The 113251-nt window shown below is 70.1% G+C and carries 115 protein-coding genes (2 of these 115 only partly in view); 25 read left to right on the forward strand and 90 right to left on the reverse strand.

The features are described from left to right. Window positions 1-23: the 5' end (the start) of a glutamine--fructose-6-phosphate transaminase (isomerizing) gene (glmS, locus tag FPT20_RS11995; RefSeq protein WP_158865568.1), read on the reverse strand. It extends 1828 nt beyond the left edge of the window; the window shows 23 of its 1851 coding nt (coding positions 1-23); it begins with the start codon at window positions 21-23; its stop codon lies off the left edge, out of view. A 92-nt stretch (window positions 24-115) separates the two neighbouring features. Between glmS and coaA the strand changes: the two genes are divergently transcribed. Both coaA and FPT20_RS12005 read left to right on the forward strand, forming a co-directional pair. Further along, window positions 116-1054, forward strand: coding sequence for a type I pantothenate kinase (gene coaA / locus FPT20_RS12000; RefSeq protein WP_158865570.1), 939 nt, complete (start codon window positions 116-118; stop codon window positions 1052-1054). A 98-nt stretch (window positions 1055-1152) separates the two neighbouring features. Continuing rightward, a complete protein-coding gene (locus FPT20_RS12005) occupies window positions 1153-1461 on the forward strand; it encodes a helix-turn-helix domain-containing protein (protein ID WP_158865572.1) in 309 nt (102 codons plus the stop codon). 42 nt (window positions 1462-1503) lie between these two features. Here the strand turns inward: FPT20_RS12005 and glmM are convergent, their stop codons facing one another. The 45 genes from glmM to FPT20_RS12230 form a co-directional block, all read right to left on the reverse strand. Then, window positions 1504-2865: a phosphoglucosamine mutase gene (glmM, locus tag FPT20_RS12010; RefSeq protein ID WP_158865574.1), complete on the reverse strand. Its 1362-nt coding sequence runs from the start codon at window positions 2863-2865 to the stop codon at window positions 1504-1506. A 25-nt stretch (window positions 2866-2890) separates the two neighbouring features. After that, window positions 2891-3388, reverse strand: coding sequence for a 30S ribosomal protein S9 (gene rpsI / locus FPT20_RS12015; RefSeq protein WP_158865576.1), 498 nt, complete (start codon window positions 3386-3388; stop codon window positions 2891-2893). A gap of 50 nt (window positions 3389-3438) precedes the next feature. Then, on the reverse strand, window positions 3439-3885 hold the full coding sequence (gene rplM / locus FPT20_RS12020; protein ID WP_158865578.1) for a 50S ribosomal protein L13: 447 nt from the start codon (window positions 3883-3885) through the stop codon (window positions 3439-3441). A gap of 196 nt (window positions 3886-4081) precedes the next feature. Beyond that, window positions 4082-4951: a tRNA pseudouridine(38-40) synthase TruA gene (truA, locus tag FPT20_RS12025; protein WP_158865580.1), complete on the reverse strand. Its 870-nt coding sequence runs from the start codon at window positions 4949-4951 to the stop codon at window positions 4082-4084. Then, window positions 4941-5975, reverse strand: coding sequence for a GNAT family N-acetyltransferase (locus FPT20_RS12030; RefSeq protein WP_233265501.1), 1035 nt, complete (start codon window positions 5973-5975; stop codon window positions 4941-4943). Before FPT20_RS12030 ends, truA begins: the two co-directional genes overlap by 11 nt. 87 nt (window positions 5976-6062) lie before the next feature. Next, window positions 6063-6644 (reverse strand): 50S ribosomal protein L17, encoded by a 582-nt coding sequence (gene rplQ / locus FPT20_RS12035; RefSeq protein ID WP_158865582.1) that lies wholly within the window; start codon window positions 6642-6644, stop codon window positions 6063-6065. 49 nt (window positions 6645-6693) lie between these two features. Further along, a complete protein-coding gene (locus FPT20_RS12040; RefSeq protein ID WP_158865584.1) occupies window positions 6694-7689 on the reverse strand; it encodes a DNA-directed RNA polymerase subunit alpha in 996 nt (331 codons plus the stop codon). 118 nt (window positions 7690-7807) lie between these two features. Then, entirely contained in the window at window positions 7808-8206 is a 399-nt protein-coding gene (gene rpsK, locus FPT20_RS12045) for a 30S ribosomal protein S11 (protein ID WP_055821293.1), read from the reverse strand. Window positions 8207-8238: 32 nt separating this feature from the next. After that, on the reverse strand, window positions 8239-8613 hold the full coding sequence (gene rpsM, locus FPT20_RS12050) for a 30S ribosomal protein S13 (protein WP_158865586.1): 375 nt from the start codon (window positions 8611-8613) through the stop codon (window positions 8239-8241). A gap of 153 nt (window positions 8614-8766) precedes the next feature. After that, complete coding sequence (gene rpmJ / locus FPT20_RS12055) at window positions 8767-8880, reverse strand: 50S ribosomal protein L36 (RefSeq protein WP_018191946.1); 114 nt, start codon at window positions 8878-8880, stop codon at window positions 8767-8769. Window positions 8881-8961: 81 nt separating this feature from the next. Next, window positions 8962-9183 (reverse strand): translation initiation factor IF-1, encoded by a 222-nt coding sequence (gene infA / locus FPT20_RS12060; protein ID WP_011186713.1) that lies wholly within the window; start codon window positions 9181-9183, stop codon window positions 8962-8964. Between the two features lie 162 nt (window positions 9184-9345). Next, complete coding sequence (map, locus tag FPT20_RS12065) at window positions 9346-10176, reverse strand: type I methionyl aminopeptidase (protein WP_158865588.1); 831 nt, start codon at window positions 10174-10176, stop codon at window positions 9346-9348. Between the two features lie 12 nt (window positions 10177-10188). Next, window positions 10189-10803 (reverse strand): adenylate kinase, encoded by a 615-nt coding sequence (locus FPT20_RS12070; protein ID WP_158865590.1) that lies wholly within the window; start codon window positions 10801-10803, stop codon window positions 10189-10191. After that, window positions 10800-12122 (reverse strand): preprotein translocase subunit SecY, encoded by a 1323-nt coding sequence (gene secY / locus FPT20_RS12075; RefSeq protein ID WP_158865592.1) that lies wholly within the window; start codon window positions 12120-12122, stop codon window positions 10800-10802. Before secY ends, FPT20_RS12070 begins: the two co-directional genes overlap by 4 nt. Window positions 12123-12200: 78 nt before the next feature. Then, on the reverse strand, window positions 12201-12857 hold the full coding sequence (gene rplO / locus FPT20_RS12080; RefSeq protein WP_158865594.1) for a 50S ribosomal protein L15: 657 nt from the start codon (window positions 12855-12857) through the stop codon (window positions 12201-12203). Continuing rightward, window positions 12857-13042: a 50S ribosomal protein L30 gene (gene rpmD / locus FPT20_RS12085; protein WP_158865596.1), complete on the reverse strand. Its 186-nt coding sequence runs from the start codon at window positions 13040-13042 to the stop codon at window positions 12857-12859. The genes rplO and rpmD overlap by 1 nt, the downstream gene beginning before the upstream one ends. Then, complete coding sequence (gene rpsE, locus FPT20_RS12090) at window positions 13042-13743, reverse strand: 30S ribosomal protein S5 (protein WP_158865598.1); 702 nt, start codon at window positions 13741-13743, stop codon at window positions 13042-13044. The genes rpmD and rpsE overlap by 1 nt, the downstream gene beginning before the upstream one ends. Then, a complete protein-coding gene (gene rplR / locus FPT20_RS12095) occupies window positions 13740-14111 on the reverse strand; it encodes a 50S ribosomal protein L18 (RefSeq protein WP_158865600.1) in 372 nt (123 codons plus the stop codon). Before rplR ends, rpsE begins: the two co-directional genes overlap by 4 nt. 2 nt (window positions 14112-14113) lie before the next feature. Then, the gene (gene rplF / locus FPT20_RS12100) at window positions 14114-14650 is read right to left on the reverse strand and encodes a 50S ribosomal protein L6 (RefSeq protein WP_158865602.1); all 537 of its coding nucleotides are present in this window, start codon (window positions 14648-14650) and stop codon (window positions 14114-14116) included. Between the two features lie 6 nt (window positions 14651-14656). Continuing rightward, window positions 14657-15055, reverse strand: a complete 399-nt coding sequence (gene rpsH / locus FPT20_RS12105) for a 30S ribosomal protein S8 (RefSeq protein ID WP_158865604.1) — start codon at window positions 15053-15055, stop codon at window positions 14657-14659. Window positions 15056-15155: 100 nt separating this feature from the next. Further along, a complete protein-coding gene (gene rplE, locus FPT20_RS12110; protein ID WP_158865606.1) occupies window positions 15156-15743 on the reverse strand; it encodes a 50S ribosomal protein L5 in 588 nt (195 codons plus the stop codon). After that, the gene (gene rplX, locus FPT20_RS12115) at window positions 15743-16102 is read right to left on the reverse strand and encodes a 50S ribosomal protein L24 (protein WP_158865608.1); all 360 of its coding nucleotides are present in this window, start codon (window positions 16100-16102) and stop codon (window positions 15743-15745) included. The genes rplE and rplX overlap by 1 nt, the downstream gene beginning before the upstream one ends. A 3-nt stretch (window positions 16103-16105) precedes the next feature. Further along, a complete protein-coding gene (rplN, locus tag FPT20_RS12120) occupies window positions 16106-16474 on the reverse strand; it encodes a 50S ribosomal protein L14 (protein WP_018191958.1) in 369 nt (122 codons plus the stop codon). After that, entirely contained in the window at window positions 16471-16776 is a 306-nt protein-coding gene (gene rpsQ, locus FPT20_RS12125) for a 30S ribosomal protein S17 (protein WP_158865610.1), read from the reverse strand. The genes rplN and rpsQ overlap by 4 nt, the downstream gene beginning before the upstream one ends. After that, window positions 16776-17108: a 50S ribosomal protein L29 gene (gene rpmC / locus FPT20_RS12130; protein WP_158865612.1), complete on the reverse strand. Its 333-nt coding sequence runs from the start codon at window positions 17106-17108 to the stop codon at window positions 16776-16778. Before rpmC ends, rpsQ begins: the two co-directional genes overlap by 1 nt. Then, a complete protein-coding gene (gene rplP, locus FPT20_RS12135; protein WP_018191961.1) occupies window positions 17108-17527 on the reverse strand; it encodes a 50S ribosomal protein L16 in 420 nt (139 codons plus the stop codon). Before rplP ends, rpmC begins: the two co-directional genes overlap by 1 nt. A gap of 2 nt (window positions 17528-17529) precedes the next feature. Continuing rightward, entirely contained in the window at window positions 17530-18303 is a 774-nt protein-coding gene (gene rpsC, locus FPT20_RS12140) for a 30S ribosomal protein S3 (RefSeq protein WP_158865614.1), read from the reverse strand. Beyond that, window positions 18303-18695 (reverse strand): 50S ribosomal protein L22, encoded by a 393-nt coding sequence (rplV, locus tag FPT20_RS12145; RefSeq protein WP_158865617.1) that lies wholly within the window; start codon window positions 18693-18695, stop codon window positions 18303-18305. Before rplV ends, rpsC begins: the two co-directional genes overlap by 1 nt. A 24-nt stretch (window positions 18696-18719) precedes the next feature. After that, the gene (rpsS, locus tag FPT20_RS12150; protein ID WP_018191964.1) at window positions 18720-19001 is read right to left on the reverse strand and encodes a 30S ribosomal protein S19; all 282 of its coding nucleotides are present in this window, start codon (window positions 18999-19001) and stop codon (window positions 18720-18722) included. Window positions 19002-19013: 12 nt separating this feature from the next. Then, window positions 19014-19853 carry a 50S ribosomal protein L2 gene (gene rplB / locus FPT20_RS12155; RefSeq protein ID WP_158865619.1) on the reverse strand — a complete coding sequence of 280 codons (840 nt, stop codon included), beginning with the start codon at window positions 19851-19853 and terminating at the stop codon, window positions 19014-19016. Window positions 19854-19877: 24 nt separating this feature from the next. Then, complete coding sequence (gene rplW, locus FPT20_RS12160) at window positions 19878-20174, reverse strand: 50S ribosomal protein L23 (RefSeq protein ID WP_158865621.1); 297 nt, start codon at window positions 20172-20174, stop codon at window positions 19878-19880. After that, complete coding sequence (gene rplD / locus FPT20_RS12165) at window positions 20174-20824, reverse strand: 50S ribosomal protein L4 (protein ID WP_158865623.1); 651 nt, start codon at window positions 20822-20824, stop codon at window positions 20174-20176. The genes rplW and rplD overlap by 1 nt, the downstream gene beginning before the upstream one ends. A gap of 4 nt (window positions 20825-20828) precedes the next feature. Next, complete coding sequence (rplC, locus tag FPT20_RS12170) at window positions 20829-21488, reverse strand: 50S ribosomal protein L3 (RefSeq protein WP_158865625.1); 660 nt, start codon at window positions 21486-21488, stop codon at window positions 20829-20831. Between the two features lie 14 nt (window positions 21489-21502). Next, window positions 21503-21811 (reverse strand): 30S ribosomal protein S10, encoded by a 309-nt coding sequence (gene rpsJ / locus FPT20_RS12175; protein ID WP_018191969.1) that lies wholly within the window; start codon window positions 21809-21811, stop codon window positions 21503-21505. Between the two features lie 463 nt (window positions 21812-22274). Continuing rightward, a complete protein-coding gene (locus FPT20_RS12180) occupies window positions 22275-22727 on the reverse strand; it encodes a hypothetical protein (protein ID WP_158865627.1) in 453 nt (150 codons plus the stop codon). A gap of 1122 nt (window positions 22728-23849) precedes the next feature. Continuing rightward, window positions 23850-25043, reverse strand: a complete 1194-nt coding sequence (gene tuf / locus FPT20_RS12185; protein WP_158865629.1) for an elongation factor Tu — start codon at window positions 25041-25043, stop codon at window positions 23850-23852. A 132-nt stretch (window positions 25044-25175) separates the two neighbouring features. Next, window positions 25176-27290, reverse strand: coding sequence for an elongation factor G (fusA, locus tag FPT20_RS12190; RefSeq protein ID WP_158865631.1), 2115 nt, complete (start codon window positions 27288-27290; stop codon window positions 25176-25178). Between the two features lie 120 nt (window positions 27291-27410). Beyond that, window positions 27411-27881 (reverse strand): 30S ribosomal protein S7, encoded by a 471-nt coding sequence (gene rpsG / locus FPT20_RS12195; protein WP_089908555.1) that lies wholly within the window; start codon window positions 27879-27881, stop codon window positions 27411-27413. Next, window positions 27881-28255, reverse strand: coding sequence for a 30S ribosomal protein S12 (gene rpsL / locus FPT20_RS12200; protein WP_055787040.1), 375 nt, complete (start codon window positions 28253-28255; stop codon window positions 27881-27883). Before rpsL ends, rpsG begins: the two co-directional genes overlap by 1 nt. Window positions 28256-28654: 399 nt before the next feature. After that, entirely contained in the window at window positions 28655-28951 is a 297-nt protein-coding gene (locus FPT20_RS12205) for a WXG100 family type VII secretion target (protein WP_158865633.1), read from the reverse strand. A gap of 137 nt (window positions 28952-29088) precedes the next feature. Then, window positions 29089-29862, reverse strand: coding sequence for a hypothetical protein (locus FPT20_RS12210; RefSeq protein WP_158865635.1), 774 nt, complete (start codon window positions 29860-29862; stop codon window positions 29089-29091). After that, window positions 29859-30464: a hypothetical protein gene (locus FPT20_RS12215; RefSeq protein WP_158865637.1), complete on the reverse strand. Its 606-nt coding sequence runs from the start codon at window positions 30462-30464 to the stop codon at window positions 29859-29861. Before FPT20_RS12215 ends, FPT20_RS12210 begins: the two co-directional genes overlap by 4 nt. Beyond that, on the reverse strand, window positions 30461-31084 hold the full coding sequence (locus FPT20_RS12220) for a hypothetical protein (RefSeq protein WP_158865639.1): 624 nt from the start codon (window positions 31082-31084) through the stop codon (window positions 30461-30463). The genes FPT20_RS12215 and FPT20_RS12220 overlap by 4 nt, the downstream gene beginning before the upstream one ends. A 10-nt stretch (window positions 31085-31094) precedes the next feature. After that, window positions 31095-32369, reverse strand: a complete 1275-nt coding sequence (locus FPT20_RS12225; RefSeq protein ID WP_158865641.1) for a putative T7SS-secreted protein — start codon at window positions 32367-32369, stop codon at window positions 31095-31097. Between the two features lie 10 nt (window positions 32370-32379). Then, window positions 32380-32706: a hypothetical protein gene (locus tag FPT20_RS12230; RefSeq protein WP_158865643.1), complete on the reverse strand. Its 327-nt coding sequence runs from the start codon at window positions 32704-32706 to the stop codon at window positions 32380-32382. Between the two features lie 108 nt (window positions 32707-32814). On the opposite strand from FPT20_RS12230, the gene FPT20_RS12235 reads away from it, so the two are divergent. Next, on the forward strand, window positions 32815-37323 hold the full coding sequence (locus tag FPT20_RS12235; RefSeq protein ID WP_158865645.1) for an FtsK/SpoIIIE domain-containing protein: 4509 nt from the start codon (window positions 32815-32817) through the stop codon (window positions 37321-37323). Between the two features lie 12 nt (window positions 37324-37335). Here the strand turns inward: FPT20_RS12235 and FPT20_RS12240 are convergent, their stop codons facing one another. The 24 genes from FPT20_RS12240 to FPT20_RS12355 form a co-directional block, all read right to left on the reverse strand. After that, window positions 37336-37830: a DUF6121 family protein gene (locus tag FPT20_RS12240; protein WP_158865647.1), complete on the reverse strand. Its 495-nt coding sequence runs from the start codon at window positions 37828-37830 to the stop codon at window positions 37336-37338. 7 nt (window positions 37831-37837) lie between these two features. Beyond that, window positions 37838-39040 carry a hypothetical protein gene (locus tag FPT20_RS12245; protein ID WP_158865649.1) on the reverse strand — a complete coding sequence of 401 codons (1203 nt, stop codon included), beginning with the start codon at window positions 39038-39040 and terminating at the stop codon, window positions 37838-37840. 90 nt (window positions 39041-39130) lie between these two features. Next, window positions 39131-39925 (reverse strand): type 4a pilus biogenesis protein PilO, encoded by a 795-nt coding sequence (gene pilO / locus FPT20_RS12250; RefSeq protein WP_158865651.1) that lies wholly within the window; start codon window positions 39923-39925, stop codon window positions 39131-39133. A 1-nt stretch (window position 39926) separates the two neighbouring features. Beyond that, on the reverse strand, window positions 39927-40727 hold the full coding sequence (locus FPT20_RS12255; RefSeq protein ID WP_158865653.1) for a hypothetical protein: 801 nt from the start codon (window positions 40725-40727) through the stop codon (window positions 39927-39929). After that, the gene (pilM, locus tag FPT20_RS12260; protein WP_158865655.1) at window positions 40724-41776 is read right to left on the reverse strand and encodes a type IV pilus assembly protein PilM; all 1053 of its coding nucleotides are present in this window, start codon (window positions 41774-41776) and stop codon (window positions 40724-40726) included. Before pilM ends, FPT20_RS12255 begins: the two co-directional genes overlap by 4 nt. A gap of 24 nt (window positions 41777-41800) precedes the next feature. After that, window positions 41801-42610, reverse strand: a complete 810-nt coding sequence (locus FPT20_RS12265; RefSeq protein ID WP_158865657.1) for a prepilin peptidase — start codon at window positions 42608-42610, stop codon at window positions 41801-41803. Window positions 42611-42619: 9 nt separating this feature from the next. Further along, a complete protein-coding gene (locus FPT20_RS12270) occupies window positions 42620-44206 on the reverse strand; it encodes a polymer-forming cytoskeletal protein (RefSeq protein WP_158865659.1) in 1587 nt (528 codons plus the stop codon). Beyond that, a complete protein-coding gene (locus FPT20_RS12275; RefSeq protein WP_158865661.1) occupies window positions 44197-44814 on the reverse strand; it encodes a PulJ/GspJ family protein in 618 nt (205 codons plus the stop codon). The genes FPT20_RS12270 and FPT20_RS12275 overlap by 10 nt, the downstream gene beginning before the upstream one ends. Beyond that, on the reverse strand, window positions 44811-45233 hold the full coding sequence (locus tag FPT20_RS12280) for a prepilin-type N-terminal cleavage/methylation domain-containing protein (protein ID WP_158865663.1): 423 nt from the start codon (window positions 45231-45233) through the stop codon (window positions 44811-44813). The genes FPT20_RS12275 and FPT20_RS12280 overlap by 4 nt, the downstream gene beginning before the upstream one ends. A gap of 103 nt (window positions 45234-45336) precedes the next feature. Further along, window positions 45337-45825, reverse strand: coding sequence for a type II secretion system protein (locus FPT20_RS18170; RefSeq protein WP_442786491.1), 489 nt, complete (start codon window positions 45823-45825; stop codon window positions 45337-45339). A 249-nt stretch (window positions 45826-46074) separates the two neighbouring features. Further along, complete coding sequence (locus FPT20_RS18125) at window positions 46075-46569, reverse strand: type II secretion system protein (RefSeq protein WP_267902722.1); 495 nt, start codon at window positions 46567-46569, stop codon at window positions 46075-46077. Between the two features lie 164 nt (window positions 46570-46733). Continuing rightward, window positions 46734-47963, reverse strand: coding sequence for a type II secretion system F family protein (locus FPT20_RS12295; RefSeq protein WP_158865665.1), 1230 nt, complete (start codon window positions 47961-47963; stop codon window positions 46734-46736). Beyond that, complete coding sequence (locus tag FPT20_RS18175) at window positions 47963-49822, reverse strand: type IV pilus twitching motility protein PilT (RefSeq protein ID WP_325064790.1); 1860 nt, start codon at window positions 49820-49822, stop codon at window positions 47963-47965. The genes FPT20_RS12295 and FPT20_RS18175 overlap by 1 nt, the downstream gene beginning before the upstream one ends. Before the next feature lie 12 nt (window positions 49823-49834). Continuing rightward, window positions 49835-51508 (reverse strand): GspE/PulE family protein, encoded by a 1674-nt coding sequence (locus tag FPT20_RS12305; RefSeq protein WP_158865667.1) that lies wholly within the window; start codon window positions 51506-51508, stop codon window positions 49835-49837. Window positions 51509-51687: 179 nt separating this feature from the next. Next, the gene (locus FPT20_RS12310; protein WP_158865669.1) at window positions 51688-51918 is read right to left on the reverse strand and encodes a hypothetical protein; all 231 of its coding nucleotides are present in this window, start codon (window positions 51916-51918) and stop codon (window positions 51688-51690) included. Between the two features lie 86 nt (window positions 51919-52004). After that, on the reverse strand, window positions 52005-52580 hold the full coding sequence (locus FPT20_RS12315) for a hypothetical protein (protein WP_233265502.1): 576 nt from the start codon (window positions 52578-52580) through the stop codon (window positions 52005-52007). A 38-nt stretch (window positions 52581-52618) separates the two neighbouring features. Then, window positions 52619-53194, reverse strand: a complete 576-nt coding sequence (locus FPT20_RS12320; protein WP_233265503.1) for a DUF4148 domain-containing protein — start codon at window positions 53192-53194, stop codon at window positions 52619-52621. Then, window positions 53191-55173 (reverse strand): alpha/beta hydrolase, encoded by a 1983-nt coding sequence (locus FPT20_RS12325; RefSeq protein WP_158865671.1) that lies wholly within the window; start codon window positions 55171-55173, stop codon window positions 53191-53193. Before FPT20_RS12325 ends, FPT20_RS12320 begins: the two co-directional genes overlap by 4 nt. Before the next feature lie 163 nt (window positions 55174-55336). Next, window positions 55337-59212: a DNA-directed RNA polymerase subunit beta' gene (gene rpoC, locus FPT20_RS12330; RefSeq protein WP_158865673.1), complete on the reverse strand. Its 3876-nt coding sequence runs from the start codon at window positions 59210-59212 to the stop codon at window positions 55337-55339. Between the two features lie 48 nt (window positions 59213-59260). After that, a complete protein-coding gene (gene rpoB, locus FPT20_RS12335; protein WP_158865675.1) occupies window positions 59261-62758 on the reverse strand; it encodes a DNA-directed RNA polymerase subunit beta in 3498 nt (1165 codons plus the stop codon). Between the two features lie 311 nt (window positions 62759-63069). Beyond that, window positions 63070-64116: an SDR family oxidoreductase gene (locus FPT20_RS12340; RefSeq protein WP_158865677.1), complete on the reverse strand. Its 1047-nt coding sequence runs from the start codon at window positions 64114-64116 to the stop codon at window positions 63070-63072. A gap of 196 nt (window positions 64117-64312) precedes the next feature. Then, complete coding sequence (locus tag FPT20_RS12345; RefSeq protein WP_233265504.1) at window positions 64313-64999, reverse strand: response regulator transcription factor; 687 nt, start codon at window positions 64997-64999, stop codon at window positions 64313-64315. Next, window positions 64996-66147 carry a sensor histidine kinase gene (locus FPT20_RS12350; protein ID WP_158865679.1) on the reverse strand — a complete coding sequence of 384 codons (1152 nt, stop codon included), beginning with the start codon at window positions 66145-66147 and terminating at the stop codon, window positions 64996-64998. Before FPT20_RS12350 ends, FPT20_RS12345 begins: the two co-directional genes overlap by 4 nt. Window positions 66148-66154: 7 nt before the next feature. Beyond that, window positions 66155-66691 carry a hypothetical protein gene (locus FPT20_RS12355; RefSeq protein ID WP_158865681.1) on the reverse strand — a complete coding sequence of 179 codons (537 nt, stop codon included), beginning with the start codon at window positions 66689-66691 and terminating at the stop codon, window positions 66155-66157. 174 nt (window positions 66692-66865) lie between these two features. On the opposite strand from FPT20_RS12355, the gene FPT20_RS12360 reads away from it, so the two are divergent. Then, window positions 66866-67732, forward strand: a complete 867-nt coding sequence (locus FPT20_RS12360; RefSeq protein WP_158865683.1) for a spermidine synthase — start codon at window positions 66866-66868, stop codon at window positions 67730-67732. A gap of 11 nt (window positions 67733-67743) precedes the next feature. Here FPT20_RS12360 and FPT20_RS12365 read toward each other — a convergent pair whose 3' ends face one another. From FPT20_RS12365 to FPT20_RS12380, 4 genes are read right to left on the reverse strand one after another with little or no spacing between them, the layout of a single operon-like run. Further along, the gene (locus FPT20_RS12365; RefSeq protein ID WP_158865685.1) at window positions 67744-68658 is read right to left on the reverse strand and encodes a biotin-dependent carboxyltransferase family protein; all 915 of its coding nucleotides are present in this window, start codon (window positions 68656-68658) and stop codon (window positions 67744-67746) included. Further along, entirely contained in the window at window positions 68655-69272 is a 618-nt protein-coding gene (pxpB, locus tag FPT20_RS12370) for a 5-oxoprolinase subunit PxpB (RefSeq protein WP_158865687.1), read from the reverse strand. Before pxpB ends, FPT20_RS12365 begins: the two co-directional genes overlap by 4 nt. Continuing rightward, window positions 69269-70030, reverse strand: a complete 762-nt coding sequence (locus FPT20_RS12375; RefSeq protein WP_158865689.1) for a LamB/YcsF family protein — start codon at window positions 70028-70030, stop codon at window positions 69269-69271. The genes pxpB and FPT20_RS12375 overlap by 4 nt, the downstream gene beginning before the upstream one ends. 4 nt (window positions 70031-70034) lie before the next feature. Beyond that, window positions 70035-70658, reverse strand: a complete 624-nt coding sequence (locus FPT20_RS12380) for a CGNR zinc finger domain-containing protein (protein ID WP_233265505.1) — start codon at window positions 70656-70658, stop codon at window positions 70035-70037. 33 nt (window positions 70659-70691) lie between these two features. Between FPT20_RS12380 and FPT20_RS12385 the strand changes: the two genes are divergently transcribed. Beyond that, window positions 70692-71324 (forward strand): GNAT family N-acetyltransferase, encoded by a 633-nt coding sequence (locus tag FPT20_RS12385; RefSeq protein ID WP_158865691.1) that lies wholly within the window; start codon window positions 70692-70694, stop codon window positions 71322-71324. A gap of 3 nt (window positions 71325-71327) precedes the next feature. Here FPT20_RS12385 and FPT20_RS12390 read toward each other — a convergent pair whose 3' ends face one another. The 5 genes from FPT20_RS12390 to FPT20_RS12410 form a co-directional block, all read right to left on the reverse strand. Continuing rightward, on the reverse strand, window positions 71328-71849 hold the full coding sequence (locus FPT20_RS12390; protein ID WP_158865693.1) for a SprT-like domain-containing protein: 522 nt from the start codon (window positions 71847-71849) through the stop codon (window positions 71328-71330). A gap of 95 nt (window positions 71850-71944) precedes the next feature. Beyond that, on the reverse strand, window positions 71945-72478 hold the full coding sequence (locus FPT20_RS12395; RefSeq protein WP_233265506.1) for a hypothetical protein: 534 nt from the start codon (window positions 72476-72478) through the stop codon (window positions 71945-71947). 115 nt (window positions 72479-72593) lie between these two features. After that, window positions 72594-72896, reverse strand: coding sequence for a DUF427 domain-containing protein (locus FPT20_RS12400; RefSeq protein WP_158865695.1), 303 nt, complete (start codon window positions 72894-72896; stop codon window positions 72594-72596). A 91-nt stretch (window positions 72897-72987) separates the two neighbouring features. Further along, on the reverse strand, window positions 72988-73575 hold the full coding sequence (locus FPT20_RS12405; protein ID WP_158865697.1) for a 2-phosphosulfolactate phosphatase: 588 nt from the start codon (window positions 73573-73575) through the stop codon (window positions 72988-72990). Continuing rightward, window positions 73572-74087, reverse strand: coding sequence for an EVE domain-containing protein (locus FPT20_RS12410; protein WP_158865699.1), 516 nt, complete (start codon window positions 74085-74087; stop codon window positions 73572-73574). The genes FPT20_RS12405 and FPT20_RS12410 overlap by 4 nt, the downstream gene beginning before the upstream one ends. A 146-nt stretch (window positions 74088-74233) precedes the next feature. Between FPT20_RS12410 and FPT20_RS12415 the strand changes: the two genes are divergently transcribed. The 3 genes from FPT20_RS12415 (at window position 74234) to FPT20_RS12425 (ending at window position 76835) form a co-directional block, all read left to right on the forward strand. Continuing rightward, a complete protein-coding gene (locus FPT20_RS12415; protein WP_158865701.1) occupies window positions 74234-75496 on the forward strand; it encodes an MFS transporter in 1263 nt (420 codons plus the stop codon). 86 nt (window positions 75497-75582) lie between these two features. Then, entirely contained in the window at window positions 75583-76143 is a 561-nt protein-coding gene (locus FPT20_RS12420; RefSeq protein WP_158865703.1) for a hypothetical protein, read from the forward strand. Further along, on the forward strand, window positions 76140-76835 hold the full coding sequence (locus FPT20_RS12425) for a DUF1684 domain-containing protein (RefSeq protein ID WP_158865705.1): 696 nt from the start codon (window positions 76140-76142) through the stop codon (window positions 76833-76835). The genes FPT20_RS12420 and FPT20_RS12425 overlap by 4 nt, the downstream gene beginning before the upstream one ends. A 15-nt stretch (window positions 76836-76850) precedes the next feature. Here FPT20_RS12425 and FPT20_RS12430 read toward each other — a convergent pair whose 3' ends face one another. Continuing rightward, entirely contained in the window at window positions 76851-79076 is a 2226-nt protein-coding gene (locus tag FPT20_RS12430; protein WP_199245755.1) for a HelD family protein, read from the reverse strand. A gap of 260 nt (window positions 79077-79336) precedes the next feature. On the opposite strand from FPT20_RS12430, the gene FPT20_RS12435 reads away from it, so the two are divergent. Continuing rightward, on the forward strand, window positions 79337-80980 hold the full coding sequence (locus FPT20_RS12435; protein ID WP_158865710.1) for a DEAD/DEAH box helicase: 1644 nt from the start codon (window positions 79337-79339) through the stop codon (window positions 80978-80980). 89 nt (window positions 80981-81069) lie between these two features. Here FPT20_RS12435 and FPT20_RS12440 read toward each other — a convergent pair whose 3' ends face one another. The 3 genes from FPT20_RS12440 to FPT20_RS12450 form a co-directional block, all read right to left on the reverse strand. Then, on the reverse strand, window positions 81070-81666 hold the full coding sequence (locus FPT20_RS12440; RefSeq protein WP_233265507.1) for a TetR/AcrR family transcriptional regulator: 597 nt from the start codon (window positions 81664-81666) through the stop codon (window positions 81070-81072). Further along, a complete protein-coding gene (locus FPT20_RS12445) occupies window positions 81659-82516 on the reverse strand; it encodes an alpha/beta fold hydrolase (protein ID WP_158865712.1) in 858 nt (285 codons plus the stop codon). Before FPT20_RS12445 ends, FPT20_RS12440 begins: the two co-directional genes overlap by 8 nt. Before the next feature lie 67 nt (window positions 82517-82583). Continuing rightward, window positions 82584-83162: an NUDIX hydrolase family protein gene (locus tag FPT20_RS12450; RefSeq protein WP_158865714.1), complete on the reverse strand. Its 579-nt coding sequence runs from the start codon at window positions 83160-83162 to the stop codon at window positions 82584-82586. 115 nt (window positions 83163-83277) lie between these two features. Between FPT20_RS12450 and FPT20_RS12455 the strand changes: the two genes are divergently transcribed. The 3 genes from FPT20_RS12455 (at window position 83278) to FPT20_RS12465 (ending at window position 90049) form a co-directional block, all read left to right on the forward strand. Then, window positions 83278-83928 carry an alpha/beta hydrolase gene (locus FPT20_RS12455; RefSeq protein ID WP_158865716.1) on the forward strand — a complete coding sequence of 217 codons (651 nt, stop codon included), beginning with the start codon at window positions 83278-83280 and terminating at the stop codon, window positions 83926-83928. 580 nt (window positions 83929-84508) lie between these two features. Further along, window positions 84509-89239: an Lhr family ATP-dependent helicase gene (locus FPT20_RS12460; protein WP_158865718.1), complete on the forward strand. Its 4731-nt coding sequence runs from the start codon at window positions 84509-84511 to the stop codon at window positions 89237-89239. A 33-nt stretch (window positions 89240-89272) separates the two neighbouring features. Beyond that, entirely contained in the window at window positions 89273-90049 is a 777-nt protein-coding gene (locus tag FPT20_RS12465) for a DNA-formamidopyrimidine glycosylase family protein (RefSeq protein ID WP_158865720.1), read from the forward strand. A gap of 93 nt (window positions 90050-90142) precedes the next feature. On the opposite strand, the gene FPT20_RS12470 is transcribed toward FPT20_RS12465, so the two are convergent. After that, a complete protein-coding gene (locus FPT20_RS12470; protein ID WP_158865722.1) occupies window positions 90143-90730 on the reverse strand; it encodes an NADPH-dependent FMN reductase in 588 nt (195 codons plus the stop codon). Between the two features lie 114 nt (window positions 90731-90844). On the opposite strand from FPT20_RS12470, the gene FPT20_RS12475 reads away from it, so the two are divergent. Further along, window positions 90845-91363, forward strand: coding sequence for a MarR family winged helix-turn-helix transcriptional regulator (locus FPT20_RS12475; RefSeq protein WP_158865724.1), 519 nt, complete (start codon window positions 90845-90847; stop codon window positions 91361-91363). A gap of 82 nt (window positions 91364-91445) precedes the next feature. Continuing rightward, the gene (locus FPT20_RS12480; RefSeq protein ID WP_158865726.1) at window positions 91446-93179 is read left to right on the forward strand and encodes an LCP family protein; all 1734 of its coding nucleotides are present in this window, start codon (window positions 91446-91448) and stop codon (window positions 93177-93179) included. A 9-nt stretch (window positions 93180-93188) separates the two neighbouring features. On the opposite strand, the gene poxB is transcribed toward FPT20_RS12480, so the two are convergent. Beyond that, a complete protein-coding gene (gene poxB / locus FPT20_RS12485; RefSeq protein WP_158865728.1) occupies window positions 93189-94925 on the reverse strand; it encodes a ubiquinone-dependent pyruvate dehydrogenase in 1737 nt (578 codons plus the stop codon). Window positions 94926-95071: 146 nt separating this feature from the next. Between poxB and FPT20_RS12490 the strand changes: the two genes are divergently transcribed. Together FPT20_RS12490 and FPT20_RS12495 are read left to right on the forward strand one after the other, a co-directional pair. Next, window positions 95072-95722, forward strand: a complete 651-nt coding sequence (locus tag FPT20_RS12490) for a ScbR family autoregulator-binding transcription factor (protein ID WP_158865730.1) — start codon at window positions 95072-95074, stop codon at window positions 95720-95722. Between the two features lie 214 nt (window positions 95723-95936). Beyond that, window positions 95937-96314: a DUF3566 domain-containing protein gene (locus tag FPT20_RS12495; protein WP_158865732.1), complete on the forward strand. Its 378-nt coding sequence runs from the start codon at window positions 95937-95939 to the stop codon at window positions 96312-96314. On the opposite strand, the gene FPT20_RS12500 is transcribed toward FPT20_RS12495, so the two are convergent. Next, window positions 96295-96933: a TetR/AcrR family transcriptional regulator C-terminal domain-containing protein gene (locus tag FPT20_RS12500; protein ID WP_158865734.1), complete on the reverse strand. Its 639-nt coding sequence runs from the start codon at window positions 96931-96933 to the stop codon at window positions 96295-96297. The genes FPT20_RS12495 and FPT20_RS12500 overlap by 20 nt on opposite strands. Before the next feature lie 57 nt (window positions 96934-96990). Between FPT20_RS12500 and FPT20_RS12505 the strand changes: the two genes are divergently transcribed. The 7 genes from FPT20_RS12505 (at window position 96991) to FPT20_RS12535 (ending at window position 103378) form a co-directional block, all read left to right on the forward strand. Continuing rightward, window positions 96991-97656 (forward strand): biotin transporter BioY, encoded by a 666-nt coding sequence (locus FPT20_RS12505; protein WP_158865737.1) that lies wholly within the window; start codon window positions 96991-96993, stop codon window positions 97654-97656. Continuing rightward, window positions 97653-98762: a class I adenylate-forming enzyme family protein gene (locus FPT20_RS12510; protein ID WP_158865739.1), complete on the forward strand. Its 1110-nt coding sequence runs from the start codon at window positions 97653-97655 to the stop codon at window positions 98760-98762. Before FPT20_RS12505 ends, FPT20_RS12510 begins: the two co-directional genes overlap by 4 nt. Beyond that, window positions 98752-99885 (forward strand): thiolase family protein, encoded by a 1134-nt coding sequence (locus FPT20_RS12515; protein WP_233265508.1) that lies wholly within the window; start codon window positions 98752-98754, stop codon window positions 99883-99885. Before FPT20_RS12510 ends, FPT20_RS12515 begins: the two co-directional genes overlap by 11 nt. Then, window positions 99882-100580, forward strand: coding sequence for an energy-coupling factor ABC transporter ATP-binding protein (locus FPT20_RS12520; protein WP_158865741.1), 699 nt, complete (start codon window positions 99882-99884; stop codon window positions 100578-100580). Before FPT20_RS12515 ends, FPT20_RS12520 begins: the two co-directional genes overlap by 4 nt. Next, window positions 100574-101185 (forward strand): energy-coupling factor transporter transmembrane component T family protein, encoded by a 612-nt coding sequence (locus FPT20_RS12525; protein ID WP_158865743.1) that lies wholly within the window; start codon window positions 100574-100576, stop codon window positions 101183-101185. Before FPT20_RS12520 ends, FPT20_RS12525 begins: the two co-directional genes overlap by 7 nt. Continuing rightward, window positions 101182-101565, forward strand: a complete 384-nt coding sequence (locus FPT20_RS12530; protein ID WP_325064791.1) for a CHY zinc finger protein — start codon at window positions 101182-101184, stop codon at window positions 101563-101565. The genes FPT20_RS12525 and FPT20_RS12530 overlap by 4 nt, the downstream gene beginning before the upstream one ends. 1114 nt (window positions 101566-102679) lie before the next feature. Next, window positions 102680-103378 (forward strand): class I SAM-dependent methyltransferase, encoded by a 699-nt coding sequence (locus FPT20_RS12535; protein ID WP_233265509.1) that lies wholly within the window; start codon window positions 102680-102682, stop codon window positions 103376-103378. Window positions 103379-103559: 181 nt separating this feature from the next. On the opposite strand, the gene FPT20_RS12540 is transcribed toward FPT20_RS12535, so the two are convergent. Further along, window positions 103560-108335: an ExeM/NucH family extracellular endonuclease gene (locus tag FPT20_RS12540; RefSeq protein WP_158865747.1), complete on the reverse strand. Its 4776-nt coding sequence runs from the start codon at window positions 108333-108335 to the stop codon at window positions 103560-103562. Window positions 108336-108501: 166 nt separating this feature from the next. Here FPT20_RS12540 and FPT20_RS12545 point away from each other — a divergent pair, with 166 nt between their 5' ends. Then, on the forward strand, window positions 108502-109395 hold the full coding sequence (locus tag FPT20_RS12545) for a LysR family transcriptional regulator (RefSeq protein ID WP_158865749.1): 894 nt from the start codon (window positions 108502-108504) through the stop codon (window positions 109393-109395). On the opposite strand, the gene FPT20_RS12550 is transcribed toward FPT20_RS12545, so the two are convergent. Continuing rightward, the gene (locus FPT20_RS12550) at window positions 109392-109865 is read right to left on the reverse strand and encodes a hypothetical protein (protein ID WP_158865751.1); all 474 of its coding nucleotides are present in this window, start codon (window positions 109863-109865) and stop codon (window positions 109392-109394) included. The genes FPT20_RS12545 and FPT20_RS12550 overlap by 4 nt on opposite strands. 81 nt (window positions 109866-109946) lie before the next feature. Between FPT20_RS12550 and FPT20_RS12555 the strand changes: the two genes are divergently transcribed. Continuing rightward, a complete protein-coding gene (locus FPT20_RS12555) occupies window positions 109947-110471 on the forward strand; it encodes a DUF6328 family protein (RefSeq protein ID WP_233265510.1) in 525 nt (174 codons plus the stop codon). Between the two features lie 20 nt (window positions 110472-110491). On the opposite strand, the gene FPT20_RS12560 is transcribed toward FPT20_RS12555, so the two are convergent. Together FPT20_RS12560 and FPT20_RS12565 are read right to left on the reverse strand one after the other, a co-directional pair. Then, the gene (locus FPT20_RS12560) at window positions 110492-112822 is read right to left on the reverse strand and encodes a hypothetical protein (protein WP_158865754.1); all 2331 of its coding nucleotides are present in this window, start codon (window positions 112820-112822) and stop codon (window positions 110492-110494) included. 7 nt (window positions 112823-112829) lie between these two features. After that, window positions 112830-113251, reverse strand: partial view of a peptidoglycan-binding protein gene (locus FPT20_RS12565; RefSeq protein ID WP_158865756.1) — the 3' portion only. The gene runs 253 nt beyond the window's last position; 422 of the gene's 675 nt are visible here — the last part of the coding sequence; the start codon falls outside the window, past its right edge; the stop codon is at window positions 112830-112832.

The following is a 113251-nucleotide window of genomic DNA, read 5'->3' on the forward strand; positions in this document are numbered from 1 at the left end:
ACGTAACCCACGATTCCACACATGAGGTCGAGTCTATCGTGGGGCCGCCTGGGACCTTTCTGGGGTACGGGCGGCACGCACGCGGCGCGTCGGGACGCCCCTAGACTTGTCGCCTATGGCTGAGAACGGCGACTCCTCCACCCCGTACGTCGAGCTGAGCCGGGCCGACTGGGCGGAGCTCGCCCAGAACACGCGCCTCCCGCTGCTGGAGACCGAGATCGTCCAGCTCCGCGGCCTCGGCGACCCTCTCGACATGCAGGAGGTCTCCGAGGTCTACCTGCCGCTCAGCCGCCTCCTCAACCTGTACGTGGGCGGCACGAAGCAGCTGCACCGGGTCACGAGCGAGTTCCTCGGCGAGCGCGCCGCCTCGACCCCCTTCGTCATCGGCGTCGCCGGCTCCGTGGCCGTCGGCAAGTCGACGATCGCGCGCCTCCTGCGCGAGCTGCTCTCCCGCTGGGATGACACCCCTCGCGTGGAGCTGGTCACGACCGACGGGTTCCTCCTCCCGAACGCCGAGCTGGAGCGTCGCGGCCTCATGGAGCGCAAGGGCTTCCCGGAGTCGTACGACCGCCGGGCCCTCCTGCGGTTCGTCACGGCGGTGAAGAGCGGCGCCCCGGAGGTGCGCGCCCCCTTCTACTCGCACCTCAGCTACGACATCGTCCCCGACGCCGAGATCGTGGTGCGGCGCCCCGACGTGCTCATCGTGGAGGGGCTCAACGTGCTCCAGCCGGCCGGCGGCGGCAACCGGCTCGCCGTCAGCGACCTGTTCGACTTCAGCGTCTACGTCGACGCCCGGACGCGCGACATCGCCCGCTGGTATGAGGAGCGCTTCCTCAAGCTGCAGCGCGGCGCCTTCGCGAACCCGAAGTCTTACTTCCACCGCTACGCCTCCCTCACCGAGGAGGAGGCGCGCGAGCGTGCCGCGTCGATCTGGACGAGCATCAACGAGCCGAATCTGGTGCAGAACATCCGCCCCACGCGCTCGCGGGCGAAGCTCGTGCTCCGCAAGGACGCCGACCACACCGTCAGCTCGGTGCTCCTGCGCAAGCTCTGACCGGCCGCCGAGGCGCCTGAGGTCTGAAAGCCTCACGCTTGAATGCTTGCGCGGTTGCTGCTCTGGTCTTAGCGGCACCGGTCCCGTAGTCATGAGACATGGCCACTCCCCGCTCGAAAGCCGCGTCCCTGTTCGGGCAGCGCGTGCGGGAGGCGCGGATCGCGCTCGGCCGGAGCCAGGAGGAGATCGCGCACCTCGCGGGCATGCACGTCACCAACTACGGGCGCATCGAGCGAGGCGAGGCCAACTCCGAGCTGACGACGATCGTCCGCATCGCGACGGCGCTCGACACGGACCCGGCCGACCTGCTGGCCGGGCTCTACGGCAAGGGCATGCTGCCGGGTAAGGCTCGCGCCTACTCGGTGACGGACTTCATCGCCGCCCAGCGGGCACGAGAGCGCGACTGATCCGGCGCCGACCGCGCGAGGTCGCGGGCGGCGGTACGGGCGTCAGAGCGAGAGACGCTCGCGGACCACGGCGGCCAGCTCGTTGGCGAGCCGGTGCGCGGTGTCCTGATCGGCCGCCTCCACCATCACGCGCACGAGAGGCTCGGTGCCGGAGGGACGCAGCAGGACACGGCCGCCGTCGCCGAGCGACGCCTCGGCCGTCTGCACAGCGGCCTGGAGCGCCTCGTCGGTGTGGACGCCGTGGTGGTCGACGTTCTTGACGTTCACCATGACCTGCGGGTAGACGGTCATCGCCTTCGCGAGCTCGGACAGGGGCTTCCGCTGGCGCGCCATCTCGCTGAGCAGGTGCAGGCCCGTCAGGATGCCGTCGCCGGTGGTGGCGAAATCGCGCATGATGACGTGACCGGACTGCTCGCCGCCGAGGGAGTAGTCGTTCTCGTTCATCGCCTCGAGCACGTAACGGTCGCCGACGGCCGTCTCGACGACGCGGATGCCGTGCTCGCGCATGGCGAGTTTCAGGCCGAGGTTGCTCATGACCGTGGCCACCAGCGTGTCGTCGCGGAGCTTGCCGCGCTCCTTCATCCCCAGAGCGAGGATCGCCATGATCTGGTCGCCGTCGACGACCCGGCCGTCGGCGTCGATCGCCAGGCAGCGGTCGGCGTCGCCGTCGTGCGCGATGCCCACGTCGGCGCCGGCCCGGAGAACCGCCTCGGAGAGCTTGTCGAGGTGGGTGGAGCCCACGCCGTCGTTGATGTTCATGCCGTCCGGCGAGTCGCCGATGACGGTGACGCGGGCGCCCGCGTCCGTGAAGACCTCGGGCGAGATGCCCGCCGCGGCGCCGTGCGCGCAGTCGAGCACGACGTGGATGCCGTCGAGGCGGTGCGGGAGGCTCGCCAGCAGGTGCACCACGTAGCGGTCCTCCGCGTCGGGGAGGCGGCGGATCCGTCCGACATCGGCGCCGGTCGGGTGCAGCTTCTCCAGCTCGAGGTACTGCTCGATGCGGTCCTCGACGACATCCGGAAGCTTGGTCCCGCCGCGGGCGAAGATCTTGATGCCGTTGTCGGGCGCCGGGTTGTGGGAGGCGGACACCATGACGCCGAAGTCGGCGCCGTAGTCCGCGATCAGGTAAGCCGCAGCCGGCGTCGGGATCACGCCGGCGTCGTACACGTCGATGCCCGAACTCGCGAGTCCGGCGGCGACGGCCGACGCCAGGAACTCGCCCGAGACGCGCGGGTCGCGGGCGACGATCGCCGTGGGACGGATTCCTGCGGCACGGCGGGCGTCGGCGCTGCGGCCTCGCGTCAGGACAGCAGCAGCTGCCTGCGCGAGGCCGAGCGCCAGCTCGGCGGTGAGACTGCCGTTCGCGAGACCGCGGACGCCGTCCGTTCCGAAAAGGCGGGGCATGAAGCGAACCTGAACGCTGACGGGATCAGCGCTTGGAGAACTGCGACGCCTTGCGGGCCTTCTTGAGACCGGCCTTCTTGCGCTCGGTGACGCGCGCGTCACGGGTGAGGAAGCCCGCCTTCTTCAGCGTGGGGCGGTTGTTCTCGCGGTCGATCTCGTTCAGCGCACGGGCGATGGCGAGACGCAGCGCGCCGGCCTGACCCGAGGGGCCGCCGCCGGTGATGCGCGCGACGACGTCGTAGGAGCCGATGAGGTCGAGGACCTTGAACGGGTCGGTGATGAGCTGCTGGTGGAGCTTGTTCGGGAAGTAGTCCGCGAACTCACGGCCGTTGACCGTGATGGTGCCGGAACCCGGGACCAGGCGCACGCGCGCGATGGCCTCCTTGCGGCGGCCGACGGCCGCGCCGGGGACGGAGAGGACGGCGCGCGGGGCGGCCGGGGCCTCGGAGGCGGGGGTCTCGGTCGAGTAGGACTCGACGTTCTCGGCCTGGGCCGAGTCGATGCTGTCTGCGATCTTCGCCACGGTGGTGATAATCCTTTGTCTTTAGGTCAGTCGGAAGGTCTCGGGTGCGCTTACTGGGCGACCTGGCCGAGCGTGTACGGCTTCGGCTGCTGGGCGGCGTGCGGGTGCTCGCTTCCGGTGTAGACCTTCAGCTTGCGGAGCTGGGCGCGGCCGATCGAGTTCTTCGGCAGCATGCCCCGGACCGCCTTCTCGACGGCGCGGATCGGGTTCTTCTCGAGGAGCTCGGCGTAGGTCACGGCCGAGAGCCCGCCCGGGTAGCCCGAGTGGCGGTAGGCCTTCTTCTGAGCGGCCTTCTGACCGGTGAGGGCGACCTTGTCGGCGTTGACGATGATGACGAAGTCACCGCTGTCCATGTGCGGGGCGAAGGTCGGCTTGTGCTTGCCGCGGAGGAGGGCGGCGGTGTGGCTGGCGAGACGGCCGAGCACGACGTCGGTCGCGTCGATGATGACCCAGTCCCGCTGGATCTCGTCTGCCTTCGGGGAGTACGTGCGCGTCACTGTAGTGGCTGCTTTCTGTGTCGAACGGAGGAGTTCGTGAATCCCGCTCCGTGGAGGTTCCCGTCTCGATGAGGAGGAACCGTACCGGTGGAGGGCTCACGTTCGGCATGTCGCGCCGCAGGAGGCGCGGACACCAAAGATCAATGGTACGTGACGCGGGAGGGGCGGTCAAACCGGCACCGTCCGGGCGGCGCGGTCACAGCGTCCGGAGGCCCCGCGTGCGCTCGGCGCGGAGGGCGAGCTCGGCGCCCTCCGGATAGCCCACCTCCATGAGGGTGAGCCCCCGGGCCGGCATCACCTTGAAGGCGCTGGTGCGGCGCTTCTCGTCGCGGAGCACCACGAGGTCGCCGGCTGCGAGCTTGCCCTCCCCCACCTCCACGCAGGCCCCGACCAGGGCGCGCACCATGCTGTGGCAGAAGGCGTCCGCCGTCAGCTCGGCGACGAGCACGCCATCGGGGTCCTCGCGCCAGGAGAACGACAGGAGGGTGCGGATCGTCGTCGCCCCCTCGCGCGCCTTGCAGTAGCTCGCGAAGTCGTGGAGCCCGAGCAGCCCGTGCGCCGCCATGTCCATGGAGTCGGCGTCGAGGTCGGAGGAGACCCAAGCGGTGCGATGGCGCTGCAGGGGGTCGCGCCGGGCCGACCGGTCGGCCACGCGGTACTCGTAGCGACGCCAGAGCGCCGAGAACCGGGCGTCGAACCCCTCCCGGGCGCGGGATGCCGAGGTGACGACGACATCGGATACGGGACCCAGGATGCCGTTGAGCCGGCGGCCCAGCGCCTCCTCGGGCGGGAGCGGCGGACGCTTGCCGTGCGGTTTGCGCAGCACCGCCTCCTGCTCCGGCGAAAGGTCCACATGCGCGACCTGGCCCGCGGCGTGCACTCCCGCGTCCGTCCGGCCGGCGACCGTCAGCAGCGGAGGGTCGCCCGCGCGCCGGAAGATCGTGGCGAGCGCCTCCTCCAGGGTCCCCTGCACGGTGCGCAACCCGGGCTGCCTGCCCCAGCCGTTGAAGTCGGTTCCCTGGTACGCGATGTCCAAGCGGTAGCGCGTGGAGGGATCAGTAGACACGGAGGAGCCCGATCTCCGACTGCGTCGCCCGGAAGCCCATCCCGGTGTACAGTCCCAGCGCCCCCGTGGGGTTCTCGGCGTCGACATCGAGCACGACGCGATCGAGCCCCCGCGCGCGCGCCGCCTCCAGCACGCACCGGAGAAGGACCGGGGCGATGCGGCGGCCGCGGAAGGGGCGCGTCACCGCGACCGTCGAGACGTAGGCGCTCGAGAAGCCCTGGCCGGCCCAGTCCTCCTCATTGACGTCGGACAGGACAACGCCGGCGACCTCCTCGCCTGCGAACGCCACGAACGAGAGCGCCGGTTCGAAGGTGCCGGACACCAGACTGGCGAAGTGCTCGTCGCTCAGCGGCTGGCTCCCCCAATGGTCGCGGAAGGCGTCGTCGCGCGCCGCGTGGACGGCCGCGGCGAACTCCGACTCGTACGGGACGATCCGGACGTCGGTCCTGGGGGTGACCTCCGGGATGGGATCCGCCAGCTCGCGCTCCATGGTCTGGAAGTACCGGACCGCTTCGAAGCCGGCCGCCTCCAGCAGCCGGCGACGGCCGGGCGACCGGGCATCCGCGTAGCCGACGAGCCAGCCGGGCAGCGCCTTGTCCGACGCGGCCAGCTTCTGCTCGCCGCGGACCCGCTGCCAGGCGATCAGCTCGCGTCCGATCCCGCGGCCCCGGAGGGCGGGGTGGACTCCCCCGTTCATGAACTCCCTCACCAGGGTCTCCTGCCGCGGTGGCTCCATCACGATCCCGATGGCCGCCAGGACACCGTCGTGGGTGATCGCGAGCAGCGTGTCCCTCTCGAGGTCGATGAAGGTGAACCCGAGTTGCTCCTCCACCTCGTCTCGCGTCGTCAGGTAGTTCGGATGGTCGACGGCGTCCATGGCCTGGTAGAGCTCATGGACGTCATCGACGTCACCGAGGGTGGCGGCGCGCCATTCACGGATCAGCGGGTGGCTCGGAACGGGGGAGGCGGCAGCCGCGACGCGCTCGGAGAGCGGAGCGAGTCGCGGTTCGTCGATGGTGCTCACCCATTCACCCTAGAAGACGGCACCCCGGGAACACGACGAGGGCCCCGCATCCGTGCGGATGCGGGGCCCTCGAGCGAGTGCGAGAGGTCAGGCCTTCTCGGCCTCCGACTCGGCGTCGGTCTCACCGGCGGCCTCGGCGTCGCCGGTGGTCTCCTCCACGACCTCGGCCTCGGCGGCCGTGGTCTCGGTGGTGGTCTCCTCGACGGCCGACTCCTCGGCGGGGGTCTCCTCGGCGGCGGGGGCCTCCTCGGCCGGCGCGGCCTTCGGGGTCGCGGCCTTGGTGCTCCTGCTCGACTTCACCTTCGGGCTGACCGGCTCGAGCACGAGCTCGATCTGAGCCATCGGGGCGTTGTCGCCCTTGCGGTAGCCGAGCTTGGTGATGCGGGTGTACCCGCCCTCACGCTCGGCGACCAGCGGCGCGATCTCGGTGAAGAGCTCGTGCACGACGCTCTTGTCGCTGATCACGGACAGCACACGACGGCGGGCGTGCAGGTCGCCGCGCTTCGCGAACGTGATGAGGCGCTCGGCCACCGGACGGAGGCGCTTGGCCTTCGTCTCGGTGGTCTTGATGCTCTTGTGCGTGAACAGCGCGGCCGCCAGGTTGGCGAGCATCAGACGCTCGTGGGCGGGGCCGCCACCCAGGCGGGGACCCTTGGTGGGCTTGGGCATGATCGGTTATCTCCAGTGTTGAAAGTCGGAAGGCGTGCGTGGGGCAGCCTCAGATGGTGGACTCGTCCTCTTCGTAGCCGCTGTAGAAGTGCGCGCCGTCGAACCCGGGGACCGAGTCCTTCAGCGACAGGCCCATCTCCGTCAGCTTGTCCTTGACCTCATCCACCGACTTCTGGCCGAAGTTGCGGATGTTCATGAGCTGCGTCTCCGACAGGGACACGAGCTCGCTCACCGTGTTGATGCCCTCGCGCTTGAGGCAGTTGTACGAGCGGACCGACAGGTCGAGGTCCTCGATCGGCATCGACAGCTCGGAGCTGAGGACGGCGTCGACCGGCGCCGGGCCGATCTCGATGCCCTCGGCTGCGCTGTTGAGCTCGCGCGCCAGGCCGAAGAGCTCGACCAGGGTGCGGCCGGCGGAGGCGATCGCGTCGCGCGGGCTGATCGCGGGCTTGGTCTCCACGTCGACCACGAGGCGGTCGAAGTCGGTGCGCTCACCGGCACGGGTGGCCTCGACGCGGTAGGTGACCTTGAGCACGGGCGAGTAGATCGAGTCGATCGGGATCTGGCCCGCCTCGCTGTACTCGTTCCGGTTCTGCTGCGCCGACACGTAGCCGCGGCCGCGCTCGATGGTCAGCTCGACTTCGAACTTCGCCTTGTCGTTCAGAGTCGCGATGACGAGCTCCGGGTTGTGGATCTCGACGCCGGCCGGAGCGGAGATGTCCGCCGCGGTGACCTGGCCGGCACCCGTCTTGCGGAGGTACGCGGTGATCGGCTCGTCGTGCTCGCTCGAGACAACGAGGCCCTTGATGTTCAGGATGATCTCGGTGACATCCTCCTTGACACCCGGGACGGTGCTGAACTCGTGGAGGACGCCGTCGATGCGGATGCTCGTGACCGCCGCGCCGGGGATCGACGAGAGGAGGGTGCGACGCAGGGAGTTACCGAGGGTGTAGCCGAACCCGGGCTCGAGCGGCTCTATGACGAACCGGGAACGGAACTCGGAGATGTTCTCTTCGGTGAGCGTAGGACGCTGTGCAATGAGCACTGGTTGATTCCTTTCGGCTGAGTGTCCGCTATATGACACTCGCTTCTACTGGGGTGGGGGTGTCACGCCGTCAGGCGGCGACCCGAACGGATCGCCGCCTGGGCGGACCAAAGAGAACTCAGACGCGACGGCGCTTGGGCGGGCGGCAGCCGTTGTGCGCCTGCGGGGTGACGTCGTTGATCGAGCCGACCTCGAGGCCCGCGGCCTGGAGGGAGCGGATCGCGGTCTCGCGACCCGAGCCCGGGCCCTTGACGAAGACGTCGACCTTCTTCATGCCGTGCTCCTGCGCCTGGCGCGCGGCCGACTCGGCCGCGAGCTGCGCCGCGAACGGCGTTGACTTGCGCGAGCCCTTGAACCCCACGCCGCCGGACGAGGCCCAGCTGATGACCGCACCGGTGGTGTCGGTGATCGAGACGATGGTGTTGTTGAAGGTGCTCTTGATGTGGGCCTGGCCCACAGCGATGTTCTTCTTTTCCTTCTTGCGCGGCTTGCGAACGGCCGACTTGGGTGCTGCCATGATTTCTCCTGAATCCTAAAGGCGGTGTCGGCCTAGCGAGCCTTCTTCTTACCGGCGACGGTGCGCTTCGGGCCCTTGCGGGTGCGAGCGTTCGTCTTGGTGCGCTGACCGCGGACCGGGAGGCCCTTGCGGTGGCGGATGCCCTCGTAGCTGCCGATCTCGACCTTGCGGCGGATGTCGGCGGCCACCTCGCGACGGAGGTCTCCCTCCACCTTGAAGTTGCCCTCGATGTAGTCGCGGAGCGAGACGAGCTGGTCGTCGGTGAGGTCCTTCACGCGGATGTCGCCGGAGATCCCGGTCTCGCGAAGGGTCTGCAGCGCGCGGGTGCGCCCGACGCCGTAGATGTAGGTGAGTGCGACCTCCACGCGCTTCTCGCGCGGGATGTCGACGCCTGCTAGACGTGCCATGTGTGGCTTCTCCTGTGATGAGTGGAGGTCTTCAGCGGTCCCGGTGCCCCGGCCTCCTCCGAGGGTGTCCCCCGCTGCCGCCGTGCGGCCGCGGGATCTGGGATCGCCTGTGTCGTTATTCGGTTGTGAGAGCTGCGTTCAGCCCGTGCCGTATCAGCCCTGACGCTGCTTGTGGCGCGGGTTCTCGCAGATGACCATGACCCGGCCGTTGCGACGGATGACCTTGCACTTGTCGCAGATGCGCTTGACGGAGGGGTTGACCTTCATGAGTGGTTCTTACCTTTGTTCGCTGTCCTCGTACCTCGCCAGGGGCTACCCGGTGGCGGGGCCGTTACTTACAGCAGACCTTTACTTGTAGCGGTAGACGATCCGGCCGCGGGTCAGATCGTAAGGGCTCAGCTCGACGATCACGCGGTCCTCGGGGAGGATGCGGATGTAGTGCTGACGCATCTTGCCGGAGATGTGGGCAAGAACCTTGTGACCGTTGGTGAGCTCCACGCGGAACATCGCGTTGGGGAGCGCCTCGATCACTGATCCTTCGATCTCGATGACACCGTCTTTTTTGGCCATAGCCTCACTGTCGCTACTCGTGGTGGTTTGCTGGTCGTGCGTTGGATGGTGGAGAAGGCGCGCAGGAACGTGCCTAAGACACCAAGGATCTATCTTATGGGAAAGGGCGCGATTGCGCCAATCCGCGTGTATGATCCTCCGCCGCTGTGAGCGAACGGCGGGTCACGCGATCGGCGCCGGCGTGATGCCGAAGGGCGCGAGCCCCGCGGCGCCGCCGTCTTCCGCGGTCAGCACCCAGATGCCGTCTGCGTGCACCGCGACGCTGTGCTCCCAGTGCGCGGCGGCGGAGCCGTCCTCGGTGGCGACCGTCCAGCCGTCGTCCTTGACGTAGGTCTCCGGGTCGCCGAGCACGATCATCGGCTCGATCGCGACGACGAGCCCGGGCCGGACCTCCGGGCCCTTGGAGCGGACCCGGTAGTTGAACACCGGCGGCTCCTCGTGCATGCGCCGGCCGATGCCGTGGCCGATGTAGTCGGTCAGGATGCCGAAGTCGCCCTGGGACTCGACGTACTCCTCCACGGCCTCACCGACCTCGTTGAGGTGGCGCGCGCGGGCGAGCCGGGCGATCCCGTGCCACAGCGACTGCTCGGTCACGGCCGCAAGGCGCTGACGCTCCGCCACGACGTCCGGCCGAGCCGGGTCCGGCACGATGAAGGTGCGGGCGGCGTCGCCGTTCCAGCCATCGAGGATCGCCCCCGAGTCGATCGACACGATGTCACCCGGCTCCAGCACGCGCGCGCCCGGGATCCCGTGCACGACCTCGTCGTTCACCGACGCGCAGATCGTGTGGTGGTATCCGGGCTCCAGCTTGAAGTTGGAGGCGCCTCCCGCATCCACGATCGCCCGCTCGGCGAGCGTATCCAGCTCGAGGGTGGTGACGCCGGCCGCGACGGCGGACGCGACCGCGTCGAGCGACGCGGAGGTCGCGCGCCCGGGAGCCACCATGAGGCGGAGCTGGGCGGGCGACTTGTAGATCGAGCGCTTGAAGACCACGGGGCCCGACCGCTACGCGACCGACTCGGCGCCGGCCGCGCCGGCGGCCGGGCGGATGCCCCGCTCGGCGAGGGCGACGGCGACACGCTGCGCCACCTCGTCGATGCCGCCGAGACCGTCGACCGGGAGGAGGAGGCCGCGCTCGCGGTAGAGCTCGACGAGCGGCGACGTCTCGCGGAGGTAGACCTCCTGGCGGTGGCGGATCGCCTCCTCGGAGTCGTCGGCCCGGCCCTGCTCGCGAGCGCGCTTGGTCAGGCGCTCCACGATCTCGTCCTGGTCGGCGGTGAGCTGGACGACCGCCTCGAGCCTGTGCCCGCGGCTCGCCAGGAGCTCGTCGAGGTACTCGACCTGCGCCAGCGTGCGGGGGTAGCCGTCGAGGAGGAAGCCGGGGCGGGCGTCCTCCTCGTCGAGCCGGTCGGCGACCAGCTGGTTCGTCAGGCTGTCGGGGACGTAGTCGCCCGCGTCGACGATCGCCTTGACCTGCTTGCCGAGCTCCGTCTCGTTCTTGATGTTGGCCCGGAAGATGTCGCCCGTGGAGATGTCGGGGATGCCGAATTCCGTGCTGATGCGGGCGGCCTGGGTGCCCTTGCCCGCTCCGGGAGGACCGACGATCAGAAGACGGGTCAACGCAGAAGCCCTTCGTAGTGTCGCTGCTGCAGCTGCGAGTCGATCTGCTTGACCGTCTCGAGGCCCACACCGACGATGATCAGGATGGACGTGCCGCCGAACATGAAGTTCTGGCTGGCGCCTAGTGCTGCGAACGCGATCAGCGGGATCAGCGCGATGATGCCGAGATAGATCGCACCGGGGAGGGTCACTCGGGTGAGCACGTAGTCGAGGTACTCGGCCGTCGGACGCCCCGCGCGGATGCCGGGGATGAACCCGCCGTACTTCTTCATGTTGTCGGCGACCTCCTCCGGGTTGAACGTGATGGCCACGTAGAAGTACGTGAAGCCGACGATCAGGAGGAAGTACAGCAGCATGTAGAGCGGGTGGTCGCCCTTGGTCAGGTAGTTCGTGATCCAGGTGACCCACGGGGCCGGGGCCTTGCCGGCGGCGGGCTGGTTGAACTGCGCGATCAGGGCCGGGAGGTACAGCAGCGACGAGGCGAAGATGACGGGCACGACGCCGGCCATGTTCACCTTGATCGGGATGTAGGTGTTGTTGCCGCCGTAGGTGCGGCGACCCACCATGCGCTTCGCGTACTGCACCGGGATCCGCCGCTGGGACTGCTCGACGAACACGACCGCGGCCACGATGAGGAGGCCGATCGCGATCACCACGAGGAGGATCTCGACGCTCTGCGACTGGGCGATGGCCCAGAGCGAGCTCGGGAACTGCGCCGCGATGGACGTGAAGATCAGGAGCGACATGCCGTTGCCGATGCCGCGCTCGGTGACGAGCTCGCCCATCCACATGATGAGGCCGGTGCCCGCCGTCATGGTGATGACCATGAGGAGGATCGCGTACCAGGAGTCGTCGGTGATGAGCTGCGTGCACTGGGAGACGGCGGTCGTTCCGAACAGCGCTCCGCTGCGGGCGACGGTGATGAGGGTCGTCGACTGGAGGACGCCCAGCGCGATGGTGAGGTAGCGCGTGTACTGCGTGAGCTTCGCCTGGCCGGCCTGCCCCTCCTTGTAGAGGGTCTCGAACCGCGGGATGACCACGCGCAGCAGCTGCACGATGATCGACGCGGTGATGTACGGCATGATGCCCAGCGCGAAGATGGAGAGCTTGAGGAGGGCGCCGCCGGAGAACAGGTTGACCAGCGAGTACAGGCCCGAGGTGTCCTGGTTGGCGTTCAGACAGGTCTGGACGTTGCCGAAGTCGACGAAGGGCGCCGGGATGAACGAGCCCAGTCGGAACAGGGCGATGATCCCCAGCGTGAAGAAGATCTTCCTGCGGAGATCCGGCGTGCGGAAGATGCGGGCGACGGCGCTAAACAATCGTGCGTCCTGCTTTCGAATAAGAGTCAGTCGGGTGACCGGTCTCCCGGCCACCCGACTGCACTGCCTTACGGGCGGCTACTTGACAGAGCCACCAGCGGCGACGATCTTCTGCTCGGCGGAGCCGGAGACCTTGTCGACCGCAACGTTCAGCTTAACCGCAATGTCCCCGTTGCCGAGAACCTTGACCTTCTCGTTCTTGCGAACGGCGCCCTTGGCGACGAGGTCATCGACGGTGACGTCACCGCCGGACGGGTACAGCTCGGCGAGCTTCTCCAGGTTCACGACCTGGTACTCGACCCGGAACGGGTTCTTGAAGCCGCGAAGCTTCGGCGAACGCATGTGGAACGGAAGCTGACCGCCCTGGAAGCCCGGGCGGACCTGGTAGCGGGCCTTGGTTCCCTTGGTACCGCGACCGGCCGTCTTGCCCTTGGAACCCTCACCGCGTCCGACGCGGGTCTTGTCCTTCTTGGCACCGGCGGCGGGGCGCAGGTGGTGCACCTTCAGGACCTGCTCGCGGGGCTCCGCGACGTCCTTCTTGGCCGGGGCCTTCTTCGCCGGGGCGGAGACGGTCTCGTCCTTGCTGTCAGCGGCCTGGGAGGCGCCGGCCTTCGCCGGGGCCTTCTTGGCCGGAGCCTTCTTCTCGGTCGCCGGCTTGTCGGCGGCGGCCTTGGTGGCGGGCTTCTTGGTGGCCGGCTTCTCGGCGGCCTCGGTGGTGGCCTTCTCGTCAGCCATTAGTCGATCTCCTCAACCTTCACCAGGTGAGCGACGGTGTTGACGTACCCGCGGTTCTGCGGGTTGTCCTCGCGGACGACGACGTCACCGATGCGCTTCAGACCCAGGCTGCGCAGGGTGTTGCGCTGGTTCTGCTTCTCGCTCACTTTCGACTTGATCTGCGTGATCTTCAGACGCGCAGCCATCAGGCACCTGCCTTCGCGGTCGCGGCGGCCTCCGCCAGCGCAGCCTCGGTGCGAAGCAGGCGGGCGGGGGCGACCTGGTCGTAGTCGAGGCCACGGCGGGCAGCGACGGCGCGGGGCTCCTCGAGCTGCTTCAGCGCCTCGACGGTCGCGTGCACGATGTTGATCGTGTTGGACGAGCCGAGCGACTTGCTCAGCACGTCGTGGATGCCGGCGCACTCGAGCACGGCGCGCACCGGGCCACCGGCGATGACACCGGTACCGGCGGCGGCCGGACGAAGGAGGACGACACCGGCAGCGGCCTCACCCTGCACCGGGTGCGGGATGGTGTTGCCGACGCGCGGGACGCGGAAGAAGTTCTTCTTCGCCTCCTCGACGCCCTTCGAGATCGCGAGCGGGACCTCGCGGGCCTTGCCGTAGCCGACGCCCACGAGTCCGTTGCCGTCGCCGACGACCACGAGGGCCGTGAAGCTGAAGCGGCGTCCGCCCTTGACGACCTTCGAGACGCGGTTGATGGTCACCACGCGCTCGAGGAACTGGCTCTTGTCCTGGTCGCGGCTGCCGCGGTCCCGGTTGGGGTTGCGCTCACGGCCGCCACGGCGCGGCTCGCGCTCGCGCTGGGTGTTGTCGGTCGACGCAGCGGTCTCCACCGGCTGCTCGGCCACTGCCTGGTCGGCCACGGTCTGCTCCTTGTTGTCACTCACAGGTTCAATCCACCCTCTCGAGCGCCTTCGGCGACGGCCGCGACGCGACCCGCGTACTTGCTGCCGCCGCGGTCGAACACGACCGCCTCGATGCCGGCGCTCTTCGCGCGCTCGGCGACGAGCTCGCCGACCTTGCGCGCCTTGGCGGTCTTGTCACCGTCGAAGCTGCGGAGGTCCGCCTCCATGGTGGAGGCCGAGGCCAGCGTGTGGCCCTGCGCGTCGTCGACGACCTGCACGAAGACGTGGCGGGCCGAACGGGTGACGATCAGGCGCGGACGGGCCGCGGTGCCCTCGATCTTCTTGCGAAGGCGGGTGTGACGGCGGTCGCGGGCGGCCGCCTTGCTCTTTCCTCTGGTACCCAGAGCCATGATTACTTACCAGCCTTTCCGGCCTTGCGACGAACGACCTCGCCGGCGTAGCGCACGCCCTTGCCCTTGTACGGCTCGGGCTTGCGGATCTTGCGGATGTTCGCGGCGACCTCGCCCACGGCCTGCTTGTCGATGCCGCTGACGGTGAGGCGGTTGTTGCCCTCGACCGTGAACGTGATGCCGGCCGGCGGCTCGACGGTCACCGGGTGCGAGAAGCCGAGCGCGAACTCGACGGCCGCGCCCTTCTGCGTCACGCGGTAACCCGTGCCGACGATCTCCAGGCCCTTGGAGTAGCCCTGGGTGACGCCGATGATCTGGTTGTTGATGAGGGTCCGGGTGAGGCCGTGGAGCGAACGCGACTCGCGCTCGTCGTCGGGGCGGGTGACGAGGACCTGGTTCTCCTCGATCTTGACCTCGATCGGCTCCGCGACGGTGAGGCTGAGCTCGCCCTTCGGGCCCTTGACGGTGACGGCCTGGCCGTCGATCTTCACATCGACCCCGTTCGGGACGTCGATGGGCAGTCTTCCAATACGCGACATGGCGGGTTACCACACGTAGGCGAGGACTTCCCCACCCACGCCCTTCTTCTCAGCCTGACGGTCGGTGAGCAGACCGGAGGAGGTGGACAGGATGGCGACGCCGAGCCCGCCGAGGACCTTGGGGATCTCGGTGGACTTCGCGTAGACGCGAAGGCCGGGCTTGGACACGCGCTTGATACCGGCGATGGAACGCTCGCGGTTCGGACCGAACTTGAGGTTCAGGGTCAGGGTCTTCCCGACGCGCGCGTCGGTGACCTCCCAGCCGGAGATGTAGCCCTCGGAGGTGAGGATCTCGGCGATGTGGGCCTTGAGCTTCGAGTGCGGCATCGACACGGTGTCGTGGTGCGCCGAGTTCGCGTTGCGCAGTCTGGTCAGCATGTCTGCGACCGGATCTGTCATTGTCATTGCTGTTTTCCTTACGTATCACCAGGTTTCGTTCAGCCGTACACGACTGACGACCTGTGGTGGAAGCGGGCCGGCCGGGCGGCCGGCCCGCAGGTGGGACCTAGTTGCCCGCGTCGGCCGAGCGGAACGGGAAGCCGAGCTGCTTCAGCAGCGCGCGGCCCTCGTCGTCGGTCTTGGCGGTGGTCACGACCGTGATGTCCATACCGCGGACGCGGTCGATGCGGTCCTGGTTGATCTCGTGGAACATCGACTGCTCCGTGAGACCGAACGTGTAGTTGCCGTTCCCGTCGAACTGCTTGTCGCTGAGGCCGCGGAAGTCGCGGATGCGGGGCAGGGCGAGCGAGAGGAGGCGGTCGAGGAACTCCCACATCCGGTCGCCGCGCAGCGTGACGTGCGCGCCGATCGGCTGGCCCTCGCGCAGCTTGAACTGCGCGATGGACTTCCGGGCCTTGGTGACCTGCGGCTTCTGGCCGGTGATCAGCGTGAGGTCGTTGACCGCGCCGTCGATCACCTTGCCGTCGCGAGCCGCCTCGCCGACACCCATGTTGACGACGATCTTCACCAGACCGGGCACCTGGTGCACGTTGGTGAAGCCGAAGTCGCTCTGGAGCTGCTTGGCGATCTCGTTCTTGTACTTCTGCTTCAGGCGAGGCTGGATTTTGCCAGCCGTCGTTGCAGTGTCGGTCATTACAGGTCCTTACCAGACTTCTTGGCGTAACGAACGCGGACCGTCTTGGTGACGCCGTCCTTCGTAACGGTCTCGGTGCGGAAACCGACGCGGGTCGGCTTCTTGGTCTCGGGGTCGACCAGCGCCACGTTCGAGACGTGGATCGGGGCCTCGTGGGTCTCGATGCCGCCGGTCTTCGTGCCGCGCTGCGTCTGGCCGACGCGAACGTGCTTGGTCACGAAGTTGACGCCCTCGACGATGACGCGGTTCTTCTCGACCAGGACCTCGATGACGCGGCCCTGCTTGCCCCGGTCGCCACCGCGGGCCTGCGAGCGGCCCGAGATGACCTGGACCAGGTCGCCCTTCTTGATGTTGGCCATGGGTTACAGCACCTCCGGAGCGAGCGAGATGATCTTCATGAACTTCTTGTCGCGGAGTTCACGGCCGACCGGGCCGAAGATACGGGTGCCACGGGGGTCCCCGTCGTTCTTCAGGATCACGGCGGCGTTCTCGTCGAACTTGATGTAGGAGCCGTCCGGGCGGCGGGTGTTCTTCCGCACGCGGACGACGACGGCCTTGACGACATCGCCCTTCTTGACGTTGCCGCCGGGGATCGCGTCCTTGACCGTGGCGACGATGACGTCGCCGAGGCCGGCGTAGCGACGGCTGGAGCCGCCGAGCACACGGATCGCGAGGAGCTCCTTGGCGCCCGTGTTGTCAGCGACCTTGAGCCGGGATTCCTGCTGGATCACTTGGCCTTCTCCAGAATCTCAACCAGGCGCCAGCGCTTGCTGGCACTCAGGGGTCGGGTCTCGTTGATGAGAACCAGGTCGCCGATGCCGGCGGTGTTGTTCTCGTCGTGCGCCTTCACCTTGGAGGTGCGGCGGATGACCTTGCCGTACAGGGGGTGCTTCACGCGGTCCTCGACCTCGACGACGATGGTCTTGTCCATCTTGTCGCTGACGACGTAGCCGCGGCGGGCCTTGCGGTACCCGCGGACGAGGGCCTCGCCGGCCGCCGACTCCGCGGCCGTGGCCTTGGTGGTCTCAGCCATTACTTGGCCTCCTCGGTCTCGGTCTCGGCGACCTCGGCGGCCGCGGGGGCCTCCTTCTTCGCACGGGACTTCTTTTCGGGCTTGGCGGGCGCAGCCTCGGCGGGAGCCGGGGTGGCCCGGATCCCGAGCTCGCGCTCGCGGATCACGGTGTAGATGCGAGCGATGTCGCGCTTCACGGCGCGCAGGCGGCCGTGGCTCTCGAGCTGTCCGGTGGCCGACTGGAAGCGGAGGTTGAACAGCTCCTCCTTGGCCTTCTTCAGCTCGTCGACGAGACGCTCGTCCTCGAAAGTGTCGAGCTCGCTCGAGGCGAGCTCCTTGGAACCGATCGCCATTACGCGTCGCCCTCCTCGCGCTTGATGATGCGTGCCTTGAGGGGCAGCTTGTGGATTGCACGGGTCATGGCCTCGCGAGCGAGCTGCTCGGAGACGCCCGAGACCTCGAAGAGGACCCGGCCCGGCTTGACGTTCGCGACCCACCACTCCGGCGAGCCCTTACCGGAACCCATGCGGGTCTCGGCGGGCTTCTTCGTGAGCGGACGGTCGGGGTAGATGTTGATCCACACCTTGCCGCCGCGCTTGATGTGACGCGTCATGGCGATACGAGCGGACTCGATCTGACGGTTGGTCACGTAAGCGGGCGTCAGGGCCTGGATGCCGAACTCGCCGAAGGAGACCTTCGTGCCACCGGTCGCCTGGCCGCTCCGGCCGGGGTGGTGCTGCTTGCGGTGCTTGACTCTGCGTGGGATCAACATGGTTATGCCTCAACTCCTGCTGCGGCCGGCGCGGTCTCGGCGGGAGCGTTGCCCCGGCCACCGCCGCGACGCGGACGGTCACGGTCGTTGCGCTCGCGCGACGGCTTCTGGTTGGCCTGCTCGCGAGCAAGCTCCTTGTTCGTGATGTCGCCCTTGTAGATCCACACCTTGACACCGATGCGACCGAAGGTGGTCTTGGCCTCGTAGAAGCCGTAGTCGATGTTGGCGCGGAGCGTGTGCAGCGGCACACGACCCTCGCGGTAGAACTCGGAGCGGCTCATCTCGGCGCCGCCGAGGCGGCCCGACACCTGGATGCGGACACCCTTGGCGCCGGCGCGCTGAGCACCCTGCAGGCCCTTGCGCATCGCGCGGCGGAAGGCCACGCGGGCGGAGAGCTGCTCGGCGATGCCCTGAGCGACGAGCTGGGCGTCGGCCTCGGGGTTCTTCACCTCGAGGATGTTCAGCTGGATCTGCTTGCCGGTGAGCTTCTCGAGGTCGGCGCGGATGCGCTCGGCCTCGGCGCCGCGACGACCGATCACGATGCCCGGGCGGGCGGTGTGGATGTCGACGCGGACACGGTCACGGGTGCGCTCGATCTCGATGCGCGAGACGCCCGCGCGGTCGAGCGAGGTCTGCAGCAGACGGCGGATCTTGACGTCCTCGGCGAGGTAGTCGCTGTAACGCTGACCCGGCTTGGTGCTGTCGGAGAACCACCGCGACACGTGGTCGGTGGTGATGCCCAGACGGAAGCCGTACGGGTTGACTTTCTGGCCCATTACTTGCTCGCCTTCTTCGTAGCGTTCGCAACCTCGGCCTCGTCCGGCGTCGCGAGGACGATCGTGATGTGGCTGGTGCGCTTGTTGATGCGGAAGGCCCGGCCCTGCGCACGCGGCTGGAACCGCTTGAGGGTGGTCCCCTCGTCCACGAAGGCGCGGCTCACGTACAGGTCCTGCTCGTCCAGGTAGGTGTTGCTCTGGTCGGCCTTGACGCGCGCGTTGGCGATCGCCGAGGCGACGAGCTTGTAGACCGGCTCGCTCGCGCTCTGGGGCGCGAACTTCAGGATGGCCAGTGCCTCCTGGGCCTGCTTGCCGCGGATCATGTTGACGACGCGACGGGCCTTCATGGGGGTGACGCGGATGTGACGCACGCGTGCGATCGACTCCACCATTTCTCTCCTCCTTACGTCACCGCGTTAGCGGCGACGACCCTTCTTGTCGTCCTTCACGTGACCACGGAAGGTGCGGGTGGGCGCGAACTCGCCGAGCTTGTGCCCGACCATCGTCTCGGTGACGAACACCGGGATGTGCTTGCGACCGTCGTGCACCGCGATGGTGTGGCCGAGCATGGCCGGGACGATCATCGAGCGGCGCGACCACGTCTTGATGACGTTCTTGCTGTTGGCCTCGTTCGCGGCGACCACCTTGCGAAACAGGTGCTCGTCGACGAAGGGGCCCTTCTTGAGACTGCGTGGCATCTTCTCGAACTCCTACTTGCGCTTCTTGCCGGCGTTCCGACGGCGGACGATGAGCTTGTCGCTTTCCTTGTTGGGGTGGCGCGTACGGCCTTCCTTCTGACCCCACGGGCTGACCGGGTGGCGACCACCGGAGGTCTTGCCCTCACCACCACCGTGCGGGTGGTCGATCGGGTTCATCGCGACACCGCGGACGGTCGGGCGGACGCCCTTCCAGCGGAGACGGCCGGCCTTGCCCCAGTTGATGTTCGACTGCTCGGCGTTGCCGACCTCGCCGATCGTGGCGCGGCAGCGGGCGTCGACGTTGCGGACCTCGCCCGAGGGGAGGCGCAGCTGGGCGTAGGGGCCGTCCTTGGCGACGAGACGGACCGAGGCGCCGGCGGAACGCGCGAGCTTCGCGCCTCCACCCGGCTTCAGCTCGATCGCGTGCACGACGGTACCGGTCGGGATGTTGCGCAGCGGCAGGTTGTTGCCCGGCTTGATGTCCGCGCCGGCGCCCGACTCGACGATGTCGCCCTGCTTGAGGCCCTGCGGCGCGAGGATGTAGCGCTTCGTGCCGTCCAGGAAGTGGAGGAGCGCGATGCGGGCCGTGCGGTTGGGGTCGTACTCGATGTGAGCGACCTTGGCGTTGACGCCGTCCTTGTCGTTGCGACGGAAGTCGATCACGCGGTACTGGCGCTTGTGGCCACCACCGATGTGACGGGTCGTGATGCGGCCCTGGTTGTTGCGCCCACCGGTCTTCGACAGCGGACGGAGCAGCGACTTCTCCGGCGTGGACCGGGTGATCTCCGCGAAGTCGGCGACCGAGGAGCCGCGACGACCAGGGGTCGTGGGCTTGTAGTTACGAATAGCCATGTCTGTCTTCCTCTAGTCCTTCGCTCAGCCGACGGCCGTGAAGATGTCGATGGAACCGGACTTCAGCGTGACGATGGCGCGCTTGGTGTCCTTGCGCTTGCCGGTGCCGAAGCGGGTGCGGCGGGTCTTGCCCTGACGGTTCAGGGTGTTCACCGACGCGACCTCGACCTTGAAGATCGACTCGATGGCGAGCTTGATCTCGGTCTTGTTGGAACGCGGGTCGACGACGAAGGTGTACTTGCCCTCGTCGATCAGGCCGTAGCTCTTCTCGGAGACGACCGGGGCGATGATGACGTCGCGGGGGTCCTTGTTGACGGCCATTACGCGTTCACCTCTTCCTTCTTGGTCTTGGCGGCGATGAAGCCTTCGAGAGCGGCCTGCGAGAAGACGATGTCGTCGCTCACCAGGACGTCGTAGGCGTTCAGCTGGTCGTAGGTCAGCACGTGCACCGTCGGGATGTTGCGGACGCTCTTGAACGCCAGCTCGTCGTCACGCTCGATCACGACGAGGACGTGCTTGGAGGTCGCGATGCCCGAGAGCAGCTCGACGACGGCCTTGGTCGAGGGCGCGTCACCCGAGGTGAACGCCTGGACGGCGTGGATCCGGCTGCCGCGGGCGCGGTCCGAGAGAGCGCCGAGCAGAGCCGCGGCGATCATCTTCTTGGGGGTGCGCTGCGCGTAGTCGCGGGGCGTCGGTCCGTGGACGATGCCACCACCGGTCATCTGAGGGGCGCGGATGGAACCCTGACGGGCGCGGCCGGTGCCCTTCTGCTTGAACGGCTTGCGGCCGGCGCCGGAGACCTCGCCGCGGCCCTTCACCTTGTGCGTGCCCTGGCGGGCGGCAGCGAGCTGCGCGGTGACGACCTGGTGGATCAGCGGGATGTTGGTCTGAACGTCGAACAGGGCCTCGGGAAGCTCGATGGAGCCGGCCTTCTTGCCCTTCAGGTCGACGACGTCAATCGAGGTAGCCATGCGACTAGGCCCCCTTCACTGCGTTGCGGACGAAAACGATGCGGCCACGGGCACCGGGGACGGCTCCCTTGACCAGCAGCAGGCCCTTCTCGGCGTCGACGGCCTGGACCTTGAGGTTCAGGACTGTGACGCGCTCGCCACCCATGCGACCGGCCATGCGCATGCCCTTGAAGACACGGCTCGGGGTCGAGGAGGCGCCGATGGAGCCCGGCTTGCGGTGGTTGCGGTGCGCACCGTGCGAGGCGGAGACACCCTGGAAGTTGTGGCGCTTCATCACACCGGCGAAGCCCTTGCCCTTGGAGGTGCCGACGACGTCGACCAGCTGGCCGGCCTCGAAGGTTCCGTCGACGGTCAGCTCCTGGCCGGCCGCGTACTCGGCGGCGTCGGCGGTGCGGACCTCGGTGAGGTGACGGCGCGGGGTCACGCCGGCCTTGTCGAAGTGACCGGCGGAGGGCTTGTTCACCTTGCGCGGGTCGATCTGGCCGTACGCGATCTGGACGGCGTTGTAGCCGTCGACCTCGGGGGTGCGGACCTGGGTCACGACGTTCGGCGTGATCTCGATGACGGTCACGGGGATGAGCTTGTTGTTCTCGTCCCAGACCTGGGTCATGCCGAGCTTCTTGCCGAGGAGGCCGCGCGAAGTCTTGGTCTCGTTGTTGGACATGGTGGCACTCCCCCTTACAGCTTGATCTCGATGTTGACGTCGGCGGGCAGGTCGAGACGCATGAGCGAGTCGACGGCCTTCGGCGTCGGGTCGATGATGTCGATCAGCCGCTTGTGCGTGCGCATCTCGAAGTGCTCGCGGCTGTCCTTGTACTTGTGGGGCGAACGGATGACGACCACCACGTTCTTCTCGGTGGGAAGCGGCACCGGGCCGACGACGGTCGCGCCTGCACGGGTCACCGTGTCGACGATCTTGCGCGCCGAGGTGTCGATGACCTCGTGGTCATACGACTTAAGCCGAATGCGGATCTTCTGTCCCGCCATGTCTGACTCTCTCTCTTGTTATGGCGTCTTACGCTGCGGGCTCCGAGGAGCCCGCATCGCATTGGACGCGGTGCGACGTACGCGTGGGGAACGCCACTATTCTTCTGTCAACTCTCCGACCCCCGCGGCCGGGCGTGTCTCCTGGTCGGGGCCACGATGGGCACAGAGCTATCCCTGCTTCATCGTGATCGTCGATTGAGCTTTGTCCTGCTGCCTGCGGCCTAACCTCGTCCCGGTGTGCTCGGTGGCACTCACGGTGGGCTATGCACTGCCTGGCAGTGATCCGGTCTGAGCACACGTCAGCGCGCTCGTTCCGAAATGTTGAACCAGACAAGTTTGCCAGATCGCGGCCATTGCTGCAACCCGGGCGTGTCGCGGTGGCGTGTCGCGCGCTGCGGGGCGTGTGCTGCGCGTCTGCGGCGCGGCGGGACAGCCGCTGCGCGGCGCCGCACAGCGGCTGTCCCTAGACGGAGCAGACGGTCCGCGAAGCGGTGCGATCGCGCGGTACCCCCGCCTCCTCGAGCACCGCACCCAGCCTCCCTGGGTCGGAGGCGATCGCCCACCGCCAACGCACCACCCGCCATCCGAGCGCTCGGAGGCGGTCCTCCCTCACCTTCTCGTCGAGGACCACGCGGTCCGCCGAGCGGCCCGCGCGCATCGCCGAGTCGAGGTACTTCACGTCCCCGTCGGCCTCGCCGATCACGCGGGCCTCTGGCCACGCGAAGTCGACGACGCCGATCAAGCCGTTCCCGTCAGAGAACGGAAGCTGCAGGGCCGGCTGCGGGACACCGGCCGCGTGCATGCTCACCCGGCTCACGGACTCGAGCGGGGAGTCGGCGCGCCCATCCGCGAAGCCGATCACGTCCAGCGCGCGACGGTGGCCCCGCATCGGCAGCGCCCGACGGAACGCGGCCATCAGGTCTTCGCGCCCCGCTCCCCCGGTCGCCGATCGACGCCCCCTGCCGGCATGCAGATGATGGTCGGCCAAGGGGCACGATCTGCGCCCGGGGCGCGATCGCCGCGAGATCGACGATGGTGCGTGCGACGGATGTGCAACGCAGACCCGCGACCTCCGCAACGTCCTCCGCGCGTACTTGGGTCGAATGCGCGACGACCTGGCGGGCGGATCTGCCGCCGCTCGTTCGACCGACACTGACGTGGATCCGCTCCGGGAACGGCCCGACGATCGGCAGCCCGTGCACGATCGCCGCGGACCAGTGCGAGAACGTCGGCGTCCGCGAACGCGTTGCGGCGAACGCTCGCAGGCGCAGGAGGTGGCGGCCCCGGTGGTCGAGGAGATCCCAATCGGCACGCGAGGCGTAGGCGCCGTGGCCGATGCGGACCTCGGTTCCCGCGAGCACCGACCGGGCGTGCTGGCGGCGGGTCTCCACGCGGTCAGGGAGGTCGCGCACGAGGACGAACGGGGGAAGCGGCGGGTCTGTTTCCATGCCTCCCGGTCTATGGGCACCGACGATGCCGAGGCGGCGGCCACCGAGATCAGGGGGAGGCGGAGCTCCGTTCCGGGCTGTGGACAACGTCGGCTGCGCTCGTGACTGCAGCCTCGTGGGACGCCTGCGGTCCGGCGCCGCGGCGCACCTGCCCCGCCGCAGCGCAGACCCGCGGGGAGGGAGGCGGGGAGGCGCACCGCGGACCTGCGGGGAGGAAGGCGGGGAGGGAGGCGGGGAGGCGCACCGCGCCGACGCAGGGCAAAGAGGAGCGGGGCCGGCGTGCTGCCGGCCCCGCTCGAGTGGCGCCTCGCGCCGCCACTCTGGTGAATGATCCAAGACCGCTGTTACGCGGTTCCCGAACTTCCGTCGAGAGTTCCGGTCAGCGGCTTGGGCTGGTTTGCGAGGCTCTGGGTATCCATAGGCACTCCCTTCGTCGACGGAACCGTCCGGATGAAACGGTGCGTCAATTCTGCGACGGGTGCCGGGCGAGGTAAACCCTTGGTGAACGATTCCCAGGAACACGCCGTCTCCGGACGACGAAAAAGGGCCGGGCCCGAAGGCCCGACCCTTTCCGAGTCAGTCGCGAGGACTTACTTGATGATCTTCGTCACCGTACCGGCGCCCACGGTGCGGCCACCCTCACGGATGGCGAAGCCGAGGCCCTCCTCCATGGCGATCGGCTGGATCAGCTCGACCGACATGTCGGTGGTGTCGCCGGGCATGACCATCTCGGTGCCCTCGGGCAGCGAGATGACGCCGGTGACGTCGGTGGTCCGGAAGTAGAACTGCGGACGGTAGTTCGTGTAGAAGGGGTTGTGACGGCCGCCCTCGTCCTTCGAGAGGATGTAGGCAGTGCCCTCGAAGTTGGTGTGCGGCGTGACCGAACCCGGCTTCGCGACGACCTGGCCGCGCTCCACGTCCTCGCGCTTGGTGCCGCGGAGGAGCAGACCACAGTTCTCGCCGGCCCAGGCCTCGTCGAGCTGCTTGTGGAACATCTCGATACCGGTGACCGTGGTCTTCTGCGTCGGGCGGATGCCGACGATCTCGACCTCGGAGTTGATGGCGAGGGTGCCGCGCTCGGCGCGACCGGTGACGACCGTGCCACGACCGGTGATCGTGAAGACGTCCTCGATCGGCATGAGGAACGGCTTGTCCTTGTCGCGCACCGGGTCCGGGATGGACTCGTCCACGGCCTCCATGAGGTCGAGGATGCTCTGGGTCCACTTCTCGTCGCCCTCGAGAGCCTTGAGGCCCGAGACGCGCACCACCGGAGCGTTGTCGCCGTCGAAGTCCTGGCTGGAGAGCAGCTCGCGGACCTCGAGCTCGACGAGCTCCAGGATCTCCTCGTCGTCGACCATGTCGGCCTTGTTCAGCGCGACGAGCAGGTAGGGGACGCCGACCTGCTTGGCGAGCAGGACGTGCTCACGGGTCTGAGCCATCGGGCCGTCGGTGGCGGCGACCACGAGGATCGCGCCGTCCATCTGAGCGGCACCGGTGATCATGTTCTTGATGTAGTCGGCGTGACCCGGGGCGTCAACGTGCGCGTAGTGGCGCTTCGGCGTCTCGTACTCGACGTGCGAGATGTTGATCGTGATACCACGCTGACGCTCTTCCGGAGCCGAGTCGATCGAAGCGAAGTCACGCTGCACGTTGGTCGCCGACGGGTACTTGTCAGCAAGCACCTTGGAGATCGCCGCGGTGAGCGTCGTCTTGCCGTGGTCGACGTGACCGATGGTTCCGATGTTGACGTGCGGCTTAGTCCGCTCGAACTTGGCCTTAGCCACTGTGGGTCCTCCTCAGGACTCTCGTGCAGATCCCCCGGTCGACGGATTTCGACCGGCGGATCTACGGGATTGGTTTCTTATGTTACGGGATGTTGCCCGAGCTTCAGGACAGTGGAGTCCCAGCGACCGAGGTCACTCGCCCTTGCTCTTCTGGACGATCTCGTCGGCCACAGCCTTCGGGACCTCCGCGTAGCTGTCGAACTGCATCGAGTACACGGCGCGGCCCGAGGTCTTCGAGCGCAGGTCGCCGATGTAGCCGAACATCTCCGACAGCGGGACGTTGGCGCGCACCACCTTGACACCGCTGGCGTCCTCCATGGACTGGATCTGCCCGCGGCGGGAGTTCAGGTCGCCGATGACGTCGCCCATGTACTCCTCCGGCGTACGGACCTCGACCGCCATGAGCGGCTCGAGGAGCACCGGGTTCGCCTTCCGAGCGGCCTCCTTGTAGGCCATCGAGCCGGCGATCTTGAACGCCATCTCCGAGGAGTCGACGTCGTGCGCTGCACCGTCGACGAGCGTCGCCTTGACGCCCACCGTCGGGAAGCCGGCGAGCACGCCGACCTGCATCGCGTCCTGGATGCCCGCGTCGACCGAGGGGATGTACTCGCGCGGGACGCGACCGCCGGTGACGGCGTTCACGAACTCGTACGAGGTCTCCGGGGTCACCTCGAGCGGCTCCAGGGTGATCTGCACCTTGGCGAACTGACCGGAACCACCGGTCTGCTTCTTGTGGGTGTAGTCGTACTTCTCCACCGTGCGGCGGATGGTCTCGCGGTAGGCCACCTGGGGCTTGCCGACGTTCGCCTCCACGTTGAACTCGCGCTTCATGCGGTCGACGAGGATGTCGAGGTGGAGCTCGCCCATGCCCTTGATGACCGTCTGACCGGTCTCCTGGTTCTGCTCGGTGCGGAAGGTCGGGTCCTCCTCGGCGAGCTTCTGGATGGCGGTGCCGAGCTTCTCCTGGTCGGCCTTCGTCTTCGGCTCGATGGCGACCTCGATCACCGGCTCCGGGAAGGTCATCGACTCGAGGACGACCTCGTTGGCCGGGTCGCACAGGGTGTCACCGGTGGTGGTGTCCTTGAGGCCGATCACCGCGTAGATGTTGCCGGCGGTGACGAAGTCGACCGGGTTCTCCTTGTTGGCGTGCATCTGGAAGATCTTGCCGATGCGCTCCTTCTTGCCCTTGGTCGAGTTGATGACCTGGGCGCCGGAGTCGACGCGGCCCGAGTAGACGCGCACGTAGGTGAGGCGGCCGAAGAACGGGTGGACGGCGACCTTGAACGCGAGAGCCGAGAACGGCTCGGTCGCGTCGGCGTGACGCTCGATAGTCTTCTCCGGGTCGCGGGCGTCGTGACCCTGGATGGCGGGCACGTCGATCGGCGCGGGGAGGTAGTCGATGACCGCGTCGAGCATCGGCTGGACACCGCGGTTCTTGAACGCCGAGCCGCAGAGGACCGGGTAGATCTCGTTGTTCACGGTGAGCTTGCGGATGGCCGCCTTGATCTCCGGGACGGTGATCTCCTCGCCGCCGAAGAACTTCTCGAGCAGCGCGTCGTCGGTCTCGGCGACGGTCTCGACGAGCTTCGCGCGGTACTCCTCGGCCTTGGCCTGGAGGTCGGCCGGGATCTCCTGGATCTCGTACTTGGCGCCCATGGTGACATCACCCTTGGCGTCGCCCGGCCAGACCAGCGCACGCATCTCGACCAGGTCGACGACGCCGATGAAGTCGGACTCGGAACCGATCGGGAGCTGCATGACCAGCGGCTTGGCGCCGAGGCGGGAGATGATGGTGTCGACCGTGAAGTAGAAGTCGGCGCCGAGCTTGTCCATCTTGTTGACGAAGCAGATGCGCGGGACGTTGTACTTGTCGGCCTGGCGCCACACGGTCTCCGACTGGGGCTCCACGCCCTCCTTCGCGTCGAACACCGCGACCGCGCCGTCGAGCACGCGGAGCGAGCGCTCCACCTCGACGGTGAAGTCGACGTGACCGGGCGTGTCGATGATGTTGATCTGGTTCTTGTTCCAGAAGCAGGTCACGGCGGCCGACGTGATCGTGATGCCGCGCTCCTTCTCCTGCTCCATCCAGTCGGTGGTCGAGGCGCCGTCGTGCGTCTCACCGATCTTGTGGTTGACGCCCGTGTAGAACAGGATGCGCTCGGTCGTGGTGGTCTTGCCGGCATCGATGTGGGCCATGATGCCGATGTTGCGGACCTTCTTCAGGTCGGTGAGCACGTCCTGTGCCACAGGGTTCCTCCGAAAAGTTGAAAAGTGGAAGGGGTGCCGTCCGGGCGGGCACTCCCGAGGAGTGCAACGCCCGGACGGCCGGCTGTGTTTCCCGGGACCGGGATCACAGCCATGCTGTGGTTACCAGCGGTAGTGGGCGAAGGCCTTGTTCGACTCGGCCATCTTGTGCGTGTCCTCGCGGCGCTTGACAGCGGCGCCGAGGCCGTTCGAAGCGTCGAGGATCTCGTTGGTGAGGCGCTCGGTCATCGTCTTCTCGCGACGGCCCTTGGCGTAGCTGGTGAGCCAGCGGAGCGCGAGCGTGTTGGCGCGGTGCGGCTTGACCTCGACCGGCACCTGGTAGGTCGAGCCACCGACGCGGCGGCTGCGGACCTCGAGGGTCGGCCGGATGTTGTCGAGCGCCTTCTTGAGCGTGGTGACCGCGTCCTGGCCGGACTTGGTGGCGACACCCTCGAGCGCGTCGTAGACGATGCGCTCGGCGAGGCCCTTCTTGCCGTCGAGGAGGATCTTGTTGACCAGCTGGCTGACGACCGGGGAGCCGTAGACCGGGTCGGCGACGACGGGGCGCTTGGGAGCGGGACCCTTGCGAGGCATTACTTCTTCTCCATCTTCGCGCCGTAACGGCTGCGAGCCTGCTTGCGGTTCTTGACGGCCTGGGTGTCGAGCGCGCCGCGCACGATCTTGTAGCGGACGCCGGGCAGGTCCTTCACACGACCGCCGCGGACGAGCACCATCGAGTGCTCCTGCAGGTTGTGGCCCTCACCGGGGATGTAAGCGGTGACCTCGGTCCCGTTCGAGAGCTTGACGCGCGCGACCTTGCGGAGCGCGGAGTTCGGCTTCTTCGGGGTGGTGGTGTAGACACGGGTGCACACGCCGCGCTGCTGGGGGTTCGCCTTCAGAGCGGGAGCCTTGGTCTTGGTGACCTTCGGCGACCGGCCCTTGCGAACCAACTGCTGAATGGTTGGCACTGACTTCTCCTTATATGGACTGCACGGTGACAGGTGTTGCTTTCCCCGCGCTCGATCAGCCCGAGCCTGACGGCAGGGACTGAGGGTGTTCGCGGGGGGATCGGCTCGCGTTGACAGGCCGATATGCCGTGGGGGCGGGGATTCCGTGCGGTCTCCCAGCCCATCGGATGAGTACGTGCCGGCTCGCGCGCTCCGGACCTTCGATCTCGACGATCAGTGGGCACGGAACGAGCGCGCGACAGAGCGCACACCCGATAAATACTATCGTCCGCGTCGGTGCCGGTCAAATGAAGGCGGCCGTGATAGGGCCCGGTCCGCGGAGGGCGAAACCTCCGCGACGACGAGAGCGCGGGCACCCTCATCGGGTGCCCGCGCTCGTCCGTCCTGAGCGGCGGAGGGTCAGCCGCCGATGCCCTTGGCGAGCTCGCTGTCGACGTTCTGCAGCGCGTCGGCGGCCTTGGTGAGGAACTGCGACATGCCGTCGAGGCCGTTGACCGCGTCGGTGGTCCCCTTCGTGAACTGCTCGTACGACGAGTGGAAGGCGCCGGAGGCCTGGTCGGTGACGAAGCCGCCGTTGACGAGGCCGTTCACGAGGTTCTGGAGCTCGTGCAGCTTCGCGGTGATGTCGTCCTTGCCCGCGATGAGGCGGTTGGCGGCATCGGTCATCTCGCCGTACGTGACGTTCATGTTGGCCATGAGGTCTGATCCCTTCGTTGTGGAGAGGCCGTGCCGACGTGCCCGACCAGCTGCCTCCACTCAATCAGGGACCCGCTGCGCGCGGAATGGGGAGGACTCCCCATGGCCCGCCGGGACGGGGACGGGGAGGGGGCGCCTCAGGTCAGCGACTCGAGCCGGTAGAGGGGCTCGCCCGAGCGCCACGCGCTCAGGATCCCCGCGAGCGCGAGAACGGCGCAGGCGGCCGCTGCGACCGTGATCCAGAGCGCGGCGGAGGCGTCGGCGGCGACGACCGGCAGGAGGCCGACCAGCGCGCCCGCCGCGAAGGCGAGCACGAGCTCGAGGCGGAACCGGTGCGAGACCTGGCGCCAGAACTCCTGCGAGGCCGACCCGCGCCGCACGGTGCCGCGGCGGGCGAGCGCGTCGTAGGAGGCGCGCTTCAGGAGCGACCCGACGATGGCGCCCGCCATGCCGGCGGCGAAGAGCCCGTACGCGTCGAGCAGCATCCAGAACTCGTCGTCGGGACGGAAGGCGTCCCTCCCGCTCACGAGGGCCAGCGGCACCGGAATCAAGGCGGCCCACGCAGCGATCGCCACGACGAGCCAGAGGAGGCGCGACCAGGTGCGCAACGGCCGGAGGGTCACCGTGTTGCTACCGCCGCGGAGACCCCGCCTGGCGCGGCTCGACCAGTCACCGCGCCGCGTGTACTCGGCGAGGAAGAGCGGCGCGGCCGCGATCATGAGCACGACGAACGGCGCCGCGACCAGGTTGCGGCCCCAGTCCTTCCCGACGAGATGCTCGAGGGAGGCGCCTCCGGCCGTCACCGCGAGGAACCAGCCGAGCAGGGCGAGAGCGACGACGACGAGCCCTCCGCCGAGCGCGTACAGGGTGGGGGCGCTCAGCGAGGTGGGAGCGCTGCGCTCGGCGCTCACCGGGCGGCCTCCGCGGGAGCCGGGCGGGCCGCCCAGCGGACGGAGTCGACGATGGCGTCGAAGAGCTCGGTGTAGAGCGCCGGGTCACCGGGTGAGGGCACATCGACGCTGAGGTGGAGGAGCCGGTCGCCGGAGGGGACCGGCATCCAGTAGTCGAGCCGCACCTCCTGTGTCGACGCGGCGCCGATCTGCAGCCGGCCGACGCTCGAGCGCCGAACGGTGGGACCGCAGTCGAGGTCGAGCGGTTCGGCGTCCGGGAAGGCCGTCCGGAGGCGCTCGGGGCCGGCCGCTGCACCGCCGCCGGCCGGCCAGGGCTGGAAATGCATCACGAGCGCCGCGGGGAACGGGATGCCGGGCAGGATCTCGAGCGAGAGGCCCACCCGGAAAGCGCCGGCCGCGCGAGCCGAGGCGGCCATGCCGAGCAGCTGCTCGCGGGCGTCGCGGCGGAGGCGCGCGAGCCGGTCGTTCATCCCGACCTGCCGCTTGACGAAGGAGGCGATCTCGGCCTTGGCGCGGTCGTCGCCCTCGAGCGGAACGGAGACCCAGGTGCCGGGGAGGACGATCGTGAAGTCGGCCTCCCCGACCGTGAGCTGACGGGTCATGCCTCGAGCTCCACACGGAGCGTCGCGACGATGCTCTCGGTCTCGGCGGGCATGTCGCCGAACGCCGCGAGGTCGGCGGTGGTGAAGGTCACGTGCACCATCTCGTCGGCTCCCGGGGGGAACACGCCGAAGACGGTCCGCGCCTCCACCCAGCCCTCCGAGCCCGCGTCCGGGTCGTCGAGGTACTCGACGACCTGGTGCACCCCGGCGAGCGGGCCGCCGGCGATCTCGTGCCGCCAGCCGTCGAACAGGAGGGTGTGCCCCTCCGAGTCGGGATCGGCCGCCAGCTCGCGCGCCTCGGTCAGGAACCACGCCGCATCGTGATGGGGCTCGATCGCCGCCAGCTGCAGGGTCATCACCGCACCGACGCTGAGGAACCCCTGCGGTCGCAGGTAGACGGCGGCGCTGAGGTACGGGTTGAGCTGGGCCAGGAGGCGCAGGCGCAGGTCGGCGAGCTCCCCCTCCAGCGTGCCGTCGGGGTCGGAGCCGCCGAGCTCGTCCGACGCGCGGCGGACCACGTCGCGCGCCCAGTCCTCGCTGGTGACCTCCTCGTCGAGGAGCATCGGGTAGAAGCCCTCCGGGATGGAGACGCTGAAGTCGCGGATGCCGGTCGGGGCCATGCCGCCCACCCTAGCCGAGGGTCCACTTCGGGAGGCGGCCGTCGGCGAGGTCCTTCGCGATCGACTCGGGCTTCAGCGACAGCGGCTTGTCGTTCGGGTCGAGCGGGTTGTCGGTGAGCGTCTGGATCTTCCCGGCGACGGCGCGGTAGTTCCACACCTTCAGCGCGACCTTGTAGCCGGTCGGGATCTCGTCCATGACCTTCGCCGCGAACTGCGGGTTGTCGAACCCTGCGAGGCCCAGCGGGTTGCGCTGCAGCTTGAGGAGTCCCTCCGGGCCGGTAGTGAGCTTGAACGGGTTCTTGCCGAACACCTCCTTCATCACGTTCGGGAGGACCTTCGGGGAGCCGAGCATCGCCTGCACGTCCTTCAGCTCGGCGGCCTTGCTGCCCTTCGAGATGCCGGTGAGCAGGGTGAACTGGCGCCGCGGGAGCTTCATCGCGACGGTCAGGCCCTTGGCCTTGACGAGGTTCCCGATGTACTTGCCGATGTTGGCGCCGAAGACGGTGAGGACGAGTCCTACGGCGGCGAACGCGACGTCGACCCAGCTGCCGCCGTTCATGGCCTTGACGACGCTCTCCACCAGCGTGATGACCGCGCCGACCACCGCGATGACGAGGAGGATCTGCCCGAGGATCGGTACCCAGGAGAGGAACAGGGACAGCACGCCGGCGATCTGGCAGATCGTCTTGATGATGTCGCCCCAGTCGTCCCAGAAGCTGTCCTCCAGCCCGTGGTTGCCCTTGCCCTCGACGACGTCCTTGATCCGGCCCGAGGCGGTCTCCGCCGCGCGGTCCTTCGCGTCCCGCGCATCGCGCCAGGCCTGCTGGGCCGCCTGGAGCTCCTGGGAGGCGGCCGAGGCGGCGTCTCCCGCCCTCGTCGCCGCGAGCTGGTTGGCCGCGTGGGCCTCCGGCGTGCCCGTGTCGAGTGTGTGCTGGGCCGATGCGGCGCGGTGCTGGGCCTGATCGGCCGCGTCCTCGCGGGGCCCGATGAGCGCGATCGCCTTGTCCGCGTCGTCCTGAGCCTGCTGGAGGTGCCCGGCGTACGTCTTCAGGGCGGCCGCGGTCACCTGGTACCGGTCCTGGGCCTTGTTGATGTCGTCGGCCACGTCGGCCGCGGACTTCTTGACGGCGTCGACGGCCTTGCTGGTCATTCCGCCGACCTCGCTGATACGGTTCAGCGCCGCGACGGATCGGGTGATCGCCGCCGCGATCTGCTCGTAGTGCTCCGCCTTGGAGCGGACGAGGTCCGGCCGTCCGGTGAGCTTCTCGTACTCCCTGTCGCCCATCGCGTCTCCTCTACTCCGCCACCGCGCCGGGGTGGTGCTTCGCGACGTCGGCCGACGCGTGCTCGAGCGCTTTCGCCAGCTCGCCGTCGACCTTGGTGAAGCCGTCCGTGATCGCCCCGATCTGCTCGCGCAGCGCCTTCACCGACTCCGTCATCTTCTTGCGCTTGTCGTTCCACTTGTGCGCGAAGTCGTGGACGCGGTCGCCCAGCCCGTCGTGCCCGGTCGCCTCGGCGACGTCGTCGCTGAAGTCGTCGGCGTCCTCGAACTCCCGGACGACGGCGTCGAGGTCGTCGCGCAGCTGCCCGAGCAGCGCCAGATCGAGCTTGAGGTCGGTCATCGCGGCTCCTTCCTGTCCACGCTGCATCACGGTACCGGCGGCCCCCGCGCGAATCGATGGGGAGCGGTACCCATCGGCCGTGTCGGCTCCCGTCGGTATGGTGCTGAAGTGCGCCTCAAACTCACCCTCGCCCGCCCCTCGGGCACCAGCGACGACATCGTCGTGACCTCCGATGCGGCGGCGAGCATCTCCGAGGTGGCGGCCACGATCGCGCGGGTCGACCCGCGTCCGAGCGGCACGCTGCCCGAGCCGGGGGCTCTGACCCTCCGCGCGCAGCTGCCGGGCCAGGTCGAACCGCTCGTCCTCCCGCCCGACGCCCCGATCGGGGAGGCGTGGATCGGCAGCGGCGCCACGGTGGCGATCGCCGACGCCGGAGTGCATTTCGCCTCGCCGCAGCTCGGTGACGCGCCGGTCGTCGCGAGTCTGCGCGTCCTGAGCGGACCGGGCGCCGGCATGGAACGTCAGATCCGGCTCGGGACGACCGTGATCGGGCGCGACCCGTCGTGCGACATCGTCCTCGACGACCCGCTCGTCTCCAAGCGGCATGTCCGGCTCGAGGCGGGCGACGGCGTGGAGGTCGTCGACCTCGGCTCGGCGAACGGCGTGGTCGTCGACGGCGGCCTCGTCACCCGGTTCACGATCCATCGGTCCGAGACGCTCCTCATCGGTGACACCGAGGTCGAGGTCGCCGTGGCCGACGGCGCGGCTCAGCCGGCGGCGACGCCGACCGCCGGTCCCGTGTTCTTCAACCGCTCCCCCCGGGTCGAGCGGCGCTATGCCGGGCAGGTGTTCGAGGCGCCCGAGGTCCCCGCCGAGAAGGAGGACCCGCCGTTCCCGCTGCTCGCGATGATGACGCCCCTCCTCCTCGGCGCGGCGATGTTCGCGATCACGCGCCAGCCCGCGACGCTGCTCTTCGTCCTCCTGTCGCCGGCGATGCTGATCGGCAACTACCTGACGGGGCGGACGCGGGGGCGGCGCAAGCTCAAGAAGCAGATCGCGCGCTTCGAGGAGCGCCTCGACGCCCTCGCCACCCGGCTCGAGCAGGAACGCGCCGTCGAGACCGAGCTCCGCCGCGCCGAGACGCCCACCACGGCCGACGCCCTCGCGGAGGCGGTGCGGCGTGGCCCCCTTCTGTGGACCCGTCGCCCCGAGCACTGGTCCTTCCTCAACCTGCAGCTCGGGCGCGGCTCGATGCGCTCACGCAACACGGTCCAGGTGTCCGACCGGGGCGAGCTCATCGTCGAGTTCCAGGAGCGGCTCGACGCGCTGATCGCCCGGTTCGAGCGCGTCGATGACGTGCCCGTGCTCGACAACCTCTACGAGTCGGGCGCTCTGGGCATCGCCGGCCCGGCCGAGCTGGTCGCCGGGTCGGTGAACTCGGTGCTGGTGCAGCTGACCTCCCTCCACTCCCCCGCCGAGCTGGCGGTCAGCGCGCTCGTGTCGCCCCGGTGGTCGCGCGAGCTCGGCTGGTTGAAATGGATGCCGCACACCTCCTCCCCGCACAGCCCGCTCGAGGGGGGCCACCTGGCCGACAGCGCGTCGAGCGCCGCCAGCGTGCTCGGCGCCCTCGAAGCACTCGTGGAGCGGCGCCTGGGCGAGGCTCGCGGCGCCCGGCGACGCGGAGCGATGGATCAGGAGCGGGCGGCCATCGACCGGGGAGCCGACGTCGGAGGCGCCCAGACCACCGACGGCACGCCGTCTCCCATCCCGGCGGTCGTCGTGCTCATCTCGGATGACGTGGCGCTCGACCGCGCGCGTCTCGTCCAGCTCGCCGAGACGGCCGCCGATGCGGGCGTGTTCCCGATCTGGCTCTCCGAGCGGGTGGAGGCGCTCCCGGCCGTGTGCCGCACCTACCTCAGCCACTCGGAGGCTCCCGACAGGGCCACCGCCGGGTTCGTCCGCCTCGGCGAGACGATTCCCGACGTGGTCACCGAACCCGTGTCGGCCGCGGTCGCCCTCGACTACGCACGGCGCATGGCGCCCGTCATCGACTCGGGCGCCCTCGTCGCCGACGCCAGCGACCTCCCGCGGTCGATCTCGCTGCTGAGCCTGCTCGGCCACGAGCTGGCGGAGTCGTCGCGCGCGGTCGTCGAGCGCTGGCAGCAGAACGCCTCCATCCACGACCGGTCCGGAGCGGCTCCGGTCACGAGGCGCCGCCCGGGGACGCTGCGGGCGATCGTCGGGTCGGGAGGCGTGGACGCGATGCACCTCGACCTCCGCACGAACGGTCCGCACGCCCTCGTCGGCGGCACGACCGGAGCGGGCAAGAGCGAGTTCCTCCAGGCCTGGGTGCTCGGAATGGCGGCGGAGTACAGTCCCGACCGCGTCACCTTCCTGTTCGTCGACTACAAGGGCGGGTCGGCCTTCGCCGACTGCGTCAGCCTCCCGCACTGCGTCGGCCTCGTCACCGACCTCAGCCCGCACCTCGTCCGCCGGGCCCTGACCAGCCTGCGCGCCGAGCTCCGGCACCGCGAGCACCTGCTGAACCGCAAGAAGGCGAAGGATCTCCTCGAGCTCGAGAAGCGCGGCGACCCGGACAGCCCGCCGGCCCTCGTGCTCGTCATCGACGAGTTCGCCGCCCTGGTCGGCGACGTGCCGGAGTTCGTCGACGGTGTCGTCGACATCGCCCAGCGGGGCCGCTCGCTCGGGATCCACCTGATCATGGCCACCCAGCGCCCGGCAGGCGTCATCAAGGACAACCTCCGCGCCAACACCAACCTCCGGGTGGCGCTGCGCATGGCCGACGAGTCGGACAGTCAAGACGTCGTGGGCGTCGTCGACGCGGCGCATTTCGACCCCGGGCTCCCGGGTCGCGGGATCGCGAAGACCGGCCCCGGGCGCCTCGTCCGATTCCAGTCCGCCTACGGCGGGGGCTGGACCTCGCGCGATCCGGAGCGGGCGGGCGTCGAGATCGCCGAGCTCCGGTTCGGCGGCGAGCTCCGCTGGGAGGAGGAGCGGGTCTCCGACGAGCCCGAGCGCGACCTCGGCCCGACCGATCAGCAGCGGCTCGTCGCCTCCATCGTCCGGGCGCAGAGCGACGCGCACATCCCGGCTCCGCGGCGACCCTGGCTCGACGAGCTCGCGCCCGCGTACGACCTGGGGCTGCTCCGGCAGCGCACCGACGCGGAGCTCCTCCTCGGCGTCGCCGACGTCCCCGACCGCCAGGAGCAGCGGCCCGTGTACTTCCATCCCGACGTCGACGGCAACCTCGCCGTCTACGGCACGGGAGGCTCCGGCAAGTCCACGGTGCTGCGGACGCTCGCGTCCGCGGCGGCCATCACGCCGCGCGGGGGCCCGGTGCGCGTGTACGGGCTGGACTTCGGCGCGGGAAGCCTCCGGATGCTCGAGAAGCTTCCGCATGTCGGGTCGATCATCCCGGGCGACGATCCGGAGCGGATCATCCGGTTGATGCGCATGCTCAAGGGCATGCTGGAGGACCGCGGCCCCCGGTACGCAGAGGCGAACGCGTCCAGCATCACGGAGTACCGGACGCTGAGCGGGAGGCTCGACGAGCCCCGGATCCTGCTCCTCATCGACGGTTTCCCGGCATTCCGAGAAGACTTCGAGATCCCCGCCGGCCGTTCGCAGTGGTACGACGTGTTCCGCGACCTCCTGGCGGACGGTCGTCGGCTCGGCATGCATGTCGCCCTGACCGGCGATCGAGCAGGCGCCGTGCCGACGGCGATCGGGTCGCTCGTCCAGCGCCGGGTCGTCCTGAGGCTGGCCGACGACGGGTACGGCATGCTCGATGTCCCGGGCGACATCCTGGGGCCGCAGTCGCCTCCCGGCCGGGCGATCGTCGACGGCTACGAGACGCAGATCGCGGTCCTCGGCGGATCGCGGTCGGTCGCCGACCAGTCGGAGGCGGTGCGCCGCCTCGCCGACGCCATGCGGCGCGCCGGGATCCCGGAGGCGCCGACGGTCGGCTCGCTCCCGAAGGAGGTGCCGCTCGACACTCTGCCGGACAGCCACGACGGCCGTCCCGTCCTCGGTGTCGGCGACGCCGATCTCGGACCCTTCGCGTTCGAGCCGGCAGGCACCATCCTGCTGGGCGGCCCGCCGGCGAGCGGCCGGACGACAGCCCTGGCGGCGCTCGCGGCGTCGTTCGCGCGCTTCGACCCGGAGGCGCGCCTCTACTACCTCGGGCACGCTCGGTCGCCGCTCGCCGCCTCCCCGCTGTGGACGGCCACGGGCACGACGCCGTCCGATGCCGCCGAGCTGGCGAAGGACCTCGCCGCCGCCGTCGTCGACCCCGACACCGAGGGCCGCATCGGCGTCTTCATCGAGAGCATCGGCGACTTCCTGCAGACCCCGGCCGACTCCCCCATCGTCGAGCTCGTCCGGGCCGTGCGCCGCAGCGACCACCTGCTCGTCGCGGAGGCCGAGACCAGCGCGTGGGGTTCCTCCTGGCCGCTCTTGGGCGAGGTCAAGAACGGGAGGCGCGGCCTCCTCCTCCAGCCCGATTCGATCGAGGGCGACCTGTTGCTAAAGACGCCGCTGCCGCGGCTGAACCGCTCGGAGTTTCCTCCCGGACGCGGCGTGTACATCCACAAAGGAACCTTCGCCCGGGTCCAGGTGCCGCTGGTGGAGACGGCCGCGATCGTCACCCGCGGGTAGACCGGGTCGGCCTCACTCGTCCTCGTCGCGCTCCCAGGGCCAGCGAGGCCGGCCGCGCTGGCGGAACCGCCCGACCAGGACCAGCTGATACAGGAGGACGACGAGCGCAGCCAGGATCCCGGCGGTGATGGCGTACCAGCTGCCGAGCTGCGACACCGCGAACAGGAAGTAGTGGAACGGATTCTGCGGGTCGCCCGCCGCGCCCGTTATCCCGCCGGCGGCGATGTACACGAGGTAGCAGGCGATTCCCGTTGCCAGGGCGGCTCCCGGCGACACCCGCTGCTTGTCGGCGGGAACGCGCGTGCCGAGCGCGATGAGGAAGATCAACAGCGTCAGCACCGCTCCCCCGACCATGAACGGACCGACGAGCGGCCCCACCGTGCTGTCGGATACGGGATCGGTCTCGGTGAGCAGCGAGAGGATGCCGAACGCCGCGACGATCAGAGCGAGGTAGAGCCCCGCTGCGAAACACGCCACGATCGTGGCATACTTGCGCTCCTCCCGCATGTTGCGCTCAGTAGCCGGCGCCCCCGGCGTACGCGGCGGCCGCCCGGTTCTGCGCGTCGGCGACCTGCTCCTCGTAGTCGGCCTGCGCCTCCGCGTTGCGCGCCTTCAGCTTGCGGCCGCGGGCGGCGAGCCAGGCGCCGGTCCAGATCGAGATCTCGCGCGCGATGACGCCGGCGAGGACGGCGAAGGGGTTGACCCACGCCGTACGGAGAAGGACAGCCATCTCTTCGGGGGATCGGGCTCCCACCTGAAGGGCGACGAGGGAGGCGCCGATGTAGACGAAGTAGACGAAGACGGCGACGACGAGGCCGCCGAGGATGTAAGCCCACCAACGCGACCGGTTGAGAATCTGGATGAGCACGACCATGCCGATGAAGAACGCGATCACCGGGGCCCAGCCGCGGATGCCGAACCCGGGGCCACCGGTGTAGAAGTCGATGAGCGCCTGCACGAATTCGTTGCTCGGCGTGAGGAGCGCGCCGACGACGACGACGGCCAGGCTCCAGAGCGCGGCGAACGCGACCGTCCCGACGAGCGCGATGAGGATGCCGAGCCCGCGGTTGCTCTTCTTCTTGGGAGGGTGCGGATGCTGGAGGTAGATGGGGGTGACGGGCTGCACGGTGGCGGCGGCCGCGGCTGCGGTGGTCGCGGCGGCTCCGGTCGCGACTCCGGTGGCGGCAGCTGCCGCCGGTGCACGCTCGGGCTCGGCCGGAGCGGTCTCAGCGGGCGCCTCCTGGAGTCTTGCCGCCTCGGCCGCGACGATGACCGGGGTGGCCGCCTCGACGGGGCTCGCGGTGTCGACGGTCGCTGAGCCTCCCGCCGTCGCACCCGGCTCGGCTGACGAGCGGGCGACCGCTGCGGCGACGTCGTCCTCGCTGGCGGTTACCGGTTCCGGCTCGATCGCGGGCGCGGGCTGGCGAGGTGCCGGCGTCGGAGGCACGGTGGCCTGCGCGGCGGTGGCCTCTCCGGCTGGGTGATTCACGTGGCCGCGCGCGGACACGGGGGTCGACGGGGGCTCGGAGAGGTCGGCATCGGTGTCGGTGTCGTCAGGGTGGGGGGTGGCGACGGTGGGCTCGGCCGCAGCAGACGCAACAGGCTCGGCGGCAGCCGACGCGGCGGGTGCCGTGGCCGGGGCGAGCGGCTCCTCCCGGGGGGCCTCGGCCGCGTCGGGCTCGGGCTTCTCAGCGGGCTCCGGCGTCGTGTCGCTCATGCTGGCACTCCTCGATCCGCCCCAGTGGGCACCTGTCAGTGGTGCCCACTGTAGCAACGGGGCGGTCCGAAACCGGGGAGGTGCTGCGGCTCAGCGGGAAGGCGTGGGACTGGGAGTCGGCGCAGCTGCGGAAGCGGGCGACGGCGCGGACGAAGCCGGGTGCGGGGATGCCAGAACGTAGACCAGACCGTTGATCGTGTAGGTCGCCCCCTCGGCCGCTGCCGGGGCACCGGGCTTCGCGCCCGGAGCGGGAGCGGCAGCGGCGGCCTCCTCATTCCCGCTGAATCCGGTGACCAGCACGAGCCGCGACCCATGCTGCAGGCCGCCGAGGAACGCGATGGCCCCGTCCATACTGCCCTTGACGCCGATGGTCACCGGGATCGCCACGAAGTTGCTCGCGTTGATGAGCGGGTTGGTCGCGATCTTCGGGGCGGCGGGGGCCGCGGGCGCGGCTGCTGTCGGCGTCGGCGTGGGCGTGGGACTCGACCCCGATGCCGCCGATGCCTTCGCGGGCGCAGCAGGAGCGGGGGCGGCCGGCGGGGTGTACGCGACCGCCTGGCCCGGATTGAACTGCGAGATCGTCGTCCCGGTGGAGGCGGCGAGCGCCCGGAGGTCGGACAGAAGCGTGTCGAGCGAGGGGCTCGACGGGATCGAGCGCTGGAGTTCGGTGAGCTGCCCGTCGAACTGGGAGATCTTGGCGTAGTCCGACTTGAGCTTCGCCAGCTGCACCTGCGATGCCTGGTTGTTGGCCAGAACCGTCGCCGTCTGCTCTGCCGCGGCAGAGGCTGCGGCCAACTGGGGCTGGATGCCGAGCAGGTAGCCGAGGCCGAGGACGACCGCGATGGCGAGGCCGATCGCTGCGATGACGATGCGCTGCTTGTCCACGTCACTTCCCCTTCTGGGCGAAGCGCCCGTCGAAAGCCGACTGGTCGAGGTGCAGGATCGCGGAGGCGGTGTAGCCCGTCGTGTCGAGGGTGACCGCGCCCGGTGCGACGTCAGCGACGGCGGGGAGCGTTGCGAGCTGCGCAAGCCAAGCGGAGACGTTGTCGAGGCTCGGCGTCTTGGCGTCGATGGTCACGGTGGCGACGCGGGCTCCTTCGAGCGGGACCGACGGCTGCTGGTAGGCGGCGAGCGGCGAGGCCGAATCGAGCGTGATCCCCGTGATCGCGACCCCGGCTCCGGCCGTTGCCCGAACCTTGTCGAGGAAAGCCTCCCAGTCGATCTCGGTGGCGGCACCCACCTGCTGCCCGGCCTGGGTGAGCGCGATCTGGCTCTGAACGCCGCGGACCTTGGCGTACTTCTGCTGCTGCCGGGTGAGCGAAACCGCCTCCGCCTGGGTCGTCGCGAGTGTCGCGTTCGCCTGGATGGCGAGGACGGTGCTCCCTCCGATGCTCGCGGCCACGATCGCGATCACGATCACGAGGGCGAGCAAGAGCCTCCGGGCGATGGCGTCGTTCCGTCGCGCCGCCTTAACCTCCGGCGGGAGGAGGTCGACGCGAGGCTCGACGGGGAGCGTCGTACCCGCTCGCGGTGCGGACTTGTTCTTGCCCTTGGGCGGTGCCCCGGCAGCGGGCGGGACACCGACGTCTCCGCCCGGTGCGGCCGCGTCAGCGATCGAACGGCCACGCCGCCCCCTCGTCTCGGTGCCCGGTCCGACATCCTCCGGGCGGGTCAGTTCTGCGGTCATGCTGCCTCACTTCCCATCGCCAGTCCGAGGGCCACGGTGATCCCGGCCTGGTCGAAGCGCAGCTTCTGCGCGTCGACGTGCCGCGAGATCGCGACCGACGGGATCGGGTCTGCGATGCGGGCGGGCACCCGGGTGAAATCTGCCAGAGCGTCTGCGAAGCCCGGCATGAGCGAGCCGCCCCCGGTGAGCAGGATGCCTCCGACCGGGTGGCTCGGCCGCGTGTTCGAGTAGTAGGAGATGGTGTTCCGGAGGCTCACGAGAAGGTCCGAGATCACCTCCATCGCGGCCGGTGCCACCGCGCGGGACGCGGGCGAGTCCTCGACCGGCGCGATGCCGTGGAGGCGCTTCTGGCGTTCGGCCTCCTCCGGGGGGATGCCGAGCCGGGATGCGAGGCCGGCGGTGACGTCCGCCCCTCCCGCAGCGATGATCCGGACGAACTGGGGAACCCCGTCGGCCGAGACCACGACGCTCGTCGTGTTCGCCCCGACGTCGACCAGAGCGATGGTGCCCTGGAGGCGCGGACGCGACACGAGCAGCCGGCCCAGCGCGAACGGGATGAGGTCGACCTCGACCGGGGTCAGACCCGCCGCCTGCACCGCCTTCACGTTGCCGACGACCGCCTCCTTGACGGCCGCGATGAGGAGGCCGTGCGTCATCGGGCCGGTCTCGGTCATCGACTCCGAGACCGGATAGAAGTCGAGGAGCGCGTCCTGCACCGGCACGGGCAGCATCTCCTGCGCCACGAACGGGAGCGACTCCCGGATGCGCTGACGGGTCGCCGTCGGCACGCTCAGGTCGCGGGCGAGCACGCGCTGGTTGCCCATGCCGAGCACGACCTTCTTCGTCTTGAATCCGCCGACGTTCCAAAGCTCCTTGAGGAGCATGCCGACGGTGTTCGGCTCGAGCACCTCGCCGCGGCTGACGGCGCCCTCGGTGAGCGGCACCTCCGCGTAGCGCAGCAGTGTCGGACGGGGCTTGCCGGGGTCGCCGAGTTCGACGGCACGGATCGTCTCGGATCCGATGTCCACCCCCACGATCGTCTTAGCCATCGAGCTGTCCCCTTTCCGGCCCTCTCATTGCAGGCCGATCACAGCGAAGTACGAGGCGACGAGGGGGGCCCCGAAGAAGATCCCGGCCCAGGCGCCCGCGAGCATCCAGGGGCCGAACGGTATGCCGCCCTTGCGGTCCACCCGCTTCAGCGCGAGCAGCACCACGCTGAAGACCCCGCCGAGCACGAAGGCGGCGAAGGCTCCGACGGCGAGCTGCGCCCAGCCGGCCCACCCGAGGGCGAGACCGAGCACACCGGCGAGCTTGACGTCGCCGAGGCCCATGGCGTCGGGGCGGACGAACGCCAGGAGGAGGTAGAAGCCGCCGAGGGCGAGCCCCCCGATGGCTGCCTGGCCGAGCCTCCACCAGTCGCCCTCGACCGCGGCGGCCGCGGTCAGGAGGGAGCCGATGGCGACCGCCGTCGGCACCACGATGCGGTCCGGCAGCCGGTGGGTCTCGATGTCGATGATCGCCAGCGCGACGGTCACGGCGGCGAGCCACAGGTACGCGACGAGCTCCAGCGCCGTTGCCGCGACCGAGCGACCGGGGACGTGGAGCGGCCCGAGGAAGGCGAAGGCCACCACGGCGAAAAGCACCGCAGTGCCCAGTTCGACGAGCGGGTAACGGACCGGGATACGGGTGCGGCAGTCACGGCAGCGCCCCCCGAGGAACAACCAGGACAGGACCGGGATGTTGTCGTACGGACGGATCCGGTGGCCGCACGAAGGGCAAGCGCTGGGCGGCTTGACGAGCGACATGCCGGCCGGGACCCGGTACACGACCACGTTGAGGAAAGATCCGATGAGCGAGCCGAAAACGGCGACGACGGCGACCATGAGCAGCACCTACCCGCTGATGTTCCGGACGGAGTACACGGTGTCGAGGTGACCGGGCACGGGAGGGGTGGGCGGCGTGTAGGTGCCGTTATCGAAGTTCACACCAGGCAGGCCCATCGAGATGAAGTGCAGGGTGAACGAGTTGTTGAACGCGATGTTCGCGGCGTAGATCTGGCCCCACCAGGCGCTTCCGGAGTTGCTGAGGCCGCAAGGCGTGTAGATCATGATGTCGAGCGACGAGTCCGTCACGACCTGGTTCTCGATCTTGGTCGTCTGCGCCGGCGCGGGGCACGTTGGTTGGGCGTCGGCGACCCGGTCCGGCGACACGATGTAGAGCCGGTGGGTGCCCGTGCCGCTCGCCGAGGTCAGCGTCTGGCTCTTGAGGTCGAACGCATCGGCGATCAGCACCACGTCCGTGTTGAGGGTGAGATTGTTCCCGCTCAGATTCACCATCCCAGCAGGACACACCGAGGAAGCGTAGACCACCGTCGGCGTTGTCGCTGCGTTGATGGCGGCTGCAACAGTCGACCCTGTGCACGACGTCGGGATCTGCTGGGTGAACCCGGTCCAGTCGGCGAGGTTGTAGTTGAAGTCGACCCAGTTAGGCACGACGGGGGGCGCCGGTGTGACGATGCCGGTTTGGTTCTGGAATACGCGACTCGCGGGCAGGCCAGAGCCGGAGACGCTCACCGTCCCGGCCGTCTTGAACGTGCCGCCCACGCTTCCCGACACGGAAGACGCGCCGGTAGTCGGACCGGCGATGACGCTGCCTCCCACGCTTCCGGAGATGCTGACGGGCCCGGAAGAAGTGATGTTGCCGTTGATCTGCGCGCCGTTTGCGACCTGCACGACGGGCGACGTGGAACCGGAAGCGTGCACGTTGCCGGTGATCACGCTGTTATTGCCGATCTGGACCGTCGCCGACGCCCAGAGGTCGCCGTTGATGGTGCACCCGCTCGGGGACTTGTAGATGCCGTCACCGAGGATGACGTCGCCCTGGATGGAACCGCCGGTCTGGCAGCTGGCGCTGCCGTTCTTGAACTCGATGCCCGGGCTGCTCGTGCCGCTCTGGGTGATCGTGAGGTTGGTGATCGTACCGTCGGTGACGTTGTAGCCGTAGACCGCGGAACCTGAACCTGTGATGCCCTGGCCCGGGTTGTAGGGGATGTAGTTGTAGATCGCCTCGACGGTTCGGGTGGCGGCGGTCGAGGACTGCGACGTGCCGACGGACACGATCTTGACCTTGTTCACATCGGTGGCGTTGGAGGGGCATCCCGTCAGCCAGGTCGTCCCGCTCACCGTGCGCTGGTAAGAGATCGATACCGAATACTTGGGCGTCACGCTGCTCGTGTAGGGAAGTGCGCACGTGCCCTGGGTGAGCTGAGCAGCGGCCACCGCGATGCCGGCCTGGGCCGCCGCCTGAGCTTGAACGCCGCCCCGAGTCGTATCGCTGTAGCGGAATGAAGTGACGATCATGCTGCTGCTGAGCAGGATGAATGCCATCATCACCGCCGCCAGACCGACCACGGCCACGAGCGCTCCGCCGCGCTCGCCCCGCCGGCGGAACCGGAAGCGGAGTCTGCTGATCAGAAGCATGGGCTGCTCACCGTCGTCGTGTTGGGAATGTGGATGGTCGTCTCGATGTGCACCGGCTTCTGCGATCCGTTGACCACGTCGAACTTGAGGTCGACACGAGTCCCCGACGGAGCCGCGAAGACGGTTGACGACTCGGCCTCGGAAACGGTCGCGCCCAGCCCGTTGCCGACGAGTTGCCACGTGGAGTCGGGCGTCCCCGTGGGCATCGCGATGGCCGAAGCTGGGAAGACCTGCTTGACGTAAACCGCGCCCCCATTCGTCGGGAGGTAGAACCACGCCTCGCAGCCGACGCCGGAGGCGTTACCTTGCGTCGGATCGTTAGTGGAACTTAGCGAGAATACGCGGGCCTGCAGCATCTGCGCTCCACTGGTGCTGTCAGTGGTGACACCGACGGCCGTGGCGTTTGCGACTCCCTGAGTGACAGAGCGGGCCACGAGCTGGCCCAGAGTCGCGGCCGCAGTGGCAGTCCTGGTGCTGGTCGCGGCCTTGCCGGCGCTGACCAAGAAGCTGCCCACCGTCACCAGCACGATGATCGTCAGGGCCGCGGCGATGATCAGCTCGATCAGTGTGAAGCCGGAGTCACTGACCTTCCGCCACGTGCGGTTCATGATGCCGACCTCAGAAGGACCAGGCTCGTCACGGACGCGAGGATCGTCGCGCTGCCAGAAGCAGCAACGGTGACCGTGACCGAGATCGTTGCGGGATAGGTCGTCGGGCAGGGGAGCGAGACGGTCCGGGTGGCCTGCAACGCGATGCCTCGCGCGTCGACGACGGGCGCCACCGTTTCGGACTGATAGGCCTGCAGTGCGGCACACGTAGCCGCGCGGCTCTGAGCATCGTCGATCTGCTGTCCGGCGAGCTGGCTCGCGGTGGCGATCGTGGTATTGACCGAGGTGGCCCGTAGCTGAGCAACGAAGGTCGGCAGGATCGCGAGCGCCAGGACCGCGAGCAGGAGCATCGCCACCATGACCTCGACGAGCGTGAAGCCCGCGTCGGCGGACTCCGATCGTTCGGATGCTGTGTTCACGATGCACCTCCCTCGGTTCGGGTCTCGGGTTGGTGAAGATCAGGTGGGGCAAAAAGCGAAAGCCGGGGTGACCGTGCGGACACGGCCACCCCGAAGCATTCTGTTACTGGCAGGTGCTCGGCAGCGTGTGAGTGCTGTCGACCTTGGTCGCGCCGGAGGAGTCAGTGGCGTAGAACACCGTGTGCCCGCTGCTGGAGCTGGTGGCCGTCACACAGAACGAGCTGCCGCTCGACGCCGGGAAGTACGCGAGGCTCTGCGTGTTGTTGCTGAGGCTGGCGCCGGCGCTGATAGCTGCGGGGGTGAGGATCTTGCCGGTGGAGTCGACGACCAGAGTGCTCGGGCTCGGCAGTGCCCCAGTGCTGGTCTGCATGCTGACGACGGCGGTCTTGAGGTTGACCGCGTCGGACTGGGCCGAGCTGTCCTTGGCGTTGTCCTGGATGCCCAGGTACACGGGGATCGCGATCGCGGCCAGGATGCCGATGATGATCACGACGACGAGGAGCTCGATGAGGGTGAAGCCCTTGTCGGTCTCCTCACCCTGGAGGAGTGCCTTGCGGCGGGCGTTGAGGGTGCCCATGAGACGGAAATACATCGCAGGTTCCAATCGGTCGGAGAACTTGTGGGTCGGACCGGGTGCGAGACCGTCCCGATCGGGTTCGATGGTATTTGCCAGGAAATTCGCGGAAGAATCCCGCGAGTGGGGGGTTTTTGATATTTCTGTGACCCCAGTTGAGGGGCTTTTCCGCGTGTCGGGTCCGCCAAAAGGGGGACTGCATACCGCGAAAACGAGAGAAGCGGGTAGGACTGCTATGGCGAGGCATCGCAGTCCTACCCGACGCTCTTATGGGGCGGTGCAGGTGCCGGGGAGCGGGTTAGCGGTCGTCACCTTGGTGGCGCCGCTGGAGTCGGTGGCATAGAAGACAGTGTTGTTAGAGCTCGTGCTCTTTGCCGCCACACAGAAGGAGCTGCCGGTTGCGGCCGGCTTGTACGTCAGGTTTGCGGTGTTGCTGCTCTTGCTCGCACCAGCAGTGGCCGAGCCGGTCGCACCGGTGGTGGGGGCGCCGCCGGAAAGGACGGCCGTGTCAGCCGGCAGCGAGCCGGTGCTGGTCTGCATGCTGACCACCGCGGTCTTCAGGTTGACGACATCGGACTGAGCCGAACTGTCTTTGGCGTTGTCCTGGATGCCCAGGTACACGGGGATCGCGATCGCGGCCAGGATGCCGATGATGATCACGACGACGAGGAGCTCGATGAGGGTGAAGCCCTGGTCGGCTTCTTCGCCCTGGAGGAGGGCCTTGCGGTGGGCATTGAGCTTGCCCATGACGCGGAAGTACATTGCAGTTTCCATTCGGTCGGGTAACAAATGGCCCGGTTTCTTCCCCCGGGACGTGCTTGATGCTATGGCCCCGAAATTCCGCTGCAGAATCCCGCGAGTGGGGGGTATTTTGGATTTCTGTGACCCCAGTTGAGGGGTCTTCATGTTACATTTTTCGGCGCTGATCAGTGGATGAGCGTAGCGATCTGGAAGATCGGCATGTAGAGCGCGATGATCATGCCGCCGATGACGACACCGAGGAAGGCGATCAGCAGAGGCTCGATGAGGGATGTCAGGGACTCGGTCATCGCCTCCACCTCGTTGTCGTAGAAGACGGCGATCTTGTCGAGCATGGTCTCGAGCGAACCGGCGTCCTCGCCGACGGCGACCATCTGGGTCACCATGGGCGGGAAGACGTCCACGCGAGCCATCGGCTTGGCGATCGTCTCGCCCTTCCGGACCGATTCGGCCACCTGCTCGAGCGCGTTCTGTATGACCCAGTTGCCCGAGGTCGCCCCCACGATATGCAGGGCATGGAGGATCGGGACGCCGGCCGCGATCATGTTCGAGAGGTTCTTCGAGAACCGCGCGACGGCGATCTTCTTGGTTAGCTTGCCGAAGACGGGCACTTTGAACCGATACGGGTCGGTGACGCGTCTGACGTTCTCGTTGTTCTTGTTGACTCGCCACCACAGCCAGGTCCCGATGATCAGGATCGCCAGCAGGGGCCCCAGCCAGACCATGGAAGCCGAAATATTCACCAGGATCTGCGTTGGCAGCGGGAGCTGACCCCCAAGACTCTGGAACATGTTCTTGAAGACGGGCACGATGAAAATCAGCATCACGACGACCGAGACGAGCGACATCACCAGCACGACCACCGGATACGTCATAGCCGACTTGATCGTCGAGCGGAGCTTGACCTCCTTCTCGAAGTTCTCGGCGATGGAGTCGAGCGCCTGATCGAGGAAGCCGCCCGTCTCACCCGCCCGCACCATGCTGATCATGAGCGGCGGGAAGTCGACGTCGTGCTTCGCCATGGCGGCCGATAGGGAGGTACCGTCCTCCACATCGTCGCGGACCTTCCCGAGGATCTCGGCGAGACGCTTCGACTCGGTCTGGTCGGCGAGGATGTTGAGCGTGCGCAGCAGCGACAGGCCGGAGCCGATCATGGTCGCCATCTGACGGCTCATCACCGCGAGATCCTTGAGCTTCACGACCCGTTTGAAGCCGGGGATCGTGATCTCCTTCTGCAGGCCCGTGCCGGCGCCCGCCTCCTGGATCGAGACCGGGCTGAGCCCCATACCGCGCAGACGGACGACCACCGCGCCCTCGCTCGGCGCGTCGAGCCGCCCCTTGACGAGCTTGCCCGTCGCGTTGCGGCTCACATACGCGAACGTGGTCGCCCCGGCCATCAGCGTACCTGCCCCGAATAGGCGTCGCCGAAGTTCGGGCCGCTCTCGGCGATGGCCCACGCGGAGGCCGTGGTCGGCGACTCGGTGCGCTGAATGAGCCGTTCGAGACCCTGGGGGTCGTGAGCCTTCTCGAAGGCCGCAGAGCGCGTGATGACCCCGGTGTCGACGAGGTCGGCGAGGTGCTGGTCCATGGTGTGCATGCCGAGGTCGCGACCGGCTTGCATCATCGAGCCGATCTGATACGTCTTGCCCTCGCGGATCAGGTTCGCGATGGCGGGCGTCGTCAGCATGACCTCCGTGGCGACCACTCGGCCGCGGCCGGAGGCGCGCTTCACCAGCGTCTGGCAGATGACCCCCTGGAGGGTCGCAGCGAGCTGTGCGCGCACCTGCTGCTGCTGGTGCGGCGGGAACACGTCGATGACACGGTCGATCGTCTGAGGGGCGTCCTGGGTGTGCAGGGTCGCGAAGACGAGGTGGCCGGTCTCGGCGGCGGTGAGCGCGACCGAGATCGTCTCGAGGTCTCGGAGCTCGCCGATGAGGATCACGTCCGGGTCCTGGCGGAGCACGTGCTTCAGCGCGTTGTTGAAGCTGTGGGTATCGTGGCCCACCTCGCGCTGATTGACCAGCGCCTTCTTGTGGGTGTGCATGAACTCGATGGGGTCCTCGACCGTCACGATGTGGTCGGCCCGGGTCGAGTTGACGAGGTCGATGAGCGCGGCGAGAGTGGTCGACTTGCCGCTACCGGTCGGGCCGGTCACGAGGACGAGACCGCGCGGCAGCTGCGAGAGTTTCGCTACGCTCGTCGGAACTCCGAGCTCGTCGAGACCCTTGATCTCGGTCGGGATGAGACGGAACGCTGCACCGACCGAACCGCGCTGCTGGTAGATGTTCACGCGGAAACGGGAGTTCGCCGAGATCGTGAAGGCGAAGTCCAGCTCGAGTTCGCGCTCGAACGTCGACCGCTGGCGGTCGTCGAGGAGGCTGAACAGCGCCTCCTTCGTCCGCTCGTGCCCCCACGGCTGCGCCGACCCGGCGGGCGTGAGGGCGCCGTCGATGCGGACCATCGGCGCGGCGCCGACGGTCACATGCAGGTCGGAGGCGCGGAGCGACACGACGGCTCGGAGAGCGGCGACCAGCTCCATGTCCGCGGCTGCGAGTGCCTCCCTCTCAGCAGGCGTCAGGGTGTGCAGGTCGTCGGTTTCGTCGAGCACAGCCGTCGGGGTGGCGACCGCGGGCGGATTCGTTGCGGGCTGCGCAGGGAACGGAACGGGCGCACCGACGGGCGCGGGCATCGAGAGGGGGACGCCGACGGGCGCGGTGGCTTCCGATGCCGGCGGAGCGTACGAGACGGGGGCCGCGGTCGGCGGATCGAACGAAACGGGGACTGCGGTCGGCGGATCGAACGAAACGGGAGCGGCCATCGGAGGGTCGAACGAGACCGGCGCGGCCGTCGGAGGGGCGTACGCCACGGGCTCAGCAACGGGCACGTCGAACGGAACGGGCGCAGCGGCCGGCGACTCGGGCGCGGCGCTCGGCGCAGCCGCGACGGGCTCGTAGGGGGGAGCAGGCGCGATCGGCGGTGCCGTCTGCGTCTCCTCGACCGCCCACGCCGGCATCGGCGGCGGCGCTGACTCCTCGCTCTGCTCGGTCGCGCCTCCCCGCAGCGAGTCGAACACCGAGGCCGGCTGCTGCGACGAGAGGAACGTCGACGGCTGCGGGACGGGGTAGGCGTCAACCGGCCCCGAGACAGGTCGCGCCCAGCCCGGTGCCTCCGGTGGCGTGACCGGGATCTCGTAGACCGGTCGACTCTCGCCGCCGTTCCGTCCCGGCCACCCGTCGTTCAGCGCATCCGATGCCATGTGATTCCTCTCCTAAGCGACCACTCGAAGGATCTCGTCGACCGAGGTCTGTCCGAGCCGGACCTTCTCCCACCCGTCCTCACGGAGGGTCAGCATTCCCTGCTCGCGTGCCATGCGCCCGATCTCGGCGCTGGAGGCGCGCTCCACCGTGAGCCGCTCGATCTCCTCCGTCACCGCCATGACCTCGTGGACGGCGAGCCGGCCGCGGTATCCCGTGTTCGAGCACGCGGTGCACCCGACGGGGCCGTAGACGACCGGCGGCTCAATCTCGGGCGACACCGGGAAGCGGAGGCGGCGCAGGTCGTCGACCTCGTACGCGATCGGCTGCTTGCAGCGCTCGCACAACCGGCGCGCGAGTCGCTGAGCGACGACGCAGTCGAGTGCCGAGCCGACGAGGAACGGTTCGATGTCCATCTCGGTGAGGCGAGTCACAGCGCTGGGGGCGTCGTTCGTGTGGAGCGTGGAGAGCACGAGGTGACCGGTCAGCGAGGCCTCGATCGCGATCTGGGCGGTCTCGTGATCGCGGATCTCGCCGAGCAGGACCACGTCGGGGTCGCTGCGGAGGATGCTCCGGAGGGCGCTGGCGAAGGTGAGCCCGGCCTTCGGGTTCACCTGCACCTGGTTGATGCCGGGCATGCGGTACTCCACCGGGTCCTCGACCGTGATCACGTTGATCTCCGGTCGGGATACCGCGTTCAGCGTCGTGTAGAGGGTGGTCGACTTGCCCGAACCTGTCGGTCCGGTGACGAGGATCATCCCGTACGGCTTGGAGTACGCGGTCTTGAACGTCTCGAGGTTGCGTTCCAGGAGGTTCAGGTCGGTGAGCGTCAGCGACGTGTTGGTGTTGTCGAGGATTCGCATGACGACCTTCTCGCCCCACACCGTCGGGAGGGTCGCGACGCGCAGGTCGATCTGACGGCCGCCGTGGGAGACCGACATTCGGCCGTCCTGGGGCTTCCGCCGTTCGGCGATGTCGATGTCGCTCATGATCTTGAGCCGGGAGATGACGCCGTTCTGCACCGACTTGGGGGCGCTCTGCATCTCGTGCAGCACACCGTCGATCCGGTACCGGACACGGAGGCTGTGCTCGCCGGGCTCGATGTGGATGTCGGAGGCGCGGTCCTGGATGGCCTGGCTGACGATGAGGTTGACGAATCGGACGATGGGCGCCTCGTCGTCGGCGGGGTCATCCGCGACAGCCGCAGCGCCGATGTCGTCGGGGCCGGCCTCGTCCTCCAGGGTGGTCGTGAGGTCGTTCAGCTCGTCGTCCGCTCGGATGTACCGGTCGATGGCGGCCGCGAGGTCGTCCTCTTCGGCGACGACGGCGACGACGGGCATGCGGGCCGCCGCGCGCACGTCGTCGATGGCGAGCACGTCCCCCGCGTCGCGCATCGCGAGGACCAGGGCGCCCTCGGCGAAGGAGATCGGCAGGACTGTGTGCCTCCGGCAGACGGCGCCGTTCACGAGGGCCACGGCCGAGCGGTCCACCGGGTAGTCGACGAGTTCGACGAACGGCACCCCCGCCTGAGCAGCTCGGGCCTTCGCGACCTGCGTGCTGCTGATCGCTCCGCGTTCGATCAATTCGCGGACCACGCTCTCGTCATTGGGCGCGGCGGAACTCACCTCGTCGAGGTATTCGATCGGCAGATGGCCGTGCAAAATAAGGATCTCGGTCATGGACGCCATGGCGACCTCCCAACGACGAACGCTGCCGACCGGGTCGGGTGTGCCGGCAGACCCGACCGGTCCGGGGCGAGACTCCCGAGCCGGGTAGGCGTTGCAACCCTAATGACAGCGGGAGGGGCGGCGACAGTCCCGCGAGAGGGTGCCCCACTTGCGGGGGGCAAGCGTGCGCCTCCCGCTTGTCAATGGCGGCGGAGGTCGCCCCTCCTGCTCGCGAGCACCACGAGCACCGCGGCGACAGCGGCGCACCCCATGGTCGCCAGCCAGTAGGGCAACGTTCCGGCGGCGTGGCCGGTCGCGGCCTGGACGATGCCCGTGAGGAAACTGCCGACGGCGACGACGAGGAGCACCGCAGCGGCGCCGACCATCACGCGGCCGGCCGCGTCGGTGTACTCGAGGAGGTTGCGCCACACGCCTCCATTGTTCCAGACCCACGACGCGCAGGACGGCGGGGAGGACGACAGCCCGCACCCAATGCCCGGGACCTAGCGCGCAGCCGTCACCAGTTCTTGGGCAGTCGCGGGTCGTCGGGGTCGATCGGAGCGCACTGACTGTCCCCGACGAAGTCGGCGAGATTTTCACCGATGGTGAACTGGATCCCGAAACCGTCCGCGCGAAGCCCCGTCAGATAGGGCGGGTAAGAGACGACCTTCCTGGGCGGGAAGATGTGGTTGTCTTCCACCACCTTCGTCGGATAGCCGCGCTCCGTCCACAACTGCGCTACCCGTTCCGCCGTTTCCTTTGGACTGAACTTCGTCGGACCGTAGTACACATTGAAGATGTTCCAACTCTCGGACGGGGTGCCGTCGGCGTAGTCACCGCACCCGAACCCCCACTCCGCTTCGGCTCGATTCGGCCAGGTGTCCGCGACCAGGGCGGTCGCCTCGTCATACAGCCTCTGAATCTCCTGCCGGACCGCAGCGCGGTCGGCTCTGTCCTGGTCTTCCACCTGCTGAATCTCCTTCGCGGTCTTCGGTTGATGCGCGCACCCCGTCAGAGCAACGGTTGTGAGCAGAGCAGCAAGCGCTACTGTGCGCACCACAACACCGGGCCGGCACGCGGCCGAGATGATCATGAGGGTCCTTCTCCGCTCAGGGTTGTGGGCCGAACGGCTCACCAGTTCTTGGGCAGTAGCGGGTCGTCGGGGTCGATAGGAGCACACTGGCTGTTCCCGACGAAGTCGGCATAGTTTTCACCGATGGTGAACTCGATCCCGAAACCGTCCTTGCGAACCCCGGTCAGATACGGCGGGTAGGACACGACCTTCCTGGGCGGGAAGATCCTGTTGTCCTCGACCACCCTCGTCGGGAACCCGCGCTCGGTCCACAACTGCGCAACTCGCTCCGCCGTCTCCTCCGGACCGGATTTTGTCGGGCCCTTGTACTGATTCGCAATGTTCCAGCTCTCGGACGGGGTGCCATCGGCGTAGTCGCCGCACCCGGTCCCCCACTCCTCTTCCGGCGCGGTCGGCCAGGTGTCCGCGACCAACGCCGTCGCCTCGTCGTAGAGCCGCTGGATTTCCTGCCGAACTTCTGCACGTTCGGCTCTGTCCTGGTCTTCCACCTGCGTGATCTCCCTCGCGGACTTCGGTAGCTGCGCGCACCCCGACAGGGCGGCGACGATCAGCAGCGCCGTGAGACCTACCTCACGCAGCACCAGGCGGGAGGTGCACACTGCTCGGGGGGTCATCGTCTTGCTCCGCTCGGGGTTGGTCTGGTCTGGGGCTCCGGGTTCGGCACTGGCAACCGCTCGTGCGGTGCGCCCCAGACCGGAATCTCCTGGCCGCGCCCCATGGTCGCCATTGCTGTGGCGTACTGAGCGGACGTGCGGTTGTCGAGATAACTGAAGGCTTCAGAAGAGCTCGGGCTATCGCCGAACGGGCCGTGCTGAGTGATTCCCTTCAGGTCGAGACCATCCAGTGACGTGTCCTCTGCGCTGAATGTGTGCGCGCCGAAGCTGGGCCAAGTGGGGTCGGTGCGCCCAGAAGCGAACTGCCCGATCCCGGCCCATTCGTCCCGGGTACCCTGGGCCGCGTACACCTCGCCGCCCGGCACGTGCAACGCCGCTGCTGTCGGAGTTCTCCCGGCCACCCCCGCTGATCCGAGGAGCACAAGGTGCCCCGCCGTGACGCCCTTCTCTCTCAAGGCGAGCGTGGCGACGTTAGTGCCATACGAGTGCGCCACGACAGAGAGTCCCGCCGCCTTCGCGGGCCAGCCTTTGACCGCGGTCAAACCACGCAGGGTGTTTCCGAGGCGTACCGCCCCTGCTTTCGCAAGGTCGTCGTGCGCGACCCCCCACACGTCCGCGCTCCCGGGAGGGTCGTAGTCTAGCCACGACAGCACTGCGATCTCGTTTGGATCGACCCCGGACGCCTTCCTTTGTTGCTGCCTCATATCCCGCGCAGCGTTGCCGTACCGCCCAATATCGTTCGCGGTGGTCCCCATTCCAGGCACCAAGACACAGATGTGCTCTGCGGCTTCAAGGAGCCCGGTGCTGATGGCGACCTTGGTGCGTTCGCCGGGTTGATAGACATACAACTCGCGCGGCGGGGCGCCGGTCGGACCCCGGCCGTAGGCCCTGTCGATTCGGACGAGCGTGTCCGCCAGCTTCTGCGCCTCCGCGAGACGATTCAGGGCCAGCCGCTGGACCCCCTCGAACGGCGATGCGAGCTCCGGGTCCGCCTTGGCGTTCGCGAGCCGCTTCTTCGCGTCGGCGAGATCAGTGACCAAGCACGCCCGGTTCGCATCGGACCGAACTCGTGGGGGGACTCCGTCGAGGTTGCCGACGAGCCTAGGAACCGCTTCGGCCCATTCCCTCCGCTGCGTCGCACTGAGCTTTTTCCACCACGCAGCCGTCTTCTTCGGCGCGGGCGGGTGGTCCCAGAATCTTCGGAGGAGTTCAGGGTGGGCTGCCAGCATCGTCTTCAGCTGCGACGGGGACGCGCCGTTCAGGAGCGACGACAGCTCGCCAGGAGTAGCTCTCGCCCAGTCTTTCGAAGAGCTCAGGCCTGCCAAGTAAACGAGAGCCTTCTTCCTCGCTGCTGGAGCACTGACCCCGGCGCCCGCGCCGAGTTGCCCCAGCAGAGCGACGGCCTCCTCGACGGCGGATCTCAACTTTGTCACGCGGTCTTGAAACAGTCCCCGCGTCCCGGCAGCGAAGGCCTGGAGCACCGTCAACCTGTCCTCCAAGTCCCGGACGTCGTTGTCCAGCTGATTCAGCACGAGTTCCAACTGAGTGTTCTTGATTCGCAGCGCGTCGCTCAAAGCCGGCACCGCGGCCAGGGAGTCTGCGGCGCGAGTGTTGACCTCGATCAGGCGTTCAGTGGCATCCCGCTGCCTCTTGGTCGCCATGAGCTGCGTCTTGAGCTCGTCCTCTTTCAGGACGCCATAGCGGCTGATCTTCGCGTCTTCCCTGGTGTACGTGTCGAGCTCACCCCGGATGGCGTCGACTTCGCCCTTCGCCCGGGCGATGCAGGGCAGGATGACCCTAGCGAACAACGCCTCGACGGCGGAATAGCCTTTGCCGGACAGCTCGCCTGTACCCAGACCGGCGAGAAGCCGCTTCGACGCTCCCGCCAGCTCGTCGAGCACCGCGGATGCGGCGGCGACGTTGGCCGACAACGCGGACGTCATGGCGCTCGAGTCGTCCGAGTCGTAGATCAACCCCACGCTGTGCCTCCCGCCCCACTAACCCTTCCAAGCTTATATCTAGAACATCCGTACAACAATGTGTATTGCAGATTCCACTGGCGATCCCCCTGGACGAAAGCCGCCTCCCGGACACAACGAAGGCCCCCGGCGCAGTGCGCCGGGGGCCAAGTCGTGCGGGACCTTAGTTGTAGGTGCCCGGGGTGTAGTCGTCCGAGCTGAAGCTGTCGAAGTCGACGAAGCTCAGGTCGTTCTCGTTGAAGGCGGAGTCGTCGGAGAAGATGCGGTTCGGGTACCGCTCCGCCTTCGCCTCCTCGGTCGCCTCGACGGTGACGTTGCGGTAGCGGGACAGGCCCGTGCCGGCCGGGATGAGCTTTCCGATGATGACGTTCTCCTTGAGACCGATCAGCGGGTCGGACTTGCCCTCCATGGCCGCCTGCGTCAGGACGCGGGTGGTCTCCTGGAAGGACGCGGCCGACAGCCACGACTCGGTCGCCAGCGAGGCCTTGGTGATACCCATGACCTCCTGACGGGCGGACGCCGTCTTCTTGCCCTCCTGCAGCGCAGCGCGGTTGATCTCGTTGTACCGCGAGCGGTCGACGAGCTCACCCGGGAGCAGGTCGGTGTCACCGTGGTCCACCACCGTCACCTTGCGGAGCATCTGGCGGACGATGACCTCGATGTGCTTGTCGTGGATCGGCACGCCCTGCGAGCGGTAGACGCCCTGGACGCCGCCCACCAGGTGCTTCTGCACCTCGCGGACGCCCTTGACCCGGAGGACCTCCTTCGGGTCGACGGTGCCGACGATCAGCTGCTGGCCGAGCTCGACGTGCTGCCCGTCCTCCACCAGGAGGGTCGAGCGCTTCAGCACCGGGTAGACGTGCGGCTCGTCGCCGTTGTCCGGGGTCAGGATGACCTTGCGGGACTTGTCCGTCTCCTCGATGACGATGCGGCCGGCGGCCTCTGCGATCGGGGAGGCACCCTTCGGGGTGCGCGCCTCGAACAGCTCCTGCACGCGCGGCAGACCCTGGGTGATGTCGTCCGCGGAGGCCGAACCACCGGTGTGGAAGGTACGCATCGTCAGCTGCGTGCCGGGCTCGCCGATCGACTGGGCGGCGATGATGCCGACCGCCTCGCCGATGTCCACGAGCTTGCCGGTCGCGAGCGAACGGCCGTAGCAGGCGGCGCAGACGCCGACCGCCGACTCGCAGGTGAGCACCGAGCGGACCTTGATGTCGGTCACGCCGGCGGCCACCAGCTTGTCGATGAGCACGTCGCCCACGTCGTCGCCGGCCTTCGCCACGACGGTCCCGTCGGTCGCCACCGCGTCGGCGGCGAGCGTGCGGGCGAACACCGAGTTCTCGACGTTCGGGTCGCGGGTGAGGGTGCCGTCGGCGCCCACGGTCGCGATCGGGAGGTCGAGGCCCTTGGTCGTGCCGCAGTCGTCCTCGCGGATGATGACATCCTGCGAGACGTCCACCAGACGACGGGTCAGGTAGCCCGAGTCGGCCGTACGGAGGGCCGTGTCGGCCAGACCCTTACGGGCACCGTGCGTCGCGATGAAGTACTCCGCCACCGACAGACCCTCGCGGTACGAGGAGATGATCGGACGGGGGATGATCTCACCCTTCGGGTTGTTCACCAGACCGCGCATACCGGCGATGTTGCGGACCTGCAGCCAGTTACCACGGGCACCCGACGTGACCATCCGGTTGATGGTGTTGTCGGCCGGGAAGTTGGCGCGCATGGCCTCGGCGACCTCGTTGGTGGCCTCGGTCCAGATCTTCACCAGCTCCTGGCGACGCTCGAGGTCGGTCGTGAGACCCTTCTCGAACTCGGCGGTGATCTTGGCGGCCTTCTTCTCGTAGCCCGCCACGATCTGAGCCTTGTTCGGCGGGGTCAGGATGTCGCTCAGCGACACCGTGACTCCCGAGCGCGTGCCCCAGTAGAAGCCGGCGTCCTTGATCCGGTCGAGCGCCGCGGCGACCTCCACCTTCGGGTACCGCTCCGCGAGGGCGTTCACGATCGACGAGATCGTGCCCTTGTCGGCGACGGCCTCCACGTACGGGTAGTCCGCCGGCAGCGTCTCGTTGAAGAGGGCGCGGCCGAGGGTGGTCTCCACGATGGCGGTGATCGGCTCGGCACCCGTGTCGGCGGCGTCCGACGGCACGTAGTTGTCGAGACGGATCTTGACCTTGGCGTTCAGGTGCAGCGTGCCCTGGTCCTTCGCGAGGATCGCCTCGGAGACCGAGGAGAACGCACGGCCCTCGCCGACGGCGCCTTCGCGCACGGTGGTGAGGTGGTGCAGACCGATGATCATGTCCTGCGAGGGCAGGGTGACCGGGCGGCCGTCGGACGGCTTCAGGATGTTGTTCGAGGCGAGCATCAGGATGCGGGCCTCGGCCTGCGCCTCCACCGACAGCGGGAGGTGCACGGCCATCTGGTCGCCGTCGAAGTCCGCGTTGAAGGCGGCGCAGACGAGCGGGTGGAGCTGGATGGCCTTGCCCTCGACGAGCTGCGGCTCGAACGCCTGGATGCCCAGACGGTGCAGCGTGGGTGCGCGGTTGAGCAGCACGGGGCGCTCGCGGATGATCTCCTCGAGGACGTCCCACACCTGCGGGCGCGAACGCTCCACCATCCGCTTCGCGGCCTTGATGTTCTGAGCGTGGCTCAGGTCGATCAGGCGCTTGATGACGAACGGCTTGAACAGCTCCAGCGCCATCTGCTTGGGCAGACCGCACTGGTGCAGCTTGAGCTGCGGACCCACGATGATGACCGAACGACCCGAGTAGTCCACGCGCTTGCCGAGCAGGTTCTGGCGGAACCGGCCCTGCTTTCCCTTCAGCATGTCGCTGAGGGACTTGAGCGCGCGGTTGCCGGTGCCCGTGACCGGGCGGCCGCGGCGGCCGTTGTCGAACAGCGCGTCGACGGCCTCCTGGAGCATGCGCTTCTCGTTGTTCACGATGATCTCGGGAGCGCCGAGGTCGAGCAGGCGACGGAGGCGGTTGTTCCGGTTGATCACGCGACGGTAGAGGTCGTTCAGGTCGCTGGTGGCGAAGCGGCCGCCGTCGAGCTGGACCATCGGGCGCAGCTCCGGCGGGATCACCGGCACCACGTCGAGGACCATCGCCGCCGGCGAGTTGCCGGTCGCGAGGAACGACGACACCACACGGAGGCGCTTGATCGCGCGGATCTTCTTCTGGCCCTTGCCGGTGGCGATCTGCTCGCGGAGCAGCTCGGCCTCGGCGGTCAGGTCGAACGCCTGCAGGCGGCGCTTGATCGCCTCGGCACCCATGTAGGCCTCGAAGTACAGGCCGTAGCGGTCGACGAGCTCGTTGAAGTCGGCGTCCTCGGGCTTGAGGTCGCCCACCTTGAGGTTGCGGAACGACTCCCACACGCGCTCCAGCCGGGCGATGTCCTCGTCGAAGGACTTGCGCAGCTGGCCCATCTCCTTCTCGGCTGTGTCCTTGACGCGACGCTTCTGGTCGGCCTTGGCACCCTCCTCCTCGAGCGCGGCGAGGTCCTGCTCGAGGCGCTGCAGACGGTCGGCGACGCGGGCGTCGCGCTGGTCCGACAGCGTCTTGATCTCGAGGCGGAGCTCGTTCTCGAGCCCGGGCAGGTCGGCGTGGCGACCCTCCTCGTCGACCTCGATCACCATGTAGGCGGCGAAGTAGATGACCTTCTCGAGGTCCTTCGGGGCCATGTCCAGCAGGTAGCCGAGCCGGCTCGGGACGCCCTTGAAGTACCAGATGTGGGTCACCGGAGCGGCGAGCTCGATGTGGCCCATGCGCTCACGACGGACGGAGGACTTGGTAACCTCCACGCCGCAGCGCTCGCAGACGATGCCCTTGAACCGGACGCGCTTGTACTTGCCGCACGAGCACTCCCAGTCGCGGGACGGGCCGAAGATCTGCTCGCCGAAGAGGCCGTCCTTCTCCGGCTTCAGCGTGCGGTAGTTGATCGTCTCCGGCTTCTTGACCTCGCCGTAGCTCCAACGACGGATGTCGTCAGCGGTGGCCAGGCCGATACGCAGCTCGTCAAAAGTTGTTGCGTCGAGCAATGTTCCTTCTCTCCTATGGAAGATTCGTCAGTTGGTCTGGCTGCCGCGTCAGATCTCGTCGATCGACGAGGACTCGAAGCGGGAGGAGATGTTGATCCCGAGCTCCTCCGCGGCGCGGAAGGCCTCGTCGTCCGAGTCGCGCAGGCTGACCGCCTGGCCGTCGGCCGAGAGCACCTCCACGTTCAGGCAGAGGGACTGCATCTCCTTGATGAGGACCTTGAAGGACTCCGGGATGCCCGGCTCCTGGATGTTCTCACCCTTGACGATGGCTTCGTAGACCTTCACGCGGCCGAGGATGTCATCCGACTTGATGGTCAGGAGCTCCTGCAGCGCGTACGCCGCACCGTAGGCCTCGAGGGCCCACACCTCCATCTCACCGAACCGCTGACCGCCGAACTGCGCCTTACCACCGAGCGGCTGCTGGGTGATCATCGAGTACGGGCCGGTCGAGCGCGCGTGGATCTTGTCGTCGACCAGGTGGTGCAGCTTCAGGATGTACATGTAGCCGACCGACACGGGGTCCGGGTAGGGCTCGCCGGAGCGGCCGTCGAACAGCTGCGTCTTGCCGGAGCCGCCGATGAGGCGCTCGCCGTCGCGCGTCGGGAGGGTCGAGTCGAGCAGACCCGCGATCTCCTCCTCCTTGGCGCCGTCGAACACCGGGGTCGCGACCTTGGTGTTCGGCTCGACGCTGTACGCGGCCTCGGGCAGCTCGGCCGCCCACTTCGGCTTGCCGTCGATCTCCCAGCCGTTCTTCGCGATCCACCCGAGGTGGATCTCGAGGACCTGGCCGAAGTTCATGCGGCCCGGAACACCCAGCGGGTTGAGGATCACGTCGACCGGGGTCCCGTCGGCGAGGAACGGCATGTCCTCGACCGGCAGGATCTTGGAGATGACGCCCTTGTTGCCGTGACGGCCGGCGAGCTTGTCGCCCGCGGTGATCTTGCGCTTCTGGGCGATGTAGACCACCACGCGCTGGTTCACGCCGGAGCCGAGCTCGTCGTCGCCGTCCTGCGCGTCGAAGACCTTGACACCGATGATGGTGCCCTCCTCGCCGTGCGGGACCTTGAGGGAGGTGTCGCGCACCTCGCGGCTCTTCTCGTTGAAGATCGCGCGGAGCAGGCGCTCCTCGGCCGACAGCTCGGTCTCGCCCTTCGGCGTGACCTTGCCGACGAGGATGTCGCCGGGGCGCACCTCGGCGCCGATGCGGATGATGCCGCGCTCGTCGAGGTCGGCCAGGAGGTCCGGGCTGACGTTCGGGAGGTCGCGGGTGATCTCCTCCTTGCCGAGCTTGGTGTCGCGGGCGTCGACCTCGTACTCCTCGATGTGGATCGAGGAGAGGGTGTCGTCCTTCACCAGGTTCTGGCTGAGGATGATCGCGTCCTCGAAGTTGTGGCCCTCCCACGGCATGAACGCGACGAGCAGGTTCTTGCCGAGCGCGAGCTCCCCGTTCTCGGTGGCGGGGCCGTCGGCGACGACCTCGCCCGCCTCGATCCGGTCGCCTTCGTCGACGATCACGCGGTGGTTGTACGACGTGCCCTGGTTCGAGCGGTCGAACTTGCGCAGGTAGTAGGTCTTGATCGTGCCGTCGTCCGCCTGGACGGTGACCGCGTCGGCCGAGACCTCGGTGACCACGCCGGACTTCTCCGCGATGACCACGTCACCGGCGTCGATGGCCGCGTAGCCCTCCATACCGGTTCCGACGAGCGGGCTCTCGGAGCGGAGGAGCGGGACGGCCTGGCGCTGCATGTTCGCACCCATGAGGGCGCGGTTGGCGTCGTCGTGCTCGAGGAACGGGATGAGGGAGGTACCCACCGACACCATCTGGCGCGGGGAGACGTCCATGTAGCCGATCTCCTCGGCGGGGATCAGGTCGACCTCGCCGCCCTTCTGCCGGGCGAGGACGCGCTCCTCCACGAAGTGGCCGTTCGCGTCGAGCGGGGCGTTCGCCTGCGCGACGACGAAGTCGTCCTCCTCCGACGCCGTGAGGTAGTCGATCTGGTCGGTGACCCGGCCGTCGACGACCTTGCGGTACGGCGTCTCGATGAAGCCGAACGAGTTGATCCGCGCGAACGACGCGAGCGAGCCGATCAGACCGATGTTCGGGCCTTCCGGCGTCTCGATCGGGCACATGCGGCCGTAGTGCGAGGGGTGCACGTCGCGGACCTCGACGCCGGCACGCTCACGGCTCAGACCACCCGGGCCGAGCGCCGAGAGGCGACGCTTGTGCGTCAGGCCGGCGAGCGGGTTGTTCTGGTCCATGAACTGCGACAGCTGGGAGGTGCCGAAGAACTCCTTGATCGCGGCGACGACCGGTCGCACGTTGATCAGGGTCTGCGGGGTGATCGCCTCGATGTCCTGCGTGGTCATGCGCTCGCGGACGACGCGCTCCATGCGGCTGAGGCCGGTGCGGACCTGGTTCTGGATGAGCTCGCCGACGGCGCGGATGCGACGGTTGCCGAAGTGGTCGATGTCGTCGATGTCGAGGCGGATGTCCGCCTCCTGGCCGTTGCGGAGACCCTTGATCGTGGTCTGGCCGTCGTGCAGGGCGACCAGGTACTTGATCGTCGCGATGATGTCCTGGACGGTCAGCACCGAGTCCGTGAGCGGGGCCTCGAGGCCGAGCTTGCGGTTGATCTTGTAGCGGCCGACCTTGGCCAGGTCGTAGCGCTTCGGGTTGAAGTAGAAGTTGTCGAGCAGCGCACGCGCGGCCTCGGCGGCGACCTGCTCGCCCGGGCGCAGCTTGCGGTAGATGTCCTTGAGGGCCTCCTCCTTGGTGAGGATGGCGTCCTTCTCGAGGGTGAGCTCGATGGACTGGTACCCGGCGAACTCGGAGAGGATCTCCTCGCTGGTGAGGCCGAGGGCCTTGAGGAACACCGTGACCGACTGCTTGCGCTTGCGGTCGATGCGGACACCGACCTGGTCGCGCTTGTCGATCTCGAACTCGAGCCAGGCGCCGCGGCTCGGGATGATGCGGGCCGAGTAGATGTCCTTGTCGGAGGTCTTGTCGGCGGTGGCCTCGAAGTACACGCCCGGCGAGCGGACGAGCTGCGACACGACGACACGCTCGGTGCCGTTGATGATGAACGTGCCCTTCTCGGTCATGAGCGGGAAGTCGCCCATGAAGACCGTCTGGGTCTTGATCTCACCCGTGAGGTGGTTCATGAACTCGGCCTCGACGTAGAGCGGGGCCGCGTAGGTCTTGCCCTTCTCCTTGCACTCGTCGATCGAGTACTTCTTCTCCTCGAGGAACGGGTTCGTGAAGGAGAGCTGCATGGTCTCGCCCAGGTCTTCGATGGGCGAGATCTCCTCGAAAATCTCCTCGAGGCCGGTTGCGGCCGGCAGATCCTGACGGCCCTGAGCCTCGGCCTCGGCGACGCGCGCCTTCCACGCGTCGTTTCCGACCAGCCAGTCGAAGCTCTCCGTCTGCAGTGCGAGCAGATCGGGGACGGTGAGGGTGTCCGTGATCTTGGCGAACGAGAGACGAGATGCGGCTCGTCCGTTCTTGGGTGTCTTGTCGGTGTTGGTTGCGTTGCGCGCAGCAGCCAAGGAAATAACCTCCGTGGGCCCCGGTCGGGCCAGTTACTGTCGGTCTTGTGTAGTTGTCATGGACGAGAACTCCCGGACGCATCGCGTCGACGCCGTATCTGACCCGTGATTTCTGGGCCCAGGCGCGCGCTGAGAGAGTCAGAGCCGACCGCAATATGAAGGCAGATGATTGACCGGGAGCGCAAAGAACAACTATATGTCAAATGGACGCGCCGTGTCCAGTCTTTTCTTGACCGGAGGCGCACCTCAGGTGTATAACCGCGAGCCCGCTGCCGCTATTCCGGCCGCACATCCCCGGAACGACGCGGATCTCAGCGGTGCGAGCGGTAGGTCGGGAGGGTGTCGACCGTCGCGATGATCGCCTCCTCGCGGGTGCGCGGAGACCACCCGAGCACCCGGATCGCCTTCTCCGAGGAGGCCCGGCGAACCGTCCCGAGCTCGGGGAGCGAGTCGCGCACGCGGCTGCTGAACGGGGCCGCGGCCTTGAGCACCCAGCTCGGCATGAGCTTCGTGGCCACACGCTGGCCGGCCTGCTCGCCGAGGTGCCCGCGGATGACGAGCGCGAGCTCCGGCGCGCTCATCACCTCGCCGGCGATCGCGAGGAACCGCTCCCCCGCCGCCTCGGGCCGGGTCATGGCGAGGAGGTGCAGTGCGGCGACATCGCGCACGTCGACCAGGCCGAACGACGCGTCGGGGAGGCGCGGGAGCCTCCCCTCGGCCACCAGCCTCACGAGCTCGACGGAACTCGACAGGTCGGGCCCGAGGACCGGCCCCAGCACGCCGACCGGGTTGACCGTGGCGAGCTCGAGCGCGCCTCCCTTCGACCGGGCGTCGGCGACGAAGTCCCAGGCCGCACGCTCGGCGAGGGTCTTCGACTGGACGTAGGCGGTCACCGGGCGGCCGCTGTCGAGCTCGGTCCAGTCCTCCTCGGTGAAGGCGCGGTCGGTCGGCGCGTGCCCGTACCCGATCGCGGCGAACGACGACGTGAGCACGACCCGCTCCACGCCCGCGTCGAGGGAGGCGCGCAGCACGCGGAGAGCGCCCTCCCGCGCGGGACGGATCAGCTCGTCGGGGTCGCGCGGCATGAACGCCGGGAACGGGGAGGCGACATGGAGCACGAAACGGCAGCCGGCGACCGCATCCGCCCAGCCGTCGTCGGAGAGCAGGTCGGTCACCGCGAAGCTCAGCCGGTCGCCGGGGTCGTCGATGCCGCCCGCCTTCAGCTGCGACCGGACGTCGGCGGCTCGCGCGGGCGTCCGGATCGTGGTGCGGACGTCGTACCCCGCTTCGAGGAGGGCGATGATGCAGTGCGCCCCGACGAAGCCGGAGCCGCCGGTGACGAGGACCAGATCGGGCATGCGCCCATCCTCCCGTGAGGAGGGGGGACGCGGAAGTGGGGGTGCGGTCTCGGGGGTGCGTTATCCACAGCGCCGCGAGGGCTCGGGCGGGCGAGACGTCATTCGTGGCCCCTTCCCGCGGCGTGTCGGACGCGCATCAGGGCCATCGGCGACCGTTCACGCGGAGGGGAGGGCCGGGAGGGACGACGGCACGCCGTCAGGAGTGCAGCAGCGCGATCGCCTGGGCGCGGTCGCGCACGGCGAGCTTCGCGAAGATCGCGTTGATGTGCGTCTTCACGGTGCTGACGCCGACGTAGAGACGGGAGGCGATCTCCCCGTTGCTGAGTCCTTCGCCGACCAGCGCGAGCACCTCCGCCTCCCGCCGGGTGAGCGCCGGGAATCGCCTGAGGAGTCCCTCCACCGGGTCGGGAGGGGCCGGTCGGGCGGCCCCGGAGGTGAGGGAGCTGACCAGGCGCGCGCCGACCTCGGGAGCGAAGGTCGACTGGCCCTGGGCGACCGCCCGCACGGCGGCGGCGAGCTCGGCGCGGCCTGCGTCCTTGGTGAGGTATCCGCGGGCGCCGGCGCGGAGAGCCCCGACGATCGACTCGTCGTCGGCGTAGGTGGTCAACACGAGAACGGCTGTGCCCGGGGCCTCGGCGACGATGCGGGCGGTCGCGGCGACGCCGTCGAGGTTCGGCATCCGCAGGTCCATCAGCGCGACGTCCGGGCGCTCGGCCACGGCGAGCGCCACGGCCTCCGCGCCGTCGGCGGCCTGGCCGACGACCTCCAGGTCGGGGAGGAGACCGAGCACGGTCACGAGCCCGTCGCGGATGATCGCCTGGTCGTCCGCCACGATCACACGGATGCGGGACGCTCCCCCGCTCATGCCGTCTCCCCCGCTCATGCCAGCATCGCCTCCGCCGTCACGACGAACCGCCCGTCCTCGCGCCCCGCCGCCGCGCGCCCGCCTGCCGGCAGCGCGGCGAACCGCTCGCGCAGTCCCTCCAGCCCGTATCCGCCTCCGGTCCGCGTCAGCGGTCCGGGTACGAGGGAGCCGTCGACCGGGTTCTCCACGGTGAGCCGCACGCGGTCCGTCTCCCAGGTGAGCCGCACCGTCACCGGCGCGCCCGGGGCGTGCTTGCGGGCGTTGCTCAGCGCCTCCTGGAGGGCACGGCGCAGCGCCGACGACTGCGCCGCCGTCACCAGCCGCGGCTGGCCGGTGCTCACGAGTTCCGCGCTACCGCCGAGCGAGCGGTGCGCAGCCAGGAGGTCCTCGAGGGCATCCAAGAGCGCAGCACCGTCCTCGAGCGAGGCCGAGTCGGCCGCGGTCGGCTCGCGCAAGGCGGCGACGGCGCGGCGCGCCTCGGTGAGGCCGGCCACTGCGAGACCGCGGGCATCGACGACGCGCGTGCGGGCGGCGGCGGTCTCCCCCGCCTCCAACAGCGCGTCGGCCGCGTCGAGCTGGACGACCAGACCGCCCAGGCTGTGGGCGAGCACGTCGTGGAGGTCGCGGGCGAGCGCCATCCGCGACGCCTCCTCGCGCATCTGCAGCTCTCGCTCGCGAAGCTGCGCCTGCTGCTCCTCCGAGCGACGGAACTGGCGACGGCTCAGCCCAGCGAAGAACGAGAGGACGAGCCCCGCCATCATCGCGACGACGGCCGCGACCGAGGTCGTGAACGGAACGGCTCCGAGCGGAATCAGCAGCACACCGAGGAGCGCCAGGATGATCCCGGCCGTCGGCGAGCGGCGGGTGTCGGAGACCGCCGCGAGGACACCGATCGCCGCCGGCACCACGGTGATCCCGTTCGTCGGTGCGGCGACGGCGGCTCCGGCGACCACCGCGATCACGCAGCAGACCAGGTCGGCGGTGGAGGCGCCGAGCCGGGCGAAGAACCCCCGCGCCGCCCACGCCGCCCCGGCGACGAGAGCCGTGACGAGCACCCACGGCGTGCGGACGCCGGTGTCCGCACGGACCAGGGAGACGGTCACGACGACGACGCCCGCGAGGTTCAGGGTCAGCGCCAGCCAGCTGGGACGGGCGGACGGGTTCACGACACCATCATGCTGCGTCGGAGCGGCCCGACGCGACGGCGGCGTGCCGGTCGAGCCGCGCGACGGACACTGCGGCGCGCGCGGCCCGGTTGGCGGCGAACAGGAGGAAGATGACGCCCGTCGAGGCGACGAGGTGCGACCCGGCCGCGGACGCCAGGAGGTCCACGCCGACACGGACGGCGATGACCACGATCCACAGCGCGAGACCCCACCCGCCGGTGCGCGACTCGTACACGGCGACGTCGCGTCCGTCAGGGCCCATCCTGATCGGTTCGGGCAGCGGGCGGAACGCGGCGATCCGGCCCATCCAGGCGCCCACGGCGAGCGAGAGGAGGAGCTCGCCGGCGATCGCCGCCAGGTCGAGCGGCGTGAGGGGCACAGGCTTCGCCTCCTGGACGAGCACGATCGCGCCGACCGCGGCGAGGACGGCGGGGAAGCGCCACAGCCGCGACACGGCGACCGGTCGCCAGGTCAGCTGCCGGTACCCCACCCAGGCGAGGAGCAGCACGATCAGGATCGCGTTGGCGAGCAGTTGGACGGTCATCTCGGGGTCTCCTTCCGGCCGCTCCGGCGGCCACGCTTCGAGCCTCGCGGCCGGCGCCTCCCGCCGGCACCGCCCCCGGGTGGAGATCGGGTGGAGGCGCGGGTGGACTTCCCGCGCTCCCGCTCCGGAGGCGATCCCGCGGCGCGCCCCAGACGGCGCGACTAGGGTGGGAGCGTGCCCCAGAACCCGTCGGTGGTCCTCGCGGAGAGCGGCTACCTCGCCACCATCGAGCCCGACCGGTTCGTTCCCGGCGCCTTCCAGCTGGTGGTCGACGGCACCCCGCAGTCGCACGTCAACCTCGACGACCCGTCGCAGCTGTTCTTCGAGTACGTGCAGCGCATGGGCACCGTGATCGACCTGATCGGCGAGCCCGGTGAGCCGATCACCGCCGTGCATCTCGGGGCCGGGGCCCTGACTCTCCCCCGCTACATCGCGTACACGCGGCCCGGGTCGAGGCAGCAGGTCGTCGAGCTGGAGAGCAGGCTCGTCGACCTCGTCCGCGAGAACCTGCCCCTCCCCCGCTACGCCCAGATCCGCATCCGCCACGGCGACGCCCGGGAGGTGGTCGGCAAGCTCCCCGCGGGCCTCCGCGGCGAGGTCGATCTGCTCGTGGTCGACATCTTCAGCGGGGCGCGCACCCCCGCCCACGTCACGAGCGTCGAGTTCTACCGCTCGGCCGTGTCCCTGCTCAAGCCGGGCGGCATCGTGCTCGTCAACGTGGCCGACGGGCCGCCGCTGTCGTTCGCCCGCAGCCAGGTCGCGACGCTCGGCGCCGTGGTCGAGAACGTCGCCGCTCTCGCCGAGACGCAGGTGCTCAAGGGGAGGAGGTTCGGCAACGTCGTGCTCGTCGGGTCGGACTCGCTCCTCCCGCTCGAATGGCTGCCGCGACTGCTCGCGAGCGGACCGCACCCCGCCAAGGCGGTCGCCGGGGAGGAGCTCCGCGCGTTCGCGGCGGCCGCCCCGATCGTGACGGACGCGACGAGCGTGCCGTCGCCTCCGCCGGCGCGGAACATCTTCCAGACGGGCAACCGGCGCGACTGAGGCACCGCACGCTATGCGTGCCGGAAGCGCACCGCCTGCCCGGGTCGCAGCTGCGCGAACAGGTCGAGCGACGCGGAGGCGACCACCGCGACGACCGGGTAGCCGCCGGTGACGGGGTGGTCTGCGAGCAGCACCGTGGGCCGTCCATCGGGCGGCACCTGCACGGCACCCGCCACCATCGGCTCGCTCGGCAGCTCGTCGACGACAGCTCGCTCGAGCAGCGGCCCGTGCTGCGGTCGCACCCCGCGCGCGTGCGCCGGGATGCGGGGCGCGTCGAGGCGGGCACCGACCCGGTTGGCGTCGGAGCCCACCCGCCACTCGACGTCGAAGAAGGCGTCGACGGCTGCGGCCGTGAACCAGTCGGCACGCGGGCCGCGGTGGGCCCGCACCTCCACCGGCCCGTCCTCCGGCTCGGGCACCGGCAGGAAGTCGAGCAACGGGATCGGCGCAGTCGGCGCCGGGCCGAACGGGACCCGGTCGCCCGCGACGAGGGGAGGCGGCCCCAGCCCCGAGAGCACATCGCGCGACCGGGACCCGAGCACCGCGTGCGCAGCGAGCCCGCCGCGGACCGTCAGATAGCGACGCACCCCGTGCTGCGGCGGCCCCAGGCGAAGCACATCGCCCGGCTCAGCGCGCAAGGGGAGGTGCGCATCGACGAGGCGGGAGGCCTCCGCGGGGCCGAGCTCGACCCGGCCCGGCGCTCCGGTGATGGCGAACCAGCCACCGGTCTCGAAGCGCCCCGTGAACCCGCCGAGCAGCAGCTCGAGACCGGCGCATCGCTCATCGTTGCCGAGCAGACGGTTGCCCAGGGCAAGCGCGCCGCGGTCGAGCGCGCCGGACGGGCTCACGCCGAGGTGGGCGTGGCCGGGGCGGCCCAGATCCTCCAGCAGCGCCTGCGGACCGGGGTCCAGGACGAGGAGGCTCATCGCACCTCCACGAAGCGCACCTCATCGCCGGGCACGAGCAGGGCCGGGTTCTCCGCCTCCGGATCCCAGAGCACCGCGTCGGTCCTGCCGATCAGCTGCCATCCGCCCGGACTCGAGCGCGGGTAGACCCCGCTGAACTCACCGGCGAGACCGACCGCCCCAGCCGGAACCGACGTCCGCGGCGTCGCCCGGCGCGGAACCCGGAGCCGGTCATGGTCGGTGACCAGATAGCCGAACCCGGGGGCGAAGCCGCCGAACGCCACCCGCCACACCGAGCCGGTGTGGCGGGCGATGACCTCCTCAGGCTCCACACGGAGCAGGTCTGCGACCTCTCCGAGATCGGGCCCGTCGTAGCGGACGGGCAGCTCGATCACTCGCGACGAGCCCGAGGCCGCGTCCTCGGGGGGCGTCCGCTCGACCCACGCCTCTACTCGGGCGAGAGACAGGAAGCGCGGGTCCACCGTCACCGCGATGGTGCGGGCGGCGGGAACGAGATCGACCACACCGGCGGGCCGGGTCCGCGACAAGGCGCGGTAGGCCGAGAGCACGTCATCGAGGCCCTCGAACTCGACGAGGAGGGCGCTGTCGCCGTAACGGACGACCCGGCCTGTCACGCGAACGCCTCCAGCGCGACCCCCGACCGCTCGAGGGCGGCGCGGACCGCGCGGGCCATGTCGACCGCCCCGGGGGTGTCGCCGTGGACGCACAGCGAGTCGGCCTCGACAGCGATCTCCGACCCGTCCGCTGCTACGACGCGCCCCTCGGTCACCAGGCGGACGGCGCGATCCGCGATCGCCTCCGCGCCAGACAGCACAGCACCCGGGAGCCGCCGGGGAACGAGCGTCCCGTCAGCGCGGTAGCCCCGGTCGACGTAGGCCTCGCGCACGAAGCGCAGGCCGGCGTCGTCAGCGAGCCGGTGCACGACCGAGCCGGCCAGGCCGACGAGCGGGAGGGCCGGGTCGAAGGCGACCACTGCCTCCACCACCGCTGCGGCCTGCTCGGCGTCGGCGACGATGCGGTTGTAGAGGGCGCCGTGGGGCTTCACGTAGCGCACAGCCGTCCCCGCGACGCGCGCGATCCCGGCCAGCGCGCTCAGCTGGTACAACACCTCGTCGCGCAACTCGGCCGACGGCACCTCCATCGGGCGCCGGCCGAACCCGGCCAGGTCGCGGTACGAGACGTGAGCGCCGACGGCGACGCCTCCCTCGGCCGCGAGCCGGCACGTCGCGAGCATCGTGGAGGGATCGCCGGCGTGGAAACCGCACGCCACGTTCGCGCTCGTGACCAGCCGGAGCATAGCCGCGTCGTCGCCGAGCTCCCACGCCGCGAAGGACTCCCCCAGGTCGCTGTTGAGGTCGATCGCGCGCGGCATGGCTCTATTGTGGCGCGGACGCACCCGCGAGGGGACGCGCGCTGCGAGCAGCGCGGGCGCGGTGGGCGCGGACCTTGGCCCGGTTGCCGCAGCGCTGCATCGAGCACCAGCGGCGGGTTCCGGAGCGGGACGTATCGAGGTAGACGAGTTCGCAGTCGTCGGCGTCGCACTCCCGGATGCGCCCTTCGATGTCGGGCCCGAACACGCGGACGGCGTCGCGCGCGATCGAACCGAGGGCCTGCTGCGGGCGCGCCGCGGACCGACCGGCCTGCCGGGAGCCGCCGGCGAGCACCGGAGGGATGTCCGGCATCGCGGCGAAGAGGTTGACGACGTCGACGTCCTCGGGCGCGAGCGGCTCACCACGACTCGCGTGCGCGGCGAGCCGGGCGATCGCGGCGCGGAGGATGTCGCCGTCGCGGAGTTCGTGGGCGCCGGGCGCGGACGCGATCTCGGGAAAGCGGTCGACGAGCCAGGCGGCCATGAGCTCCGGAGGACTGTCGGTCATGTGCTGACCGCCGATGCTGGCGAAGTCGAGCGCCAGCGAGCCGGAGTCGAACCACCAGCGGGGTCCGCCTTCTGCGTCCATCCACTGGCCGGTGGCACGCGGGAGGATGGAGTCGGTGGGCATTCCACCAGCCTACGTGGCTGCCATACTGACGGAATGACGGAGACCGGGCCGAGGACCGCGACGCGTCCCGATCCGCACGTCGTCCTGGAGGGCGAGACCGTCCGGCTCCGGGCCCTCACCCGTGAAGACCTCCCGGACCTCTTCGACGCGATCGGGCGTCCCGAGGTGTTCGAGGGAGGCTGGGGAGGCGGCCGGGCCGCGTACCGGGACGCCTACGCGGCCTGGCACGAGTTCATCCTGGGGTACCTCGACTGGGACCGCGCCAACGTGACCGCGGTGGTCCTGCGCGACGGCGACCGGCTCGTCGGGACGACCACGCTCGGCGACTTCGACGTGGTGAACGGGTCGGCGCACATCGGGTGGACCGCCTACGCGCCCGAGGCATGGGGCACGCGCGTCAACGCCGAGACGAAGCTCCTGCAGCTGGGCACGGCGTTCGATCACGGCTTCGAGCGGGTGAAGCTCCAGGCGGATGTGCTCAACGAGCGGTCGCGCGGCGCCATCCTGCGGCTGGGCGCGCAGTTCGAGGGCGTCCTACGGCACACGCAGCGCCGGGCGGACGGGACGTGGCGCGACACGGCCGTCTACTCGATCCTGCGGGAGGAGTGGCCGCGGGTCCGGGAGGGGCTGGAGGCGCGGCTGCGCGCCTCCACGGCGTCGCTCTGACCGTCAGCGCTGCGCCGCGTGCTCGGCGCCCTCGGCGGCCGCGGCCGCGGCCATGCGGCGCTGGGCGGGCGTCACCTCCCGGTGCTGCCACGAGATGAGGTTGGCCGAGTCGAAACGGCGGCTGCACGCTCCGCACGCGAGCGCGCGGGCCGGCTTGCGGTAGCGGTAGTGCGTGTGGCCGTTGGGGCAGGTGCCCACCCAGGGCGCGAGGTCATCGGCGATGGAGCCGCCGTGGAGGCGCTTGCCCTCGTAGCCGAGGTCGAGCGCGATCGCGCGCCAGCGCGGGCCGTGGCCCGCGCGCGAACCCGCCAGCGCGTGCGCGACCTCGTGGAGCAGGATCTGGTGGATCTCGTCGTCGTCGTAGCGCGCGGCGAGATAGCGCGAGACGGTGATGCGCTTGGCCGTGTAGTTGCAGAGCCCGGCGCGCGTCTTCGCGTTGTCGAAACCGAACGACCAGACATGGGGATCGAGGTGGAGGGCGATGAGCGCCTCCGCCCAGCGCCGGACCCGGTCGAGCTCAGCCATCAGCGGGCGGCTCCGTGGGAGCAGCGGGGTGCGGCCGGTCGCTTCATGCCTGGAATCCTACGCGGGGCCCCCGACTCGCTCCAGAGGAACACGGGTCAGCGGTCGTCCGCGGCTGGTCCGCCGGAGCCGCTCCCGCTCTGCTCCTCGGGCGAGCGCGCGCCCTCGCGCTCGGCATCGCGCAGGCCCTGCACGACTGCGACCGCCGTGAGCGCCCCCTCGATCTCAGCGGCGGAGGCGCCCATCTTCTCGCGCAGGAAGACGGCCGCCGTCATGTCGGCGAGCGCGTTGTCGTAGTCCTTGACGTCGAAGTAGACCTTGCCGCGGTTCTGCACCGCGAACGCCTCGAGCGCCGTCCACTCGCGGCCCTGCGCCTCGTCGGCGCAGCTGGTCAGCTCGACGACCGCCTCGTCCGCCTTGCCCTGGTACTGCAGCACCTGGGCGCGGCGGATCCGCGCGCCGAGCAGCTGTTCGCGGTCGCCGGTGAACCGCGCCTGCCGGACGGCCTCGTTGGCGACGACCATCGCCTCGTCGAGCCGCCCGAGCAGGCGCAGCAGCACCATCTTCTCGTTGAGCGCGCTCAGGCTGCGCAGGCTGCCGAGCTCCTCCAGGCGTTCTTCGGCAGCGTGCACGTCGACCTGCTCACGCAGCGTGGACGGATCGTATCCGAGGATGATGCTCAGGGTCTGCTCCTGTGGTGGTGGTTCCCCTCCACACTACCCGTCTGCCGCGCGGTCACCGGGAGCGTCAGTCGACGACCCGGACGTCCTTCCAGAACGCGACGTAGTTGCTGTAGTCCTTGCCGACCCGGTCGAACGAGCTCGGGTACGGCTGCGGGTAGCTCCAGGCGCGGTCCTGCAGAACGGTGTCGCCATCCTTCACCGAGAAGTACTGGCACTCGCCCTTCCAGGGGCAGGTGTAGGGAGTGTCGCTCTCGACCAGGTGCTCGGACTTCACGCTCGCGGGCGGGAAATACCAGTTGCCCTCGATGCGGATGAGGTCCTCCTGGGGGGCCTCGGCGATGACGGTGTCGTTCAGAACAGCTTTCATGGGTACAACCTCCTGTTGGGCCGAACACACGGTACGCCCGAGGAATTCCGCGCCCCCGGCGATCCCAGCGGATGTGGAGCAGCGCCGGGTCTCAGCCTGCGGTGGAGGACCTCAGCACGGTCACGTCGTCGCGCGTCCCGACCCTGCCGAGCGCGGCGATGTCAGCCGGGTCCGCTCCGGCCGCGATGAGCGCCTGTCCGGAGGCCGAGGCGGTCAGGAGGTGCGCGACGGCCCCGCGAAGCCCGGTGAAGGAGGCGCACGCCGCGGCGGCCTCCGGGGAGGCGTAATCGATGCCCACGGACGCCAGGGCGTCGACCAGTGCACCGGCGGCCAGGAGGTCTTCGACGGCGAACCGGGTCGCGCCTCCCGGCGTGCGGCCGCCCGCGGCGACGAGGGAGACCATCGCCCGGCGCCCGAGCCGGACCTGCTCGTCGAGGATCCAGCGGGCCACCGCGGGGGCGTCGGCGAAACCGGCGCGAAGGAGCGCTGCACCCGTGGCCCGGGCGAGGGAAGGCGGAAGGTCAAGCGGGTCGGGCCCGTCGAGCACGTCGACCCACGCGACGACGTCGGCGTCGGCGGCGATCGTCTCGGCGCCCTCCGCCGCCCAGTCGAACCGGACCTGGTACTTGGCCTGCGCGAAGGCGTCGGGAACGGGGGTGGGATGCTGCCGATCGGTCACCGTGACAGCGTAATCGGCGCTGCCGGGCGCCTCCGATCCGTCTCGCCCGGGGAGGGACGCATCTGCTGTCGGATCAGGTCAAAGTCGTGCCGTGTCAGCTCGATGAGCCCGCGGCGCAGCTGGTAGCCCCAGTCGGGACGGTCGCGCGTGAAGTCGAGCGAGCCGAGCAGCGGCCTGATCGGCGTCTCCATGGCGTCGTGATCCCAATCGATCCGGCGGCGCCACGGCTTGAAGTCGCCGGCCGGCCCCACCATCGACGGGCCCTGCGTGACCTGGAAGACGTCATCGTCGGCGATCCGTCCCACGGCGGTGAAGTGCTTCAGCGGCTCGCCCTCGGGATACGACGCGCGTGGCGAGTAGTACACGAACCCGTCGGCGACATGCATCCGCTCGAGCGGGGCGCGGGCGCCGTGGTTGACCTGCGCGAAGCCTCCCGCCACGCCGCGCAGTACATGGTCGCGTTGCACCACACCCAGCCAATAGCGGATCGCCATGCCTTCGTTGTACCGCATGCCACTGTCATTGCGTGCGTTTGCGCGGCTAGTCCCTTCACAGATTGACGCGCACGAGGTTCTATTCACAGCCCGAGGTCCGATATTTGAGATTTCGCCAAGTTCATCGTAGCGTTCAGACGGTGCAACGATCCAGGCGAGCCACCGTGAGCGAGACAGGTGAACGGCCCCTCTGGACCACCGATTTCCGGCGCCTCTGGTGGGGCGAAGCCGTCTCGTTCTTCGGGAGTCAGCTGACCCTGTTCGCGATACCGATCGTCGCGCTCACGCACCTCCATGCATCCGCTGCGGAGGTCGCGTGGTTGACCGCCGCTTCGGGGGTGGGAACGCTGCTCTTCCTCGGTGCGTTCGGACCTTGGACGGATCGAGGACGGCGGACCCGGTTCATGTCGTCGCTTTCGCTGCTCCGAAGTGCGGCACTCGGGGTGGTGGTCGTGCTGCTTCTCACCGACCACCTCAGCATGCTGGTGCTTGCTGTGGCGATCGCAGTGATCTCAGGACTGACCGGGCTCTACGAGAGCGCCTTCTCCGCTCTCGTGCCAACGATCGTCGACAGGTCTCGGCTGACCTCGGCCAACAGCTGGGTGGCGGGCATCAGGTCGGCGGGAGACATCGGCGCCGGCGCTGCGGCTGGGGCCCTCCTCCAGCTCTTGTCGCCGGTCGTCCTTTTCCTCGCAGACGCGATCAGCTATCTTGTGTCCGCCCTCTCGGTCGCCGGAGTGCGTGACCACCCGGCACGCGCCATCCCGCGGCAGACGTTCGGCGAGTACACCAGATCGCTCGGGAACGGTATGCGGACGCTTCGGCGGAGCCCGATCATGTGGCCCACGACCCTCGCCATCGCGCATTTCAACCTGTTCACGTCAGCGATCCAAGCCGTCTACCTGGTGCATGCGCTGCGATCCGGAAGCATGTCCCCTGTGGAGGTCGGAATCGCAGGGACGATCGGCGGGTGCATCGGGTTGGCGTCGACGGCTCTCGCGCCCCTGGTCTGGCGACGCTACCGCCCCGCGCTCGTGCTGACAGCAACCTTCTGCTTCCCGGCAGCATCTGCGATCGGCATAGCCGCACTCGACCGGGCCGGCGGCCTGTTGAACGTCGCACTGCTCGGGGTCTCGCTTGGGAGCTGGGCGAGTTGCGTGATGATCAACATCGCCGGCACGGAGACGCTGAAACAATTGACCATCCCCGAAACCGAGATCGGCAACGTTTCGGCGGCCAGCCGGATCCTCACCTGGGGGATCGATCCCGTCGGCGCGGCGTTGGCAGGCGTACTGGCGCTCCTGTTTCCGACGGCTTTCATACTGGTCGTCGGCGCCGCCGGAGTCGTCGCGTCTTGCGTGTGGGTTCTGGCGTCTCCGCACCTCCGTGCGCTTCGCATGCTCACGGAGGCGGTCCCGCTGGCGTAGCCGCCGGGTTCTCCTTCGGTCGCGCCACACGGAACCTCGGAAGACAATGCCAGCCGTTTCGCGGGCGGTGGGGTGAGACTGGCGGGGTGAGAGTGCTGCTCAAGCTGCTGCTGGACTGCGACCCCGATGCCGCGTGGCGGGCCCTTCAGAGCCCGACGGCGTTCCGGGAGGTCGCCCTGCCGTGGCTGGACTTCCGGTCCGACGAGCCGGCTGGGTTCCCGACGACGTGGGGCCGGGGCGTGCACCGGGTGAGCGTGCGGGCGCTCGGCGCGTTCACGGTCGGGACGCAGGCGATCCGGCTCGACACGCTGCGGGTCGACGCACCCGGCGAGCGCTCCACCCGGATCCTCCGGGACAGTGGAGGCGGCACCGGCGGCCTGCTCGCGGCTGTGCCGCACCTCGACCACCGGATGGCCATCGCTCCGGACCCGGCCGGTCCGGACGAGGACGGCCGGCTGCGAACCCTGTACCGCGACCAGCTGATCGTGCGCGCCGGTGTGCTGACCCCGCTGGCCTGGTACACGTTCTGGGCGTTCTGGCAGTGGCGGGGGATGCGCCTCCGCAAGCTGGCGCCCACGTGGGCATACGATCCACCGACGGCGAGCGACGCCGCCGGACAGAGCTCCACGGAGGAGGGAGACGCATGAGCAGCACCATCGACTCGGCATCGGAGGGCGGCGCCGCGACCGCAGGTACGGGCCGCCGCGCCATCACCGCGGTGCAGACCGCGGACTGGAGGCGGCGGGTCTTCGCGCTCTACGCCTCCGTCCGGCGACTGGCCGCCAGCGACCCCGCCGCCGCGCACGCCCACTGGCGCGCCACCCGCGACGAGTTGTTCTCCTCGCACCCCGCCTCCCCCTTGCTGGACGCCGATCGGGAGAACTTCAGCGGCCTGCCGATCGTGCCCTACGACCCCGAGTGGAGGTTCGAGCTGCCGATCGTGCCGGCCGACGAACCGCGGCGCATGGACGTCGACACCGGCACCGACGGCGTGGTCCCCTTCGAGCTGCTCGGGACCGTCCGGGTGCCGCTCGCGGGCACCCTCGACGTGTGGCGGCTCGCCTCCTACGGCGGCGGCCTGTTCGTGCCGGTCAAGGACGCCCTGGCGGGCAAGAGCGGCGGCACCTACGGCGGCGGCCGCTACCTGATCGACACCATCAAGGGGGCCGACCTCGGGATCGCGGCCGACGACGAGGAGGCGACGCTCGTCCTGGACTTCAACTTCGCCTACAACCCGTCCTGCGCCTACGACCCGGCGTGGGCGTGCCCGCTCGCCCAGGCGGGAAACACGCTCGCGACCGAGATCCCCGTGGGCGAGCGCTACACCGGCAGCTGGTAGCGGGAGGCGCCTCCCTCAGCGCTCGACAAGGGTCAGCCGCTGCGTCGGGCGGGTCATCGCCACGTAGAGGGAGGCCGCACCGCGCACCGACTCCGCTGCGAGCGCATCCGGGTCGGCGAGCACGACCGCGTCGAACTCCAGGCCCTTCGCCTCGTAGCCGGTCAACACGGCGATGGGGCGATTGAGCCCGTTCGCTCCCCGGGCTGCCGTATCGCCGAAGCGCGACAGCACAGCCGCGGCGACCTCGTCGGCGTCGCGCCGGCTCACGATCACAGCGAGGGTGCCCTCCCGGTCGATGCCGCGGTCGTGCTCCACAGCGGCGACCACGGACTCGGCGAGCGCAGCGACCCCGTCGCCGTTCACCCGGACGCGGCGGATCGGCCAGTCGCCCTCGCGGACGGCGCGGGTCGGCGTGATCGGGAGCCCCGCCTCCAAGGCCATGCGCTCGGCCTCGCGTGTGATCTGAGCGGGCGTCCGGTAGTTGACGGTCAGCTCCTCCAGTCGCCAGGCGTCCTTGAAGGAGGGGCGCAGCGCCTCCTCCCAGCTGGCGGCGCCGGCCGCAGACGCCACCTGGGCGATATCGCCGACGATCGTGAACGACTTCATGGGGCAGCGGCGCACGAGGACGCGCCACTGCATCGGCGACAGTTCCTGCGCCTCGTCGACGACGACGTGCCCGTACGTCCACGAGCGATCGGCGCCGGCGCGCTCCGCAGTGGTGCCGCGGTCGACCCGCTCGGCGAAACCGTCGGCCAGCTGTTCTGCCGAGACCAATCCCTGCACGCCCATGTTGCGGATGGCCGCGCGCGCGTTCTCGAGGTCGCGCTTGCGCTGCCGCTCGCGCTCGCGGTCGGCGGGGTCGGGCCGGCCCGGGAAGTCGCCGAGGAGTTCGGCGGCCTCGTCGAGCAGCGGCACGTCCGACACGGTGAACGGCTCCGCGCGGTCGCGGTGCAGCGCCTCCCGCTGTTCGGCGGTCCAGCGAGGCGTGAGCTCGGCCAGCCAGGCCGGGCGGGCATAGAGGTCCTGGAGGACCTTCTGCGGGGTCAGCGGCAACCATGCGGTGTTGAGCAGCACCCGGACGTCATAGGAGGTGCGCAGATCTTCGCGCAGCACCTTCAGGTCGGCTTCGTCGATGGTCGATCCGGAGGCGCGCAACTGAGCTGCGAGCTGGTCGGTGAGCTCCGAGAGCGCTTGCTTGACGAACGTGACACGGGCGACGTTGTGCGGTTTGCCCGTCCGCTGGGCCTTGGCTATTGCACGGCGCACGAGGTCGGGGCTCACAACGAGGCGCTCGTTGTCGACGACGATCGTCTGCTCGGCGTCGGGCGCCTTCTGCCGCGACTTGACCGCCCGGGAGATCAGGCGCGCCATCTGAGCCGACCCCTTGAGCCGCGCGGCCAGCGGGGCGTCCTCGGCGGTCGCCTCCACGCCCGGGAACAGCTCGCCGAGCGACTGCATGACCACGCCGGTCTCGCCGAGCGAGGGCAGCACCGCCTCGATGTAGCGGAGGAAGGCGCTCGAGGGTCCGACGACGAGCACGCCGGAACTGCTCAGCCGCTGACGGTTCGCGTACAGCAGGTAGGCGGCCCGGTGGAGGGCGACGGCCGTCTTGCCGGTCCCCGGGCCGCCCTGCACCACGAGGGCGCCGCGGAGATCGGAGCGGATGATCCGGTCCTGCTCGGCCTGAATGGTCGCCACGATGTCGTGCATGCGGCCGGTCCGCTGAGCGGTGAGGGCGGCCAGCAGCGCTCCCTCCCCCTGAACGTGCTCGCCGGGCTCGCTCCCGTCGAGCAGGGACTCGTCGAAGACCTCGTCGTCGATCCGCGTTACCTGGCGGCCGCTCATCGTCAGGTGCCTGCGCGCCCGCACGCCCATGCGCTCGTTGGCGGTCGCCTGGTAGAAGGCGCTCGCCTGCTGAGCGCGCCAGTCGACCAGGAGGGAGCGCTGCTCCTCGTCGCGCAAACCGATCCGGCCGATGTAGCGACGGTCGGTCCCGTCGGCCGGGTGCTCCAGCAGGAGGCGGCCGAACACGAGCCGCGCGTCGACCTCCCGAAGCTGCACCAACTGGTCCTCGTAGAGCTGGGCGAACGAGTCGCGCTCGCTGCGCGCCTGGTGGTTCCCGCCGACGCTCTCTCGACGCACGCGCGTGAGCCGATCCTCGGTGTCGGCGCGCAGCGCGTCCAGTCGTTCGTACAGTTCCGAGACGACGGCGCGTTCGCGATCGAGCTCCGATTCCAGCACGCCCCAGCCCACCTCTCGTTTCCGGGCCGACAGTCTACTTCCTCCGGGTGGGGCGGTGCTCAGGTTTCGGTCGCGGGCGTGCACTACAGTGGATGTGCGGGCCGCTCCGGTCCGCTGCGTCGTAGAACGCTTCGCGTGTCGCGCCGGGTCCGCCCCGCCCACGCTTCTTCATACGGCGAACGACTGCCCCGCTCGGGGCGCTCGCCACTGCTCCGGTCCTCTCGCACCGACCGGATCCCGATGCCTGAAAGGCACCCCCTTTGTCACAGACACCCACTTTCGCCGCTCTCGGCGTGCCCGCTCCGCTCGTCGCCGTCCTCACGGCCGACGGCAAGTCCGCTCCGTTCCCGATCCAGGCGGACACCCTCCCCGACACGCTCGCGGGACGCGACGTCCTCGGCCGCGGCCGCACCGGCTCGGGCAAGACCATCGCCTTCGCGCTCCCCCTGGCCGCGCGCCTCGGCACCGTGCTCGCCGGCGGCAGCCGCCGCGCGGGCCGCCCGCTCGGCCTCGTGCTCGCCCCGACCCGCGAGCTCGCCACCCAGATCGCCGCGACCATCCGGCCGCTCGCCGACGCGTACAAGCTGCGCGTCTCGACCGTGTTCGGCGGCGTCTCCCAGAACCGCCAGGTCGCCGAGCTCAAGGCCGGCGTCGACATCCTCGTCGCGTGCCCGGGCCGCCTGGAAGACCTCATGAAGCAGGGATTCGTCTCGCTCGACGCGGTCGAGATCACCGTGCTCGACGAGGCCGACCACATGGCCGACCTCGGCTTCCTCCCCGGCGTGACCCGGATCATGCAGGCGACCCCGGCCGACGGCCAGCGCCTCCTGTTCTCGGCCACCCTCGACAACGGGGTCGACAAGCTCGTCAAGCGCTTCCTCCACTCACCGGTGCTCCACTCCGTCGACGACGAGACCAGCCCGGTGGAGGCGATGACCCACCACGTGCTCGAGGTCACCTCTCCCGACGAGAAGAAGGACCTCGTCGAGGCGCTCGCCTCCGGCACCGGCCGCCGCATCCTCTTCACCCGCACCAAGCACCAGGCGAAGAAGCTCGCCAAGCAGCTGACCGCGTCGGGCATCCCGTCAGTCGACCTGCACGGCAACCTCGCGCAGGGCGCGCGCGACCGGAACCTCGCCGCGTTCGGCGAGGGCTCGGTCAAGGTGCTCGTCGCCACCGACGTCGCGGCCCGCGGGGTGCACGTCGACAACGTCGAGCTGGTCGTCCACGTCGACCCGCCGGCCGAGCACAAGGCGTACCTCCACCGCTCCGGCCGGACCGCCCGGGCCGGCAGCGCGGGAGACGTCGTGACCGTGATGCTGTCGGCGCAGTCCGACGATGTCCGCACGCTCCTCCGCAAGGCAGCCATCTCGGCCACGCCGCAGCGCGTCACCGCCGGTTCGCCGGTCGTTGCCGAGCTCGTCGGGGAGGTGGCGCCTCGCGTCGCCCCGGTTCCGGTGCAGCACGAGCAGCGCTCCGCCGGGACGGGGACGTCCCAGGGCGCCAACGCCCAGCGGAAGCGCGCGCGGCGGAACGGGCGGCCGCAGGCCGGGTCCGTCGGGGCGGGGCAGAGCGCCGGACGCGGACAGGGCGGCGAGCGCGGCCAGAGTGCCGGGCGCGGACAGGGCGGCGAGCGCAGCCAGAGTGCCGGGCGCGGACAGGGCGGCGAGCGCAGCCAGAGTGCCGGGCGCGGACAGAGTGCCGAGCGCGGCCAGTCGACGCGAGGCGCTCAGGGCGCCGGTCGCACACAAACGGCTGAGCGCCCTCAGGGTGCCGGCCGATCGCAGAGCGCTGCGCGCGGTCAGAGCAGCCAGGGCCGGCGCACGCACGAGGCGCCGTCGCACGCACGCACCACCGACGCGGGCGTCCGCCGCGGGCGCGGTTCGCGCCGCGCGCAGGGCTGAGCCGGGTTCACGTGCCGCTGCACCGGGGCTGAGCCTCGGGGCGGCGGCGCTCTGCGTTCACCGCGGTCACAGCGGACGCGGCAGCAGGCTCAGCGCCGGGCGACCGCGGCGAGGCGTTCGACGCCGGCGATGACGCCGTCCACCAGCACGGCGAAACTGCGATCGAGGTCCTGCGGGATGCCGAAGCCGCCCCCGAGCTCGAGCGAGACGAAGCCGTGGATCGCGCTGCGCAGCATGCGGATCGCGTCCACCATCTCGTCCTCCGGGAGGCCGAACCCCCGCAGCACCGCCTCCAGGACGGCGAGCGTCTCGGCGGCCCGGGCGGCGAGCTCGCCGTCGGCGGGAGAGCCGAGGTCGGCCGCGACCTGCGTGGCCGCGTATCTGCCCGGATGAGCGATCGCGAATGCTCGCAGGGCGTCAGCGGCGGACCGTACGGCGTCAGCGCCCGATCGCCCGATCGTCGCGCCGGCGAGCACGCGCGTCAGCTCGCCCATCGCCTCCACGGCGACCAGGCGGCGCAGGTCGTCGAGGGATGCCACGTGCTTGTACAGGCTCGGCACCGCCACGCCGGCGCGCGACGCAACGGCAGCGAGGGTCAGGCGCTCGAATCCGGTCGTCCCGCCCTCGTCGATCACGTCGACCGCCACCGCGGTGACCGCGGCGCGCGTCAGACCCGCCCTAGGCACCGGTGGCCCACTCCGAGCCGTCGCGCCGCCCGGCCAGGAAGGCCAGCGTGCGCGGCACCGTGACGTCGGGCCGCTGAGCCTGAGGGTAGTGCGCGGCGTCGCTGACGAACTCGGTCTCGGCGCCGAGGGACGCGATCCAGTCCAGTTCCGCCTTCGGGTCACGGAAGTCGGGGTCCAGCTCGCCGATGAAGGCCAGCATCGGCGCGTGCACCTCGGGCAGGCGCGGCTCGACCACCGAGTGCGTGAGCTGCAGGGTGAGCCGGCGGAAGGAACGCAGCCGCCCGGGCTCCTTGAGGTTGGCCCGGATGGCGGCGACCTGCTCCGGGAGCCACGGTGCCTTCCGGCCTCGGTTGACGGTCTTCTCGTAGTAGCCGGCCCATGCTCCGGCTCCCCAGAACCCGGCGAACAGGACGCGGTACATGGCGTGCATGGCGGCGACGGCGGCACGGCTCATCGCCGGGTCGCGGAGCAGCGGACCGTAGAGGACGAGCCCCGCGACGAGGTCCGGCCTCTCCGCGGCCGCCCACGCGGCTGCCGCGGCGCCCATGGAGTTGCCGAGCACGACAGCGGGGCCGCCGAGTTCTTCGATGAGTGCGATGACGTCCTCGCCCGTCGCGATGTCTCCGAAGGTCCGGAACGTGGTGTCGGAGTCGCCGTGCGCGCGAAGGTCGGTGACCGCCACGCGGTAGCCCGCCTCCACCAGCGGACGAGTGAGCTCACGGTAGGTGGAGCGGAGGTCGCCCATGCCCGGCACGGCGACGACGAGCGGGCCGGAGCCCTCGACGGTGTAGCTGACGCGTCCCTCCGGACGCTGCAGGTACTGGACCTGCGGAGTCGTGGAAATGTTCATAGCCCTTAAGCTAATACCATTAGCCAAAGCGCGCAAGAGCGACTTTTTCGACGCCTCGCGCTCCCGGTCAGCGGATGCGGCCGACGGACGCCATGGCCGCCTTGACGAGCGCGCCGCGACCACCCTCGAGCTCTTCGCACACCGTGGGCGAGACGGCCTCGTCGGGACTCATCCACGTGATCTCGAGCGCATCCTGCCGGGGCTCGCAGGTGCCGGTGACGGGGACGACATACGCCAGGGACACCGCGTGCTGGCGCTCGTCCGTGAACGGCGACACTCCGGGCATCGGGAAATACTCGGCCACCTGGAACGGCACCGGGCTCGCGGGCAGCAGCGGGAAGGCCATCGGGCCGAGATCCTTCTCAAGGTGGCGGAAGAGCGCCTCCCTCAGGGTCTCGCCGTACATGACTCGGCCGGAGACGAGCGTGCGGGTGATCTCGCCGACCGCGTTGGCGCGGAGCAGCACCCCCACCTCGGTGACCTGACCGAGGCCGTCGACCCGCACAGGGACCGCCTCCACATAGATCAGCGGCAGCCGCCGCCTGACCTGCTCCAGCTCGATGTCGCTGAGCCACGCCGGACCGGGCTGCGGGACGTCTCCCGGGAGGTCGGGAGTGGGATCGGGGTCGGGAGTGCGGACGGCCATGGATGAATACTACGGAAGCGGGGGTCTCCGGCCCCCAGGGGACAGCGCGAGGCGTGGACGGGGGGCACTTCGATGGGGGCTGTGGAGGGAACGTTCGTTGAACGCACAATGGAGGGTGCCGTTCCCTGCCCCGGATCTCCGAATCGACCGTGACGCCGTCCTCTGGTCTGCGCCCGAGCGCGACCGGGTCGGGCGCCCGCTGCTGCTGCTCCTCCACGGCTACGGATCGGACGAGGCCGACCTCTTCGGGGCCGCGGCGTACCTTCCGCTCGAGCCGGTGATCGCCTCCATCCGGGCACCGATCCCCGAGGGCCCGGGGTTCGCTTGGTTCTCGCGCTTCACCAACGTTCCGAGCGACCCCCTGGCCGGGAACGCGGACGCGGCCGCCCGGGCCGTCCTCGACTGGCTCGACGAGCAGCCGCCGGCGCCAACGGGACTGCTCGGGTTCTCGCAGGGAGGCGCGATGGCCCTCCAACTGCTGCGGCTCGCGCCCGAGCGGTTCAACTACGCGGTGCAGCTCTCGGGCTTCGTCGTGCAAGGCCGGCAGGAGGGCGACGCCTTGCTCGCCGAACGCCGGGTCCCCGTGTTCTGGGGGCGCGGGACGCGCGATGACACGATCCCTGCCGCCTCCATTGCACGCACCTCGGAGTGGCTCCCGGAGCACGCCGCGCTCGACGCGCGGATCTACGAAGGGATGGGGCACGCGATCTCGTCGCTCGAGCTCGGGGACATCTCGTCGTTCATCCGGGCGCACCTCCCGCGCTGAGGGGCGCGGGCGCGGGGGCGGTGTTTGCGGCGCTGCTCGCGCGGCGGCGCTCGCGCGCGGTGCCGCGCCGTACTGCCGCGCCGTTCCGCCTAGCCCTACATTCGTGCCGAATGTCGTGATTGGCGCCCTCCCGCGCAACATTCGTGCCGAATCTCGTGAGCCCCCGCGACGCCCCCCTCGAGATTCGTGCCGAATGTCGCAATCCCACTCGCTTGGCGCCACATTCAGCCCGAATCTCGGGGCACGCGAAAGGTCGGTAACGGACACCGGGCCACATTCAGCACGAACGTCGAGGAACAGCAGGCACAGGGCCACATTCGGCACGAATCTCGGGTCGGGTGGGCGCGCGGTAGCGAAGGGCGCGGCGCCACATTCGGCACGAATGTCGGGGAGGGGCGCGCGTGAGGCCACATTCGGCACGAATGTGGGGAGGGAGGGAGGGAGGGAGGGAGGGGAGGCGGCGAGGAAGGGGCGAGGAGCGGCGCGGGGGCGCGGGGCGGGGGCGCGAAAGCGCGCCGCACCCAGCACCCGTGGAGGGAGGCGGTGTCGAGTGTCAGGGGTCGGGTGGAGGATGGTCTGAATGGGCGACGTGCTGGAGCGGTTCTCCCCCGCGACCCGTGAGTGGTTCCGCGGGGCATTCGCCGCGCCCACGCCCGCGCAGGAGGGCGCCTGGGAGGCGATCTCGCACGGGCGGCACGCCCTCGTCATCGCGCCGACCGGTTCCGGCAAGACGTTGGCATCCTTTCTCTGGGCGATCGACCGGCTCGCCGCAGCACCGCGCCCGGCCGACGCCCGCCCCGGCACGCGGGTGCTCTACATCTCCCCGCTGAAAGCCCTCGGCGTCGATGTCGAGCGCAACCTCCGAGCACCGCTCGTCGGCATCACGCAGACTGCAAAGCGGCTCGGCTCCGACCCGCCCGCGGTCAGCGTCGGAGTGCGCTCGGGCGACACTCCGTCCGCAGACCGCCGCGCGCTGGTGAGCAGCCCGCCGGACATCCTCATCACGACGCCCGAGTCGCTCTTCCTGATGCTCACCTCGCAGGCCCGCGACACACTGCGGAGCGTCGAGACCGTCATCGTCGACGAGGTGCACGCCGTCGCGTCGACCAAGCGCGGCGCGCATCTCGCGCTGTCGCTCGAGCGGCTCGACCAGCTGCTGGCGGCGCCGGCCCAGCGCATCGGCCTGTCGGCGACCGTCCGGCCACCGGAGGAGGTGGCGCGCTTCCTCGGCGGCCGCGCACCCGTCGAGGTGGTCGCGCCTCCCGCCGGCAAGCGCTTCGACCTCCGCGTCGTGGTCCCCGTGGAGGACATGAGCGAGCTCGGCACCTCCACCTTCGCCAGCGACAACGACGACGGCTCCGGCCCGCAGACCGGGTCGATCTGGCCGCACGTCGAGGAGGCGATCGTCGATCGCGTGCTGGCGAACCGCTCCTCGATCGTCTTCGCGAACTCGCGGCGCCTCGCCGAGCGGCTCACGGCTCGCCTCAATGAGATCTACGAGGAGCGCGTGCTCGGCGGCACGGTCGACGAGGAGCAGCCCCGCCACGCCCCGGCGGAGCTGATGGGAGGCGCCGGACAGACCCGCGGGTCGCAGGCCGTCGCCGACGCCGAGACCCTCGTCCTCGCCCGCGCCCACCACGGCTCGGTGAGCAAGGAGCAGCGGGCCATCATCGAGGACGATCTGAAGTCGGGGCGCCTGCGCTGCGTGGTCGCGACCTCCAGCCTCGAGCTCGGCATCGACATGGGCGCGGTCGACCTGGTCGTCCAGGTGGAGGCGCCGCCGTCCGTCGCGAGCGGCCTCCAGCGGGTCGGGCGCGCCGGCCACCAGGTGGGCGAGGTGTCGCGGGGCGTCGTGTTCCCCAAGCACCGGGCCGACCTCATCCACTCCGCGGTGGCGACCGAGCGCATGGCCGCCGGGCTGATCGAGACGCTCCGCGTCCCCGCCAACCCGCTCGACATCCTCGCCCAGCAGACCGTCGCCGCGGCGGCGCTCGAGCCCATCGACGCCGACGACTGGTTCGACGCCGTCCGCCGCAGCGCCCCGTTCGCGACCCTCCCCCGCAGCGCCTACGACGCGACGCTCGATCTCCTGGCGGGCCGCTACCCCTCCGACGAGTTCGCCGAGCTGCGACCCCGCATCGTGTGGGACCGCGACTCCGGCACGATCACCGGGCGCCCGGGTGCCCAGCGGCTCGCGGTCACGAGCGGCGGCACGATCCCCGACCGCGGCCTCTTCGGCGTCTACATGGTCGGCGAGAAGGCCAGCCGGGTCGGCGAGCTCGACGAGGAGATGGTCTACGAGTCCCGCGTCGGCGACGTCTTCGCGCTCGGCTCCACCAGCTGGCGGATCCAGGAGATCACGCACGACCGCGTGCTCGTCACGCCCGCGTTCGGCGAGCCCGGGCGCCTCCCGTTCTGGAAGGGCGACGGCATCGGGCGGCCCGCCGAGCTCGGGGAGGCGGTCGGGAGGTTCATCCGCGAGCTCGGGAGCGCCTCCCCGGCCGATGCCGAACTCCGCTGCGTCGAAGCGGGGCTCGACGCTTGGGCGACGAGCAACCTGCTGGCTTTCCTCGCCGAGCAGAAGCAGGCGACCGGGCACATCCCGACCGACAAGACACTCGTCGTCGAGCGCTTCCGCGATGAGCTCGGCGACTGGCGTGTGGTCCTGCACTCCCCCTACGGCACGCAGGTGCATTCCCCCTGGGCTCTCGCCGTGCAGGCGCGCGTGCGCGAGCGCTACGGCGTCGACGCCGGGGCGATGGCCGCGGACGACGGCATCATCGTCCGGATCCCCGATACGGAGTCCCAGCCGCCCGGCGGGGAGCTGTTCGTGTTCGAGCCGCGCGAGCTCGAAGACATCGTCACCTCGGAGGTCGGCGGCTCGGCGCTGTTCGCGTCGCGGTTCCGGGAGTCGGCCGCGCGGGCCCTCCTCCTGCCCAAGTACAACCCGGGCAAGCGCTCACCGCTCTGGCAGCAGCGCCAGAAGGCCGCGCAGCTGCTCGACGTGGCCCGCAAGTACCCGAGCTTCCCGATCATCCTCGAGACGATCCGGGAGGTGCTCCAAGACGTCTACGACCTCCCGGCGCTCGGCGAGGTCACCCGCCAGATCGAGCAGCGGCGCATCCGGCTCGTCGAGACCAGCACCGACTCCGCGTCGCCGTTCGCGCGGTCGCTGCTGTTCGGTTACGTGGCCGCCTTCATGTACGAGGGCGACAGTCCCCTCGCCGAGCGGCGGGCCGCCGCCCTCTCGCTCGACGCCGGGCTCCTCGCCGAGCTGCTCGGGCGCGCCGAACTCCGGGAACTGCTCGACCCCGCCGTGATCGAGCGCGTCGAGCGGCAGCTGCAGCGGCTGTCGCCCGACCGCCGGGTGCGGGGCGTCGAGGGCGTCGCCGACCTGTTGCGGCTGCTCGGGCCGCTCTCGGTCGACGAGGTGGCCGCGCGGCTGCAGGGCGACGACGCCGGGGAGGCGGCGGCAGCGGCGGAGGCCGCGGCGGCGCCCACGATTGCCGAGGCGGCGGAGGCACCGGCAGCCGACGGCCCGCCGGTCGAGGAGCCCGCTCCCGAGGTCGAGCCCGCCCACGCCACCCGCGAGCGCGCCGCCGAGTACCTCTCGGCGCTCGTCGACGCGAAGCGCGCGCTGCCCGTGGGGATCGCCGGCGCACAGCGGTACGCCGCCATCGAGGACGCCAGCCGTCTCCGCGACGCTCTCGGCGTGCCCCTCCCGATCGGCGTGCCCACCGCCTTCATCGAGCCGGTCGACGACCCGCTCGGCGACCTCGTCAGCCGCTATGCGCGCACGCACGGCCCGTTCGAGACCGCCGAGATCGCGACACGGCTCGGGCTCGGCCCCGCCATCGTCCACGACGCGCTGCGGCGTCTCGCCCACGACGGCCGCGTGGTCGAGGGGGAGTTCCGTCCGCACGCGCACGGCTCGGAATGGAGCGATGCGGAGGTGCTCCGCCGTCTCCGGCGCCTGTCGCTCGCGGCGCTCCGGCAGGAGGTCGAACCGGTCGACACGCCGACCTTCGCGCGCTTCCTCCCCGACTGGCAGCACATCGGCTCGACCCTTCGCGGCGTCGATGCCGTCGCCTCCGTGATCGAGCAGCTCTCGGGCGCCCGGATCCCGGCCTCGGCCTGGGAGTCGCTGGTGCTGCCGAGCCGCGTCGCGGATTACAGCCCGACGATGCTCGACGAACTCACCGCCACCGGCGAGGTCATCTGGGCGGGCGACGGGTCACTCCCGGGCAATGACGGCTGGATGAGCCTCCACCTCGCCGACTCGGCGCCGCTCACCCTCGCCCCGCCGACCGAGCACGAACCGGACGACCTCCAGCGAAGCGTCCTCGCCGCGCTCGCCCGGGGCGGCGGCTACTTCTTCCGTCAGCTCTCCGACACGCTCGGAACCGAACGCGGCGCGCCCGTCGACGATGCCGACCTCGTCCGGGCGCTCTGGGATCTCGTCTGGGCGGGGCTCGTCACGAACGACACCCTCGCGCCGCTCCGGACGCTCACCGGAGGAGGGACGGCCGCCCACAAGCGCCCGCGGCAGCCGGCGAGATCCCGGATGTACCGCGGTCGGGTCGCGCCGCGATCCTCGACCATGGTCACCCGCATGGGACCCCCGACAGCTGCCGGTCGCTGGTCGCTCCTCCCGGACCGCGACCTCGACTCGACCGTCCGCGCGCACGCTCAGGCCGAGACGCTCCTCGACCGGTACGGCGTCGTCACCCGCGGCTCCGTGATGAACGAGGGGACACCGGGCGGGTTCGCGCTCGCCTACAAGGTGCTGAGCGGCTTCGAGGAGACCGGGCGCGCGCGTCGCGGATACTTCGTCGAGACGCTGGGAGGCGCCCAGTTCGCGACGGGCGCCACGGTGGACCGGCTCCGCTCCTTCTCGCGCGACCACACCCAGCCGCGCTCGTTCGACGCCGTCGCGGTGGCGGCCACCGACCCCGCCAACGCCTACGGCGCCGCGCTCCCGTGGCCCGCCGTCCCGGCCGAGAGCGGGACCGGGCATCGCCCCGGGCGCAAGGCCGGCGCACTGGTGGTGCTGGTCGACGGCGAGCTGGTGATCTACGTCGAACGCGGAGGCAAGAGCCTGCTGTGCTTCACCGACCTCGCCGACGAGGCCGCTGCTCCCACGCTGGCCGCCGCGGCCCGCGCCCTGGCCGGCCTGGTGACCTCACGCCGGGTCGACAAGCTCGCGATCGAGACCGTCAACGGGTCGCCGGTGCTCGGCACCGCCCTCGGAGACGCCCTCGGAGACGCCGGATTCCTGGCCACACCGCGCGGCCTGCGGCTGCGCTCATGAACCCGCACTGCGAGACCACTCCGAAGGCCGCGCATGCCTGAGGGCGACACCGTCTACCAGGCCGCGCGGCGCCTCCACCGCGCCCTCGCCGGGCGCGTGCTCACCGTCACCGACTTCCGCGTGCCCGCTTACGCGACCGTCGATCTCTCTGGGCAGCGGATGGACGAGGTGGTCAGCCGGGGCAAGCACCTCCTCATGCACGTCGGCGACCACGTGATCCACAGCCACCTGAAGATGGAGGGCACCTGGGAGGTGTACCCGCCGGACGGCCGGTGGCGTCACCCCGCGTACCAGGCACGCGCGGTCCTCCGCACCGAGGACGCCCAGGCGGTCGGCTTCCAGCTCGGGCTCCTCGAAGTCCTCCCGAGAAGCGCCGAGGCGGAGGCCGTGGGCTACCTGGGCCCGGACCTGCTCGGCCCCGACTGGGACGCCGAGGAGGCGATCCGTCGTCTGTCCGCGAACCCGGAGGCGCCCATCGCCGTCGCCCTGCTCGACCAGCGGAACCTCGCCGGGGTCGGCAACGTCTACGCCAACGAGATCTGCTTCGTGCGCGGGGTGCTCCCCACACGGCCCATCGCCGACGTGGATGTTCCCGCCGCGGTGTCGCTCGCCCACCGCATGCTGGTCGCGAACCGCGATCGCACCGTCCGGGTCACCACCGGCGACACCCGGCGCGGCCGGAACACGTGGGTCTACGGCCGGCAGGGGCAGCCGTGCCGCCGCTGCGGCACGCCGATCCGGCGGATCGAGCTCGGGCGCACCGAACTCGAGGAGCGCGTCACCTACTTCTGCCCCGTCTGCCAGACCTGACCGACGCCCGCACAGCGAGCGACGGGCCCGGCCCCTCGGAAAGGAACCGGGCCCGCTGACGCGCCGGTGAACGGCTTCGCTGGCGGCGAGCCGTCAGGCCGCCGCCTCCTCCTCGGTGTCCGCCTCGGCCGCGCGCACCCCGGCGAGCGCCGCCGACCACGACTCGAGCTGGTCGAACAGCGGCGTGAGAGCCGCCTCCTGCTGCGCCGTCGGCTTCAGCTGCCAGTTCTCGAAGTCGTGAGCGAGGCTCAGCCCGACGAACGCACTCACGGTCGCGACCTGCAGCTGCGACAGCACGAGGCGCAGGTGCTCGACGGCGCGCGCGCCCCCGTAGACGCCGTAGCTCACGAAGCCGGCCGCCTTGTTGTACCACTCGGCGCCGACGTAATCGATCGCGTTCTTCAGCGCGCCGGAGGTGCTGTGGTTGTACTCGGGCGTCACGAACAGGTAGCCGTCGAACTCGGCGATCTTCGCCGCCCACGCCTTGGTGTGCTCGCCGGCGTACTGCCCCATGGCCGCGGGGAGCGCCTCGTCGAGGTGCGGGAGGTTCCACTCGAGCAGGTCCACCAGCTCGTACTCGACGCCGTCGCGCTGCGAGGCGTGCTCGAACACCCAGCGGGCCACGGACTCGCCGTTCCGGCCGGGGCGGGTGCTTCCGATGATGATGGCGATCTTCGTCATGTCAGCCTTTCGATGAATGATGACGTGTCACCGATCCGCAACGACCTGGGCGGGCCGGCCATTCCCTCCCGGTCTGAAGATCCGCTCAGGACGGGCACCGTGCGAGGATGGCGTATGGCCTCCGCGCTGCCCCGAGAAGACCCTCGCCGCCTGAGCGGGCCCGAGGCGGAGCTGTTCCACGAGTTCTATCTGATGCGCCGGGGCTTCGACCGTGCGCTCGACCTCCAGCTGCAGCGCGACGACCGCGTGTCCATCTCCGAGATGGAGGTGCTCATGGCGCTCGTCCGGGCGCCCGGCCGCCGGCTGCGGGTGCGCGACATCGTGGCCCAGACCGGGTGGGAGAAGAGCCGCGTCTCGCACCAGGTCACGCGGATGGCGGCCCGGGGCCTCGTCGAACGTCAGGAGTGCTCGGAGGACCGCCGCGCCAGCTGGGTCCACCTGACGGGGGAAGGGCGGCGCGTGGTCGTCCATGCCCTCCCCGGCCACACCGCGACGATCAGGCGGGTGCTGTTCGACGCCCTGACCGATGAGCAGCGGGAGCAGCTGCTCGAGATCTCCCAGGCGATGACCGCCGCCATCCGCGGGGAGCAGAGCGGCGAGAGCTGCGACGAGGACGCTGCACAGACCGGCTGACCGACCCGAAATCCTGATGATTCATCGGGAACGCCGTCGGAAACCAGGATGTCCACAGCCTCCTCCCTTTAGCGTTCTGGATGTGCGACGCCCGAACTTCCCCGCGCCCGAACCCGGCGGACGCGACTCCTCCGAGCCGCCCACCGAGGTCTTCGGTCGCGCCTCCGCCCCCGACCCTCGCCGACCCGTGCGTGCGACGCGCCCGGTCGGGGCGCCCGCGTCGCGCCCGTCCGCACCCGCTGCCCCCGGGGACCGCCCGGCGTCGGCGGCGGGTGCAGGTGCGGGCGCGGAGAGCCTCTTCGGCCTCGGCGGCGGAAGCACCGGCGGCGGCCGCAACGGTGACGGAGGCGGCACCGGCGGCAACGGTGACGGAGGCGGCACGGGTGGTCCGGCCGGACGCCCCCCGAGGCGGCGCAAGCGCACCAAGCGCATCATCGCCTGGACGGCGGCCGCTCTCGCGGTGATCCTCGTCGTCCTCGGCGGTTACGCGGCCTACAGCTACTTCCGCTTCGTGGGCGGCGTCAAGCACGTCGACGTGATCAGCAAGACCGGTAACGACGTGGACGGCCAGGATCAGAACATCCTGCTCGTCGGCGACGACCACCGGCCCGACAACGCGACCCCGCAGGAGATGGCGCAGCTGAGCACCACCCAGGACGGCGGCGGGACCAACACGGACACGATGATGATCCTGCACATCCCCGCGAACGGGAAGTCGGCGACCCTCATCTCGCTCCCCCGCGACTCGTGGGTCGACGTGCCGGGTCACGGCATGAACAAGCTGAACTCCGCCTTCTCCCTGGGAGGCGGCGGGAGCGACCCGAAGTCGGGAGCGAAGCTGCTCATCCAGACGGTTCAGAACCTCACGGGCCTGAGCATCGACCACTACGTCCGGGTGTCCCTCCTCGGGTTCTACACGATCGCCAAGGCCCTCGGGCCGGTGCAGGTGTGCCTCAACGACGCCGTCGACGACCCGTACTCGGGCGCGAACTTCCCGAAGGGAGTCTCCACCCTGAACGCGCAGCAGGCGCTGTCGTTCGTGCGTCAGCGGCACGGGCTCCCCCGCGGCGACCTCGACCGCGTGGTGCGCCAGCAGTACTTCCTCTCGGTGGAGGCGCACAAGTTCCTGTCCGCCGGCACGCTGCTGAACCCGGCGAAGCTGACGAACACCCTCGACGCGGTCAGCGGCTCGCTCGAGACCGACCCGGGCCTCAACTTCCTGCAGCTCGCGGCGCAGCTCCAGGGCCTCACGGGCGGCCACATCCAGTCGGCCACGATCCCGATCTCGGGCACGCCGACGATCACGGTCGACGGCTCGGACATCTCGATCGTCCAGGTCGACACGGCGGCGATGCCGGCGTTCATCCAGAGCATCATGGGTACGCCCACCGCCTATGACAACGCCCAGCCGGCCAAGCCCGCCGACACGACGGTGACGGTCCTCAACGGCGGCAGCCAGAACGGCGCGGCCACAACGGCCACGCAGACGCTCGCGGCCGCGGGCTTCAAGACCGGCACGCCGGGCGACGCGACCACGCGGGCCACCACCGTCATCCAGTACAAGTCGGGCCAGGAGGCGCAGGCGAAGGCCGTCGCCGCCTACCTGCCGGGTGCCGCGGTCCAGCAGACGGACAGCGTGAGCACGGTGACCGTCGTCCTCGGGGACGACGGCATCATGCCGGCAGCGCCGTCCAGCGGCGGCTCCAGCGCAGGCTCCGGAGGGAGCTCGGGTCAGAGCGCGTCGCAGGCGCCCGCCCCGGCCCCCACGCCGAGCGGGCCGGCCACCAACTACAGCGACAAGGTCTGCATCAACTGACGCCTGCGCTCAGTCGAACAGCCTCCGGAACACGTTGGTGTCGGCGAGATCGATCAGTTCGTCGCCCCGCCCGGACATGATCGTGCGCAGCGCGTAGAGGGTGAAGCCCGCGACCTGCTTGGCCGTGATCGCCGGTGGGATGCTGAGCTCCTGACGCGCCGTCACCACGTCGACGAGCGCGGGCCCGTCGTGGGCGAACGCGGTCCGCAGCGCGCCCTCGAGCTCATCCGGCTTCTCGACGCGCTGGCCGTGGATGCCCATCGCCTGCGCGACGGCGGCGAAGTCGGGGTTGTCGAGCTGCGTACCGAAGTTGACGAAGCCCGCCGCCTTCATCTCCACCTCGACGAAGTTGAGGGAGGAGTTGTTGAAGACGACGACCTTCACCGGGAGGCGGTTCTGCCGGAGGGTGAGGAGCTCCCCGAGCAGCATCGACAGGCCGCCGTCACCGGAGAGCGCGATCACCTGGCGGCCGGGGAAGGCGCTCTGAGCACCGATGGCCTGCGGCAGGGCGTTCGCCATCGACCCGTGGGTGAAGGAGCCGATGAGCCTCCGCGCCCCGTTCATGCGCAGATACCTCGCAGCCCAGACGACCGGCGAGCCGACGTCCGGGATGAAGACCGCGTCGTCGCTCGAGAGCTCGCTGACCAGCCTGGCCAGATATTGCGGATGGATCGGCGTGCGGTTGCGGTCGTTGACCGCGAGGTCGTCCAGGCTCTTGCGGGCGCGCCCGTAGTGCTGCAGCGACGAGTCGAGGTGCTTGCGGTCCGAGCGCTTCCGGATCAGCGGGAGGAGCGCCTCCACGGTGTCGCGGACGCTGCCGACGAGCGCCACATCGAGCGGCACCCGGCGCCCGAGGTTCTCGCCGCGGAGGTCGACCTGGATGATCTTCGCCTTCGACGGGTAGAACTGCTGGTACGGGAAGTCGGTGCCCAGCATGAGGAGCGCGTCGCACGCCTCCATGGCCCGGTAGCCGGAGGAGAAGCCGAGCAGACCGGTCATGCCGACGTCGTAGGGGTTGTCGTACTCGACGAACTCCTTGCCGCGCATGGCGTGCACGACGGGCGCCTGCAGTCTCGCCGCGATGGCGACGAGCTGGTCGTGCGCGCCCTCGGTGCCGGCCCCGGCGAGGATGGTCACGCGGCGCGCGTCGTTGAGGATCTCGGCCGCTCCCGCCAGCTCGGCGTCGGTCGGCCGCGTCACGCGCGGCGAGTAGGTGATCGGCGCGGACTTGGCACGGCCCGCGCTGTCCGCCAGGAAGATCTCGCCGGGGACGACGATCACGGCGACTCCGCGCTTCTCGACCGCCGTGCGCATCGCGATCTCGAGGATGCGCGGCATCTGGTCCGCCTGGCTGACGAGCTCGACGTACACCGCCGCCTCGCCGAAGACCTCACGCGGGTGCGTCTCCTGGAAGTACCCGCTGCCGATCTCGGGGCCAGGGATCTGCGCGGCGATCGCGAGCACCGGCACGCGGCTCCGGTTCGCGTCGTAGAGGCCGTTGATCAGGTGGGTGTTGCCCGGTCCGCAGCTGCCGGCGCAGACGGCCAGGCCGCCGGTGAGCGCGGCCTCCGCACCGGCGGCGAACGCCGCGGACTCCTCGTGGCGGACGTGCTCCCACGTCAGGGCGCCGTCGCTGCGGCGGATCGCGTCGGTGAACCCGTTGAGGGAGTCTCCGGGGATCCCGTAGACCCGGCTCACTCCGGCGTCCCGGAGGATCTCGACGATGGTGTCGGCGACGGTGGGCATGGGTCCTTCCCTTCGATCGGCGGGCGCCGCCGGCCTGTGGAGGCGACAGGGGCGACGGTCGCCACGCTACCCCGCTCCACCGGGGCGCGGACAAGACCCGACAGCGCACTCGCCGGGCCGGGACAGGGCGCTACTGTTGACCCGTCATGGTCATTCAGGCTCGCGCTCAGCTCACGCGCGACACGATCGTCGCGGGGGCCGCGACCGTCTTCGGCAACCGCGGCTACGGGCTCTCGTCGATCGCCGACATCGCCGCCGAGGCCGGCGCCACCAAGGGGGCGCTGTACTTCCACTTCTCGTCGAAGGACGAGCTCGCCCGCGCCGTCATCGAGGAGCAGCACACGCGCACCATGACGGCCGCGGCGGAGATCATGCAGGAGGGGCGTCCCGGGCTCGAGACGATGGTGCTGCTCAGCCGCAGGCTCGCCCTGCAGATCCTCGAGGACCCGGTGGTGCAGGCCGGGATCCGGCTCACGACGGACGTGTCCTCGTTCGAGCATCCCGTCTCCGAGCCGTGCCGCGACTGGCTCGAGACGGCGGAGGACCTGTTCGCGCGCAGCGTGCGCGAGGGAGACCTGGCCCCGACGGTCGACGTGGGCGAGCTCGCGTACGTCATCGTGGCCGCCTTCACGGGCGTGCAGCTCGTCTCGCACACGCTGACCGGCCGCGCCGACCTGCTCGAGCGGGTGCGCCTGCTGTGGCGCGTCCTCCTGCCCGGCATCGTCGTGCCCGAGCGCCTGGAGGCTCTGAGAGCTCTCCCCGACCTCGTCGTCGACGGCGAACCGGCGATCGGCTGACCCCGGGAGTGCCCGGCCGCCGCGCCCCCGCGCAGCGACCGGGCCCTCGCCCCCTGGACGGCCCCCTGCCGTTGGTCCGAGTATACCTCAGTAACCGGACGATCGGTTTGTTTTTTTCGAAGCGTGCCCCCGGGTCGACGCCGGAGACTCCCGACTTCGCCGGTTACACTCGCCGTGGGGGCCGCGGGCGCGGCTGAGGTTCGGGGAGGCGCCGATGGCGGCACGGAAGAAGAACGCTAAGCGGGCGACGATGCGCCTCGTCTACATCGACTTCTGGTCGGCGCTCAAGATCTCGTTCCTCGTCAGTCTCGTCGTGGCCGTGGTCACGGTCGTCGTCGGCCTGCTGCTGTGGTGGGCGCTGGACCGCTTCGGCGTGGTCCACAGCGCGCAGACCTTCCTGGAGGGCATCGCCGGCTCGAACGGTGCCGGGCTGGTCGCGGGGCTGACCTTCCCCAACGTGATGACCTTCACCCTCGTCGTCGCGCTGCTCGAGGTGATCGTCGTCTCGGCGCTCGGTGCCATCCTCGCCGCACTGTTCACCCTGGCCGTTCAGGTGGTCGGCGGCTGGAAGGTCACGTTCGGGAGCGACTGACCTCGCTCGCCGCCTCCCGGCGCGTGAGCTCCAGGCCCCCGACGAGGAGATCGACCCCGAAGGCGAACGAGGCCGCGGAGTCGGATTCGTCGAGCGGTGAAGCGGGAGCCTCGCCCGTCGCGAGAACGCCGATGCTGTCGTACTGGATCCGCTGCTGCTCGTGCGAGACGTGCCCGAGCAGGAAGTGCAGCAGAGCGGTCCCCGCGCGGTCGGCGGTCTCGTCGTCGAAACCCCCCGAGCGGACGGCCGACGTGAGCCGTTGGAGCGCCCTCCCTTCCCCGAGCCCGAGCGCGTAGGTGCTCGCCACCACCTCCGCTCCGTCGCGGTACGCGAGCAGCGAGTCGCGCAGAGCCGACGCCTCCACCCGGACACGCTCGGCCCAGGGAGCATCGGCGGCCGACTGGAGGGCCGGTCCCCGCATCACGATGCGATCGGCGAGCTCGGCGAGGAGCGTCTGCTTGTTGGGGAAGTGCCAGTAGAGGGCGCTGGGCTGCACGTCGAGAGCAGCCGCGAGCCTCCGCATGGTCAGGTCGGGGAGGCCGACATCGTCGAGGATGCGCAGCGCCGTCTCCGCCACGTCTTCCCGGGTGTGCCGCCGCCCGCTTCCGTTCCCTGCCACAGCATCACTATAGTGAACACCGTTCAGGTGAACAGCGTTCAGGTGAAGGAAGCCCTCATGACCGACTCCCCCCGCAGCACAGAGACCACCGCCTCCCGCGGCGGCGCACGCCTCGCCGCGCGCCGGCTGGATGCGACCGACATCGCCCGCGTCGCCGTGTGCGCCGCGATCGTCGCCGTCCTCGGCCTCCCCGGCGGGTTCACCGTCTTCGGGGCCGTCCCGATCACCGCTCAGACGCTCGGGGTCATGCTCGCCGGCGCGCTCCTCGGGCCGGCGCTCGGCGCGCTGTCGATGGCCGTGCTGCTCGCGCTCGTCGCTGCGGGCCTCCCGCTGCTCGCCGGCGGACGCGGCGGGATCGGCGTCTTCGCCGGGCCGTCGGTCGGGTACCTCCTCGGCTGGGTGGCGGGCGCCGCCGTGATCGGGCTGATCGTCCACGCGGGCAGCCGGAAGCCGGTGCTCTGGCGGACAGCTCTCGGCATCGTCGTCGGCGGCATCCTCGTCGTCTACGCGTTCGGCATTCCCCTCCAGAGCCTGATCACGCGCCTCCCGTTGCCCGCCACCGCGCTGTCCAGCCTCGTGTTCGTCCCCGGCGACCTCATCAAGGCGGCGATCGCCTCCGCGATCGTGATGACGCTCGTGCGGGCGTATCCGCGGGCGTTCCGCCGCGCCTGGACCCCGGCGTCGCCCGCTTCGCCCGAGCGGGACGCCCAGCCCGTCGCATGACGGCGCTCGTCCCGCTGCGCGACGACGACCCCGCTCTTCTCGACCGCGTCGGGGAGGCGAAGGGGCGCGACGACGTGCCGCTCGTGCTCGACAGCCGGGCGCCGGCGGCGCAGACCGCTGCGGCCGTCGCCGCGGCCTCCCGGGCCGACCTCGGCGGGATCGGCTGGGCGGCGCTCACATCGGGGAGCAGCGGAAGTCCCCGGGTCGTGCTGCGCACCGATCGCTCCTGGGCGGCGTCCTTCGCGACCGTCGCGCGCCTCCTGGATGCGGGGCCGGATGACGCCGTGGCCCTGACCGCGCCGGCCTCCTCCTCGCTCACCCTCTTCTCGCTGGCGCACGCGCTCGGTGGCGGACCTCGGCCCCTCCTCCGCGACCACAGCGCTGCAACATGTTTTCATGGGACGCCGGAGGGTCTGCGCCGCCTGGTCGAATCCGGCACCGCTCCGCACCTGCGTTCCGCGCTGGTCGGCGGCTCGCGCCTCGACCCGGAGCTGCGCGTCGCGGCCGAGACGGCAGGCATTCGGGTGACCTCGTACTACGGCGCCGCGGAGCTCTCCTTCGTGGCCATCGACCGCGGCGACGGGCTGGTTCCGTTCCCCGGAGTCGAGGTCGAGCTGCGGGACGGCGACGTGTGGGTGCGCTCGGGATTCGTCGCGTCGGGCTACGCGGGCGCGCCGGGCCCGCTGCGACGCGAGGGCGCGTGGGCCACGGTCGGGGACCGGGCGGAGTGGGGCGGCGCGGAGGGACGCGGCGATCGCCTGCGCCTGCTCGGCCGCGCGGACGACGCGATCCTGAGCGCCTCCGCGACGATCGTGCCCGACGAGGTCGAGGGCGCGCTGCGGTCCGTGCCGGGCGTCCGTGACGCCGTCGTGTTCGGGCTGCCCGTCAGTCGCGTCGGCTCGCTCGTCGCCGCGATGATCGAGCCGGAGGGCGCCTCCCCGTCGCTGGCGGAACTGCGTGCGCGAGCCGCCGAACGGCTGGCGCCGGCGCACCGTCCGCGCCGGTGGTTCGCCGGCGAGCTGCCGCGGACCGCCTCCGGGAAGCCGGCGCGCGCCGAGGCTGTCCGCCGCGTGCTGGCCGGGGAGGTGCGGGCTCTTGAGCGTTGACGGCATCCGGGAGGCGCCCGTCATCGTCTCCGCGCGGCGCACGCCGATCGGCACCCGCGGCCGCGCGTTCGCCAACCTCCGCGTGGAGGAGCTGGCTGCGCCCGTCCTGCGGGCCGCGCTCGAGGACGCCGAAGGCGCGATGGGCGCACCGGTGGAGGTAGCGGACGTCGTGCTCGGCAACTGCATGGGCCCGGGCGGCAACCCGGCCCGCGTCAGCGCCCTCGCCGCCGGCCTCGACGCATCAGTGCCGGGAGGGACGGTCGACCGGCAGTGCGGAAGCGGCCTCGCCGCGATCATCGACGCCGCGACCGCCATCCGTGGCGGCGACCGGCGCCCCCGGCTCGCTGGAGGCGTCGAGAGCGCCTCCACATCACCGGTGCGCTCGGTGGACGGCGTCCCATACGACAGGGCGCCCTTCGCCCCGGCGGGCTTTCCCGACCCCGACATGACGCGCGCCGCGGAGGACCTCGCCGTGCGCGACGGCTTGAGTCGCGAGCGCTTGGACGCGCACGCAGCGCGGTCGCACGCGCGGGCTCGGCGAGCCCTCGCGGAGGGGCGCTTCGCCGCCGAGCTCGTCCCCCTCGCGGGACTCGACCACGACGACGCCATCGGCACCGCGGACCGGCTGCTTCCGCGTCTGGCGCCGCTCTTCCCGGGCGGATCGCTGACGGCCGGGACCTCGACGCGCATCGGCGACGGCGCGGCGGCCGTCGTGGTCGCGCCTCCCAGCAGCGGTCCGGGGCTGGCCGTGCGCGCATCCGCATTCGTCGGCAGCGACCCGGCATTTCCCGGCCTCGGTGCGGCGCCGGCGATCGAGAGCGCGCTCTCGCTTGCGGGACTGAGCGCGAGAGACCTCGCGGCGGTCGAACTGGTGGAGGCGTTCGCCTCCCAGAGCATCGCGGTGCTGCAGCGCCTCGGCATCGACGACGACGACCCGCGGGTGTGCGCCGACGGAGGCGCGCTCGCTCTCGGCCACCCATGGGGAGCCAGCGGGGCCGTGGCGGTGGTTCGGCTGTTCAGCCGGCTGGTGCGGTCGGGCGCTCCCGCCGGCACCGTCGGGCTGGCCGCAGCGTCGGTCGGAGGCGGCCTCGGCGTGGCCGCCGTGCTGGAGGTCGTCCGATGAGTGCGCTGCACCTGCGCGGAGCCCGCGTGCGCCTCGACGAGGTCACGGCGCTGAACGACGTGACCGTCGACCTCGATGCCCGCAGGATCGCCGTGATCGGCGAGAACGGGTCGGGCAAGTCGACGTTCGCGCGCCTCCTGGGCGGGCTCGTCGCGGCCTCCGGCGGGGAGGTCAGCGTGCTCGGGCTCGATCCGGCCCGCCAGGCGTCCGAGCTGCGCCGTCGGGTGGCCTTCGTCTTCAGCAACCCGGACGCTCAGATCATCATGCCGACCGTCGCCGAGGACGTCGCCTTCTCCCTGCGCGCCGAGAAGCTGTCTCGGGAGGCGGCGGGCGCGCGCGTCGCGGACGCCCTCGCCCGCTTCGGGCTGAGCGCCCTCGCGGACCGTCCCTCCCACTCGCTCTCCGGCGGCCAGAAGCAGTTGCTCGCGCTCTGCGGCGCCTTCATCCGGAACCCCGAACTCGTCATCGCCGACGAGCCGACCGCCTACCTCGATGCCCGGAACGCCAGGCGCGTCGCCGGTCACCTCTTCGACGGCGAGCACCGCCTGGTGCTCGTGACCCACGACCTCGAACTGGCGAAGCGCTGCGACACGGCGGTGCTCTTCGCCGGAGGGACGATCAGCGCCGTCGGCGACCCCTCGGAGATCGTGGAGGGGTACGAGGCGCTGCTCGACGAAGGCGGCGTGCCGTGCTGACGTCGTACCGCCCCGGCTCGGGCGCCCTGCACCGCATGCCGACCGGGCCGAAGCTTCTGCTCGTCATGGTGGTCGTCCTCGGGGTCTCGTTCCTCCCCTCCACCTGGGCCGCGGCCGGCGCATGCGGTGCGCTCCCGGTGCTCGCCTATGCGCTCGCCGGCCTCGGCGACGGAGCCGGGGGGATGCGCGAACTCGGCCGCCAGCTGATCGCGGTCCGGTGGGTCATCGTCGTCACGGCTGCGGGGCAGCTGCTGTTCCTTCCGGTGGAGGCGGCGGTGGCGAACACTGCGCGCGTGACGGCGGTGATCGTGCTCGCGTCCCTCCTCGTGCTCACGACGCGGGTGTCGGACCTGCTGGATACGATCGAGAAGGCGATTGGACCGCTCTCGTTGCTTCGGATCGACCCGGCGCGCACGGCGCTGCTGCTGACGGTGACGCTCAGCACGGTGCCGGTGCTCGCGGGGCTTGCGAAGCAGGTGAGAGAGGCGCAGCGGGCTCGCGGCGGACGCGCGGGGTTGCGGGCGTTCGCCGTGCCGTTCCTAGTGGTGGCGTTCAAGCACGCGGACGAGCTCGGGGATGCGTTGACGGCGAGAGGAGTGCGGTGAGCGGGGGGACACGGGTGAGCGGGGGGCAGGCGCGCGGGGTCGGCGGCGGAGTCGCGGCGGGCGGCGGTATCCGGGTGCTCGGTGCGGTCGTGGATGACCAGACGCGGTGCACGCACTACCGGACGGAGCTCGACGTCATCGCGATCCGCTTCGCCTGCTGCGGCGAGTACTACCCGTGTCACGCGTGCCACGCGGAAGCGGCCGGCCACCCGGCGCGGCAGTGGCCCGTCGAGGACCGCGGCGAGAAGGCGGTGCTCTGCGGCGTGTGCCGGACCGAACTCACGATCGAGCGCTACCTCGGCGTGGACGCCTGTCCGGCGTGCGGTGCGGCCTTCAACCCGGGGTGCAAGCTGCATACCGGGCTCTACTTCGAGGAGTGACGGGGGCGGAGGTTGCGCCTGCGCCTCCGCTGCCGGGGCTCGAGGTGCGGTTGCTGGTTCGGGCTCCGTCTTGGGCGGTGCGGCCGCGTGAGCGGTCACACATGGCCCCCGGTGTCGCGTCGCCGCGCTGCCGCGGCTGTCTGGCGGCGTGAACGGTCACCAATGGCCCCTTCAGCCTCGTCATGACGCCGCGAGGGGGCCACAGGTGACGGTTCAACCGTTCAACGGAGCGGGAGGCTGTGGATAAGCCACCCCCAGAGGGGCAGCCGGGCGGACGAGCCGCGAACCGCGCCGCAACGTCTCGGCCGTCGCCTCAACCGAGCTCGCCGGCCGTCCTCTGGGCCGTCGCATCAACCGAGCTCGCCGGCCTGCGGCCCGGCCGCCTACCTCCTTGCCTGCGCGATCACCCGCCTGAACGGTCACTTGTGGCCCCCTCACCCTCGCCCGGGCGCCCTGACGGGGCCATTAGTGACGGGTCGACCGTTCAACAGCGCGGGAGGCTGTGGATACGCCGCGCCCGAGGAGCAGCCGGGCGGACGAGCCGCGAACCGCGCCGCAACGTCTCGGCCGTCCGCTCAATCGAGCTCGGCGGCCCTCCCCTCGGTCGGCGCCCGGCCTCCACCTCTTCCTGCACGGTCGCGCGCCTGAACGGTCGCTAATGGCCCCCTCACCCTCGTCCGGAAGCCCTGAGGGGGCCATTAGTGACGGTTCAACTGTTCAACAGCGCAGGAGGCTGTGGATAAGCCACCCCCAGAGGGGCAGCCGGGCGGACGAGCCGCGCACCGCGCCGCAACGTCTCGGCCGTCGCCTCAATCGAGCTCGCCGGCCCCTCCCCTCGGTCGGCGCCTCACCCGGGCCCGTCGACCCGCGGCCCCGCCGTCTGCCTCCTTTCCAGCGCGATCACCCGCCCGAACGGTCACCTGTGGCCCCCTCACCCTCGCCTGGACGCCCTGAGGAGGCCACAGGTGACGGTTCAACCGTTCAACGGCGCGGGAGGCTGTGGATAAGACACCCGTGGGAAGCGGTAGCGCGCCCGCTGATGAGGCTCCCGCGGGCGGCAGTCGAGCGTCCGCTGCTGGAGCGGTCGCGCAGCCCTGGACTACGCTTGCGCCCCGTGAGCGAAGAGATCCGCCGCCGTTTCGACGAGCGCGCACCGGAATACGACCGGTCCGACATGCACCGCGAACTCGCGGAGGCCGTGGCTGCGTTCATTGCGCTCGACGCCCTCCCCGCAACAACGCCCGACACCGACTCCCACGCCACCTCGCGCCCCGTCTCGCACGCCACCTTGCGCCCCGCCTCCCGCGCCGCTTCCGGCGCAGCAACCATCCTCGACGTCGGCACCGGAACCGCCCTCCTCCTCCGCGCCCTCCACCGCCGCGAGCCGCGGCTCAACCTGATCGGCGTCGACCTCTCCCCCGGCATGCTGGAGGTCGCCCGCGCGGCCCTCCCGAGCGCCGAGCTGATGGAGGGTGACGCTGCGCGCCTCCCGGTGGGCGAAGCCTCCGCCGATGTCGTCACGTGCGTGACAGCGCTGCACCTGTTCGACGACCCGGCCGCTGCGGTCGGTGAGTGGGGCCGGGTCCTCAGGCCTGGAGGGAGGGTCGTCACGGCGACCTTCACGGCGGTCGACCGGAGTCGGCACCCCTCGGCGACGGCTGACCATCACGCGCTCTTCGCCACGCCCGAACGGCTCGGCGCGCTCTTGCGACCGATCGGGCGGATCCCGCTCCGGCACGAGCACTGGAGCCACGGGGACGACACCGTCCTGATCGCCGAATTCGGACCCGCACCGGCCCGCTCGGCCACCTGACGGGACGGGCCCCAGCGGCGCCAAAGGCACCCACACCCAAACCCAAGGCACCCCGAAACCCGGGAACGCAGAACCCGAGGAACGCCGATCCCCGGAGGCCCGACCCCCAGAACGCAGAACAGCCGCCGGACCCGGGTCTCCCCGAGCCCGACGGCCGCCCCGCGGTCCGTCAGGCCAACCGTCAGTGGACCAGCGCCCACCCGATGATGCTGAGGATCGCCCCGGCGATCAGGTCGATGAGGCCCTTACCCGGACCGTGCCCGGCGTCGGCCTTCACCTTCATCGTCGCCCAGCCGAGGACGTCGTTCTGGGCGTCCTGCACCGACAGCTTGTGGTTGCCGTTGCCGAGGTCCTTCGGGAGCGTGAGCTTCAGCACGCCGTCCGCCGGGACCTGCACCCATCCGCCGCTGATGCTCTCCGCGGGCGAGTACGCCCACACCGAGACCCAGCTGCCCGCCAGCTCGGCGCCGACCGTCACGCGGATCGGGTCGCCGGGCCGGTAGGAGGCCTTGTCCGTGCTCACGAGACCCTCGAGGGCCTTCTTGAGCGCGGACTCCTTGGCCGCCTTCGGGTCCTTGGCCGGCTTCGGGTTCGACGGCGCGTCGGCCACGGAGAGCGCGACGCGGACCGTGGTCCCCGAGTCCGGTGCCGTCAGGACGAGCGTGCTCGCCCCGGCGGCGTCGGCCGGCACCGTGAAGGTCGCGGTGGCGTTCCCGGAGGCGTCGACGGGCACGCTGCCGAGTGCCGCGCCGCTGCCCGCCCAGGTGAGGTCGAGCCTGGTGTTCGCCGGGCTGCCCAGGGAGGTGAGGTTCAGCTTGGACACCGCGAACGAGACCTGCTGGCCGGGCTGGAGCGTCCCGGTGGGGACGCCGCTCACGCCGACCCCGCGCCGGGCGAAGCTCGGCGACAGCGGGCTGTTCTTCTCGATGTAGCCGATCCAGGCGTCCCGGTCGATGAGGCCCGAGTCCTTGGTGTCCTTCCCGGCCGCGAAGGCGCGGAAGTTGTCACCGCCCTGGAGGAGGAACGAGAACGAGCCGATCCGGTACGGCTTCGCCGGGTCGATGGGCTGACCGTTCACGATGATGCTCGTGATGCGGTCGCCCTCAGGCCGGCTCGCGTCGTACGTGTAGCTCACGTTCTTCGACAGGCCGAGGTTGAGGAACGGCCGGCTGGGCACGGTGCCGTCGGCGTTCCGCTGCCACTGCTGCTCGAGCGCCTCCTTGAACTGGGCGCCGGTCAGCGTCGTCGTCCAGAGGTTGTTCACGAACGGCAGCACGGCGTTCGCCTGAGCGTAGGTCACGCTCCCGTCGGTGCCGTAGAGGAGCTCAGCACGCAGGCCGCCCGGGTTGACGACGCCGATCTCAGCGCCTCCGAGGTCGGCGGGCGACAGCGTCGACAGCAGCGAGTCGGCCACCAGATTGCCGAGCGTCGACTCGCTCATCCGGTCGTCGCGCGCGCCGTTGAGGTAGGCGGTGGTGATGTCCTTCGTCACCGAGCCGACCTTCTGGTTGCCGATGGCCGCCGCGTCGGCGAGCGCCTTGTCGACGATCGTCTTCACCTGCGCCACGCGCGGGTAGGCGGCGACGAGACTCGCGTCGCTGTCGGTCGTTCGTGCGACGTTGCGAGCGGTGTGGCCGGTGACCGTGTCGGTCTCCGGGTCGACCGTCAGCGTGATCTGCCCGATGTTCTCGCCGTAGCTGCCGGTCTGGACGATCGGACGGGTCGCGCCGTCGACGCCGGGGACCGGGGCGTCCCACGCGTACACCTTGTGGGTGTGGCCGGTGAAGATCGCCGAGACCTTGGCGCTCGTCTTGGTGACGATGTCGGCGAAGGCGCCGCCGGCGGCGACCTCCTGGTCGAGCGTCGCGCCCTCGGGCGTGCCGAAGCCGGCGCCCTCGTGGTACTCGGCGACGATCACGTCTGCCTCGCCGTTGGCGGGGTCGCCGTCGGTGAGCTCGCCGGCGACGCGGTTGACCGCCTCCACCGGGTCGCCGAAGTCGAGCGTCGAGACGCCGCCGGGCGAGACCAGCGTGGGGGTCTCCTGGGTGACCGCGCCGATGACGCCGACCTTCAGCCCGTCGACCGGGAACACCGCGTACTCGGGCAGGGCCGGGTCCTTGGTGCCCTTCTTGTAGACGTTGGCGCCGAGGTAGGAGAACGCGGCGGCGTCCTTCACCCGGCCGGTGAGGTCGGTGTAGCCCCTGTCGAACTCGTGGTTGCCCACCGCGCTCGTCTTCAGCCCGAGAGCGTTCAGGACATCGAGCGTCGGGACGTCGCCCGCCGAGGCGGAGGCGAACAGGGAGGCGCCGATGTTGTCGCCTGCCGAGAGGAACAGCGTGCTGGGGTCGCCGCCCTCGGCGCGGAGCTTCTCGATCGTGCCCGCGAACTTCACCGTGTTGCTGTCGATGCGACCGTGGAAGTCGTTGATGTTCAGCAGGTTGAGGTTCACCGGGGCGGCCTTCAGCCCGAGGCCCACGACGATCGGGTCGTGGTCGCTCGACCGGTACTGGTCCGGCGCGTAGAGGTTGGTGACGTTGTAGTTGTAGCGGCTGTACTCGAGCGCCACCGACTCGCCGGAGTTGATGTTCCAGACGTCCGCGCCCGCGATCGCCTTGTCGGCGGCCGGGGAGGCGAGGACGTGGTCGAGCGAGCCGACGGTCCCGTCGAACGAGTACGTGTGCTTGGTCGTGCGGGTCGAGACCTGGTCGACGTAGCCGGCGTCCGTGAGGACCTTGATCGGGTCCTCCTTCAGGTAGGCGTTGAAGTCGCCGATCAGGAGGACCTTGTCGAGCCCGAGGGTCTTCTTGCGCTCGTCGGCGAACGCCACGAGGGCCGTCGCCTGCTTGACCCGGGAGGCGTTCGACGCGCCCTGGCCGTCGCCCTGGTCGGCGTCGGCACCGGTGCCCGAACCCTTCGACTTGAAGTGGTTCACGATGGCGATGAAGGCGTCGGAGTCCTTGGTGCCGACCTTCTTGAAGGCCTGGGCGAGCGGCTGGCGCGCGTTCGAGAACGCTGCGTCGTCGAGGATGACGGAGCCTCCGACCGGAACGGCGTTCGCCTTCTTGTAGATGAAGGCGGTGCGGATGACGTCCTCGGTGGCCGGGAGCTTCGTCGGCGACGGCACGAAGGCCCAGACCTCGCTGCCGGCCGCCGTGTTGAGCGCGGCGACGAGGGTCGAGAGGGCCGAGTCGCGGTTCTCACCGAAGCGGGCGGAGTTCTCGATCTCCTCGAGGGAGACGACGTCGGCGCCGAGGCCGTTGATCGCCGCGACGATCTTGTCCTGCTGGCGCTTGAGGTTCTCGGCGTTCGCCGCGCCGCGGGCATCGCAGCCGCTGTTCACCGTGATCGGGTTGCCGGCGCGGTCGGTGTAGAAGGTGCAGCCGCTCAGCTGGTCGCCGGTCGTCGTGAAGTAGTTCAGCACGTTGAACGTGGCGAGACGCAGGTCGCCGCCGACGTTCTCGGGCGCAGCCGTGCGGGTGTTGCCGAACGTGACCGGCTGCACGTCGGCCGCGACAGCGGGCGTGAGCTCGGACGTCGGCTGGAACTTCCACGTGCTGTTCCGGTAGTCGAGGATGACCGGCTTCGTGAACGTCACCGGCTCACCGACGCGGACCGGAGCGGTCAGCGACAGGTACGGCAGCGGCTTGGACTTGTTGGCCGCGCTCAGGAAGTTGGTCGAGGCGCCGTCGTCGAGGGTGACCGCGCGAGCCTTGTTGTCCGCGATCGCCGCGGTGTACTCGGGGGTTCCCGGACGGGCGGTCTCGGTCGGCTGCACCAGCGGCTTGTCGCCCGCGGCGAGCGCGATCTCGCCGTACTGGTTGGCGTCGTACACGTCGGTGACGGTGAAGGCGCCCTGCGGGGCGATCAGCATGCCCTCGAGGCTCTCGCGCTGCGCGTCCGTGCCCGGGAGGCCGACGGTCGCCGGCGCCGGGGCCGAGACCCCGGCCTTGTCGAGCTGCCCGACCTTCGACGCGGTGATCTCCGTGAGGCCCTGGTACTCGCTGACGGCACCGGTGACCGAGACGTAGTCGCCGATCTTCACGCCTGCGGCGGCCGAGGAGCCGAAGACGAAGACGGCGTCGGAGGCCGTGTGCGTGGCGAGGTCGACCGCACCGCCCGTCCCCGCGGTCTGCAGGTAGAAGCCGTTGAAGCCGCCGGTCGCGTACTGGGCGGTGACGAAGCCCGTGGTGGTCACGGTCTGGCCGGCCTTGGGGCTCGTGTCTCCCGTGCCCTGGATGTCGGCGATCGAGACCGCGTCGCCGGGCTGGCCGGGGTCGCCCGCGCCCGGATCCGTCCCGCCGCCGGAGCTCGCCGTGTTCTGCGGCGTGATCGAGGCGCTCAGGCTGAAGTCGGCGCTGTTGTCGTCGGTGTCTTTGAAGGAGGCGCGGACGAGCGACTTCACGTCGGTGTTGCCGGAGGGCGCTGCGGCCTTCGCGGTCTCGAAGGTGTTCGATCCGCCGTAGCCGAGCAGGTCGGCCACGGTCGCGTCGCCGGTGACGGAACCGGTCGGGAGGCTGAGCGCCGTCGGGGACTTCGCGAGGATCAGGGTGCCGGTCGTCCCGCTCGGGTTGAGCGAGGTGCTGGCGACATCGGGTGCCGGGAGGGCTGCGCCCGCCGTGCCGTTGGAGGCGCCGGAGACGAGGTAGTACCCCTTGGCGGCGATCGATCCGGTGAGCGGGACGACGCCGTTGGAGGCGCCCGTGCCTCCTGCCGACCGGTACTGGAGGCTCCACCCGGTCAGGCTGACACCCTGGTCGCCCGGGTTGTAGAGCTCGACGAACTTGTTCGTGAAGGCGGCGCCGGCGCTCCCGCCGGACAGGTACGCCTCGTTGATGACGACACCCGTGCCGTCCGTGCTGGCGAGCGCCGGCGTCGCGACGAGGGCGCCCGCGGCGAGGCCGGCCCCTGCGATCGCGGCGGCGGCGGCGCGTGCCAGCCTGCCTGCTCTGGTTGACATGGTTCTCCTGTGGTCGGTGAGGGCGGGGATGAGTCCGCCGAGCAACTTACGGTTCGCCTGAGACCGGACTGTGTCTCCTGAGTGAACGTACAGAAAACTCAAACAGGGGTAGACCGCTCATTTGAGCATCGACCGGGTGGCGGCCCGCGTGCGCCATGATGGGTCCATGCGGATCGAGGAGATCGACCACTTCCGGGCGCTGGCGGCCGAAGGGCACCCGGCGCTGGCGGCCGAGACCCTCGGGATCTCCCAGTCCACGCTCTCGCGCTCCATCGCGCGCCTGGAGGCGGAGGCCGGCGTCGAGCTCTTCGACCGGAGGCGCGGGCACCTCGAGCTGAACCAGTACGGCGAGATCCTCCTCGCCCACGCCGTCCGCGCGGAGGCGGAGCTCGAGAACGCCATGGCGCGGATCGAGGCCCTGCGCGACCCCTCGGCCGGGACCGTGTCGCTGGCCTACGTCTCCTCCTTCGGAGGGTGGTTGATCCCCCGCGTGGTCCGCGAGTACCGGGAGCTGTTCCCCGAGATCCGGTTCGTGCTCAACGGAGGCACCGCCGACACCGTGCTCGATGCCCTCCGCGAGGGCGCCGCCGACCTCGCCTTCCTGAGCCCCGACCCGCGCGACGCCGACATCGAGTGGCAGCCCCTGACGGCCGAGCGACTCGTCCTCGGCGTCCCCGAGGGGCACCCGCTGGCCGGGAGGGAGGGGGTCACCGTCGCCGACCTCGAGCCGTACGACCTCGTCGCCCTGCGCACCGGCTCGGGCCTGCGCCACATCGCGGACGCCTACTTCGCCGCCCACGGCGTCGTCATGGCGCCGGTGGTCGAGGTCACCGAGCTGGCGACCCTCCGGGGGCTCGTGCGGGACGGCGTCGGTGCCGCCCTCATCCCGGACACGCCGAGCGAACCCGGGATCGTGGCCGTCCCGCTCGCCGACGAGGCGACGCGGGTCATCGGCCTCGCCCGCAACCGCACCCGTTCAGAGTCGGCGGCGGCGGCCCAGTTCGCGAAGTTCGTCAGGGAGGAGCTGGGCCCGTTCGTCTCGGGCGCCCAGAACTCCTAGCACGAGTCGGCGAAGAGCCGTCGCGGCCGGGCCGGGTCGGCGTCGTCCAGCAGGACCGATGCTACCTCGCGGGGCGCTCCCAGGGGGTCCTTCCTCCCGGTCGTCACGAACGACCAGTCGGGGCTCCGCTCCGGGTCGTGCTCGATCCAGAGGGAGAAGTTCCAGAACGCACGGAAGCCCGGCGAGAGGAGCTCCGGCCCGGTCGCGATGAGCACACCGCCCCGCGCCCGGAACGGCACCACGACCCGCTCCCGGAACTCGTCCGGGTCGCCCCCCGCCGCGACGGCCGTCCGCTCGACGTCGTCTCCCCGCTCGCGCAGCGCGGCCTCCAGCTCGTCAGCCGCTGCGGTCGTATCCGCTTCGGCGACTCCGGTCACGGCGATCAGCCGGGGACCCCGGTCGTAATGCTGGCGGAACTCGCCCGCGATCCCGTCGTAGAAAGCGGCCCGTTCGGTGGAGGTGGTGCTCACCGCTGCTCCTCTCGTCGCGCTCTGTCGTCTGAACGAACGCTACGCGTGCGCGCGGTGTTCCGCGAGCGTACTGTCTGCGGCGTGGAGACGCACGACGCCGACCCGCGCGACGGGCGCGACGAGAGCGAGGCACAGCGCGCGGACCGGAACTGGAACGAGTTGCTGCAGGAGTTCCGCGTCTTCCAGACGGGCACGCAGATCCTCGCAGCGTTCCTTCTGACGCTGCCGTTCCAGCAGCGCTTCCAGAAGCTGAGCGCGTTCGATCAGGGCGTCTACCTGGTCCTCGTCTTCCTCGCGGTCGCGATCACGCTGCTCGCCCTGGCGCCGGTCAGCCTCCACCGACTCCTGTTCCGGCAGAAGGCGAAGACCGAGCTGGTGGGCATCGGCAACGCCCTGCTGATCGTGTGCCTGGCCGCCGCCTCCCTGCTGTTCACCGGGATCGTGCTGTTCATCGTCGACTTCCTCCTCTCGCCGACGGCCGGGTTCATCGCCGCGGGATGCGTGTTCCTGCTCCTCCTCGTCATCTGGATCGTGCTGCCGCTCGCGATCCGGGCGCGCCACGCGCATCGCAACGGCACCGCTCGGGACTCGCGCCCGGTCGGTTGAGCAACGACGCCCATCCGCGCTCAGGGCGTCGGCGCGGGAGTGGGCGTCGCGGTCGGTGCGGGCGTCGGCTCCGCCGGGGCGTCCGTCGACCCGGGCACCGCGGTGGGCGCGTCGGTCGGAGCCGGGGTGGTCCCGTCGGCCGGCGCGGGTGCCGACGTGGACCCGGACCCGGTCGCCCCTCCCGGCACCGCGGAGGACGTGGGCTCCGGCGCCGGCGTCGAGCTGGAGGCGCCGCCTCCCGCCTGCACCGGTGTCGCTCTCGGGTCCTGCTTCACGATGTCCTTGAGCTGCTGCTCGTAGGCGAGGAGCCGCGCCTGCACGTCCGAGAGCGCGAGGCCCTGCAGGTTCTTGGAGAACGACATGATCTGCGCCCAGAGCGAGGTCAGCTTGGTCATCGACGCCGCATCGAGCGGGTGATCGAGGGTGAGTACGAGCTGGTCGGCGAGTGCCGCGGTGAGGCAGTTGAGGCATCCGTAGTTGGCCGCCGCCGACAGGTTCTGCGGGACGACCACGTGCGACTGCCCGACGACCAGCACCACCTGGAACCCGACGGCCACCGTCGTGCAGCCGCTGCAGTGGGCGAAGGCGTACGCCGAGTTGGTGTTGAGGGCCTGCTGGCCATCGGTGACCCAGACGAGTGCGAAGGCGACGTCGTAGAGCACCGAGCCATCCGTGGTGTTCACGGCGAGGGCCTGGTTGTCGCCGGGCTTGGGAGGGGCGGGCTTGGTGAAGGGGAATACCCACGTCGGCGACGTCCTGTCGCGCGGGGTCAGGATCATCGCGAGCTGCGGGTGGTCCGCGGTCGGCCGAGCACCGCCTCCCGGCCAGATCGTCGTGGCGACGCCGGACGCTCCGGTCGAGAGCCGGCCGGGCTGGTAGGAGGCGGGCGCCACGATGTCCGAGATCGTCCCGCGCTCGTACGGCTGGATCGGGCGGTAGGCCTGCGGCGCCGGCCACCAGGCGAAGGCCAGGCCTCCGACGAGGGCGAGGACGAGCGCGGCCGCGGCGCCACGGCGCACCGGGCGCCCGCGGGTCCCGACCCAGAGCCGGGTCAGCCCGGTCCGCGCCAGCCGGAAGAGGATGTACAGCGTACCGAGGATCGGGAGGGCGACGGCCGCGATGAGCACGAGCTGAGCGCTGCCCGCGGCGAGGTCGCCCTTCCCGAAGGCCCCGGCGAGCGCGTGGGCGCGCTCGGCGATGGCGACGACGGCCGTCGCGATCACGCGGGGCAGCGTGAGCACCATCATCACCAGCGAGAAGAGCAGCATCGGGACGACGAAGAGCACCCACACGCAGACGACGGCGCGAGCCCACGGCTTCAGGGTCCGCGACTCGGCGCGGCGCCACCTCCAGGGCAGGAGCCCGAGGAGGGTCGGCTTGATCCGCTGGAACAGGTCGGGGACGCCGGTGATGTCGGCGAGCACGTGGTACCCGTCGAAGCGGACGGTGGGGAGGAGCTGGTGCACCATCTGGAGCAGCTGCGTCAGCGCCACGAGGAGCAGGGCGTCCCACCGGGTCGCCCACCAGATCCCGACGATCACGACCGCGACGATGGCGTTGAAGTAGAGCCCGCCCAGGTCGGTCCGGATCCGGCCGGCGCGGCCCAGGCGGTAGGAGTCGGTCACGTCGGTGAAGAACGCGGGCCAGAACAGGTAGAGCCCGGCGCCCATGCGCCCCGGGGTCGCGCCTCCGTACCGGGCAGCAGCGGCGTGGCCGAACTCGTGGAAGCCGGCGGAGAGCACCGTCACGGCCACGATCAGCAGGAGGACGCCCGGGTCCTGGAAGGCGTGATAGGTCGCGGCGGCGAGTCCCTCCACGAACAGCAGCCACCAGCAGGCGGCCAGGAAGACGCAGAGCACCGGGATGACGACCAGCGGGTGGAAGAGCTTCGAGAACGGCGCCGTGACGCGCTGGGTCACGGCCGGGTCGGTGATCTCCTTGCGGAGCCGGAGGCCGAGCAACGGGCTCGACCGCTTCACCTCGGGCTCGCTGCCGTCCGCGCGCGTGAGCAGGCCGAGCGGCCGGAGGGACGAGTCGACCAGGTGGACGACGTCCTCCGGGCGGACCAGGCGGCCCAGTCGCGCGCTGACCCGCCCGGCGATCTGCTCGACGCTGCTCTGCCCGTCCACCTCTTCGAGCGTGGCGAACAGGAGGGGCGTCAGCTGGAGCGTCTGCCCGTCGCCGCGTCGCGCCAGGGAGGGGGGCTCGCGGTAGCCCGATCCCTTCATGGCGCCGATCAGCTCGACACCCTGAGCCCGGGCCAGGACCTCCGAGGCCCGGGCGGAGGTCTGCGCGTCCGACGGGTCCGACGCGTCGCGGACCTCCGGCCCGGGATCCGGTGCGATCGTCACCGGCGGGTCACGGCTGGGTGGTCGACGTCGGCGTGGTGCCGCCCGCGGCCGGGTCGCCGATGGTCGACTGCTGGCCGGCGGTCGCGTCCGCCGAGCCGGTGATGCTCTGGTCGATCGCCGCGTCCTGGTGCGACACAGCCGCGGCCTGGCTGTCGATCGAGCCGATGTTCGCGGCCACGGAGGCGTCGATGGGTGCCGCGACGTTCGCGTTCGCGGCCACCGCGCCGTTGATCGGGGCGGCGATGTGCGCATCCGCCGCCGCGTTGATGTCGACGTTCAGCAGGTTGCCGTCGGTGAGCGAGCCCGATGAGGTGGCGGTGGGCGCCGGCGCCGGGGCCGTCGTCGTGTCGGCCGTCGGCGACATGTCGCTCACCTGGTGGGAGTTGGCCACCGCGTCGGCGGCGATGCCCTGCTGGATGCCGGCGGTCT

Origin of the sequence: Leifsonia sp. AG29, assembly GCF_009765225.1 — a bacterium.
GTDB lineage: Bacteria > Actinomycetota > Actinomycetes > Actinomycetales > Microbacteriaceae > Leifsonia.

Excerpts from the sequence above, each read along its gene's own strand:
- coaA (WP_158865570.1), top strand. The coding sequence starts at position 116 with ATGGCTGAGAACGGCGACTCCTCCACCCCGTACGTCGAGCTGAGCCGG.
- FPT20_RS12005 (WP_158865572.1), top strand. The coding sequence starts at position 1,153 with ATGGCCACTCCCCGCTCGAAAGCCGCGTCCCTGTTCGGGCAGCGCGTG.
- glmM (WP_158865574.1), bottom strand. The coding sequence starts at position 2,865 with ATGCCCCGCCTTTTCGGAACGGACGGCGTCCGCGGTCTCGCGAACGGC.
- rplQ (WP_158865582.1), bottom strand. The coding sequence starts at position 6,644 with ATGCCCAAGCCCACCAAGGGTCCCCGCCTGGGTGGCGGCCCCGCCCAC.
- rpsK (WP_055821293.1), bottom strand. The coding sequence starts at position 8,206 with ATGGCAGCACCCAAGTCGGCCGTTCGCAAGCCGCGCAAGAAGGAAAAG.
- rpsM (WP_158865586.1), bottom strand. The coding sequence starts at position 8,613 with ATGGCACGTCTAGCAGGCGTCGACATCCCGCGCGAGAAGCGCGTGGAG.
- rpmJ (WP_018191946.1), bottom strand. The coding sequence starts at position 8,880 with ATGAAGGTCAACCCCTCCGTCAAGCGCATCTGCGACAAGTGCAAGGTC.
- infA (WP_011186713.1), bottom strand. The coding sequence starts at position 9,183 with ATGGCCAAAAAAGACGGTGTCATCGAGATCGAAGGATCAGTGATCGAG.
- rplO (WP_158865594.1), bottom strand. The coding sequence starts at position 12,857 with ATGGCTGACGAGAAGGCCACCACCGAGGCCGCCGAGAAGCCGGCCACC.
- rpmD (WP_158865596.1), bottom strand. The coding sequence starts at position 13,042 with ATGGCTGCGCGTCTGAAGATCACGCAGATCAAGTCGAAAGTGAGCGAG.
- rplR (WP_158865600.1), bottom strand. The coding sequence starts at position 14,111 with ATGGCTCTGGGTACCAGAGGAAAGAGCAAGGCGGCCGCCCGCGACCGC.
- rplF (WP_158865602.1), bottom strand. The coding sequence starts at position 14,650 with ATGTCGCGTATTGGAAGACTGCCCATCGACGTCCCGAACGGGGTCGAT.
- rpsH (WP_158865604.1), bottom strand. The coding sequence starts at position 15,055 with ATGACAATGACAGATCCGGTCGCAGACATGCTGACCAGACTGCGCAAC.
- rplE (WP_158865606.1), bottom strand. The coding sequence starts at position 15,743 with ATGACCGACACTGCAACGACGGCTGGCAAAATCCAGCCTCGCCTGAAG.
- rplX (WP_158865608.1), bottom strand. The coding sequence starts at position 16,102 with ATGGCCAACATCAAGAAGGGCGACCTGGTCCAGGTCATCTCGGGCCGC.
- rpsQ (WP_158865610.1), bottom strand. The coding sequence starts at position 16,776 with ATGGCTGAGACCACCAAGGCCACGGCCGCGGAGTCGGCGGCCGGCGAG.
- rpmC (WP_158865612.1), bottom strand. The coding sequence starts at position 17,108 with ATGGCGATCGGTTCCAAGGAGCTCGCCTCGAGCGAGCTCGACACTTTC.
- rplP (WP_018191961.1), bottom strand. The coding sequence starts at position 17,527 with ATGTTGATCCCACGCAGAGTCAAGCACCGCAAGCAGCACCACCCCGGC.
- rpsC (WP_158865614.1), bottom strand. The coding sequence starts at position 18,303 with ATGGGCCAGAAAGTCAACCCGTACGGCTTCCGTCTGGGCATCACCACC.
- rplV (WP_158865617.1), bottom strand. The coding sequence starts at position 18,695 with ATGGTGGAGTCGATCGCACGCGTGCGTCACATCCGCGTCACCCCCATG.
- rpsS (WP_018191964.1), bottom strand. The coding sequence starts at position 19,001 with ATGCCACGCAGTCTCAAGAAGGGCCCCTTCGTCGACGAGCACCTGTTT.
- rplB (WP_158865619.1), bottom strand. The coding sequence starts at position 19,853 with ATGGCTATTCGTAACTACAAGCCCACGACCCCTGGTCGTCGCGGCTCC.
- rplW (WP_158865621.1), bottom strand. The coding sequence starts at position 20,174 with ATGGCCGTCAACAAGGACCCCCGCGACGTCATCATCGCCCCGGTCGTC.
- rplD (WP_158865623.1), bottom strand. The coding sequence starts at position 20,824 with ATGGCTACCTCGATTGACGTCGTCGACCTGAAGGGCAAGAAGGCCGGC.
- rplC (WP_158865625.1), bottom strand. The coding sequence starts at position 21,488 with ATGTCCAACAACGAGACCAAGACTTCGCGCGGCCTCCTCGGCAAGAAG.
- rpsJ (WP_018191969.1), bottom strand. The coding sequence starts at position 21,811 with ATGGCGGGACAGAAGATCCGCATTCGGCTTAAGTCGTATGACCACGAG.
- FPT20_RS12180 (WP_158865627.1), bottom strand. The coding sequence starts at position 22,727 with ATGGCCGCGTTCCGTCGGGCGCTGCCGATGCGGGGCCACCGTCGCGCG.
- rpsG (WP_089908555.1), bottom strand. The coding sequence starts at position 27,881 with ATGCCTCGCAAGGGTCCCGCTCCCAAGCGCCCCGTCGTCGCCGACCCG.
- FPT20_RS12205 (WP_158865633.1), bottom strand. The coding sequence starts at position 28,951 with ATGGCCAACATGAACGTCACGTACGGCGAGATGACCGATGCCGCCAAC.
- FPT20_RS12215 (WP_158865637.1), bottom strand. The coding sequence starts at position 30,464 with ATGACCCGTCAGCTCACGGTCGGGGAGGCCGACTTCACGATCGTCCTC.
- FPT20_RS12220 (WP_158865639.1), bottom strand. The coding sequence starts at position 31,084 with ATGGCCCCGACCGGCATCCGCGACTTCAGCGTCTCCATCCCGGAGGGC.
- FPT20_RS12225 (WP_158865641.1), bottom strand. The coding sequence starts at position 32,369 with ATGGGCGACAGGGAGTACGAGAAGCTCACCGGACGGCCGGACCTCGTC.
- FPT20_RS12230 (WP_158865643.1), bottom strand. The coding sequence starts at position 32,706 with ATGACCGACCTCAAGCTCGATCTGGCGCTGCTCGGGCAGCTGCGCGAC.
- FPT20_RS12240 (WP_158865647.1), bottom strand. The coding sequence starts at position 37,830 with ATGCGGGAGGAGCGCAAGTATGCCACGATCGTGGCGTGTTTCGCAGCG.
- FPT20_RS12245 (WP_158865649.1), bottom strand. The coding sequence starts at position 39,040 with ATGAGCGACACGACGCCGGAGCCCGCTGAGAAGCCCGAGCCCGACGCG.
- FPT20_RS12255 (WP_158865653.1), bottom strand. The coding sequence starts at position 40,727 with ATGACCGCAGAACTGACCCGCCCGGAGGATGTCGGACCGGGCACCGAG.
- pilM (WP_158865655.1), bottom strand. The coding sequence starts at position 41,776 with ATGGCTAAGACGATCGTGGGGGTGGACATCGGATCCGAGACGATCCGT.
- FPT20_RS12265 (WP_158865657.1), bottom strand. The coding sequence starts at position 42,610 with ATGGTCGCCGTCGTCGCCGTTTTCGGCTCGCTCATCGGATCTTTCCTC.
- FPT20_RS12270 (WP_158865659.1), bottom strand. The coding sequence starts at position 44,206 with ATGCTTCTGATCAGCAGACTCCGCTTCCGGTTCCGCCGGCGGGGCGAG.
- FPT20_RS12275 (WP_158865661.1), bottom strand. The coding sequence starts at position 44,814 with ATGAACCGCACGTGGCGGAAGGTCAGTGACTCCGGCTTCACACTGATC.
- FPT20_RS18170 (WP_442786491.1), bottom strand. The coding sequence starts at position 45,825 with ATGTATTTCCGTCTCATGGGCACCCTCAACGCCCGCCGCAAGGCACTC.
- FPT20_RS18125 (WP_267902722.1), bottom strand. The coding sequence starts at position 46,569 with ATGTACTTCCGCGTCATGGGCAAGCTCAATGCCCACCGCAAGGCCCTC.
- FPT20_RS12295 (WP_158865665.1), bottom strand. The coding sequence starts at position 47,963 with ATGGCCGGGGCGACCACGTTCGCGTATGTGAGCCGCAACGCGACGGGC.
- FPT20_RS18175 (WP_325064790.1), bottom strand. The coding sequence starts at position 49,822 with ATGGCATCGGATGCGCTGAACGACGGGTGGCCGGGACGGAACGGCGGC.
- FPT20_RS12305 (WP_158865667.1), bottom strand. The coding sequence starts at position 51,508 with ATGGCGTCCATGACCGAGATCCTTATTTTGCACGGCCATCTGCCGATC.
- FPT20_RS12315 (WP_233265502.1), bottom strand. The coding sequence starts at position 52,580 with ATGATCATCTCGGCCGCGTGCCGGCCCGGTGTTGTGGTGCGCACAGTA.
- FPT20_RS12320 (WP_233265503.1), bottom strand. The coding sequence starts at position 53,194 with ATGACCCCCCGAGCAGTGTGCACCTCCCGCCTGGTGCTGCGTGAGGTA.
- FPT20_RS12340 (WP_158865677.1), bottom strand. The coding sequence starts at position 64,116 with ATGCCCGATCTGGTCCTCGTCACCGGCGGCTCCGGCTTCGTCGGGGCG.
- FPT20_RS12345 (WP_233265504.1), bottom strand. The coding sequence starts at position 64,999 with ATGAGCGGGGGAGACGGCATGAGCGGGGGAGCGTCCCGCATCCGTGTG.
- FPT20_RS12355 (WP_158865681.1), bottom strand. The coding sequence starts at position 66,691 with ATGACCGTCCAACTGCTCGCCAACGCGATCCTGATCGTGCTGCTCCTC.
- FPT20_RS12365 (WP_158865685.1), bottom strand. The coding sequence starts at position 68,658 with ATGAGCCTCCTCGTCCTGGACCCCGGTCCGCAGGCGCTGCTGGAGGAT.
- FPT20_RS12375 (WP_158865689.1), bottom strand. The coding sequence starts at position 70,030 with ATGCCGCGCGCGATCGACCTCAACAGCGACCTGGGGGAGTCCTTCGCG.
- FPT20_RS12380 (WP_233265505.1), bottom strand. The coding sequence starts at position 70,658 with ATGCCCACCGACTCCATCCTCCCGCGTGCCACCGGCCAGTGGATGGAC.
- FPT20_RS12385 (WP_158865691.1), top strand. The coding sequence starts at position 70,692 with ATGACGGAGACCGGGCCGAGGACCGCGACGCGTCCCGATCCGCACGTC.
- FPT20_RS12390 (WP_158865693.1), bottom strand. The coding sequence starts at position 71,849 with ATGGCTGAGCTCGACCGGGTCCGGCGCTGGGCGGAGGCGCTCATCGCC.
- FPT20_RS12400 (WP_158865695.1), bottom strand. The coding sequence starts at position 72,896 with ATGAAAGCTGTTCTGAACGACACCGTCATCGCCGAGGCCCCCCAGGAG.
- FPT20_RS12410 (WP_158865699.1), bottom strand. The coding sequence starts at position 74,087 with ATGCGGTACAACGAAGGCATGGCGATCCGCTATTGGCTGGGTGTGGTG.
- FPT20_RS12425 (WP_158865705.1), top strand. The coding sequence starts at position 76,140 with ATGAGCAGCACCATCGACTCGGCATCGGAGGGCGGCGCCGCGACCGCA.
- FPT20_RS12445 (WP_158865712.1), bottom strand. The coding sequence starts at position 82,516 with ATGAACATTTCCACGACTCCGCAGGTCCAGTACCTGCAGCGTCCGGAG.
- FPT20_RS12450 (WP_158865714.1), bottom strand. The coding sequence starts at position 83,162 with ATGGCCGTCCGCACTCCCGACCCCGATCCCACTCCCGACCTCCCGGGA.
- FPT20_RS12460 (WP_158865718.1), top strand. The coding sequence starts at position 84,509 with ATGGGCGACGTGCTGGAGCGGTTCTCCCCCGCGACCCGTGAGTGGTTC.
- FPT20_RS12465 (WP_158865720.1), top strand. The coding sequence starts at position 89,273 with ATGCCTGAGGGCGACACCGTCTACCAGGCCGCGCGGCGCCTCCACCGC.
- FPT20_RS12470 (WP_158865722.1), bottom strand. The coding sequence starts at position 90,730 with ATGACGAAGATCGCCATCATCATCGGAAGCACCCGCCCCGGCCGGAAC.
- FPT20_RS12475 (WP_158865724.1), top strand. The coding sequence starts at position 90,845 with ATGGCCTCCGCGCTGCCCCGAGAAGACCCTCGCCGCCTGAGCGGGCCC.
- poxB (WP_158865728.1), bottom strand. The coding sequence starts at position 94,925 with ATGCCCACCGTCGCCGACACCATCGTCGAGATCCTCCGGGACGCCGGA.
- FPT20_RS12490 (WP_158865730.1), top strand. The coding sequence starts at position 95,072 with ATGGTCATTCAGGCTCGCGCTCAGCTCACGCGCGACACGATCGTCGCG.
- FPT20_RS12495 (WP_158865732.1), top strand. The coding sequence starts at position 95,937 with ATGGCGGCACGGAAGAAGAACGCTAAGCGGGCGACGATGCGCCTCGTC.
- FPT20_RS12505 (WP_158865737.1), top strand. The coding sequence starts at position 96,991 with ATGACCGACTCCCCCCGCAGCACAGAGACCACCGCCTCCCGCGGCGGC.
- FPT20_RS12510 (WP_158865739.1), top strand. The coding sequence starts at position 97,653 with ATGACGGCGCTCGTCCCGCTGCGCGACGACGACCCCGCTCTTCTCGAC.
- FPT20_RS12520 (WP_158865741.1), top strand. The coding sequence starts at position 99,882 with ATGAGTGCGCTGCACCTGCGCGGAGCCCGCGTGCGCCTCGACGAGGTC.
- FPT20_RS12540 (WP_158865747.1), bottom strand. The coding sequence starts at position 108,335 with ATGTCAACCAGAGCAGGCAGGCTGGCACGCGCCGCCGCCGCCGCGATC.
- FPT20_RS12545 (WP_158865749.1), top strand. The coding sequence starts at position 108,502 with ATGCGGATCGAGGAGATCGACCACTTCCGGGCGCTGGCGGCCGAAGGG.